This window comes from Bombella sp. ESL0378, from assembly GCF_009725845.1.
GTDB lineage: Bacteria > Pseudomonadota > Alphaproteobacteria > Acetobacterales > Acetobacteraceae > Bombella > Bombella pollinis.
The window spans coordinates 1-87,893 of the sequence record NZ_WNIF01000004.1 but is presented as its reverse complement, the minus strand read 5'-3'; the positions used below and the strand labels follow the sequence as shown (position 1 = coordinate 87,893).

Below are 87,893 nucleotides of genomic sequence, written 5' to 3'. Positions count from 1 at the left end.
GTCAGGCTCTGGCCTGTCGTGTCGCTAGTGCCATTAATGCGAAGGATGGAGCCTTTCGCCATGCTCACATCACCTGCGACATTCAGGGTAGAAGGCGTGTTAGAGCCAACCGTCCCAGGTGCAATAAGGCCACCCGACTGAACATTTAAACTATGAAGACTACCCGTCCCACGCAATGTACCGCCATTTTGGACATCCGTTAGACCACCAATATAAGGAGATACCTGACCATCTACTTCCAACGTACCTCCATTTTTAATGGTTAAATTGCCAGTAGACGCGTAATAATCATTAAGAACTTCCGTCCCCCCAGCAATGGTTAACCCAGCACCCCCAAAACCCAGCCGTTTATAGCCCCATGGGCCTGTGTTAGAATCAAATTACCGTTTAGGGTCGTTCTGTTACCCTTCCCAGTGTTATATGAAAACGCTGTAACATCATTATCTTTGTCTTTATTAGTATCCCCAAAGACAAAATCACTCTTAGACGATATGTCACCCTCAGCAACGACATTACCTAGAAACGTGGAAGCACCAGCATCGGAAGAAATATTATGTATAGTGGCGTTTCTTATGGTGAGGGCGCCTAAGTTCTTTATATCCCCACCAACACTCACCTTACCTTGCGGCTGATCTCCTATCTTAGTTGTCGTCTCATTCAGCAAGTCCCCAGCAATAGACCCATCTAAGTGGAAATCACCCCCTTTAACATCTGTTAAACCTGTATAGGTATTTTGACCACTAAAGAATACACCTCCTCTGAAGAGATTCACACCACCACTACCAGAAATACTACCAAAATATGGCTTAATATAATTAGCATTCACGATATTTAGTGTATTTTTACCTAATATAACGCTACCAGAGCCACTAATGGTATTCACAGTTTCATCTGATGCCGCCTTACTGATATCAAAACTACCCTGTTGCTCAATATCAATGGAAGCAGACTGGGCAATACTGCCTTGACCAGCAAGGGCGAGGGTACCCTCATTTACATTAGTGGAGCCTGTATAGCTGTTATTGCCTGTTAGGGTCTGCGTGCCCGTACCCACTTTCACGAGGCTACCAGCATTCTTAGAGCTATCATTTTGGATGACGGAATCTAGCGTATCATCCTGATTCAATGCACCAACAGTGAACGTCCCCTTTAATGAGATAGTCCCCCCTCCATTGCCAGAGAGCGAGCCAACACCACTACCCCCAACAGCGTTTATCGCTCCTCCGTTATTTTTAATGGTCGCCGCATCTGCGCGAGAAGAATCGTTAAGATTAATTATACCGCCATTATTATTTGTAATGGTCGATGCACCAACAGAGGACGCATTATTAACATTTAAAACAGCGTTGATCCCATAACCGCCTCTATTATTTATATCTGCATGGCCATTCGTGTCAGCTGAATTAAGATTAATCGTGCCTCCATCATTAATTATACTATGATAACCTAATGTAGCGTGATTATTCACATTAAGTGTCGCATTGCCTACAAAGACGGTGCCGCCATGTGCATCGCTTGATGAGGCCCCAAAAGGGGTATCACTATTAGCGTTAATTGTCGTCTTCGTAGGGAATGAGGCATCATTAAAAGAGCCTTTAAAGTACGTATCCCCCGTATAAGTGTTATTCCCATTAATATTAAGAACAGAGGGATTATCTCGATTACCCCACACTTCGAGCTTCTGTCCCGGCCCAACGATAGAGCCCTTCAACGTACCTGTATGGCCATTTAAGTCCAACCCGGCATAGTTATTAAACGCACCAAGGATAACGGTACGGTTCGTAGTCACATCCCCACCAAGCCGCAAGGTACCGCCATCAATATTCAGAGCTGTCCCAGCAGCCCCTAAACTTTGGTCAGACGCAATTTGGAGTACCCCGCCCATAACGACAGTCCCCCCCCGTGTAGCTATTCGCCACACTAAGGTTCAACGTCCCTAAATCAGTCTTAACAAGTGTCGTAGAGTTGCCAGACTTATCTGTAATATTTGTACTAATATTTGCAACCGTACCGGTACCCACCATGGTCCCATCCCCCACACGAATCACAGAAACTGCACCGGTTGGGTTATAAAGAAGGCCCGCGTTTTGTGCTGCACTTTGACTTTTTTGATTCGTTACATCAAATGCAGATTGATTATACACCTTCCCATCTAAAACAATATTTGATGATGTACCTTAAGGGATAAGATAATATGATTGTGTATCATTCCCATTATGAGCAGGCGTAAACTGCATACCACCAACATCTACAGTCCCCGCTACTGTAATTGCGCCGTTCTCGGGACTGGAGGCCGTACTATGCTGAAAAATAGCATAACTACCGGCAGCCCACGGCGCACTCTCTGTTCCTGCAGCATTTGTCCAGTTTGTTTGTGCAGTATCGTCCTGCTTCCACACCCCGGAACCACCCTCCACTTGATTCGTAGGGGTCATATGAGTGCCATTCCAGAAAGATAAATTATCGGTCGAATTCGCCTCAACCAAATTGACCTGATGGTGACCTATCTGGAAACTGTCCGTTCCCCCTTGTGGAGTACCATAAACATTGAGACTTAACTTATCTCCCGTTTGGACCGTCCCCTCGTAAAGATAGAGGGTCCGTACCCCTGACCCTACATAATCAAATGACGAATGTGCTAGAACCTCCCCTTTTAAAGTAAGATCACCTCCCACTTTAATAAGACCACCATGCTGACTTGTTGTGCGCGTAAAATCTGAGATACCATCAACTGTTAAATTACCTCCAATTTTCAAATCATCCCATGGATTGGCCGCATAACCAGACTCAATCGTGCCGCCTGTCTGAATATATGTTGTACTATTACGGCTACCGATTGTACCTACACCATTAAGAAGACCGCCATCCTCAATCGTTACATTGCTTGTATTAGGAACACTACCATAGATGTGTAATCTGCCACCATATTTTACAGTAGTCGCACCGCTATAATCCATTTCATTATAAACATCAGTTGCACCAGCATATGTTACAAGATTTAGCTGGCCACTTACATTACCTCCAAATCCTTCTTTAGCATATTGAGCATCTTGACCAGCAAAGACGGTAATCGTCCCACCCATTCCCTGTAATATCTGCACCAAGCTTATCATTATTACCCGGGGAGGTGATATTCAGATCCTTAGAGTACATATTAACTGTACCGCTATCGCCGGAAAGGCTTTTAATATTAACCGCCCCCCCAACGCCAGAGCCCATCAGGTGAAGTGCAAGAACCACAAGCAGACCCAAGGCTAAAGATGCCGCCATTCATGATAACACCGCTAGAGGTCTCAATGCTTCCTTCTATCCCTAAAGCAAGCATACCTTGGGCTAATCGTGGTCGAACCCGTATAGCTATTTGCTGATGCCAATAATGTTGTACCCGGCCCATTTTGCACGACAGAAACCAGCTTGTTCCCATCATCTGTAATGGAATCAATATAAGGGACCATCTTACCTTGGGCAGACGTAAAAATCTTCGTCTCCCCCACTGGTTGAGGCGCCCCATCATCAGCCCACGCTGACGATACCATCGAGGAGAAAGAGGACACACTTGCCAGCAATAACGCACATCGTGCGGATAGTTTTAATGACCGACGAGCAGGCACCATCTCTAATGGCAATCGCATCCCACCTTGAACCTCGCGCATTTTCATCACGAACCTTCTCCCTGAATCGTTATTTAATTAATCAAAAAATGGGAAGAAGCATCTCCTTCATCAGTCAGGCTTGTCTATAAAAAATTACTTACCTCTTCAAATGGATTAATTTTGTCCTTATGCGTTATTAAAAAAACCCAATGCTGAAAAAAGGATAGGTAACACTGCCTACTTCCTCATTTTTCTAAAGAAATCAGCCTTTTTAGAGGGAAAAATTACTTTTTTTACAATCAAGTGAATACCCCAATAACCTTATTTAAGTACAGCTTAGGCGAAACAGACTCTCTTAGACATCCATATAGGATTGGGCGACCCATTCCGCCACACGGATGCCATCCATTCCAGCGGAGAGGATACCCCCTGCATAGCCAGCCCCTTCCCCCGCCGGATAAAAACCACACACAAGCGGGCTTTGGCCAGTATCATCCCGCAAGATGCGCAGAGGCGAAGAGGTCCGCGTCTCCACCCCCGTCATCACCGCATCATCCATGCTATAGCCCTTAATCTTGCGCTCAAAACGCGGCAGAGCTTCCCGGATGGAGGCCACGACAAAATCCGGCAAGCATGTTGTAAGGTCTGTCGGGGTAACACCCGGCTGATAAGACGGCACAACCGCTCCCAAAGAGGTTGAAGCCCGCCCTGCGAGGAAGTCCCCCACTCGTTGGGCCGGAGCTCGATAAGCCCCACCACCCGCTATAAACGCAGCCTTCTCCCAATGACGTTGGAAGGCAATCCCCGCCAAAGGCTCATCGGGGAAATCCACCCCCGGACGAACCTCCACAACAATGCCGCTATTAGCATTACGCTCCGCACGGGAATATTGGCTCATCCCATTAGTGACGACTTGGCCTTCCTCCGAGGTTGCTGCGACAACTTGCCCACCCGGACACATACAAAAAGAATATACACCCCGGCCCGTACTAGCATGATGCACCAACTTATAATCCGCAGCACCAAGCAAAGGATGCCCCGCTTGCGGGCCAAAACGCGCAACATCTATCACTGATTGAGGATGCTCAATCCGCACCCCAATAGAGAAAGGCTTGGCCTGCATCGGCACGCCACTCTCATGCAGCATAGCAAATGTATCGCGTGCTGAATGCCCCACCGCCAAAATCACCCGCTCCGCAGGTAAAACCTCCCCAGTAGAAAGCCTAACCCCAGTAATCTGCCGCATATCTGGCTTATCTGCACAAGCTGCCGTCTCAATGCCCTCCAGCCGTGTCTCAAACCGATATTCACCACCGAGAGCCTCAATCTGAGCCCGGAGGGACTGCACAACCGTCACTAAACGAAACGTCCCAATATGGGGTTTGGAGAGATATAAAATCTCCTCCGGGGCTCCGGCCTTTACGAACTCCTCCAAAACCTTACGGCCAAGATGACGCGGGTCCGACACGCCAGAATAAAGCTTGCCATCAGAGAATGTACCGGCACCCCCCTCGCCAAATTGTACGTTACTTTCCGCTGTAAATTGCGCCTTCCGCCATAGAGCGAATGTATCGGCCGTGCGCTGCCTAACAGCACGACCACGCTCTAAAATAATCGGCTTTAACCCTGCTTGAGCTAGGATAAGAGCCGCCATCAACCCACATGGCCCTGCCCCAACCACAATAGGGCGCGCGGCCCTTTCACGTTGTTCTGCGGTCAATATCGGGGCGACCCAGCGCGTATCGGGGGTAGGGCGAATCTGCTGGTCATCGCCAAAACGCGCTAAAACAGCCTCACAATCCCGCACGTCACAATCGAGCGTATAGACAAGCTGTATATGCCCCCGCCGCCGTGCATCATACCCACGGCGGAAGATATGATAGGCCCGCAAAGCCTCTGCCTCTATGCCCAGACGCGCAATAATCGCCGTGCGTAGCTCATCCTCTGCGTGGTCTAAGGGGAGAGCAAGGTTACTCAAACGAAGCATAGGAGAAGAAGCTGTCATGCCCGCTCCTTTACTGCTAGCAACGCGGCTCTGGCAAGCAGGCTCAGCACAAGCAAAGCAGAAAAATGATGCATCGTGAATAAGTTTCCCTTATCATTAACCTTCCTGTGCTTTCCTCTGCCTATCAGGATATTCATGACGACCACCGCCCATCACCACCATGACCATCATGACCACCATACGCATACACATGGGCATGGGCATGGGCATGGGCATGGGCATGGGCATGGGCATGGGCATCATCACGGGGGGCATAGCCATGCGCCAACCTCTTTTGGTGGCACCTTCCTCATCGCCATTCTTCTCAATTCTGCCTATCTGATTGGGGAGGCCGGATGGGGATTTGCCGCCCATTCTCTCTCCCTTTTAGCCGATGCCGGGCATAATCTCTCCGATGTATTAAGCCTGCTTGCCGCATGGGGCGCACAAGCCCTCGCCCGCCGCAGCCCCAGCGAACGCTTCACTTACGGTTTTAAACGCGCCACGATTCTCACCGCCCTCCTCAATGCAACCATCCTTTTACTCGTCACGGGGGGGATTATTTGGGAGGCTATCTGGCATTTCATCCATCCAGAAATCGTCCACGGCCGGACAATCAGCATCGTAGCGGCTATTGGCATCCTCATTAATGGTGGCACGGCTTTATTGCTCATGCGCGGGGCGCATCACGACCTCAATATGCGCGGGGCCTTCCTCCATATGGCCTCCGATGCTCTTATGGCCCTAGGGGTTGTCATCGCAGGGGGGCTTATCACCCTCACAGGCTCTTCCTTCATCGACCCCTTAGCGAGCCTCATCGTCTCTGGGTTGATTATCTGGGGCACATGGTCGCTTCTGACCCACGCACTCGGCCTCGCTTTAGATGCGGTCCCACACAGCATCACACCACGCGCTGTTGAGGATGCCCTACGCGCTATGCCCGCTATTGCGGACCTCCATCACCTCCATATCTGGCCAATCAGCACAACCGAAACTGCTCTAACGGTCCATCTCACCCTCCACCCCTTCCCTGAAGGATACAGCGCGCAAGACGCACAAAGCCAGATTGCGGCAACCCTGCATGAAGCCACCCATCTGTTGCAAGAACGCTTTGCCATCGGCCACCCGACCTTCCAAGTCGAGGCTGCTACGGCTACGGCCTGCTCTGCACCGCATTGCACGCCAGAGGCTCACCATACATCAACCACAACCACGGACTAACCCCATGGCTGCCGCTCTCCCACTCCCAACCCAAGAGGCCCCCCCTTATAACGCCACAACGAAACTACGTTTGCGGGTTGCACGCCTCTCTATCCTTGTGAGTGTGATTGTCCTGAGCATCAAATACACAGCATGGGCTGTCTCACATTCCGGGGCTTTGCTCTCTGACGCTATCGAGACCATCCTTAACGTCCTTGCTGCCATCGGCACTTTATGGGCCGTTGCCTTCGCTGCACGTCCTGCGGACGATAACCACCCTTACGGACATGGCAAAGCTGAATATGTTTGGGCTGTGATAGAAGGCGTACTCGTTGTCCTCACCGCCCTCGTCATCCTTGCTATTGCAGGGCATGATGCCCTCCATATTCATGCGCCAGAAGCCCCCTTACCCGGCGCGTTGCTCAATGCTTCAGCGGGGGTTATCAACCTCCTCTGGGCACTCATCTTGCGGAGGATGGGCAAAAAGCACCATTCACAAGCGCTCAGCTCCGCAGGGGATCATGTTCTCTCCGATGTTTGGGCCAGCATTGCCTTGCTCGTTGGTGTGTGCCTCATCCCTGTCCTTCATTGGCTTTGGTTGGACCCACTCCTCTCCGCCTTTGTGGCCTTAAATGTCCTATGGACAGGCTTTGGCATGATGCGCCATTCCATGACCGGTTTGCTTGATGAGGCCCCCCCGCCGGAGCTTGTCAGCCAAGTGGGCCAGACCATCACCCAAGCTGGCCAAGGCGCATTAGAGGCTCATGACCTCCGTATGCGGCGCGTTGGGGCTCTTTATTTCGTGGAATTCCATCTCATCGTCCCCGATGAAATGCGTATTACGGATGCTCATGATATTTGCGACCGCATCGAACATGCCATCCGCGCCGTATTAGGCCGCTCTTCCATTCATATTCATGTCGAGCCAGAAGACCTCGCCAAACGTCATAAACCCGGTGCGAGCGGTGTGTTGGTGATGTAACACGGCCTCCCCATACGTCCCTCCTGTTACGGTAAGGTCACATCTGCCATGCAAATGCACATCTCCCCTTGACCACACCCCGCCCTGCATCCGAATACGGGATCGAAATCCCTTCACCCTGACCCCGTGGCGGACCCACCCGAACTGTGCCCGATTCTTCCCAACCAACCCCACCTCCTGCCCCAAGCTCACCCCATGCGATGAAGCGGCGTAACCGTATTACGCGCTTTCGCCGCTCGGCACGCACGCATACAACGCATTGGCAACGCTCCCTCATCTTTTGGGCAGGAGCAATTACGGTTGGTATCATTGCATGGCTCTTTGCTCGCGCTGCTGATTATGCCAGCCATCTCTGCCTAAACTTAAACCACTGGAACCCTTATATCATGCTCGCTATCATCCCTAGCGGGCTAGCCCTCTCCATGTGGTTGACCAAACGCTTCTTCCCCGGTGCGCAAGGCTCTGGCATCCCTCAAACAATCGCTACACTGCATATTGAGGACTTCTCCCTCATCAACCGCATTTTGGCGTTACGGATTGCCTTTGGTAAAATCTGCCTCACCACCTTAGGGCTGCTCTGCGGGGCATCCATCGGGCGTGAAGGGCCAACAGTGCAGGTTGGTGCCGCTATTATGCACGCTTATTCCCGCTTTTTGGGTCATGCGAATGTCTCCACACGCCGGGGCGTTATCCTCGCAGGCGGGGCAGCCGGGGTGGCAGCGGCCTTCAACACCCCCCTTGCCGGGATTGTCTTTGCTATTGAGGAACTCTCCAGCTCCTTCCACCAACGGACCTCCGGCTTCATGCTCACAGGGGTTGTAATTGCTGGTGTAACGGCCATTGTCCTAACAGGGGGCAATTATACATATTTCGGCCATGCATCAGTTGATGTCCCTGTTGGCACAGCATGGATCGCCGTCCTCGCATGCGGCATCCTCGGCGGGCTGGGTGGTGGGGCCTTTTCCGCTTTTCTCATCCGTGTGGGGAAGGGGTTGCCGGGTAAAATTGGCCGCATCCAACGCTCCAGGCCTGTTCTCTTTACCGCCCTATGCGGCGTTTTACTGGCTATTCTCGGCATTGCTAGCCATGGCGAGACATTCGGCACAGGGTATATCCAAGCCCATCACCTCGTTGATGGCTCCCGCCATGGCCATATGTCTTATTTCTTGATGAAATATGCCGCGACCATCATTTCTTATTGCTCTGGCATACCGGGCGGGTTGTTCGCCCCCTCCCTTTCCATTGGGGCCTCCGTCGGGGGGTGGGTAGCACGTTTCCTCCCCCATACCGCCCCCGGTGCAGTGGTTCTGCTCGGCATGGTGGGCTATTTCTCCGGCGTGGTGCAATCGCCCCTCACCGCCACCGTCATTGTGATGGAAATGTGCGATAACCAGCAAATCACCCTTGCTTTGCTGGCCACCGCCTTCCTCGCCTTAGGCGTCTCACGCATGGTCTGCTCCCATTCCCTTTACGGGCAACTCGCCGACCAATTCCTCGCCCGGCAGGAAGGGTATCTACAAAAGCAGCATGACCAAACCCGCCAAGCCTCATCAGACCATTCCACGCCGGAAGAAGCACCATAAGGGCCGCTTCTTCCAGCATCAGCCCTTATGCGTGGGCAGATAAATCCACCACACCGATATAGCCTTCCTCTGTACCGAAGATGACAGCCCCGCCTTGGGGGGTGAAGGCAATGGCATTTACCGCACCACGGGCCACACCACCGCTACGCTGGCCATTGCATAAGGGCAGGATGCGGTCGGCCCCCGGTGCGTTATCCTCCATTGTAGCGGGGACTTCTGCGAGGAGCACCGTGCCATCCTCAAAACCAATGGCGAGAATATCATCCGTGGGATGAGCACAAACGCAGGTCACAAACAAACCCGGCAGACGTGCTAACTCCATAGGTGGCTTGCCCATTGGTCCCCCGCCAAAGAAAGGCCATAGAACAGCCGCATCCGCCCCCGAAGTCGCCAACCAACGCCCTTTACGCGTAAAGCTCATGGAGGCGATTTTACGCGGATAGCCGCTCATGCGCATATTATGCCCATCGGATAAACGCCACCCATGCAGCTCATTCTCCTGCATGCTCGTCACCAAGGCCTCCCCACCGGGATGTAAGCAAAGGCCCGTATGGCTGCCTTTCCACTCTAACGCACGCACTCTCGCCTCTTTCGACTGCACGTACCATAGAGAGGCCCCATTATAATGAGATGCCGCTAACTGCTTGCCCTTGGCATCAAAAGCGAGGCCACTCAAAGCAGAGGGATGCTCTAGCCCCTTCACCGCCTCTTCATGCCCCGCCTTGTAAAGATGCACCTCCTTCTTACAAGCGCACGCCCAATGAGTTGGCGTACTAGCCAGACAATCCACCCAGCTACGGCCCTTATGACGCTCCTCCATAGTGCCATCAGCACGCGTCTCCACCACGCGGCCATCTTCCCCGCCGCTAAGGAAGCTCTCCGGCTCACATCCCTGTGCAAGAGAGATGGCCCCCTCATGCACAGCCAGCTTACGCCACGTCTCTTGTTGGCGCAGCCCTTCCCGCGGGATGAGATGCAGCTCCCCATCCATCGTCAAGGCTGCGAAAGTCTGCCCACCCCGGCTAGCCTGCACGGCAATAATGGGGGCTTCCGCCTGATGCTCCGCCCCACGTGTTTGTAACAATGTTTTACTTAGCGGGTTGCTCATACAGCCACACACCCTTCAAAACCACGCTGCAACTGGGCACGGTCTAACTTACGCCCGATAAAGACAATGCGTGATTGCTTCGCCTCACCCTCCTTAAACGGGCCAATCATCGCGCCATCGGCCATCATATGCACCGCCTGAAAAGCAAATCGCTCCTCTTGGCCTTTAAAGTGTAAAATCCCTTTAGCTCGCAAAATATCCGGCCCTTGCTCCTGCAAAATAAGCCCTATCCACGCATTAAAGCGTTCTTCATCCAAAGGAGCCGTAACGGTGAAAGAATGGCTCGTTACATCCTCATTATGGGCGTGATGATGCCCCCCTGCCCCATGCTCATGATGATGGTCATGGCCGTGGTGATGGCCGTGTTCATGCTCATGGTCGTGATCGTGATGATGGTGGTGATCATCTTCCTCTAAGAAGTCCGGCATGGTGGTCAAAGCCCGTTTGAGGTCAAACCCACCACGGTTCAGAATATCCTCCAACGCCACATTGCCCCGCTCAGCACGATGAATCCGCACAACGGCGTTAATGGCTTTTAACTTCTGCTCCACCGCGGCAAGGCCCGCCTCATCAAGCAAATCACATTTATTGAGGATAATCACATCCGCAAACGCTACTTGATTCACCGCCTCTGGGCTTTCGTTAAGCGTTTGCAGCACATTATAAGCATCCACCACTGTTACCACAGCATCCAGCTCTGCCTTTTCGCGAATCCCGGCATCAACAAAAAAGGTCTGCGCAACAGGGGCTGGGTCTGCAAGGCCGGTAGTCTCTACAATAATGCCATCAAACTTGCCGCGCCGGCGCAAAAGACGGCTTAGAATCCGGATTAAATCCCCCCGCACCGTGCAGCAGATGCAGCCATTATTCATCTCAAAGACTTCTTCATCCGCATCCACAACGAGGTCATTATCAATGCCCAGCTCGCCAAACTCATTCACCACAACAGCGTAATTACGCCCGTGATCAGCCGTTAGAATATGGTTTAGCAAGGTCGTCTTACCCGCGCCTAAAAAGCCAGTCAGAACGGTAACGGGGATTTTGCGGTCCTGCATATCAGCCATGAGGGTTATCCTTCTCTCCAAAAACGAGGGCCATTATACGCCTCCTCCCGCGCAATACCAAAAAGAAGAACAGACGCTTGCATCACCCCCATCCCCCACCCCATATGGGAAGGAGGCCGTTACCCTCATAAGCACGGCCCTCACTTTCTAATGGAGACAAACCTATGAATGAAAACACCATTCTCATTCCCGGTTTTGACAAACCCGTATCACGCGTTGCCCTAGGCACATGGGCCATTGGTGGCTGGATGTGGGGCGGCCCTGATGATGATAATGCCGTCCGCACCATCCATCGCGCGTTAGATGAAGGGGTGGACCTCATCGATACAGCACCCGTTTATGGGTTTGGTCACTCCGAAGAAGTGGTAGGCCGCGCTTTGGCTGAAAAACCCCATAGAGCCCGCGTTGCCACCAAACTAGCCCTAGATTGGAAGGACGATCACAAGCCTTTCCGCAACTCCAGCCCTGCCCGTATCCGTAAGGAAGTGGAAGATTCCCTCCGCCGCTTACGGGTAGAGACCATCGACCTTGAACAAGTCCATTGGCCAGACCCTAACACCCCCATTGAGGACACAGCACGCGAGCTGCAAAAGCTCCATAAAGAGGGCAAGATTCGCGCACTCGGGGTGAGCAATTACTCCCCAGAGCAAATGGACATCTTCCGCGAGGTTGCGCCGCTGGCAAGCGTTCAATCACCTTACAACCTCTTTGAGCGCGAGATTGAAAAAGACGTCCTGCCTTACGCAAAAGAGCATAAACTTGCCCTGCTGGCTTATGGGCCGCTCTGCCGTGGCTTACTGACAGGCAAAATGACAGCGGATAAAACCTTCCCCGAAAGCGACCTCCGCTCTGGTGATCCGAAGTTCCAAAAGGAGCATTTTAAGGACTATCTCGCCGCTGTAGATGATTTAAAGAAAATCGCAGACCGGCACGGTAAGTCGCTCATGGTGCTCGCCATTCGCTGGGTGTTAGACCAAGGCCCAACCATTGCTCTATGGGGCGCACGCAAACCAGAGCAAATTGACGGTGTGGCTGATGTCTTTAACTGGCAGCTCACCGCACAGGATAAGAAGGAGATTGACGCTATCCTTCATCGCCACGTTCCCACACCTATCGCGCCTTCCTTTATGGCACCCCCAGCCCGGAAGGACTAACCCCCCTCTGCGTTATCCAAACGCACAACAGGGCGGCCGGACCTCCCGGCCGCCCTTTTCGTATAGTCTTCCCCTCACTCAAGGTAGCCCTAAAACTTAGCGACCACATCACACATAACGCTTGTCCTAACCCCGTAAAAACAGTTTACTCTCACCCTCATAACCGTCAGAGATAGCTCGCAAGACAACGCAGGACCCCACCATGTACGCAGTTCCCCCCGATCGCCGTTCATCTCCTTTTGGGACAACACGCTCTCTGGCAGGGGTAACCACTTTATGCGGGCTGCTCATGCTCGCAGCCTGCTCTGGCTCTGCTAAGCGGCCTGCCCTTACCCCTATGAGCCAATATGCGGATGGACGTGCAGGCCCGCTAGGCTATGATGATCGCGTCCCCGCTTTTGCAAGCGAAAACTTCGCCCCTTTTAACCGCCAAGATGTCACTGCCATCGCCCTGCGTGAATGGCGGATGTTTGGCAGCCCCGTAGCCGATGCAGACCCCCATGACCGGCCAGAACCAACCAGCCCCGCCCTCAAGCCTGAACGCCTCCCCGGCCTATGGCAGCGCATTGGGGAATATTGGTGGATAGGCCAACCCCCTGAAGAGACAGAGAGCCGTTGGACAGGCCGCACAGACGGTGATGGCCGCCTTTTTTCCGCCGCTAAAGATGGTAATTATGCGTGGTCTGCGGCCTTTATCTCTTACGTTATGCGCGTAGGGGGGGCGAATATTCGCTTCCCATATTCACCTAACCACGCCACCTATATCAATATTGCTGCTTCTGGTAATAATCCGGGCATCACAGCGCAAAATCCCGCCTCTTACGCCCCACAACGCGGGGATATACTCTGCGTAGGACGGGGGCGAAGCAGTAGCATCACCTTCTCTATGCTGCCCACCCCTTACGGCTTCCCCGCCCATTGCGGCATTGTTGTTGCCACGGGCCAAAATGCCGAGCCTTTCGGGCGGGAAATCAGCATCATTGGCGGGAATGTGGATGATGCTGTCGCCCTCACCCATGTCCCAACCGATGCAAGCGGTCATGTCAGCAGCCCAGAAGGCCAAAGCTATGATAGCCGCTACCCGTGGTGCGTCATCCTTACCCCCCGCTATGAGGCCGAGACAGACCCTAATAGCGGGCAATAAGGCAAAGGAGGCCTATTTTACAGGGAGGCCACAGGCCTTCCACCCCGTGCCGGGGCCGTGCTTATCCTCAAAACCATCAGCGACATTGGTGAGCGTTTGGTACCCAGCCTGTGCAGCTAATGTCGCCGCCTTTTGCGAGCGCACACCAGAGCGACAAATGAAGAAAAGCGGCGTGGCCTTATCTGGCACCGCTTGCTCTAAGGCATGAATAAACTCTGCCTCGCTCCCCGCTCCCCATGTTAAAGCGACAAGCTTCCTGCCTATGTTACCAAGCTCTGGCATGCCCACCTGTGCCCATTCCTCTGGCGTGCGGACATCAACCAACACAGCATGCGGGTCTTCCTGCAAAACGACCCATGTCTCCTGCGCTGTTTTCTGCTTCATCACATTCTCCTCCGTTGAATCAAAAAATAACGATTATATATAGGGTATAATACCTTCCACGCTATTTGACGTGGTTCATAATGATGATACCCTATTTCACACGTTAAAAGCGATTCATTCCGTCAATCAGAAATCATCGGATTCTCTCATGCCTCACGCTACACCTTGCCCCTCTTTGATTCAGGCCATCGGCAATACACCACTCATTCGCCTCCGCCATGCCTCGGAGAGTACGGGCTGTAACATCTACGGCAAAGCAGAGTTCATGAATCCCGGTGGCTCGGTAAAGGACAGAGCCGCTCTCTCCATCATTCAGGATGGTTTTGCCCGTGGCGTGCTGCAAAAAGGCGGTACGATTGTCGAAGGTACGGCAGGTAATACAGGCATCGGCATCACACTCGTTGCCCATGCACTCGGCTGCAAAGCTGTTATTGTGGTGCCAGAAACCCAAAGCCGGGAGAAGCTAGACTTCCTGCGGATGATCGGGGCAGACCTCCGCCTCGTCCCCGCTAAACCTTATCGCGACCCCGGCAATTATGTGCATGTCTCCCGCCGTTTAGCCGAAGAAACAGGGGCCTTCTGGGCGAATCAATTTGATAATACCGCCAACCGTGAGGCCCATCGCACCACCACCGCACCAGAGATTTGGTCCCAATTAAAGGGTAAAGTCGATGCATTTACCTGCTCCTGCGGCTCTGGTGGAACATTAGCCGGTATGGCCTTCGGCCTGCGCGAACTCGCCCAACGTGATGGTGCAAAAACCCCCGACATCGTCCTTGCCGACCCAGAAGGCTCCGGCCTTTATGGGTGGGTCACGGCAAATGACCTCAGCATAAGCGGGGGCTCCATTACCGAAGGGATTGGCCAATCCCGCGTTACAGCAAACCTAGAAGGTTGCGCCCCTGATCATGCTGAGCGCATCCCCGATGCGGAAGCTTTGGAACAAATCTATCATCTCACAATGGAGGAAGGACTCTCCGTTGGGGGGTCATCAGGCATTAATATTGCTGCGGCTATCCGCATAGCCCGCCGGTTAGGGCCGGGGCATAACATCGTCACTATCCTCAGCGATGGCGGGGCGCGTTATCAATCCAAGCTTTTCAACCCGGATTTCCTCCGCAGTAAGAACCTCCCTACCCCACCTTGGATGTCATAACTTTGGATGTCATAAACCGCTTCACGCTCCGCCCTCACCGGCGAAGCAAACGCGCGGCAAAGAAGCCATCCATGCCCCCTTCTGCAACATTCATCCCCGGATGAGTGCGGAAATAACCTTCCTCCGTCCGTGCGCGCGGTAGGGCAGCAAGCTCCTCCTCCGTAAAGGGAGATAACTCCCACCGCCCATCTTCTAGCGCATGGGCAATGCGCTGGGGGCCTTCTTCATCCTGTAATGAACAAACAGCGTAAAGCAACATCCCACCGGGCTTGAGCATCTCATAGGCCGCATCAATAAAACGGTCTTGCCCAGCAGCCAGCGTGGCAATATCGCGTGGCCGTTTAATCCACAACACATCAGGATGCCGCCGCAACGTCCCCGTGGCCGAGCAAGGCGCATCCAACAACACAGCATCCAAGGGGGCTGATGGACGCCAGCGCAGCGCATCCCCCACAACAATCTCCGCTTTTAAACGCAGACGGGCCAGATTGTCGCGCAGCCTCTGGGCACGTGGTTTTTCACGCTCTACAGCCACCACCTCAGCCCCTGCACAAAGGAGCTGCGCTGTCTTGCCCCCCGGAGCTGCGCATAAATCCGCCACACACTTGCCGCTCATATCGCCCATCAACCGCACCGGCATAGCCGCCGCCATATCTTGCGCCCAAAACTGCCCTTCCTCAAAACCGGGTAAGGCAGAAAGTTTCGTCCCCGCAGGGTAACGCACGCTCCCCGTTGGTAAGGTCTTACCCCCTTCTGGGGCCTCACAACCGGGTTTGAGCGTCACATCAAGAGGGGCTTCTTGATAAAAACCTTGCGTAATAGACCGCGCGCGCCGCCCCCATGCGCTCCATAACCACGGCGGCACATCTAACCGCGCATCATCCAGCCCTTCCTTTAGCGTGTCCGCTTCCCGCGCCACACGGCGCAACACAGCATTTGCAAGCCCCGCAAAAGGCGACAGCCCCCGCCGATGCAGCAAATCCACAATCGTGCCGACTGCCGCATGAGGCGGCGTTTGGAGCGGCAAAAGCTGTGCCACACCTAGTAACAATGCACAGCGTACAGGCTCCGGCGGTTGACGCCGCAAAAGCGGTTGGAGCAGCTCCGTCATGCTGCCCAAATGCCGCAAAGTCGCTGCGGCAAGCCGGTGCGCTGCGGCCCTATCGCGCCCTTCACATGGACTACGCTCTAAGGTCGTCTCCAGCATCCGGCGATGCTCCACCACACCGCAGACAATATCGAAGGCTAAATCCCGCACCGGGTCTTCATGGCGCGATATAGAGGCAGGACGTACCGTTTTACGGCGGCCTCGCCCCCCTTTAGGGCGTGCAGAGGCAGGACGAGGAGAAGAAGCATGTGTCATGCGCCCGTTTTCGGGAGTTACACATGGGAAAGTCAAGAGGGTTTTTATAGCGACCTCAAGAAGCTCTTGACCCCTCCCCTTAAAGAGGGTGCAATCCCCCCATGACGCAGAATCACTCCATCGCCCAAGCCCTCACCGAGATTCGCAACCAGATGGCCACGGCCTGCCATAACGCGCATAGGCAAGCTGATGAGGTTCAGCTTGTTGCTGTCAGCAAGTTCCATCCCCAAGAGGCCGTGCGGGAGGCTCTCAAAGCAGGGCAACGCATTTTTGGTGAGAATCGCGTCCAAGAAGCAGCCGCAAAGTTCCCCGCTTTACGAGAGGAATGGCCGGATCTTAGGCTCCATCTCATCGGCAGCTTACAAACAAATAAAGCCGTTGAAGCCTGCGCTCTCGCCGATGTGATTGAAAGCCTAGACCGCCCCTCCCTCAGCACCGCACTGGAAAAAGCGGCCCAAAAAACGGGTCGCTTACCGGAGCTTTTTGTTCAGGTCAATATTGGCGATGAGCCACAAAAATCCGGCATTAGCCCCTTAGAGGCTGACCGATTTATCGAAGATGCTCTCTCACGTTTTGGGAGCCGCATTAAAGGGTTGATGGCCATCCCGCCTCTCCATGCGGACCCACGGCCTTTCTTCCAAAAGCTTGCTCGCCTCAATCACCGCCATGGCCTACCAGCACTCTCTATGGGAATGTCGGCTGATTTTGACGTCGCCATTGCTGAAGGGGCTACAATCATCCGCGTTGGCACCGCCATTTTTGGAGACCGTCCCGCCAGCCCATAACGACATAAAAGAGAGTTTTTTGCCCTTTCCGTCTTGCATTTTACATAAAAAAACTGTCATGAAGCCAGAATCATAGTCAGTGCCTCTAGCGGGGCGTTACTGCCTGTCTTCCTGCGGGGGATGGGTGTCTATCAGTCAAACAGGATGATTTCTCCATGTCTGAACAAGATGGCATATCCCTCAAGGATTCATCAGCCGATGCACGCTATCCCGATTCCACAGGCCAGCCTACGTCCATCCCTCCCCAAGCCGAGGGGGGGCATGTGCGCCCCAAAGGGCTCGGGGCTATGCTCGCAGCGTTGGGCGTGGTGTATGGTGATATCGGAACCAGCCCGCTCTATGCTCTGCAATCCTCTATCCGCACCGTAGGGACAGAAACTCATCCCGCCCAAACATGGGAGGTTATCGGTCTTACCAGCCTGACCTTCTGGGCTTTGATGCTCATTGTGACCATCAAATACGTTATGCTCGTTATGCGGGCCGACCATAATAAAGAGGGTGGGATTATTGCCCTCATGGCCTTGGCACAACGCGTTTGCAAATCCACCTATTTCCGCTGGGTGTTTGGTTTAATTGGGATTGCCGGGGCCTGCCTCTTTTTTGGTGATGGCATTATTACACCCGCTATCTCCGTTCTCTCTGCCGTGGAAGGGGTGGAAGTCTCCGTCCCTGAGGCCTCACCCTTCATCATTCCCGCCGCGATTATGGTGCTACTGGGCTTATTTGCAGCCCAAGCCCTCGGTACCGGGAAGATTGGGCGTGCCTTTGGCCCGATTATGTTGGTCTGGTTTATCACCATCGCCCTCTTAGGCGCGCGCGCCATTACGCTGCATCCGGGGATTATACTCGCTCTCTCCCCCCTAGAGGCTATTCGCTTCATCGTCACACACGGGAAGCTTTCCTTCGTTGCACTCGGCTCTGTTGTGCTGTCCGTTACAGGTGCGGAGGCCCTTTATGCGGATATGGGGCATTTTGGTCGCTCCCCTATTCGTTATGTCTGGATATTCCTCGTACTACCGGCTTTGACGCTCAATTACTTTGGGCAAGCGGCCATGATTATCCATAACCCCACGACCTTGGCGAACCCCTTCTACTACCTTGCTCCGCATTGGATGCAAATCCCAATGCTGCTGCTGGCTACATGCGCTACCATTATTGCTAGTCAGGCTGGTATTTCGGGCAGCTTCTCACTCTGCCGGCAACTCATTCAACTGGGATACTTGCCTCGTACACGCATTATTCACACCAACCCGCATGAGGAAGCGCAAATCTACCTGCCCTCCTTCAACTGGATGTTGGCCTTTGGGGCTGTTGTCCTTGTGCTTGCCTTCCGCTCCTCCTCTGCCTTGGCATCTGCTTATGGTATCGCTGTGACGGGGACCTTCCTCTGCACCTGTGTGCTTGCCATGGTCGTGTTCCACCGCGTCTTCCAATGGAAAAGCTACGCTGTGGGAGTTGTGTTCGGCTTCTTCTTCCTCCTTGATGGCGTGTTCTTCTCCGCCAATGTGATGAAGATTCCAGAGGGCGGATGGGTGCCGCTCAGCATCGCAGCGGGAAGCACACTCATCATGACCACATGGCAGCGGGGCCGTCAGCTCATCCGTAATACAAAGAAACGCGACGCCGTGCCGATGGGCTCCTTCATCACACGTCTTACCCAATCCCGTACCATCCGCGTGCCTGGTCTTGCGGTCTTTCTGACCTCCGACCCGGAGATGGTCCCCGATGCCCTCCTTTATAACCTGCGCCATAACAAGGTTCTTCATCAAACGGTCTTGTTTGTAACGGTCCAAACACTTGACCAACCAGAGGTTGAAGCTGCCGAGCGCATGACTGTTAAGGAGCTCTCACCGGGCATCCGCCGTGTTATCCTGCGTTATGGGTTTATGGAGATGCCAAATCTCCCCGTTACCCTCGCCCAGATGACTGAAATGGACTTCGACCCCATTCAGGCCTCTTACTTCACCTCTCATGACCTCGTCTTTCGCTCCAAAGTGCCGAAGATGTCGCTCTGGCGGATGTGGATTTTCCTTTATTTGCTCAATAACGCGACCTCTATTTCGGAGTTCTTCCGTATTCCACCAGAGCGCGTTATGGAGTTCGGGGTGCGGGTCGCGATTTAAGCGTGACCTCACCCTTACCCCTCGCCCTTTATATTCATTGGCCTTTTTGCCTCTCTAAATGCCCGTATTGTGACTTCAACTCCCATGTATGGGAGACCATCCCGCAGGAGCGTTTTACACAAGCCCTGCGGGATGAATTACGCTATGAAGCCGCTCTTTTAACACAAGATGCTCCCCGCCATCTTGTCTCCATCTTCTTCGGCGGGGGGACGCCCTCCCTCATGCAGCCAGAAGCTGTTCATCAACTTATTGAGGATGCGCGCCAGCTTTTCCCTAGCGTGAATGACCTAGAGGTCACGTTAGAGGCCAACCCCACCAGTGTGGAAGCTGATAAGTTCCGTGCTTTTGCCCAAGCCGGGGTTAATCGCCTCTCCCTCGGCGTGCAGAGCCTACATGATGCAGACCTCGCCACGCTTGGCCGCCAACATTCCGCACAGCAAGCACTTACCGCGCTAGAGCTTGGACGTCGCTTATTCCCGCGCCTCTCTTTCGACCTCATCTATGCCCGCCCCGGCCAAACAGAAGCTCACTGGCAAGCAGAGCTCCGCACAGCCCTCGCCCTCGCCGCAGACCATCTCTCCCTGTATCAACTCACCATCGAGCCCGGCACGGTATTTGAGACCCGTCATCGGCGCGGTGCCCTTACCCTCCCAGAAGATGACCTCGCCGCCCGCCTCTATGAAATGACGCGTCATGAGGCCGCCACCTATGGCTTGCGCGATTATGAAATCTCCAACTACGCTATCCCCGGTGCCGAGAGCCGCCATAACCTTACCTATTGGCATTATAATGATTATCTCGGTATTGGCCCCGGTGCCCATAGCCGCCTTACCCGCCAAGGCCAGCTCTACGCAACACGCCGCCATCGCGCCCCAGAGCCATGGGCGGAGCGTGTTGCCCATTATGGCCATGGCACACGCATACAAGAAACCCTCACCCCGGAGATGAAAGCACGAGAGGCTCTCCTCATGGGCTTACGCCTCCGCGAGGGTATTAACAAAGCCCATTTCGCCCAGCGTACGGGCCTCCCCCTCCAAGACTGTCTCGAGCCTGTAATTCTACAAGCCTGCTTGGAGGAAGACTATCTACAGCAGGATGAACATACACTCCGCGCCACAGAATCCGGGCGTCTCCTGCTAGAGGCCATGCTCAGCCAACTCGTCCTCTAAAACGGGGCTTCACACACACGCAGCGCAGCCTTATCTTTAAAGCTATGCCCAACCAAGCTTCAACGCCGCTCCATCTCATCAAATTGATTGTCGGCTGCACATCACCGGAGATGCTGCAAGACTGGGTCGCTATAGAGCGTCATAACGGCATTGCTTATGTCCGCACCCGCACTATGCCCAAACGCGCAGAGGAGATTCTCCAAACGAAAGGATCGATTTATCGCGTCATAAACGGCCTCATTATGTGCCGACAACCCATTATTGGCTTTGATACCTACACGCGCGATGATGGTCACCAAGGCACGCTCATCCTCGTCTCTGATGAGGTCATCCCTACCCAACCACGCCCGATGCGCCCCTTCCAAGGCTGGCGTTACTTCAAAGCAGAGGACGCCCCGCCTGACCTCAACCACACTGCAACAGGCGTAGCAGATGACGGGGTCAGCTCCCTCCCCATCGCCTTACGCAACCGCCTCTCGGAGCTGGGATTACTTTAATGCCGCTGCTGTCTTACAACAGGCCATAACGGCGCGTAATTGGTCCTCCAACTGCGCGCTCTTGGCCGGAAAGACGCCCTCAAAAACCGCTGTCCCCACAGTAAACCCCGCTGCCCCAGCACGCCGTACCACCTCAATTTGCTCTGGCGTGCTGATGGACCCTGCAACAATCACTGGTTTTTCCACCGCAGCACAACTCGCCCGGATGACCTCTGGCACATCCCCATCATTGCGGTAAGCAAGCAGGTCCAGCCCTGCCACAGCGGGATGAGCCGCCCATTCGGCCGCATTACGGGCAATCTCCGCCGGTGTGCCTTTCAACACGCTAGGATGCCCCACCACATGCCCCGCAAAGGGATAATAGGCGACATTATGCCCCTCTAGCAGGGGCAGAACATCAGGCACATGCGTCCCGCCCATCAGACAATCCACCCCTAACGCTAACCCCGCCTTCACCGAGTCCAATTCTCGCTGACGATCAGGCGAGACAACCTCCAAATACACACGCGCCCCAGCAGAGCGAATAACCTCAGCCAAACGCTGCAAGGCGGGGATAGGTAAGCCAATATCTTTAAAGCCGATGTCTTTTATCCCCAGGCGCAACGCCGTCTCCACCACAGTGAGAGCATGCTCTACCGTGCGGTCATCCTTTGTGAGCATGAAAATAAACCGAAAACTCTCCATCACACACACCCTCCATAAAGCTGGACATCCAAGCGTCGCGCTTTCATGATTATCTCATCCCCTTATCACTATGCCAAGGATACCCCCATGACGGACGCCCCACGCATCCCCCCTCATCATGAAATTGAGACCGCTTTTGAAGAGGATAATCACACTATCACCGGTGAAAATCCCTTCCTTCTCTTTCAGGATTGGATGAGCTTAGCCGAGGCAAAAGAACCTAACGACCCTAACGCCATGGCCCTCGCCACGGTTGATGCCACCGACCTGCCCGATGCGCGTATGGTATTGCTCAAAGGCTTTGATGATGAAGGCTTCGTCTTTTACACCAATAGCGAATCCGCTAAAGGGCGCGAGTTGGACCATAATATGCAGGCCGCTCTACTTTTCCACTGGAAGTCCCTGCGGCGGCAAGTACGCATCCGCGGGACGGTCTCGCTCTTACCAGCAGCAGAGGCGGACGTCTATTTCCAATCCCGCCCGCGTGCAAGCCGTATTGGCGCATGGGCTAGCCAGCAATCCCGCCCTATTGAGAGCCGCAAAGCCCTCTGGCAGGTGGTGACAAAAGAGGCCGCCCATTTCGCTATTGGGAGCATCCCCCGCCCCCCTTATTGGAATGGCTATCGCGTCCGCCCCTCCACTATTGAGTTCTGGATGGATAAACCCTTCCGCTTACATGACCGCGTTCTCTTTACCCGCAGCCCAGATGGGAAAGACTGGACAACCCAACGTCTCTTCCCCTAAGAGCGGCCTCAAAGGATATGACGGGCTTTTACCGGCCTGTCATAATCCGCTCGACCAGCTCCTTCACTGTCGGGATATGCCCATTGGCATAGAATGGGTCTGTCGCAAAACGCCACGCATTCGTCCCACCAAAAACGAGATTATGATCCACAATCTGCCGTTGTTCTTCCAAAGGCACATCCTGAATATGAGAAATCTCCTGCAAGGTCTTTTGGATGCAGAAAGAACGCGGATCCGCCCGCTGCCCCGTATTAAAGGCGGGGCCTTTCTGGCTCCAATTTGAGAAGCGACATTGCGAGAGGCACCCCATACAGGCCGCTTGGTCAGCCAAAACCTGCCGCGCTGTCTCTAAAGTCTCAAACACCACCGTATCATCAGGTGTACGCATCGGCTGGGTATAACCCGCCTCTTTCCATCGTGCGATGCGCTCTACATCCTCAGCTTGGACAAAAACCTCACGGCCCCGCCCACCTAAACAAACAGGCGTATCAAACACGCCTTCTGCTGCGCTCTTAAATGCAACCTGACGCTCAGACCGTTCCCGCAAACCACGCAAAAAGCTGTTCTGCACCGCAGAAGAATAAAAACCCGTTGGCGAGAAGCGATTTAGGTAAACATCCCCTTCCTTTAGGGTAAGGAGCAGCTGCTTCCATGCCTCTGGGATGGGGCTTTCTTTTGTTAAAAGTGGGCGCGTCCCAAACTGGAAGGCGATCAGGCCAATCTCTGGGTTATCAAGCCAATCATTCCACTCTTCCAGATGCCACACACCACCTGCCATAATAATAGGCACATGCTGTAGGCCAAAGCCATTCAAGACCTTCCGTAGAGCAACCACACGATGATAAGGCTCCTCCGGGGCGAGAGGATTCTCAGTATTGGAGAGGCCATTATGCCCCCCAGCCCGCCATGGGTCCTCATACACGACCCCACCGAGCAGCTCCGCTGAACGGACATAAGAGCGTTTCCAAAGTGCACTAAATGCCCGACCGGAAGATACAATCGGGTAATAAGGCACCCCAAAACGCGCAGCAATCTCCGAGAGGCGATAGGGCATCCCCGCACCGCATGTCAGACCATGAATCAGCCCCGGTGCCCCCTCCAAAATCCCCGTAATAACATCCTCTGCCGCGCCCATCTCCCACAAGAAATTGGCATGGATACGACCACGACCGCCAGAGATATCGTGCGCTATCTTTGCTTGAGCAATGCCGCCCTCAATAGCATAGCGCACCAACTCGCCCTGCCGTTCGCGGCGCGTCTTGCCATGGTAAAGCTGCGGAACGGGACGCCCCTGCTCATCATAACTATCAGCATTAACGGCAGAAATCGTCCCGACTCCTCCCGCCGCAGCCCAGTAACCGGCAGAAATACCATTGGAGACAGAAACACCCTTGCCCCCTTCAATCAGAGGCAAAACCTCCTGACCACCAAAACGGACGGCATTGATCGACTTCATAGAGGTCAGACGTCCCCGCTATGCAACCACAAAAAAACCACGAGAGGGGGCACACCCCCTCCCACACAAAACTCACTCCGCATCACGGCGTGGACGACCCGGCTTAGCACCGACAGTCTCGGTAATATCCTCACCAGTCTCTTGGTCCACAACCCGCATGGAGAGCTTTACCTTACCACGGTCATCAAAGCCAATCACCTTGACCTTAACAGCATCACCTTGCTTGACGACATCCGTCGTCCGCCCTACGCGCCCCTCAGCAAGCTCAGAAATATGTACTAAACCATCTTTAGGACCAAGGAAGTTAACAAACGCGCCAAAATCAGCCGTCTTAACAACTTTACCGTCATAAATCCGGCCAATTTCTGGCTCTGCTACAATGCCCTCAATCCGGCTAATGGCTTTTTGCGCCTGCTCATCATTGGCCGCAGCAATCTTGATGACACCATCATCACCAATATCGACCTTCGCCCCAGAATATTCGCAAATCTCACGAATCACCTTCCCGCCAGAGCCAATCACATCGCGAATCTTCGCCACAGGCACCGTCATCGTGGTAATCTTCGGCGCATTACCGGCAACATCTGTCCGGCCTTCGGCCAGAGCCTTGCTCATTTCGCCGAGAATATGCAATCGCCCTTCCCGCGCCTGCTCCAAGGCAACCTTCATAATCTCTGGCGTAATGGAGGTAATCTTGATGTCCATCTGCAAGGCTGTCACACCCTCAGACGTCCCTGCCACCTTGAAGTCCATATCCCCAAGATGATCCTCATCACCCAAAATGTCCGTCAGCACAGCATGGCCGCGCTCTTCTTTAATCAGACCCATCGCAATCCCTGCCACAGGGCGCGGCATCGGTACACCCGCATCCATCAGGGAGAGAGAGGTCCCGCACACAGTCGCCATGGAGGAGGAGCCGTTACTCTCTGTAATTTCAGAGACAACACGCAATGTATAAGGGAACTCCTCCTTAGAAGGAAGAAGCGGATTAATCGCACGCCATGCCAACTTACCATGGCCAATCTCGCGCCGCCCCGGTGAACCCATACGACCACATTCCCCAACGGAGAAAGGCGGGAAGTTGTAATGCAGCATAAAGCGGGAGCGATATTCCCCCTCCAACGCATCAATCACCTGCTCATCTTGGCCCGTGCCCAAGGTCGCCACAACAAGAGCCTGCGTCTCCCCACGGGTAAAGAGAGCCGACCCATGAGAGCGCGGCAGCACACCAACTTCCGCCATGATAGGACGCACTGTCTTTGTATCGCGACCATCAATACGGATGCCGGTCTTTAAGATGGCACCACGCACCACCTGCGCTTCCAAATCCTTAATCATCGGTTTAGCAAGCTCGGGGTCGAAGCCTTCTTCCTCCAGCGTTGCAACAATCTTCTCACGCGCCGCAGAGACCTTCTCCACACGCGCTTGCTTGCTGCGCTCCTTATAGGCTTCGGCAATCAGCTTATTACCTACCTTATCAACACGCTTGCGCAGAGCCACTTCCTCTTTGGAAATCTCCGGCAAATCCCACGGTGCGCGTGCCGCATGCTCGGCAAGGTCAATAATCGCGTCAATCACAGGTTGGAAGGCCGTATGGCCCAGCATAACGGCCTCAAGCATCTCCTCCTCGGAGAGCTCTTGCGCCTCAGACTCAACCATCAACACGCCTTCAGCCGTCCCTGCTACAACGAGGTCCAAACTGCTATCAGTCACCTCGCTCAGGGTCGGATTGACAACAAATTTGCCATCAAGACGACCAATGCGCGCAGCCCCAACCGGACCAAAGAAAGGAATACCCGACAATGTCAACGCCGCAGAACAACCGATGAGCGAAACCAGAGCCGGATCATTCTCCATATCATGGCTTAAAACAGTCGCCACGACCTGTACTTCGTTACGGAAATTATCCGGGAAAAGCGGACGAATCGGACGATCGATTAAGCGCGATGTCAGCACTTCATTCTCAGAAGGACGCCCCTCCCGCTTGAAGAACCCACCCGGAATCTTCCCCGCGGCGTAAGCTTTCTCCTGATAATTCACTGTCAGAGGGAAGAAATCCTGCCCCGGCTTTACCGTCTTAGCCCCTACAGCGGTACATAACACGACTGTATCACCATAAGTAACCATGACCGCACCATCAGCCTGACGAGCAATCTTCCCCGTCTCGAACACTAGCGGACGGCCCGCCCACTCAATCTCTTTGCGGAAATAATTATCAAACATTCTGTCTTCCTCCGGAAGCAATTCTAAAAAGCCCTGCTCGCCCCAGTCTTGAACAGCGTTTCGGACGGCATGGCGGAGATGATGCACCAACGCACCATGACACCATGTGGCCTGAAACGCCGAAAAAACGTTCCCTGGCGGCTATAATGCAAGGCCAAAACCCGGAGAGAGTTCCCCTCCGGGCCATGGATGAAATCTCAGCGGCGCAGGCCGAGACGTTCAATCAGCGTCTTATAACGCTCATCACTCTTACGCTTTAGATAATCCAACAGTGCGCGGCGGCGACCAACAAGCATCAACAACCCACGGCGGGAGTGGAAGTCCTTTTTATGGGTCTTCATATGCTCGGTAAGATTCACAATCCGCTCGGTCAGCAAGGCAACCTGCACTTCCGGGGAGCCTGTATCATCCTCAGCACGGCGATATTCAGCAATAAGCTGGCTGCGGCGTTCAGCAGTGATCGACATCGTGTTCTCCAAAAAACAAATGGTTTTCCAACATTCTGACTGCCCGTAACCGCCCTTCAGCCGCCCGGCACAGCCCGATAACATGCCCCCCTACCGTAACCCGCCACAATGGAACATCCTCCATATTAGCAGGCATGTCCCCTTCAAGATGAACCAACGTCACCGCTTGCCCACAAATCAGGGCCTTCCCCTCTGCTTCTGTAACGGCCAACGCCGGGATGTCGACCAGCGCGGTCGCCGCATCCAGCAAAGGAACCGGAAGGGCATATGCCTTGTCTCTAGTTTTGGCCGATTTGTCTAGTGCTAACTGCTCAATCTCATAAGCATGAGAGAGATCAAACGGCCCACATTTCGTCCGCCGCAAGACCGAGATGTGCCCTACCGTGCCACAAGCTAGAGCAATATCCCGCGCTAAAGAGCGCATATAAACACCCTTGCCCGACTGCACCTCGAACACAGCTGTATCCGCATCTGGCCGCTCAATCAGCGTAATCGAATCGATCCGCGCTGGGCGAGGCGGCAAATCTGGTGGGCGACCTGCACGGGCTAGGTCGTAAGCACGTTGCCCCCCCACACGCAGGGCAGAAAACACAGGCGGCACCTGCATCACATCCCCGCATAATGCAGGAAGAACAGCCCGTATCTCCTCATCAGATGGCCGTTTATCAGAGCGCGCAAGGACCTCGCCCTCACGGTCATCCGTTGTACGGCTTTCCCCAAAAGATAACGTAAAGCGATACCGCTTTGTCGCATCCATAATATAAGGAATCGTGCTCGTAGCCTTACCAAAAGCAATAGGCAAAACGCCAGAAGCCAACGGGTCCAGCGTCCCCCCATGCCCGGCTTTACGCCCATCAAAAAGGCGTAACACCCGGCTTACCATCGCTGTAGAGCTCGGCCCTAATGGCTTATCAAGAATCAACCAGCCATGTATATCGCGCCCTGTCTTACGCGCCATAACGCGCCTTATTCTGCATCATCAGAATTAGATGAACCACGGCCCCCAGCCTTTAAATCACGCTGAACCTCTGGGGAACGCAGAATCGTTTCCACCTCCATAGCATGCTCTAACGATATATCAGGCTGAAAATGCAGTTCCGGCACAGTCCGCAACCGCAACGCGGTGGCAAGACGCTTACGCAAAAAGGGCGCAACACGCTTTAACGCAGGCAAAACAGCCTCAACATCATCACGCCCCAACCGGGTTACAAACACCGTTGCATGACGGAAATCCGGCGAGACACGCACTTCCGTCACCGTGATGGTAACGCCGTAAAGCTCCGGGTCCCGGAACTCCGTCCGCGCGAACACATCCGCCAAGACATGCCGCACCTCCTCCGCAACGCGAAGTTGGCGCGTACTCGGCCCGACAGGATTTTCACCTGCCGGGGTTAACAAATCAAAGGATGGTCGTTTCTTCAAGCGGGAATCTCTTCCATCTCAAAACATTCCACAACATCACCCTCGCGCAGGTCATTATACCCTGCGAAGGAAAGACCACACTCATAGTTATGGGCCACTTCGCGGACATCATCCTTAAAGCGTTTCAGCTGGCTTAGCTCACCCTCATGAATGACCACATTGTCACGCAACAGCCGTACGCCACAGCCGCGCTTAACAACACCTTCCGTCACATAACAACCAGCAACCTTACCCACCTTGGTGATATTAAAGACCTGACGAATCTCCGCATAACCAAGGAACTTCTCACGATGTTTCGGCGCGATGCGGCCTTTAACCAGCGTCTCCACATCATCAGCCACCTGATAAATGATGGAGTAATAGCGAATATCCACACCATCGCGCTGGGCCAGCTCACGCGCCTGCACTGTGGCACGCACATTGAAGGCAATAATCACAGCATTGGAGGCTTTAGCAAGCTGCACGTCACTCTCAGTGATTTGCCCCACAGTGGCATTCAGCACACGCACAGCCACTTCCTCATGCGACAACTTTTCGACCGTTGCTTGAATCGCCTCAGCAGAGCCTTGCACATCGGCTTTGACGACCAAAGCCACTTCCTTCTGCTCGCCTGCTTGAATCCGCGCCAACATCTGGTCCAGCGTACCACGCGCTGCCACCTGCATCGCCGCAACCTTCTCTTGCGCCTTACGCTGGCGGAACGCGCTAATCTCACGCGCCCGATTCTCACTATCGACAACAACAAAAGGTGCCCCGGCATCAGGCACACCGCTCATCCCCAAAATCTCTACAGGGACAGACGGACCAGCCTTTTTAATCTGCTTGCCGTGGTCATCCAACAAGGCACGAACGCGGCCCCAATGCGCACCAGCAACCACAATATCCGTCCGGTTGAGCGTCCCCTTCTGCACGAGAACAGTCGCAACAGAGCCACGACCACGGTCCAAACGGCTCTCAATCACGGCACCCTCTGCAATGCGATTCGGGTTCGCCTTCAGGTCCAAAATCTCAGCTTGCAGAAGGATAGCCTCTAAGAGTTTATCCAACCCCTCCCGCTTAAGCGCAGAAACCTCAACCTCCTGCGTATCACCGCTCATGCTCTCAACCACAATCTCGTGGTTTAGCAGCTCAGTCCGCACACGGTCTGGATTCGCACCGGGCTTATCAATCTTGTTAATCGCCACAATAATCGGCGCATTAGCAGCTTTGGCATGTTTGATAGCCTCAATCGTCTGCGGCATCACGCCATCATCCGCGGCTACCACCAACACCACAATATCCGTCACAGAGGCACCACGCGCCCGCATGGAGGTAAAGGCTTCATGGCCCGGCGTGTCGATGAAGGTCACCTTCTGCCCAGAAGGCACCGTTACCTGATACGCCCCGATATGCTGAGTAATCCCCCCAGCCTCACCATGAGCCACATCCGTGGTCCGCAACGCATCCAGCAAGGAGGTCTTCCCATGGTCAACATGGCCCATCACCGTTACAACCGGCGGACGCGGCTTCATGTCCTCTGGTTTATCCTCAATGCCCTCAATGCCAAGCTCCACATCGCTATCAGCCACACGCTTAATGCGATGCCCGAACTCACTCACAACAAGCTCAGCGGTATCACCATCAATGCTCTGGGCCGCAGTAGCCATCACGCCCATCTTCATAAGCGTCTTGATAACTTCACCCTGACGAGCAGCCATACGGTTTGCCAGCTCACCTACAGTGATAGTCTCCGGCACCGTCACATCGCGCACGACACGCACTTGGTCAGAGCGCAAACGCTCCAACTCCGCTTGCCGCCGTTCCCGGTCCCGCTGACGGCGAACAGAGGCCAGAGAGCGTGTCTTACCATCATCACCCTCAATAGCGGCCCGCACATCAATCCGACCAGAGCGACGATCCTGCCCTGCCCCACCACGACGCGGTGAAGAAGAACGACGGGATTGCGTAGTCGAACGCCGCGCACCACCCCCGCCGCCACCGCGACGTGAAGGCGTAGCAGCCTCATCATCCCCAGCTGCCGCCGCAGCGGCCCGACCACGCAGATGCAATGTCTCATTACCACTCGGCCGGGCCGCCGCCGCAGACCGCGAAGACGCCGCCGGAGTATTCACCGGACGACTCGGCATAATGGCACGCTCTGCCAAAGGCCGCAGCCGCTTCGTCGGCTCTGCTAATTGAACGCCACCCGCTGTAGAGCTTGTTAAAGGAGGAGGAACTTGCTCCGCCGCTTCCTTACGCCGTGCAGCCGCCTCGGCCTTGCGTGCTTTTTCTTCTTCCGCACGCGCCTGTGCTTCTTGCTCCGCTGCAGCGCGTTGGCTTTCGGCCTCAGCTTTCTTACGAGCTTCTTCCTCAGCAGCGGAGCGAATACGAATCTTCTCTGCTTCGCGACGAGCTTCTTCTTCCGCCTCACGCCGTGCCGCTGCCTCAGCTAAAACGCGCTGCCGCTTCTCTTGCTCGGAGGCTGTCAGGCCCCGCACACCAGTCGCGCCGCGGCCACCACGCCCGCCACTGGCATTACTGCGTTTAGGCTTACGCACCTCAACACGGACCTCCTTAGAACGTCCATGGCTAAAACTCTGCCTAACAGAGCCTGCCTCTACCGTCCGCCCAACTTCCTTACGGCCCGCAGGACGCAGGGAAAGGCGACCAGAGCTCTTGCTCTGCCCTTCTTTAGGGGTTGCCCCTTTTGGAGTGTCATTCTGGTTGCGCTCGTTGCCGTCGCTCATAGTCTCTGCCTGTCCCTTACTGCCCTATCTCAGGGCCGGGAGGTGTACATTCTGCCACCCCCGCAAATCTCTTATATTCCGCCTTCACCCGCTCCGCCAGCGCACCGGGGGACATCACCGCATAAACGGCACGCTCCCGCCCAAATGACGCTGCCAAAACATGGCCCGGCACCCAGACCACCGGAAGCTCCCGATGCCCTGAAAGCAGACGGGCCACCTCATCCTGACTCGCACCTGCTGCACAAATAACTACCCCGACTCTACCGGCGACTATACGTTCCCGGCATTTCTGAAATCCACACACCGATTCACCAGCACGTCGCCCCAGACTGATACCATCCAGAAGACGCTTTGCCAAACCATCCCTTACAGATTCTATAAGAGATGCGGGCACGTCCACCTTTTGCCGAGCCGCCCGCGCAAAAAAACGCGGTAATTGCGGGTCCTCCAACACGGCACGCTCTGCACGCAGCCACATCCCCCGCCCCGGCAAGCGCGCAGCGAGGTCCGCTACGATTTGCCCCTCCGGCCCGATGACAAACCGTACCATATGTTGCGGCTCATCATGGGTGCGCGTTACCAGACAACGCCGCTGGGAAGGGGCACGCCGCCCCTTCCCAATAGGGCCGTCATCAACATCATCAAAGTTATGTTCCTCAGCCGTGATCGGACGCTCCTTCAGCCTTGGCTCCGTCTCCGGCCTCATGCGTAGAAGCCCCTTCATCATCAAACCAATGCGCACGCGCTGCCATGATAATCTCGTTAGCCTCGGCTTCCTCCAGCGGCTCATCACCACCTAGAAGTTCGATCAACTCATCAGCAGCGAGGTCGGCAAGATCATCCAATGTTTTGATGCCTTTTTCCCCCAGCTCCACAAGGACCTGAAGGGAGAATACATTCAGCGCAACGAGATCATCTGTAACACCAAGCTCACGGCGGCGTTCATCCAAAGCACGCTCACGCCCTGCGAGATAATCATTCGCACGCGCCATCAGCTCCTCAGCGACCGATTCATCAAAGCCTTCAATATCATGAAGCTCCGCAGGGTCAGCATAGGCGAGGTCCTCAACCGAATGATAACCCTCCGTCACCAACAAGCCAGCAATCACATCATCTACATCAAGCTCATCAACAAACTGGCTGCTGCGCTTACGGAACTCCTCTTGCCTGCGCTCCGATTCTTCAGCCTCTGTAAGGATGTCGATATCCCACCGGGTCAACTGGCTAGCCAGACGCACATTCTGCCCACGCCGCCCAATAGCGAGAGAGAGCTGCTCATCCGGCACGACAACCTCTACGCGCCCAGCATCTTCATCCATCACCACCTTGGTTACTTCCGCAGGGGCAAGAGCATTCACAACAAATGTCGCTGCCTGTGCGCTCCAAGGGATGATGTCAATCTTCTCGCCCTGCAATTCCGCCACAACGGCCTGCACGCGCGAGCCACGCATCCCAACACATGCCCCCACCGGGTCAATTGAGGCATCGCGTGATTCAACAGCCATCTTAGCACGGGACCCCGGATCACGCGCTACGGCTTTAATCTCGATAATCCCGTCATAAATCTCCGGCACTTCCTGAGCAAAAAGCTTTGCTAAGAAGCCCGGATGCGTCCGAGAGAGGAAAATCTGTGGCCCGCGTGGCTCATCGCGCACATCATAAATATAAGCGCGAATCCGGTCGGAATTATGAAAAGATTCGCGCTGAATCAGCTCATCCCGGCGCAAAAGCCCTTCCGCATGACCGCCAAGCTCGACCATCAGATTCCCATATTCTGTCTGCTTGACCGTCCCGTTAACAACCTCGCCAACGCGGTCTTTAAACTCATCATATTGGCGTTTGCGCTCATATTCCCGCACACGCTGAACAATAACCTGCTTGGCTGTCTGCGCAGCAATACGCCCAAAATCAATCGGCGGGAGTGGGTCAACAATAAACTCCCCTACCTGGATTTCCGGCTTAATCTTTTGAGCAATCCGCAAGGGGATTTGCGCATCTTCATTCTCGACCGTCTCAACAACTTCCGTCCATCGGCTTAGGCGCACCTCACCGCTTTTACGGTCGATCGTGGCACGAATATCTTTCTCATGCCCATATTTCGCACGGCCAGCCTTTTGGATGGCTTGCTCCATAGCCTCTAGCACTTGCTCACGATCGATATTCTTCTCTCGCGAGACAGCATCAGCAACTAACAGCAATTCGGGACGGGTAACAGATGTGTCCATCAGGTCGGACCTCCAGCCAGCATAAGACGGGTCATCAGCTCTTTCTCCCCGGCTTTTTGGGTTTCAACTTTGGTGCGCGGCGGGGCTTACTGCCCGCCTCATCTTCCGGCACTATACCAGCAAGTGCGGCACTTGCCTCAATTAACTCATCGGTCAAAACGAGACGTGCTTTACGCATATCGTCTAACGGCAAGGCAACATCCTGCCCATCATCAAGACGGAGCAAACCACACTCATCTTGCATGCCAAGCACAATACCCGCAAAACGCTTCCGCCCCTCTATCGGGGTATCAAGCTCCACCTTAGCAAGATGACCAGCAAAACGCTCCCAATCCTTCGCACGGGTGAGTGGACGGTCTATCCCTGCGGAGGAGACCTCTAACATCCATGCCCCCGGTATGGGGTCATCCACATCTAGCACCGCACCAACTGCATGGCTGATTTGCTCACAATCATCAACGCTGATGAGCGAACCATCAGCACGATCAGCCATAACCTGCACGGTTGGCGTCTCATGCCCTAGGACGGAAAGCCGCACGAGCTCATAGCCCATATCCAGCAAAGTCGGGGCGATACGTTCGGCAATACGCGCCTCTAACCCACTAAGACGGCGAATCCCGTGCGTGGATTCCCCCTCATATGATGGGGCTGCTTGGCCGGCAATCTCCGGCGATGTGGAAAAATGATCCAAAACAAAAAAGGCGGCCCAACCGGGCCACCCCCCAAAAGAACGGAAAGTGATAACATCTCTCTAGATACGACAGAGCCACAAGTGATGCAAGCTTTTCTCGTACCCTCCCCCCTTTCCTCTTTCTCACGCTTCCCATAAAACCATAGGCCCATAGGCTGTAGGAATATACTTGGCCTTAAAGAATAAGCGTGAGCGATATAAGCATATGATGAAATCTCTCCTCCTTTGGCTTTCGCGCATGATGCCGCTTATGATGGCCCTTTTCCTGCTACTGGCTCTCATACAGCTTGGCCTTCTATTCCACACCGCACCCTTAGCCATTATCCATACAGGCTATAAAATACTCGACCACGGCCGCCCCTTTTATATCCCTCTAGCCTGCATTACCTTGGCCCTTTCTTTAGGGGGGATACTCTATTATCTGTCTGTCGAGCGGTTAGCCCAGCATGGCCTATTCCATCGCAAAACACCGCTACCCCTTCTCCTTGGGTATTTAATCAATACCAAAGCCTATGAGAAAACCGCCATCCGCTTGCAGCAAGATTCTAGCTTTAATGCAGAGGAACTCGCAACAACGCTGCAAGCGCGCGTCATTGGCCATGATGATATTTGTGAGGAGATTAGCCAGCAATTACGCCGGCGTCTTAGCCTCCATAATAGAACACAACCTGTCGGCGTTTTTCTGTTTAGTGGCCCGCCCAGTACAGGCAAAACACATCTTGCCCGCCAACTTGCTCTCCAAACAGCGCGCCCCCTCGTGCCGTTTGATATGCAAAAACTCACCCTCACGGGGGCAGAGCCTCCCATCGCACAGCCCCCCACTTATGGGCTGACTTTTTTAAATGACCTCGCCACCACCCTCAGGGCACAACCCGATGCCCTCATCCTCCTCAATGGGGTCGAATATACCCCTCCGGAAATCGGCAATGCTCTTATCTCAGCATGGATGGATGGATACATCCCTGACCCCATCACGGGCAAACATATCCCGACAACACAATCTATCTTTATCCTCACAACCTCGCTTCATAGCGCGTTGGAGCCTGCAAATCCCTCTCCCACACCCACAGAGCAGGTAATTCCCCCACTCCTACTCGGGCATGTGGACCGTAGCTTCACCTTCCACCCCCTTACACGCGCCAGCCTTACACGCATTGCCGCCTTGGAGGCCGAAAGGCTCATCCGCAATTATGGCCTCACGGTGGAAGCGGGCGGGATTGACCCATCCCTTTTCAGCCAGCCCTTACAAAAGCACTATAATGCCCAAGAGATAACCAATGCCCATGGCGTCCGCCGCCTTATCGAAGATATGTTAAGCGATGCCCTCATCACCGCTCAGCAACAAAATTACACCCATATTCATCTCCTCTCCAGCCCAACAGGGGCTTTAAGCATCCACCCCAGCAACGGCCCGCAAACCCGTATGAACAAGGCTCGTTTATGACCCGCTTTTGCTCTGCTTTTTCTGCCCTATGGCGTCATGCTCCCCTATGGCGGCTTTGTGTATGCTTATGCGGTATTAGCATCGCTTTGGCTGTTTTCTTCCCCTCTCATACCCTTACAAAGCTCGCCCCATGGCTGCCCAACCATGCCCTAGAGACAGCATCTCAGCCCAACAACACACATAACACCGCCTTGAGACCGCAAGCCTCTAACTCCGGGTCAGCCGCATCCCACCCTATGCCTGTTCATCTACAATATCCTGACTTAGCAGAAACTATCACAGGCCATATTACACTCGGTAATCACACACTTTTACTCCCCCATGGGGCATGGCATCCTGTTCTAGCTGCCCAAATCACCGATAATTCCCCTTATTCCTTTCTCGCTTTAATCCGCACAGAGCTAGGGGCAGTGACGGGGATCCTCATCGCCCAAGCAACCGAGCAACCCATCCCGCTAGAGCAAGTTATGGCGGAGACTGATGTGTGTCATGATGACCGCAACTACCTCAATAACACACTCACCACAGCACAAGCCGTAGAGGATTGCGCCGCCCTGCGTCTCATCACTTTGCACGGCCCCACACCCAGCGACAGCCCTTTCACCAACGAGGCGATTGCACGGCTTAACGTCATGGGTTTTCCAATTCCGCCCCTCTTTGTGACGGCGCAATGGCGGCATATCGAAGCAACAAATGACGGCAGGGCCCAAGTCGGCACGATAGATTTCCTCATCCCGCCCTTAAACCCACAAACACATCAACTCCTTGCTCCACCGCCCGCTTGGTTGAAGGATGCGTTGCCCTCCCACCCTGTATCAGCCCATTTTGTCGCACGAATGAAAAAATGGCTCCCACAATGGCAGAACATCTTACAAGCCAGTTTTGAAGACCAACTAGATGATACGGCCCTCCCCGCTGGGGCCTTACGAGACCCCATGGCGGGCAATGAGCATTAGATTCCCTCTCGCCGTAAAAGCTTAATGATGCCCTTTAGACACCACCCGCCCCATGCGCTTTTCCGCCATGCGGGCGAGGCGGACAAAAGGTAACCCGACCAACAAATAAGCTAAAGCGACCAAAAGCCCCGTCCCAATATAATCATAATAGGTCGAGGAGAGCCGGATATAAGTCTGGCTCAACTCCGTTAGAGTAATGACCGAGACGAGCGAACTATCCTTTAAGAGCGCGATAAAATCATTCGTCATGACCGGGACAACCGTGCGAAAAGCCTGCGGAACAATCACCAAACGCAACGCTTGCCGATGGGTCATATTCAGCGCAATGGCCGCTTCCATCTGTCCACGCGGCACAGAGAGCAAGCCCGCACGGTAATTCTCTGCCTCATACGCAGCGTAATTCAGCCCCAAAGCCAACACACCCGCCGCGAAGGGCGATAATTTCACACCAAACGCAGGCAGGCCATAAAAGATAAATAAAACTTGGATCAAAAGCGGCGTGCCACGCACAACCTCCACATACACACCCGCGACCCACCGCAAAGGGGCCAGACCATAGGCACGGGCTAGAGCCAAAACCAACCCAAAAGCGACCGCTAACACCATCGCAAGGGCCGATACGGCAAGCGTCATCAAAGCCCCACGCGCAATAAGGGGCAAGAAGCTGCTATAACGCTGCACCATCGCTTGGAGACCACTGCCAGACATACGCTCCATCGTCTGACGATACCCCGTCCATGCCGTTGGCTGGGTAGAGGAGACACTATGGTCCCCCGTATAGTCGGCCATTTGTGGCGTCCACAGATTCCAACGCGCGAGAATCTGATGCAACGTCCCATCGCTCATCAATGTGCCTAAAGCGGCATCAACAGCATCACGCAAGCCAGGATTATCCTTGGCAAACGCAATCCCATACGCCACACGGCCAATCGGCGGCCCTACGAGCTTTAAATCATCAGAGCAATAATAAAGGGCAATCGGCTCATCAATCAAAATCGCATCAAGCCGCCCATTCTTCAGGTCGGAGAAAAGATTAGTCTCCTCATCATAAGAGCGCACATTCGCCGGGTCGTGGTCCAGCAATAACCGCTCCGCCGCAGTACTCTTAATTGTGCCAACAACATGCCCTTTAAGGGCCGCCACACTCTCCAACCCCGTCTCACTCTTCCGTAGGACAATCCGGTCCACCGTCACGTAATAAGGGCGTGAAAATAACACCGCCTCCTTATGCTCCGGCGTCATCTCAATCCCATCTATAACCAACGCATAAAGGTCACGCCCAAGGCCGGGAATAAGCCCATCCCACCCATTTTGCACAAACCGCCCCTGGCGGCCTAGCCGAGGGGCCAAAGCCTGCATCAGATCATATTCAAACCCTGTCATCCGCCCTTCATGCGCAGGGTCGTGGAACACGTAAGGGACATTCGCCTCCCCGTCCGAGGCCCAAGGCAAATCCTGCTCATTACGTGCCCCCGGCACATGCAACCTTGCAACAGATGGCTGCTCTGCCGCCGTTGCTGCTGCCCCATCTGCCCACGCTACAGAGCCACCAACGAGCAGCCCAGTCCATAGCACAAGCCCAGCTGCCCATAATAAGACGCGTTTCATGCGCACCACGCCCTTATCCTTCACAATAATGTTCGCAGAAAACGCCGCGTCCCCGCCTCACGCGGATTAGCGAAAATCACATCCGGGTCGCCACTCTCAACAATCTGCCCAGCCTCCATAAATAACACCCTATCAGAGGCAGCACGGGCAAAGCGCATATCATGCGTTACAACAAGCTGAGTCATTCCCTCTGCATCCAATGCCCGCATGACCGACAACACCTCCTCTGAGAGTTCCGGGTCCAACGCAGAGGTTGGCTCATCATAGAGCATGACAGAAGGCTTCATAGCCAAAGCCCGCGCAATGGCAGCACGCTGCTGCTGCCCACCAGAGAGACGATCAGGATACCGCCCCTTCACAGCGGATAGACCCACCTTCTCCAACAACTCGCAGGCAATTTTATGAGCCTTACCTTCCTCTAATCCTTTCACCTGCATCGGTGCGAGCATGACATTCTCCAACACCGTACGGTGGGGGAATAAATTGAAGGACTGAAACACCATCCCCACATGGCTCCGCAACCGATGAGCTTGCGCCTCATCCGCCCGCCGCCATGCCCCATGGCTGGCAAGCTTCACATTCTCCACCTGCACATCGCCCGCATCAGGATGTTCTAAAAAGTTCAGGCATCGCAAAAAGGTCGATTTTCCACAACCGGATGGCCCGATGATGGAAATCAACTCCCCACGCTCCACCTCTAGCGAAATCCCCCGCAGAATCTCATTCCCGCTAAAGGATTTGACGATATTACTCGCCTTTAACACCCAATCAGTCAGTTCAGAACGTCCTTCCCCACGCTACATTGTGGCGTTACCGCCTTGTAGTCATTCATCATGTGCCTTCATAACCATAAGAGCCCTTCCAGCAAAACAGGCTTTCCTATATTTTTCATCAATCAGCATCATTTTCTTCCTACCCTCTGGGTACACGCTCCACATGAAACACCCTCATGCACCCTACACCCCTCTTATCATTAAACCATATCCAACTGACCCGTGCAGGGCGGTGCCTCATCAACGACCTCTCTGGTCAGCTATACCCCGGTGATGCCCTTACCCTTATCGGGCCTAATGGCGTTGGTAAATCCTCCTTTCTACGGCTGATTGCTGGGCTTTGCCCACCCACACAAGGGACACTCACCCGCACAGCCAATATCGCATGGCTAGGGACGGACAATGCCCTCAAACCCACCCTTACTGTAGAGCAAAATCTCCGCCTCTTTACCCCCCACCCAATAACAGCCCTGCATGAGGCCCTCACACACTTAGCCTTAACCCCTTTGCTCAACTGCCCGGTACGTTTGCTTTCATACGGGCAAAAACGCCGGGTGGGACTCGCCCGACTCTTACTCACTAACGCGCCCCTTTGGCTCCTTGATGAACCCACTCATGGGCTGGATGCCCAAAGCCTCGCCCTCTTTAACACCATCATCGCCACACATCGCGCCCAAGGGGGCTGCGTGATGGCTGCCTCACATAATCCGCTTCTCCTCCCCCATAGCCACACGCTCACACTCGGCACAGCAATACACAACATAACACCCGCCCCACTCTCCTCCCGCCTTCATATTGCACCACTCCTGCCGCAACATATTCATGAGAGGCCCAAACACCCCGTTCATCCTTTTCTACACCATCTCCGCCGCGAGTTCTGGCTGGCTCTCTCTCATCGGCGGGACGGCATTGCTGGGCTGGGCTTTCTCATCATATGCTGCATGCTCTTTGCGCTCGCACTCGGCCCCGCCCCAGCGCGCCTCCAACAGGTTGGGCCGGGCATTTTATGGGTCTGCCTCTTGCTCGCAAGCCTCTTACCGCTGGAACGTCTTTATAACGCCGATGCGGAAGATGGCTCTTTAGACCTCTTACGCATGCGCCTCGCCCCTGCTTTTATTGCCCTTGGTAAAATCATCAGCCATTGGGTCACAAGCAGCCTTCCCTTGCTGCTTATCACACCGATAATGGCCCTTTTCTTCCAGCTCTCGCTCTCATCCCTGCCCCGCCTTATCCTCAGCATGACCCTCGGCAGCCTCACCTTAGCCTTCCTCGGTGGCATGACAGCGGCTATCACCCTAGGGGCACGGCAGAACAGCCTTCTCCTACCCATCCTCACCCTCCCGCTTATGGCCCCAAGCCTCATTTTCGGCACGTTAGCTTGCACAATGCCACCGGGACCTGCCAACCATGCCACGTTAAGCCTTTTGGCAGCCTTCTTCCTCCTCAGCATCCCCCTCTGCCCTTTTATCGCGGGGTTAAGCTTACGCGATGCTCAATCTTAAGCATAAAAAAGGCCGTCCCTCATAAAAGAACGGCCTTTCCAACATAATACACTGCAAAATTAGTGGTTATTCTGCATCTTATCGACAAAACTCTCCAGCCAGTGGATGGTATAATCCCCTTTTTGGAACTCCGGGTCCGCTAATATCTTCTGATGCAGTGGAATGACCGTTTTCACCCCTTCTACAACACACTCTGTCAAAGCGCGCTTCATACGGGCAATCGCTTGCTCCCGCGTTGGGGCATGGACGATCAATTTCGCAATCATGCTGTCGTAATAAGGCGGAACCTTATAGCCGGAGAAGATAGCACTATCCATGCGTACCCCTAACCCACCAGGCGCGTGAAAGACCTTCACTTTACCTGGATTCGGCACAAAGCTCATCGGGTCCTCAGCATTGATGCGACATTCAATCGCATGGCCGGACATTACAATGTCCTCTTGCCGGTACCCGAGCTTTTCTCCCGCTGCAACGCGGATTTGCTCTCTTACCAAATCCACATCACACACCATCTCTGTAACAGGATGCTCCACCTGCAAACGGGTATTCATCTCGATAAAGCAAAATTGCCCATCTTGATAAAGAAACTCCAACGTCCCCGCATTGCGATACCCCATACGCGAGAGTGCATCGGTAACGGTCTTACCAATCTCATTACGTTGCTCTGGTGTAATGACGGGCGAGCCTGCTTCTTCCAGCAATTTTTGGTGACGCCGCTGCAAGGAACAATCACGCTCCCCAAAATGCACAACATTGCCGTGCGTATCACCCATAATCTGAAGCTCAATATGACGCGGCTTATCGAGATATTTCTCTAAATAAACCTCATCATTGCCAAAAGCGGCCCGTGCTTCTGTCCGGGCAACACTCCATGCTTCTTCAATCTCATCAGCCGTTTGGGCAACTTTCATCCCTCGGCCACCACCGCCTGCTGCAGCTTTGATGAGGACAGGATACCCCACACGCTCAGCCACCTCACGCGCTTCCTCAAGGCTAGCCAACGCCCCATCAGACCCCGGCACAAGCGGCACACCAAGGGCCTCCATCGTGGTCTTAGCGGTGATTTTATCCCCCATCATGCGAATATGCTCAGCCGTTGGACCGATGAAGGCAATACCATGCTCCTCCACCGTTTCCGCAAACTCAGCATTCTCAGAGAGGAAGCCATAACCGGGGTGAATCGCCTCCGCCCCAGTAATCGTCGCTGCAGAAAGAATCGCCGCCACATTCAGATAGGAATCACGAGAGCTCGGCGGGCCAATGCAGACAGCCTCATCCGCCAAACGAACATGCATAGCATCGGCATCAGCTGTGGAATGTACCGCCACCGTCTTGATGCCCATCTCCCGACAGGCACGCAATACACGCAACGCGATCTCGCCACGATTGGCGATTAGAATCTTGGAAAACATTACTCAATAATCGCCAATGCAGCCCCAAACTCAACCGGCTCCCCAGATGCCACACAGTAACGGACTAGCTTACCGGCACGCGGAGCCTTAATCTGGTTAAAGGTTTTCATAGCTTCAATGAGCATAATGGTCTGCCCCGCAGCAACCTGCGCGCCCTCTTGTACAAAAGGCGGGGAGGATGGATCTGGCGTAAGATAAGCCACACCCACCATCGGGCTAGGCACCGCGCCAGGATGAGAGGATAAATCCGCAGGCGGGGCCTCGGCCTTCTCCGCCGCAGGGGCCGCTACCGCTGCCGGGGCTCCCACAGCCGCGGGGGCCGCAGCCTGCACGCTTACATTACGCGCAACACGAAGGCGGCTATCACCCTCGGACACTTCAATTTCAGTCAGGCCTGTATCAGTTAAGATATCAGCAAGTGCCCGAATGGCCTCCTTATCCACGAGCATACGGCTCATCCTTCATCCTCAATTATATCTGCCACCGCCTGCAGGGCATGGGCATAACCACGTATCCCCAACCCGCAGATAACGCCACGGGCTGCCTGAGAAACATACGTTTGATGACGAAATGCTTCCCGGCGATGAATGTTAGACATATGCACCTCAATCACCGGCAACTCAACGGCTAAAAGCGCATCAAGTAAAGCAATTGACGTATGCCCATAAGCCGCAGGATTGATGACTATGCCACTTGCACGGCCACGACACTCCTGCACCCACGATACTAGCTCCCCCTCACCATTGGTCTGGCGAAAATCAATCGTTACATCCAGCCGTTCCGCTGCTTGTAAGCAGAGCTGCTCCACATCATCCAGTGTTGCAGCACCATATATCTCAGGCTGTCTCAGCCCTAGCATATTTAGGTTCGGTCCATTTAGGACAACAATAAGAGGTCGCTTCATCCGGACGGCTGATAGCATCTTCATATTCCCTAGGTAAAGACACTCTTTTCCATATTACCCTAAAGGCAAAATACCCAACCCTATATCGCAAACCTAGCCCTTGGCCTTCATTTGTGAGAAAAACACGCCATCTTCAACAGCCACAAGGCTTATAATGCCAACTATACAACACAATTTTTTACCCAAAACCACCCTTTGCCTCTGCCTAGCCTTTCTCCCCCTCATCTCGACTGCTATCGCCGCCCCTTTTACAGAAAGCGGCGATGCAAGCTGGTATGGCGGCAAAAAATTCGTCGGTAAACGGACCGCAAGCGGAGAGCGATTACGCCCAGACGCCATGACAGCCGCTCACCCTACATTACCCTTAGGCACTAAAATACGCGTCACCTCATCCGTAACCGGCCGCTCCGTCATTGTTCGGGTTAATGATCGCGGCCCCTATAATAGTGATCGAATCATCGACCTCTCCAAAGGAGCCGCTAGGAAAATCGGCATCCTCCATAACGGCGTTGGCCCTGTTACAATCACCACATTGCCAGACGACGAGAGAAAAAAGCGAGAATAGCAAGATAACGAGAGAACACCCTCCTTCTAATCTGCCACCTCTAACTCCTCTTGCTCTTGGTGAACCATCTTCCGATAGCCGCGCTCCTCTAACTCGGCATTTAAGACCGCCCCAAAAAGTACAACATACGCACTAACAAAAAGCCACATCATCACCGCAGCAACAGCCCCTAATGGGCCATAAGTTGCGTTATAGCTTGCAAAATGCGCCACATACCATGAGAACGCTATTGAAACAGCCACCCACAAGATAGTCGCCAAAAAAGCACCGGGGAAAATCCATCGCCACGCCGTCTCCCGCTCACGGCATGGGGCGATGCGATAAAGCACCATCACCGCCGTAAAGACAAAGAACAGCATAATGGCGGGGGCTAACCAATGCACTACTGTAGGTGTCCATTGCTCAAGCAGAAAATGCATAGAAGATGGAAGGGTTTCCATTCCAATCCCTACATACGCCAAATAATGCGGTAAATAATCCACTAAAGCTGGGGCAGCCACCATAAGAGCCAGCGTTAAACACGCCCCAATCACCGCCATAAGGGTCGTCACAAACGCAAGACACTGGAACTCAAAAAAACCACGCGTCTCCTGAGCATGATAAACCAGATTCAAGGCCGAAAGAATGGATTTGCTACTTGCCGTCACCGACCATAACGCCACCAAAACCGAAAAAACGAGCCCTAATGTTAAAGACGAATGAGGTTGCGTAACAAGCGCATGGATCCGGTCAAAGATCATATCATACGCAGCAGGTGGCAAAATATGCTTAATAACATGCAACTGCCCCTCGGCTGTTTGCACATCAAAAGCCAACCCATAAAGGGAGATTAACGCCGTAAGAGCAGGGAACAACGACAATGTCGCATAAAACGCGCACCCTGCTGCACTAAGGGACGTTTGACTATCCCCACTATTATTGAGAACTTGAAGAAAAACAGCCTTCCAGCCTTGCGGTGGCGGTGGGAGAGCATCCTCTTGCATTTCGGTCATATCAGGCACGGAACACACTCTCACTTCTCACACCGCCACACCCCACCTCAGGGGCGTAGAGTTTAGGCTTTCTCCAACTCTGCTTGGATCCGATTCCAACGCTCAATATTATCTTTTGCATCCTTCACAAAAGCGGATTTCTTCACCCCATCGAGGAAGATGCGCTGCATCAACCGCCCTAGGCCACGCGTTGGCCTCTCAAACTGGATGAACAAAATACCGCGTACATCATCCGTATTATTCTGCACTGTGTGGCGATACGTATCGTCAAAGACGAAAACCTTCCCCTCATCCCAATGCAACTTGTCATCTGCGACTTGGATCCAGCAATTATCACGATCTCGTGGAACACCCAAGCCCATATGCGCATTCAACATCCCTTTTGTAACCCCTTTATGCGGTGGAATCTCACCTCCGGGCTCCAAAATAGAGAATAAAGCCGAGCATAAACCGGGTATCCCCGCCACAAGTTGAGCTGTTACTGGAGCTTTTGCACAATTCTCCGGCACTGCAATCCCATATCCGTAAAGAAAAAAGGACTTCCAACGGTTATCAGGTGCAATCCGCCGATGGTCAGGGGATAAATCACGCAAAGCTGGCACACGCTCACGCTCTGCCATAACGGCTTGGAACTCCTTTATCATTAAAGGTGCCGCCGCCTCCAACGCCGCAACCCACGGGAAAAGCTTATTATCCAAATTAGGGGTGTTCGGTACTAAAGAATCTTTTGCAATGAAATTATTAAACCAAGGCCGCAGGGCTTTACCAACCCGCACTAATAAAGGCCGTTTTTTCTTATCTTGCTGATTCGCCGCCATAATAGCCTGCCTCCCAACAAATGATTCACACATTAAAACCGATTAATTTTCTACCAAAATCCCTTCGCAAACAGGAAGGAGGTCTTCCGTCTAGCTGCTCTTCATTACAAACATGTCATGCAAGAGGCTAAGCAATCAAAAAGTCGTTAACATCCTAAAAATATGAAACTTTCCTGCCCTGCATCTCCCCTCACTTAAAAGGAGCATTATAGCAGCCAGCTTATTATCACTTTTTTGTGATTAAGAACCATCTTTTCATCCCTCCTTTACCCTTTCCCCTTGCATTAAAGCGCAATCTGCGCTTTTGACGCAGCTCCCCCTTCCTAAGAGGATGTGTGTCTTATGACCCCAAAAATCGCCCGCTTCCTCGCTGACCAACAGCCTGCCACACCGTGCCTGGTTGTGGACCTCTCCGTTGTGGCAGAGCAATACCAAGCCCTCCATAACGCCCTACCGACAGGACGCATCCATTACGCGGTAAAAGCCAATCCTGCCTCTGCGATTCTTACATGCTTGCACCAACTTGGCTCTTACTTCGACATTGCCTCGCCGGGGGAAATTGACCTCTGCCTCCAAGCGGGCATTCCCGCAGCGAAGCTCTCCTTCGGCCATACCGTAAAAACAGCCCGCTCCATCGCTTATGCACACCAAAAAGGCCTCACCCTCTTTGCCTTTGATTGCCTTGAAGAGCTAGAGAAATTAGCACAGCACGCCCCCGGCTGCTCTGTCTTTTGCCGCCTCGGCGTCCTCAATACCGGGGCAGAATGGCCCTTATCCCGCAAGTTTGGCACAACGGTAGAGCATGCTTTTACCCTCCTCACCAAAGCCCATGCCCTTGGTTTAAAACCCGCTGGCTTATCCTTTCATGTCGGCAGCCAACAGACCCATATCGAGGCTTATGCTGAGGCCATTGCCCAAGCCGCAGAGCTTTATCATCGCCTCGACACAGAGCAGAATATCACTCTGGATTTCATCAATATGGGGGGCGGCTTCCCTACCTATTACCGCACCCCCATTCCCGCTATCGACCAATTCGGGCAGGCCATCACAACCGCCATGCAAACGCACTTCCCCCGTCACGCCCCGCAGATTCTCTTAGAGCCGGGGCGGTATATGGTCGGCAGTGCCGGGATTGTCCAAACAGAAGTCGTCCTCGCCAGCCATCGCGGTAACCGAGAGGATGAACCACGCTGGGTGTATCTTGATATTGGCCGTTTTGGCGGCTTAGCCGAGACAGAAGGCGAGGCGATTCGTTATGCCTTCCAAACCCCTTATGATGAGACCAGCACCCACTACTCCCCCTGCATCCTCGCCGGCCCCAGCTGCGATAGTATGGACGTCCTTTACGAGAAAAACCCCGTCCCTCTGCCCGATGAACTCAAAACAGGGGATAAACTCATCATTCTCTCAACAGGGGCTTATGTCTCCACCTATTGCTCCACGGGCTTTAACGGCTTCCCCCCTCTCAAAGAATATTATCTTTAGCCGTGTTCTAAAGACTGTAACGTCACGAGACGATGATACGCCCCCTCTGGGCGGGCCATTAATGTCGTATGGGTGCCATCCTCAATAATCTGCCCCCCCTCAAAGACTAAAATACGGTCCAAATCCCGCACGGTTGCTAGGCGATGAGCCACCACAAGCACCGTGCGTTCGGTCATTAACCGGGCCATAGCCTCTTGCACCAACCGCTCCGATTCAGAATCCAAGCTCGCCGTTGCTTCATCAAAAATCACAATTGGCGCGTTTGTTAAAAAGGCACGCGCAATAGCCACACGCTGCCGCTCCCCACCAGAGAGTTTCACCCCGCGTTCACCCACTAATGTATCATAACCATCCGGCAACTGCGTGATGAACCCATCAGCATTAGCTAAACGGGCCGCCTCCTCAATCGCCTCACGCGGGGCATCAGGCTGCCCATAAGCGATATTCTCAGCCAATGTGCGGTGGAATAACATCGGCTCCTGCGGCACAAGAGCAATCTGCCGGCGCAAACTTTGTTGCGTGACATGGGCAATATCCTGCCCATCAATCAAAATGGCCCCACTCTGTACATCATAAAGCCGTTGCAATAGCCGCGTTAAAGTCGTTTTGCCAGAACCAGACGCCCCCACTAACGCCACACGGCTCCCCGCCGCAATCTTCAATGAAAAATCCCGATAAATCGGCGTCGATTGCGAAGGATAACAAAAGCTGACATCCCGTAGCTCAATCGCCCCATCCGTCACGACCAACGGTACCGCCCCATCAGCATCCTGCACGCCCGGTGCCGTAGCAAAAAGCCCAACAAGCTCCTCCATCTCATTCACCGAGCGTTGCACTTGGCTGACTTGCTGCCCCAAATCCCGCAAATAGCCTTGGATGAGGAACATCATCGTCAGCACATAAGCCACATCTCCCGGCCCTGCCGCCCCACGCCACCAAAAGAGAACCGCAAGGCCAATCATCACCACACGCATCAAAAGCGTATAGGACGCCTGAAGATTGGCACTATTGGTTCCCCTATACCAACTATAATAGGTCTTCTCCGCCCATGTCCGGGCTACAGAATGTAAATGTTGCTCTTCACGCTGCTCCGCCCCAAAGCTTTTCACCACAGCATTGCAGGTAATCGCATCACCTAACAGGGCCCCCATTTTGGAATCCCACTCATTCGAGACCCGCGCCGTTGGGGCTACATACCGCAAGGCCAACCAAATGGAGAGGCACGCAAACAGCACGACCATCACCGCCAACACTAACCCCAATAGCGGGGCCCGCACCAGCAGAACAAGCGTTGTGCCCACCAACACCAAAAGCTCCGGGGCAATCAACAAAAGCAACGTGTCATCCAGCGTATCAATGGCCCAAATCCCCCGCGTCACACGCCGCACAACCGAGCCTGCAAAACTATTAGCATGCCAGTCGGAAGAGAAACGCTGCACACGGGCAAAGGCATCATCTAATACCTGACGCATCACCGCTAAACTAAGCTTGCTTATCCCCAAATAGGAGGAACGCCGGCCCATCACCCCCACAAGCCCTAGGACCAATAGCCCACTAACCATCAATAAAGCATCATGCAGCAAAGCCGCACGGCCCCCTTCTGCCGGGGATGGCAGCACCGTGGTGGAAATATCCCCCACTAAACGCCCTGCTAAAAGCGGCGTGCAAATGTCGGCCAATGTAGCCAGCCCCACACCCCCCAATGTCCGCGCTAACATGGCCGGATGCTGCACCCACCGTACCATCACAAAGCGCAGCACCTCGGTAAAAGAGAGCTTCATCCCCTTATGGGGCTTGCTATTTACCTCTGCCATTGGCCACCGCCTCCCTCACCCTTACGTCATCCCTAAGCGTTATCCTTGCTCCTATCACCCGCTTGAAGAACAACGCAACACAGCTTAGGAACAGACCCATCATTCTCACCACGGACTAACCTGACCCCTCATGGCCACATCCCGCACAAAGCCCACCACAACACCAAAGATGAGCCTAAAAGCCGTCCGCGCCTTCCTCAACGCCTTAGACAATGCCCATCCTGATGCACGCAGCGAGCTCATCTACCATAATCATTTCGAGCTCCTCGTCAGCGTCGTCCTCTCCGCTCAGGCCACGGATGTATCTGTCAATAAAGCCACCCGCGCTTTATATGAGAAAGCCCCCGACCCTGCCAGCATGGCCGCTTTAGGGGAAGACGGCATTGCCCATTATATCCGCACTATCGGCCTATGGCGGTCTAAAGCGCATAATGTCGCCCTTCTCTGCCAACAATTACTAGAAAAACACAATGGCCATGTGCCCAATAACCGCGAAGCGTTAGAAGCCCTCCCCGGTGTGGGCCGTAAAACCGCCAATGTCGTCCTGAATATCGCTTTTGACCAACCCACCATGGCGGTGGATACGCACATCTTTCGCCTTGGCAACCGCACCGGCCTTGCCCCCGGCAAAACCGTCCGCGCTGTGGAGGATGCCCTCATCGCCCGCATCCCCAAAGAGATGCTCCGCCCTGCTCATCATTGGCTCATCCTCCATGGCCGCTATGTCTGCAAAGCCCGCACGCCAGAATGTTGGCGTTGCCCCGTAACAGAATGGTGCCTTTATAAGGAAAAGAATAAGATTCCTCCCAAATCCAAAACAACCCCATAAAGGGCAAATACGCCATCTCGCCTTATAAGGGCTTTATTTTATAGCATAACACTGTAGAAAGGCCTTTCTTCTCCCAATTAAAGCCTTATAGCACGAGCTAGAGCATGACCCCGCCCTTGTTGGAAGAAACGGCCATCATATTCGGTGCAGACGGCAACGACCTCTGGCCTACGCTCTGTGCTATCCAATCCGTCATCACACATAACCCCCACACAAAGCTCGATTTTTACATCCTCCACACCGCTATTCCCACAACCCTTCAGCACCTCATCACAGCTCTTTTCCAAACAGAGAGCAGCCAGCTCACCTTCCTTGATGTCGCCCAAAAAGCACAAGCCCTACGCACACATACGCACCCGCGTTGGCAAGCAAGCTGTTTCTATCGGTGCTATCTCCCTGTTTTATTCCGTGAGAAACGCTTCGTCCTTTGGCTTGATAACGCCCTCCTCGTCACCGGCTCACTCGCCCCTCTCCTCCATCGCTTTCCCCAAGAAGCAAGCCTCGGTGCTGTCGTTGACCCTCTCGCTTACATGCTTCAGCGTAATAATGTCCCCCTCCATACCCTGTTGGGCGATGCCCCCGCTGCGGGCCTCCCTGATACGACCCTCGCCCATTACACCAAAGACCATCTTAGCCTCACTCAACCGGAGCATTACTTTAACAGCAATATGCTCCTCCTCCGCCCCCGCTTAATCTCGCCCTCACAAATCAATCGCTGCTTTACCCTCGCAACACGGCCTTACCTTTGCCCCGGCACAGATATTCTTAATCAAGTCTTTCACAATCATGTCCATCTCCTCCCCGAACGATGGAACTTCATGACCGGCAAACTCACAGAAAATCTCTGCCTGCATCTCCCCGAATCATGGAAAAAACAACGTGAGACAGAGCGGCTCCATCGCTGCATCCTCAACTTCCCCGAAGGCGCAAAACCATGGCAAGACCCTGCCCTCCCCGGTGCCAGCCATTATCAACGCCTCTCCACACAGCTTGAAGACCGCCTCAGCCGCCTCGCCCCTACCCTCATCCGCACCTTATGCAGCGGCTAACCCGCTATTCTGCCTTCGCAAATGGGAGAGGGGGCACACCATGAAACCCCATCGGCCCAACCCATAACCGCTCCCCCTGCCACATCCGCGCTGAGATGAGCCGCACACCACCACGCCCATCATCATAAACAGCCCAGCTTCCCTCACGCTTTATATCCTCTATGCTCACATGCTGCGCAGCCATACAAAGTGGCTTTTGCTCCCTCACATTCACCTCCAACGCTACATGCGCACAGAGCTGAGATTGCTGAGGCTGCAGCACCTCATCTGCCCCTTCCAGCATACGCCATAAAATGACCTGCCCCGCTTTGAGAGGAACACGACATATTCCCGCCTGACAAAACGGCACCCCCACCCCACGCGCTTGCCATCCCAAAGCCCGTTGCACCTCCTGCCGCACAAGGGGCATCCCTAACCGTCCCTCCACAAGGCGCATCTCCCCCTCTTGCCGCACAGCGAGAGCATGCTCCAACGTTGTAATCACCATCACCGGGCGCGGCACCACCCATACCAAAACAAGGGCTACCCCTATCATCCCCAGCCCACAAAAACGCGCCATCCCCCGCCATAAACACAGCACCGCTAATCCCAGCAGAAATAACCCCACATCCCACGCAGGAAAGGAAGGCACCGGCCATGAGGCAAACGGCATCGCCGCCACATGCCGTGCCAACCAAGAGATAACCTCAATTCCCCAGCCCATCACACGTAATGCCACAGCCGACAGCCCCAGAGGCATAAGAGCCAAAGCGATCAACCCCGCAGGCATCACCCACAAACCCATCAACGGCACCGCCAGAATATTGGCTAAAACAAACCAAGGCTGAAACGCCCCAAAATACGCCATGCTCAACGGCAAAGTCGCCAACCCCGCTAACAATGAGGTTATCACCAACATAACAACCCCAACTGCCATGCGCCGCCACCAAGGGGGACGCTGCCCCCAAGACCGCCCTACCGACCTCGCCCCATACCCTCCCAAACGTGCCAAAACCCCACGCAACGGCTCATACCCGGCAATCAACGCCATCACAGCGGCAAAGGACATCTGAAAAGACACATCCAAGACCACAACAGGCGAGGCCACCTCCAACGCTAAAGCCACCAAGGCAAGCCCCCGCAACGAAATCACCCGCCGCCCCAATAAAAAGGCCACAACCCCAAGCCCTGCCATCCCCAAAGCCCGCAACCCCGGTATATGGCACCCCGTCAGCAGCACATAAGCCACACCCGCCCCCAAAGACGCCACAAGGGCTATCTCTCGGCACGGCCAATGGGCTGAAAGACGCTGCGACAAACTCATCCCCCGGCGCAGCAAAACAAACACAAACCCCATCACAAACCCAAGATGCAACCCCGCCACTGCCAATAGATGCGCAAGACCAGAAGCCGCATAATCCTGCCGTGTCTGGGTGGAAATTACCCCCGTCTCCCCACACAACACCGCCGCAGCAATCGCCCCAACCTGACCGGGTAAATAATGTTCAATCTGCCGCGCCACTTGCCCCCGTATCGCCCCCCAACGCCCTCTATCGGCCTGTGCATCATCTACGCGCTCCACTGGCGACAACGCCGTCCCCGTTCCCGCTCGGCCAGAAAACCACGCCGCCCGCTGCCCATCATACCCCCCCGGCCATGAAGGTGCCATTGGCGCGCGCAACAATGCCCGCACCCGGACAACCTCCCCCGGATTCATACGCTCCACAACCGGTATATCTTTTGCCGGTAAGGTAATCACTAAAGAGCGTGACAACGGGGCCATCCCCTCCCACCAAGGGGAACGAAAGACCGCCCCTTTAATCGTCACCCGCCATGACGCCCCACCCTCCACATGACGCCCTATCACAGGCTCTAAGGCGGCTAAACGCCCCTCAACCACCATAGATTCCAACGGCAAAAGCGGCATGGGTGGTTGCCGCCTCGCTTGAGCGAAAGCTAACAGAAATCCCATTCCTAACGCACATACAGCACTGCCCACACAACAGCCCAACAGCTGCCACCGCGCAGCCCGCTCCGTAACCGCCACCACCCAACGGCTACCCACCAAAAGGGCCAACCCAACAACCACACCCCCCATTATGGCCACACATAGCCACCAAGGCGGCTCCTCTGGCAAAGCAAAATAGGCCGCAATACCCAGAGCCACCCCGACAGGGAGCCAACAAGCAAGACGACTCCCCTGCCGGGCCAAGCCCGTCACCATCATCGCGCCCGTACCGCCCTGCCTCTTTGCCATAACCTCCCTTTTCTCATGATTAAACTTGCACTAAAGCCCATAATGACACATCGAAGGTCATAGCCCGACACCGCCCAGCATGTTATAAGGCTTGCTCATGAAGATCCGTACCCGTTTTGCTCCCTCGCCCACCGGGCTGCTCCATATCGGCAATGCCCGTGCTGCCCTATTTAACTATCTTTTCGCCCGCCATCATGGCGGGGAGTTCGTCCTCCGTATCGAAGATACAGACCGCGAACGCTCCACCCAACAGGCTGTAGATGTTATCTTTGAGGGTCTAAAATGGATGGGGCTAGACTGGGACGGCGAACCGACCTTCCAAGCCAGCCGCCAAGACCGCCATGCAGAAGTCGTCGCCCAACTGATGGAAAAGGGCATGGCCTATCGCTGCTATTGCACAGCTGAAGAACTCGCCGCCATGCGCGAAAAAGCCCGTGCCGAAAAACGCCCCCCCCGCTATGACGGCACATGGCGCGACCGCGACCCTGCCGACGCCCCAGAGGGCGTACCTTACGCCATCCGCCTTAAAGCCCCCAAAGAAGGCGAAACCATCATTAAAGACCTCGTCCAAGGGGAGGTCCGCGTAGCCAATGCGGAGATGGATGACCTCATCCTCTTACGCTCCGATGGGACACCAACCTATCTGCTCGCCGTGGTGGTGGATGACCACGATATGGACATCACCCATGTTATGCGCGGCGATGACCATCTCACCAACACCTTCCGCCAAGCCATGATCTACCGCGCCATGGGCTGGAACCTGCCAGAATTCGCCCATCTCCCCCTCATCCACGGGCCAGATGGTGCCAAACTCTCCAAACGTCACGGCGCACAATCGGTTGTGGAGTTCCGGGAGGAAGGCATCCTGCCAGAAGCCCTCTGCAATTATCTGCTCCGCCTCGGCTGGGGCCATGGCGATGCGGAAATATTGGACCGCGAGGAGCAAATCAAACTCTTTGATATTGATGGGATTGGCCGCTCCCCCTCCCGTATGGATTACGTCAAACTCAGCCATCTCAATGGCATTTGGATGCGCCGCGCAAATGATGAGCGTCTAACAGCCCTCGTTATGCAGCGTTTAGCACAACGAGACGACCTCAATCATGATGAGACTGTCCGTGCCCGTGTCCTCGCCCTCATGCCGGGGCTAAAAGAACGCGCCAAAACCGTGGTAGAGCTTGCCGATAACGCCGCTTTTGCTGGCCTGCGCCTGCCGCTCACCCTCACCCCAAAGGCGGAAAAACATTTAGGTGAGGAGGGCAAGAAGGTTCTCGCAGGGTTAGAGACAAGACTCGCTGCACTAGAGCCTTTCACCCCAGAGGGAATCGATAGCACCTTACGCGCCTTCGCCACTGAGCATGAGCTAAAGCTCGGTGCTGTAGCCCAGCCGCTCCGTGCCGCGATGACAGGCACCACAACCTCACCGGGAATCGACCTCACACTCGCCGCCTTAGGGCGGGAGGAAGTCCTCGCCCGTATTCGGAGTGCCCTATCCGCATGAGCCCCACACACCACATCCCCCATCTTCTCGGCATTGAGGGCATGACAGAGAAGGACATCACCCCCTTTCTCGACCTCGCTGAGAGCTATGCCCTGCTTAGTCGCTCCCGCAACGCACCGCGCGATGTGCTCCAAGGCCGTACCGTCATCAATCTCTTCTTTGAGGATAGTACCCGCACGCGCACTAGCTTTGAGCTTGCCGCTAAACGATTAGGGGCCGATGTGGTGAACATGACCGTCGCCACAAGCTCGGTCAATAAAGGGGAAACCCTGCTCGATACCGCTTCCACCCTCAATGCCATGCATTGCGACCTCCTCGTCATCCGCCATGCTCAAAGCGGGGCCCCAGCGTTGCTCTCGCAAAAGGTCGAGGCCAGTGTCGTCAATGCCGGTGATGGCATGCATGAGCATCCTACCCAAGCCCTGCTTGATGGCCTAACCATCCGGCGGCATTTTGGTCGCCTCAGCGGCTTAAAAATCGCCATTTGCGGCGACATCGCCCATAGCCGCGTAGCCCGCTCAGACATTCACCTCCTCCGCGCTATGGGTAATGATATTCACCTCGCTGGTCCCCCAACTCTGCTTCCCAATGCCCTCGGCACGTTGGAGGGCATAACCCTCCACCATAATATTGATGACGCCCTAAAAGATGCTGATGTAGCAATGTGCCTCCGCGTCCAGCGGGAACGCATGGGCAGTGGGCTTGTGCCCAGCGCACGGGAATATTTCTCCCTCTTTGGGTTAGACCGCCGCCGCCTTGCTCTAGCCAAACCCGGCGCACTGGTCATGCATCCCGGCCCCATGAATCGCGGGGTAGAAATCGCCTCCGCTGTTGCCGACTCTCCACAAAGCGTTATCTCTGAACAAGTCGAGATGGGCGTTGCCGTCCGCATGGCTGTTCTTGATCGTCTCTCCCGCATGAAGAATCCCGCATGAGCAGCATCTTTTTCCAAAATGTTCGGCTAATAGACCCCGCCTCCGGGCGCGATGGCATGGGCAGCCTACTCGTCGAGGACGGCCTCATCACCGCCATCGACCCCAAAGATCCTCCCAAAAATGCCCGCCTCATAGAGGGCAATGGTGCCGTCCTCTGTCCCGGCCTTGTCGATATGCGCGCTCGTTTTGATGAGCCGGGGGCAGAATATCGCGAGAATATCGACTCCGGTGCCCAGGCAGCCGTTGCCGGGGGCATTACCACCCTCGCCCTCCTCCCCGATACCGACCCCGCTATTGATAACCCCGCTCTCGTCCATTACATCCGCCGCCGGGGTGAGGAGACAGGCCTTATCTCCATCCATCCTTACGGGGCCCTCACCAAAGGCTGCGCTGGGGGCGATATGGCCGAAATTGGCTTGCTCAAACAAGCTGGGGCCATTGGCTTCACCGATGGAGCCCGCGCGATTGCCGATACAAAGCAAATGCGCAACCTACTCGCCTATTCTGGCTTTTTAGACACGGTCATCATCTTACATCCAGAGGATCCCTCTCTCGCCAAAGGAGGCTGTGCCACTGCCAGCCCACAAGCGGTCAAAATGGGCCTACCGCAAATCCCCGCCTGTGCCGAGGCTATGATGGTCGCACGCGACCTTCGCCTTGCCGCCCTCACCGGGGCGCGTATCCATTTTAGCCACATCTCCACAGGTGAAGCCCTCAGCCTCATTGCCGCAGCCAAACAACAAGGCATCCGCGTCACCTGCGATACCGCCCCGCCCTATTTCGCCATGACAGAAGCCGATATTGGGGACTTCCGCACCTACGCCAAACTCTCCCCACCCCTTCGGCAAGAGGCTGACCGGCGCGCCATCCTCGCAGGCCTCGCAGATGGCACGATTGATGCCATCGCCTCCGACCACAGCCCCGCAGATGCTGATGATAAACGCCTCCCCTTCGCCCAAGCCCGCGCAGGGGGGACCGGCCTCGTCACCTTGCTCGGCGTCACCCTACAAGCGGGCTTGCCATTGCTGGATGCGCTACGCCTTCTCACCATCGCCCCCGCCCGCCTCTTAGGACTGCCAGCAGGCACTCTCAGCATCGGCGCAGCAGCGGACCTCTGCCTTTTCGCCCCAGAGGAAGAATGGGTCGTTACAGCCGGCAGCCTACCCGGCCGTGCCCAAAATACCCCCTTTGATGGCCAAACCCTCAAAGGACGAATCCACCGCACCTTCTATCACGGGCGAGAGGTCTTTACCGCAGAGGGGCTTTCAGCATGAGCAGCCTATTCCACTGGTCCCTCATGCCCCCTAGCCTCCTCGTTATCGCTCTTGCTGCTTACGGGATAGGCAGCATCCCCTTCGGCCTCCTCCTAACCGCCTTAAGTGGCCAAGGCGACATTCGCAAAATCGGCTCCGGCAATATCGGGGCTACCAATGTCCTACGCACAGGTCGCAAAGGCCTCGCCGCCGCAACCCTTCTGCTTGATGCCCTAAAAGGGTTACTCGCCGTCCTACTTGCCCAAGCCCTCTCCCCCCTTAACACCGCCCTTTGCCTCTCCGTAGCTGGGTGTGCTGCTGTACTTGGTCATTGTTTCCCCCTCTGGCTCGGCTTCCGCGGCGGGAAGGGCGTTGCAACGGGCATCGGCGTCTTTTGGGGCATGTGCTGGCCGGTCGGGCTGCTCTGTACCATCCTATGGCTAGCGGGGGTACGGCTGAGCAGGATTTCCTCTGTCGGTGCATTGCTTGCCTTTTTATCTGCGCCATTTCTGATGGTTGCTTTCTCGCTAGCCCCCATCCTCTCCGCCCGCCCTATTGCAGCAACCTTCATCACCATTCTTATCCTCTTGCGGCATCATGGTAACATCGCCCGCCTCATTAACGGAACAGAGCCGCGCATCAGCCAAAAATGACCACATCCAGCCCCCTTATGGCGGCCCCCACAGCAGCAGAACGACTCGCCCAAATCCGCCTCGCCCGCACTAAAGGAATCGGCACCGCCACCTTTAGCAAATTGATGGGCCTGTATAGCTCCGCCACACAAGCGATAGAGGCCCTCCCCACCCGTGCCCGTCTGGCAGGCCGCTCCGCCCCCCTCATCCCTTCGCAAACCGCCATAGAGGATGAAATTGCATGGCTTGCCCAGCGCGGTGGTGCCCATCTCCTCCGTTCCGACTCCGCCTATCCACACCTCCTTACCTTTCTTCCCAACGCCCCGATTCTCCTCTTTGCCCAAGGCAACACAGCCCTCCTCTCCTCCCAATCAGTCGCCATTGTGGGCGCACGTAATGCCTCTAACCCCGCTCTAAAACTCACCGAGCAATTCGCAACAGGCTTAGCAGAATCTGGCATCACGATTATCTCCGGCCTCGCCCGCGGGATTGATGGTGCCGCCCATCGCGGGGCCTTACCCTTCAGACGGACCATCGCCGCCCTCCCCGGCGGGCTAGATGTTACCTACCCGCCCGAACATGCCGCCCTCCAAGCAGACATCGCCCAACAAGGCTGCTTAATTACGGAATATCCCCCCGGCACTACAGCCAATGCCCGCCATTTCCCACGCCGTAACCACCTCATCGCCGGCCTATCACGCGGCTGCTTGTTAGTTGAGGCCGCCCATCGCTCCGGCACCCTCATCACAGCCCGACTCGCCCTAAACTATAAACGCCTTCTTTTTGCCATCCCCGGCTTCCCGCAGGACCCACGCTCCCGCGGGGGGAACGACCTGCTCCGCCACAATAAAGCCCTCTTGGTGGAGCGTTACCAAGATATCCTAACCCACCTCAATAATACCCCCTTATCAGCCCATAATCCCGCCGCATGGGAGCGACCACCCGCACGGCAAGCCTCCCTCTTTGCACCACCCCCACCGGCACCGCTACCACCGGCAGCAGCAGTATCAACATCACCAATATCAACGCCGCCCACCTCCCCACCCCAATCGCCATCCCCCACCATACCGAACGATAAAAACAACGATTCCGATAAAAAAAATATACTCTCCCTCCTCGCGCATACCCCCTCCACGGTTGACGAGATTGCCTCACGCTGTCAGTTGTCCATCTCAGCAGTTGCAGCCATACTCATTGAGCTGGAGATAAATGGTGCCATCCAACGCCACGAGGACGGCACCCTGACCACTCTCAGCTAACGGGCAACGCCCAACTGCCGAATCGTCAGTTAAGACATCAAAGACCGGGAAAAACTCATGGCCGTGAAGAATGTTGTGGTTGTCGAAAGCCCCGCCAAGGCAAAAACCATCAACCGTTATCTCGGCAGCGACTACACTGTCATCGCCTCATTTGGCCATGTGCGGGACCTCCCCCCAAAAGATGGCAGCGTCCGCCCGGACGAGAACTTCGCTATGTCGTGGCAAACTGATGAGCGCGGCTCCAAGCAAATCACCGCCATTGCCAAAGCCCTCAAAGGGGCTAGCAAACTCATTCTCGCTACCGACCCTGATAGAGAGGGCGAGGCCATCTCATGGCATGTCCGCAGCGCACTAGAAGAAAAGAAACTCCTCAAAGGCATTGAGGTCGAGCGCGTCACGTTTAACGAAATCACCAAAAACGCCATCGCCGCGGCCATGAAGGCCCCCCGCACGCTAGACCGCCCCCTTATTGATGCTTATCTCGCCCGCCGTGCGCTAGATTATCTCGTTGGCTTCACCCTCTCCCCCGTCCTCTGGCGCAAGCTACCCGGCAGCCGCAGTGCAGGGCGCGTCCAATCTGTGGCCCTACGCCTCATCTGCGAACGAGAAGCAGAGATTGAAGTCTTTAAAGCAAAAGAATATTGGAGTGTGGAAGGCCTCTTTACCACACCTAAAAAGGCCGATTTCTCCGCCAAATTAACCCATCTTGAAGGCAAAAAGCTCGACCAATTCGCCCTTCCTGATGAAGCTACAGCCCATAAAGCGCGTGACCTCGTCCGCACCTCGGCTCTCAGCGTCCGCAAGATTGAGCGCAAACGCACACGCCGCAACCCCGCCCCGCCCTTCACCACCTCCACCCTCCAGCAAGAAGCCTCCCGCAAGCTGGGCATGAGCGCACAAACCACCATGCGCACCGCTCAACAGCTTTATGAAGGGGTGGACCTCAATGGCGAGACGGTCGGCCTTATCACCTATATGCGTACCGATGGCGTTACAATGGCCACAGAGGCAGTACAAGCCATCCGCTCCCATATCAACACAGCTTTCGGCAAGGATTACTGCCCCGCCAAACCCCGCTCTTACGCCACAAAAGCCAAAAACGCACAGGAAGCCCACGAGGCCATCCGCCCCACCGATGTATCTCGCACGCCCGATGCCGTTGCTGCCGTCCTCACAGCGGACCAAAAACGCCTTTATGAGCTGATTTGGAAGCGTTCTGTCGCCTCTCAAATGCAATCGGCAGAACTCGACCAAACAGCCATTACCATCGGCGATAATACCGACCAAACCCTCCTGCGTGCTACAGGCTCCATCATCGCCTTTGATGGTTTTTTAAAACTCTATATCGAAGGCCATGACGATAAAGACAAAAGCAACGATGACGACCAAAATCGCCTCCTCCCCGCGATGGCAGAAGGCGACTCGCTAAACACAAAAGACGTCAAAGCCGAGCAACATTTCACCCAACCACCACCGCGCTACTCCGAGGCCTCTCTCGTTAAAAAGATGGAAGAAATCGGCATCGGTCGCCCTTCCACCTATGCGTCCATCCTCAGCGTCCTGCGCGACCGCAACTATGTCCGTCTCGAGGCCCGCCGCTTTATCCCAGAGGATCGCGGTCGGCTCGTTACCGCCTTCCTCACCTCCTTCTTCCAACGCTATGTCGATACAGGCTTCACCGCCTCGCTTGAGACGCAACTTGATGATATTTCCGATGGTCGAGCCGATTGGCATGATGTCATGTCCGCGTTCTGGCAGGACTTCTCTGCAACCGTTGCCAAAACAAAAGACCTCAAAATCTCCGATGTAATTGATGCGTTGGATCAAGACCTCGGCAATCATTTCTTCCCCCCCCGCCCAGATGGCAGCGACCCGCGCCATTGCCCTTCCTGCACGGATGGGCGGCTCGGCCTCAAATTAGGGCGTCATGGGGCCTTCCTTGGCTGCTCCAACTATCCAGAATGTCGCACCACACGGCCTCTCACCGTTGATAATGGCGAGGACACCGCCCTCCCCGATGGGATGCGCCTGCTCGGCCATGACCCCGCCACTGGGGAGGACATCACCCTCCGCCGTGGCCCTTACGGTCTTTATGTCCAACGTGGCGAACCCGACCCAGAGGATAAAAAAGCCAAACCTAAACGCGCCACCATCCCCAAAGACCGCAACGGAGAGGAACTCACCCTTAAAGAAGCCATCGGCCTCCTCTCCCTCCCTCGCGAGGTTGGCCCCCATCCAGAAACAGGCGAAATGATCACCGCAGGCTTAGGCCGCTTCGGACCTTTCGTAAAAATGGGCAGCATTTATGGCACGCTCAGCAAAGATGATGACGTCCTCACCATCGGGCTCAATCGCGCTGTTGATGCCTTAGCCAAAAAACTCGCCTCTATCCGCACATTAGGCACACACCCCAAGGATGGTGAAGCCGTTATGGTCCGCAAAGGCCGATTCGGCCCCTATGTACAGCATGGGCAACTCATCGCCACCCTCCCTAAAGGGGATTCAATGGATGATATTACCCTAGAAGAAGCCCTCGCCTTATTGGATGAAAAAGGCAAACCCCTAAAGGGCGGGCGCAAAACAGCTACAAAAAAGACTACCACCAAAAAAACAACCACGAAAAAAACCACAACAACCGCTAAGAAAAAAGCACCCGCCAAAAAAGCGAGTGCTTCTAGTACAACGACAAAACGCAAGGCAAGTACGCCTAAAACCAAAACCCCCACAACACCCCTAAGCGAAGACGATATGCCTTTTTAACTTTCCTTCTATAAAGAATACCGCATAATAGGAGAGAGACCCTCTAAGTACCCCTTGGAGAAACCCTCTCTCCCTACTTAGTAGGCCTCATCTGTTGCGCCTCTTGCAGGCTGCAGCGTATCCCTCACCTCCAGCCCCCTTTCACCCTTATGTAGCATCGCCTCATATGATGTCAGCCCGTTGCCTGCGCTCCCTTTTGATGCCCCCGGCACTGCTTACCCTGTGCGGGGCTTTATTCACAGCAGGATTAACAAGCTCAGCCTCTGCACAGGCGGCATCCTCTAATTTTTGGCGTCACTTCATCCAACGCCTCACACCAGACGCCCAGACACACCCACATATATCCTCACAAAAAACGCCTTCGTCCCCTCTAAGCTCCCCCGCGCCTGCTATAACACCACCCCCTCCTCCCATCACTCTGGATGCGGAAGACCAACAAACACAACAAACACTCGCCGCTGCCCTTACCTTCATGATGCCGCGGCTACTCACACCTCAAACCCCACAGAATCTATGCCTCTGGGGAATGCACGCCCTTGTTAAAGCCTCCTCTCCTCTTACAGCTCACATCAATCTCACCCTCACGATAGAGCCTACCTCCCACACAACCCCCTCCCATCTCACGCTCTTTTATGGCTCTCAACGGCTATTAGACGAGCCTACTCCCCATAAAGATGACATCCTCGGCTGGAGCCAACTCAGCACGCGCTTCATCGCGACCCTACGTCATAGCCTCCCCAATCTCTATCCTTATAAGGATGAAACCTGCCTAACCCTTTTCCTCAATGGGCTGCTCACCCAACTAGACCCCTATTCTCGCTACCAACCGCCTACACACACCACATCTCCTCCAACACCTCCCCAAACCATTATAGCCAGCGTGGGCCTCACACTCCGTCAATCACACGCACACTTCCCCGCTGTTGCGGCTATCAACCTCAATAGCCCGCTATGGGATGCTGGCATCACACCCGGCGATAGGCTCATCAGCATCAACCATCACAGCACCCGCAACACCCCATTAAAAGACCTTCAAAAAGCCCTTACCGGGCCAAAAGGGAGCACCATACAGCTAAGCTTCCGCCTCCAAGATGGCCAAAAACTCACCCGTAATTTCACCCTCTCTCTTATGGGGGAAGAAAGCGTCTTCCCAGACCATATCGGCCACCTTCCCCTCCTGCATGTAACGCAGTTTTTGCCTCACACAGCCGAGGAAATCAGCCAATATCTCTCCGCCTTTTTCCCTCCGACAACCTTAGAGGGTGACCTTCCCCACGCCTCCCCGCCAAAAACACACATCCCCTCCCATCCCGGCCTTGTGCTAGACCTGAGAGGAAATCACGGCGGCATCCTCCAACAAGCCGTTATGACCGCCGCCCTCTTTTTAGATCACGGCGTTATTACCACAACGGACGGCCGCGCTCCTGAATCCAACCATGTATGGAGCATCCAAGGCGGAGACCTCACCAACAACACAGCCCTCGCCCTTTTAGTCGATAAAAATACAGGCAGTGCGGCCGAGATCCTCGCCGCCGCCTTGGCAGACCACCACCGTGCCATCATTATTGGCAGCTCAAGCTTTGGCAAAGGTATGGTTCAGATTTCCACCACACTACCTAATGGGGGCCATCTTGCCCTCTCATGGGCACGGCTGAACGCCCCCCAAGGGTGGAGTTTACAAGGGCTTGGGGTCATTCCCTCTATCTGCACCACCCCACAAAGCCATTATTCTCTCAAAGCCCAATTCTCTGCTTTGCAAGAAGGGCACTCCCTAATGGCCACGACCCTACAACAAGCACATCTCATCCATGAGGATAGTCCAGCCGATACACGCCTTGCCCTCCGCGCTATTTGCCCCCCCTCTCCCCCCACAATAACCGACCTCTCCACCGCCCTCACTGTACTCTCTAAGCCGCATTTTTATCAGGCTGCCCTATTCAGCACCCCCACCATAAACGCTCCCTAACCCCCTCCATTGCAGAAAGAAACTCCCCATGGTCCACGGTCTTAAATCCGGCTTTTGGATACGCGCCACATTACGCCGCCTCAACCAAAATGGCCTCATCGCCGTTATTGCCCATAAAGGCGATGAAGATGCTGGCAGCATCTTTATCATACTCACCGCCAGGGACGGCCAAACCGCCATTTTACAAGAAGATGATACAAGTTGGCATCGCCATAATTTCACAGCCACCGCCACAGAATCTACCGCACAACAAGCAATGCACTATCTCGAACGCCAAAAACGCTTTGACCCTGACCTCTGGGTTATTGAGATTGATGTCCCCGACATCACCCACCCCCTAGAAAAAGAACTCGGCACCCGGCGTATCCACTAAACAAACAACCTTGTTCACAAACGCCACAGCCACCAACCTGTAACCAATAGGCCACATTTCCTCTCATTCGATGCGGCCAAATGCTACTATGGCCAGTTCCTCCATTGCTTTTGCCTCCATTTTCAGAGAAAAGAATAACCATCTGTCTGGTTGGAGAGTAATTACATGACTGCACGCACCTCCATTACATCACTGCTGGCCCGTGGTGCCTGTGTCGCCTGCCTGTCAGCCATGGCGTTTGGTGCGGCAAAAGCGCAACCCGTCCGCGGCCTCTATGTTGCTGGAGCCGCTGGAGCAAGCTTCAACCAATCACAGACTGTCAACCCACATACAAAGCTCTTTCCCCATGGTCGTGATGATTATACGACAGGCATCACCGGCCTCGGTAGCATCGGCTGGGGGCTAGGCAACGGTTTCCGTGTGGAAGTCGAAGGGAACTACCGTAATAACCGTCTCTCCCGCTTCCACTCCCCCGGCTTCAGCTCCACCGCTCACGGCCATCAGCAAAAATATGGCGGCATGGCGAACGCCTTATTTGATATGGATATCGGCCAGAATTGGATTTACCCCTATTTCGGCTTTGGTATTGGCTATGCACGGCAATTCACAAACACCACCATCCAAGGGACAGGAGCCAATAAAGGCTTCCGTCAGCGTGTAGATGATGGTGCTAACGGCTTTGCTTACCAAGGTATCTTCGGGACATCCCTCCCTATCCCGTGGGTCGTTGGCCTTTCCACCACGATGGAATATCGCTTCTACACTATTACGGGCCATCACCGTCATTATGCAGAAGCGAGCTATAACATCGCCAATACAAATAGCGGTCCTGTAGGCGGCCGCCGTAGCAGCCGGACTGACTTCAACCACTCTTTAATGCTTGGCTTGCGGTATGAGTTCAACCCGGCCCCCCCACCGCCCAAACCAACACAAACCATTGCTGCCCCAGCCCCTGCCCCCATTCGCACCTATCTTGTCTTTTTCGATTGGGACCGCGATACATTATCCGATCGCGCCCGCTCAATCGTAGAGACCGCCGCGCGTAACTCTACTTCCGCGCAATTTACTCGCATCCAAGTAAATGGCCATGCCGATTCCTCTGCCGTTCACCCCGGCAGCAAAAAAGCGAGCAGCTACAACATGGCCCTTTCGCTACGCCGTGCCCAAAGCGTCAAAGCGGAGCTGATTCGTGATGGTGTTCCCTCTGGGGTAATCGACATCCATGGCTATGGCGATACCCAACCGCTCGTCTCCACACGTCCCGGTAAAGCAGAACCACAAAACCGCCGTGTGGAAATCGACTTCCAGTAACATTCCCTATCAATATTCTCTCTAACAAAGAAACCGGCATAGCCACACACTATGCCGGTTTCTTTATAGTCACCTAACTAATTTATATGCGGATGAAGCCCTACAAACCTCCATCCGCATAATCTCTTACTTCTTCACGTTAGGTTGTGCTGCCTTAGTGACCGCTTTATGGGCCACAACGCGCCTCTTATGCGCGACAACCACAGATTTTTTACTCACCTCCCCAGCAGCTACAGCGGCAACACCAGCAGGTTGCTCAACATGCACCTGCACTGCCACCATACGGCGCGGTTGTGCATGAGCAGGGATTAACTCCACAGAGAAAGAATCATCCCCCTTATAATCCACCGCAGGCGTATATTCGACATAAGTCCGGTTATCATAGCTATAGAGAAAAACCTTCCCATGCTCTGGGGCCGGCACTACCCCAAAGGAAACATAGCTCCCACCACCACCTTTACTGACAGCAAAGGGGCACATACCCCCATCACCTGCCAGCACGGTCATCGTCACACTCATCCGCCCTGTAGCATCTGTCTGTAAAGGCGACACCTCACACCGCGCCGCCCGTTTCTCATTCGCAAAAGGATTCGGTAGCATCGCCGTCTCTGATGTCCGTGATTGATTCCCCGCACATCCACTAAAAGCGAGCAAAGCCGCCCCCATCAATCCTTTTAATAAAACGCTATTATGCTGCACAGCACACTCCTTCAAAACACGTCACTATCCAAGGCCCCATCAGAGATATCCCCTCATGTGGCAGATTCGCACCGGCACGATACGCTCTCAACGCACTCATGAGAATGCAATCTCGTATATTTCTTTCCTCCCTCCTACCACCAAAGGGGCAGACTTTCCCCCAAGAGCATGATAAGAGGCGAAAGACCTGTTTGCGGGAGTTTTCTAAATGTCTCTTCTGTTTCGCCGCCTAGCCTTTCTTAAAACAGGGCTAGCTCTTTCTACTGCGTTACTCTGTTCCGGCTTGCCCGCAGCTTATGGGGCTGCCTGCCACACATCAGAGGCAGACCACTCAGCCTTTAATCTTGCTGGCCTCAAATCCGAGCTCATGGTCACAGCTCTCTCCTGCCATACGCAAGATCGCTATAACCAATTCATCACCCGCTTCCTCCCCATCCTTACTGAATCAGAAAAACACCTCGATTCCTATTTCCGCCGTACCTTTGGCAGCCAAGCTCAAAGAAAGCACGATGATTACATCACCCAGCTTGCTGATGTACAATCACTCGGCGGCCTCAAATCAGGCACAGCCTTCTGCGCCCAGCGCGTCCCTATGTATGATGAGGTTGATGCCCTAGACGATTCAAGCTCCGATCTCGCCCATTATGCCGAGGCTAAAGACATCGCCCAACCTGCCTCTTACGAGAGTTGCACCGCCCCCAGTGTCCCTCATCGTACCCGCACCCGCCGCCGCTAGGACATCCACACACATCATCTAAAACAGGACCACAGAATGGCCGATATGTTCGGACAGGACGAGCTACCCAGCCCCTCCAACCCCTCATCTCCTCATACATATGATGCCGAGTCTATTGAAGTTCTCGAAGGGTTAGAGCCTGTCCGCCGTCGCCCCGGCATGTATATCGGCGGCACAGATGATACCGCCTATCATCACCTCGCTTCTGAAATCATCGATAACGCTATGGATGAAGCCGTAGCAGGCCATGCAACGCTTATCGAGGTCCATCTCGAAGACGCCCATACCCTGATGGTCCGCGATAATGGACGCGGCATCCCCACCGATCCTCACCCTCGCTTCCCAGAAAAATCCGCCCTAGAGGTCATTTTCACTACCCTCCATGCTGGTGGTAAGTTCTCTGGTAAATCCTACGCTACCTCTGGCGGCTTGCATGGTGTGGGCAGCTCTGTTGTCAATGCCCTCGCCTCCCATTTAGAGGTAGAAGTCTATCGCAACCGCAAAGGCTGGCGACAAACCTTCTCACGCGGCCACACCACCAGTACGCTAGAAAATACCAAACCCGCTATCAAACGCGGCACTATGGTCCGCTTCACCCCCGATAGCGAGATTTTCGGCCCCCTCCATTTTTCACCCCAACGCCTTTACCGCCAATGCCAAGTTAAAGCCGCCCTTTTTCATGGTGTGAGCATCTCATGGTCTTGCGCAGCAGACCTCCTCAAGGGGGAAAACGCCCCGCCTGCCCATACTGTCATCTCCTACCCTAATGGGCTAGAAGATGCCCTGAAAGATGACCTCGGCTCCACCCCTTCTCTGCTAACCCCCCTTTGGGCTGGCCAAGCCGACCTCCCCATCGCCGCAGATGGCCAACCCGGCGGCCGTGTCGAATGGGCCATCGCCTTTTTAGACCAAGGCAGCAGCACCCTCATCTCCTACTGCAACACCATCCCCACCCCCCAAGGCGGCACGCATGAAAATGGCCTCCGCGCTGCCCTTGTCAAAGGGTTTCGCAACTGGGGCGACCAACGCAAAATCCGCCGCTCCAACGCCATTACAGCCGAGGATATTCTCGGCACCATCAATGCCCGCCTCTCTGTCTTTATCCGTAACCCCCAATTCCAAGGCCAAACGAAAGACCGCCTCACCACACAAGAAGCCAGCCGCTTGGTGGAAGGTGCCCTGCGCGACCGCATCGACCATTGGCTCGGTGGCAATCCCCAGCAAGCTGATAACCTCGTCAGCTATATTGTTGAACGCGCTGAAGAACGCCTCCGCCGCCGTGAAGCTCGTGAGACAACACGCAAAACCGCCACGCGCCGCCTACGCCTCCCCGGCAAATTAACCGACTGCTCCCGCAGCAACGCCCATGAGACCGAGCTTTTCCTTGTTGAGGGGGAATCCGCCGGTGGTTCCGCCCGCCAAGCGCGCGATAGAGAAACACAAGCCGTCCTCCCCCTACGCGGCAAGATTCTCAATGTCGCCTCCGCCACGCAAGAAAAACTCCGCACCAATACCGAGCTACGCGACCTCATCGAGGCCATGGGCTGCGGCTTTGGCAAAACATTAGACCTCTCCAAACTCCGCTATGGCCGCATCATCATCATGACAGATGCCGATGTCGATGGTGCCCATATCGCTTCCTTATTGATGACCTTCTTCTTCCGCGAGATGCCCGACCTCGTCCGGCAAGGCCATCTTTACCTCGCCCAACCCCCTCTTTATCGCCTCACTCATGGCAGCAAAACCATCTACGCCATGGATGATCTCGACCGCGACCGCCGTCTAAAAACAGACTTTAAGCCTAACGCTAAGGTCGAAATCTCTCGCTTTAAAGGCCTTGGAGAAATGCCCGTCTCCGACCTTAAAGAAACCACCATGTCACCCACACGCCGCACCCTGTTGCGCGTTACCGTCCCCACGGAAGAGAACCTCCTCACGCGCAACCGCATCGAAAGCCTCATGGGGCGCAAGCCGGAACTTCGCTTCCAGTTCATTCAAGAACAAGCCCGCTCTGTCGAGCTTTTGGACATCTAACTCCTCACTAAAAAGGGCGTCCCCTTATTGAAGGAACGCCCTCCCCGCCTAAAATACCGGATGAGCCGGGTCCGCTCCCATCCGCCCATCAGAGCGGTCAAGCGTCCGTATCGCCGCCATTTCATCGGCTGTCAAAACAAAGTCAAACAACGCCACATTCTCTGCCATGCGCTCCCGATGCACCGATTTAGGGATGACAATAACCTCATTCTGCAAATGCCACCGCAGAATCACTTGGGCAGGGCTTTTATGATGCCGCTTCGCAATACGGCCAATCACCTCATTATCTAACACCGTCCCCTTCCCCAAGGGCCGCCATGCCTCTGTCTGAATCCCAACCTCTTTATGGAAAGCCCGCAACGCCTCTTGTTGAAACACAGGATGAATCTCAATCTGATTCACTGCGGGGACAACACCCGTCTCCTCAATAATCTTCTGGAGATGGTCTTTCTCAAAATTAGAAACCCCAATAGAGCGCACACGCCCTTGCTTTTTCAGCTCAATCAAAGCCTTCCATGTCTCTACATATAAACCCTGCTGCGGCATCGCCCAATGGATGAGATATAAATCCACAACATCACGTTTTAATAAACGCGCACTCTCATCAAAAGCCCGCAAGGTCGCATCATAACCCTGCTCATCATTCCATACTTTCGTTGTCACGAAGATATCAGGATGATCACGCAAACCATCCCCAACACCCGCCTCATTGCGGTAAAGCCGCGCTGTATCAACGGCCTTATACCCAACATCAATCGCCGTCTTTACCACCTCAGCCGTTTTATCCGGCGGTGTTTCCCACACACCAAGGCCAATCCACGGCATCGTCTGCCCATCATTCAGCGTAACACGCGCCGCCGCATTTTTTGGGAACTCACTCATAAGCCCCTCCCTTCTAAGGATTCGCCACCATGACTAGCCATGGGGCACACCCCATCATCTACGCTCTCCACTCCATAAACAACTATCCCTTTTTTAACCTCTATTCCTCAAATAACCCCATCTGCACCGGCACTACCTCATCCCGCACCCCAAGAGCAGAAATAGTTAATCCAAGCAAACGGATAGGCCGCTCCAACGGGAAGAAACTACGCAATAATTCCAAAGCCATCCGCCGTAACACAGCCCCCTCCACAATCGGAAACGGAGCCGAACGCGCCCGCGTTACTGTATGAAACCCCGCATAACGCAACTTCAACGTCACCGTTCGCCCCGCAATGGACTTCTGCTCACACGCCATTATCAACTTCGCAACAATCCCCTCCAATGTAGCAGCAAGGCTCTCCCACGCCTCTACATCACGCGCAAAGGTCGTCTCCGTCCCCAAAGATTTGCGCGGCCTATTCACCTCAACCGGTCGATAATCCACCCCCCGCGCAATATCATGATAAAACTGAGCAGAACTCCCAAAATATTGACGCAACGCCGCCACACTCCATGTCTTTAAATCCGCTCCCGTATAAATCCCAAGCTTATGCATCCGCGCCGTTGTCGCAGGCCCCACACCATGAAACCTCTCCACCGGCAAATCCGCTACAAACGCCGCCCCCCGCTGAGGAGGAATCACAAACAACCCATTAGGCTTCCGCTGCCCAGACGCCAATTTCGCCAAAAAGCGATTATACGACACCCCCGCTGATGCCGTTAAACCCGTCTCTTTCTGAATCTCACGCCGAATCGCCTCAGCAATCGCCGTGGCCGAGCCATAAGCCGCCCATTGTTCCGTCACATCCAAATAAGCTTCATCTAATGCAAGGGGCTGAATCATCAGCGTATAACGCCTAAAAACGTCATGAATCTGGGCCGATACCGCCCGATAAACCTCAAAACGCGGCGGCACAAAAATCAATTCCGGGCACCGCTCCAACGCTTTATGGGAGGGCAAAGCAGACCGCACCCCATAAGCACGCGCCTCATAACTCGCTGCCGCTACCACACCCCGTCCCACAGCACGCCCCACCGCCACAGGCCGCCCCCGTAATGCTGGATTATCCCGTTGCTCGATAGACGCATAAAACGCATCCATATCCACATGCAGGATGCGCCGTATCCCCTCCTCCCCATCACCTTTAGGCTTCGCGTTCATCCTCATACCATCCTAATATGGGATAACGCCTTTAAAAGGACGCCTTGGGCATAGGCATATAACTCCCCACTACCAACGCTAAAATCGTTACATTCGGGCTTTCCGCCGCACTATGGCACACAGTCGTTTCAGGCCCCGGTAGAATCAAAGGAGCCTGAAACTCCGGCTCCGTACTTTGCGGCCATAATACCATCTGCCCACTCGCTTTAATCTGCACCGCCTTAATCGTTGCTTCAAAACTATCCGAAACATCCGAGCGCTGCATCGCCACCACATAATCCCCATTCCGCGGCCTACGCCCCAATTCGGAGAAATTAATGACAATCACCACCGAACCTTCTTGAAACACCCGATTCATGGACTGCCCCTTCACCATCAGCCCATAACGCTTTAGCCCTGGATATGCCGAATCCTGCGGGATCGTAATGGCATAACGGTCCAGCACAGGCCATTCCTGCGCCTCTTTCCACACTCCAGCCTGCACCTCTCCACAAACTTGAATCTGCGCTACTGGCAAAGAAGGCGCAGACGCCCCATCAGAGGCCTGCGCTGCGTCTTCTTCCCCCTTATGGCTAATTTCCGCTACCAAACGACTCACCGGCACACCAAGCACTTGCGCCAAAGCCGCCAATTTATCCGTCCGCGGTAGATGTTTTCTCCGGCGCATATCCCGCAAAAAATCCACCCCAACAGCAGGATTAATCTCACGCGCCTTCAAACAAGCCCGTCTATCTGAAAGACCCTGCTCATCCAAAAGCGTATCAAGAAGATTCAATAACGATTCAATAGACATGCGGGAATTATCCCTAATTCCAAAAAAAATGTCTATACGGGATTTTCCCCTAATTTAACTTGACATTCGAGGATATTTCCCCGCATTTTAAAACTGTTCCTCGGCTAGATGTCGCTTACACATCTTTTATAAGGAAAAATACCCACACCATCCTCTCAAAAACCCACGCCTCTACCCCATCATGATTCATTTTTGAGGAGTCGTCCTTTGTCACGCACCACCCATCTTATCACCACCCCCACACGGGAACGCACACGCAAGGTCGATTATGAGACCCTTGGCCGCCGCCGCCGCCGCGCCAATACCCTAGGCGCGCTTTCTTCACGCCTCAAAGCTGAAGTAATTTCGGAGGCAGAACAATGGGTTAAAGATTGGATGTTGGCCGAGCATGGCTATCTCGACATCATGAAAGATGGCGGAGCCCCTGCCCTCGCAGGAAATGTCCTCACCTTTAACGCCCTACAAGGCAAAGCGTGGGGCCGCCTTAAAGCATTCCGCCGCCATGCAGGGCGCGAGCGGCATCAACTCCTCGTCAATTTACTTGGGTTGGGATGGTCCTTTACCTCACTCGGCTCCAAACTCTACCCTAATCTCCACCCCGATCGCGCCCGCAAAAAAGCCGCCGATGACTGCGCCACCACGCTAGAGATGCTCGCTGATTTTTGGCTAGAACAACGGCGCGCCAAAGCCCGCCAAGCCGTCCATATCGCCCGACAACACCGCCAAGGGTTAGATATTCCCACCCTCTCCAAAACCTATAATATCGCCCCTAAAGGCATGCAAAAAATCATCCAACATGGCGAACATATCCTCAACAAACCGCAGAAAATCACCGCTGTTGAACTACGCTCCTAAATAAAATCACCACCACCTCATTTTCTCATTGACAGCCCGCCCGCTTTCCCCTATAAAAACCTCATCATCGCGAGCCGTGTGCCAATAAGGCATACGGCTTTTTTATTGCCGCAACCCGGCACCTAGAATCTGGTCGATAGAGCCCCTTTCATACGGCTCATCCCACATATTCCTTCTCTAAAAAACGGATGTCTCTTATGGCACAGGCCCTCTCTACCGCCGAGCAGCCGCTCGGACGCGGTCGCATTGTCACAACCAAACGCGGCCGCTGCGTCGTTTTAGCCGAGGACGGCCCCCGCCTCGTTCTCTGCCCCCTCTATGAAGCACCAGACCTCCATCATAGAGCTGACATTCCCCTTAGCTGGCGCGATGAACTTATTTTGGGCCTGAAACAAAATGCTGTCATTAGAGCCATCCCCTTCCTCAAACAACGCAATGCCGTCATAGCAGAGGACGCCTATATCTCCGCTCTAACACTCACTCAGCTCCGCCTCCGCACCCATAGGGAACTACAAATCAGCACGCTAGAGAGCAAACGCCTCCCCCTTTTCTCTGGTCGGCCCATTCGCCACTCTGCACATCTCAAACACCTTACATGAAGACACAGCGCAAAAAGCCCGTCACGTTCTCACAATCTCTCTTTGATGAAATGATGGAGGACCTCATGCTCGGCCACCCCTTGCATGACATCTGCTCTGGCACACATCGCCCCACCCTCCGTAGCTTCTATCGCTGGCTATACAAAAAACCAGCCCTCCTTCCCCGCTACCGCCATGCAAGAGACCTCTCAGCTGATAGCTTAGAGGCCAAAATCCTCTCTCATCTTGCAACCCTGCCCGATAAAGCCGACACCGCCACCGTCAACCTCTTTAAACTCCGGTTCGACACACTTCGCTGGCTTATGGCCCGGCGCGCGCCCAAACGCTATGGTGAACGACAAACAGTCGAACATACTGGCCAAGAGGGCGGCCCCCTTCACACTATCCAACGCGTCATTATCGACCCCAACACCCCTCCTCCAGATAATAAAACTGATACCTTAATGAAGGGGTAAACCCTCATGCCGCCTCAGACCCACCTCACCATCACCACCCCACGTGCCTTTGCTCCCTTGCTCAAACCATCACGCTATAAGGGCATCTGGGGCGGCCGCGGCTCCGGCAAATCCCACTTCTTCGCCGGCTTATTAATCGAACAAGCCACACTCCACCCCGGCCTCCGCGCTGTCTGCATCCGCGAAATCCAAAAATCCCTCGCAACATCTGTTCATCAGTTACTTTGCGACACAATCAACCGGCTAGGATTACACCACCACTTCACCATTAAAGAGAGAGAAATCATCACCCCCGGCGGAGGCGTCATCTTGTTCCAAGGCATGCAAACCCATAACGCCGAAACCATTAAATCACTCGAAGGCATGAACATCGCATGGGTGGAAGAAGCCCAATCCCTCTCCGCCCACTCCCTCAAACTCCTCCGCCCCACCATCCGCAAGCCCGGTTCAGAAATCTGGTTCAGCTGGAACCCCAACCACCCTTCCGACCCTGTCGATGCCTTCATGCGTAACCCCTCTCATGAGGATGACCCCTCCATCATCACCATCCACGCACGCTGGTCCGACAACCCTTGGTTCCCAAATGTTTTGAATGAGGAACGAAAACGCGACCAAACATTACGCCCACAAGATTACGACCATATTTGGGAAGGAGATTACCAACAGCATCATGATGCCCTCATCTTCCCCGACCGCGTCAGCATAAAATCATTCACCACTCCCGAATCTTGCCGCTTCTATTTCGGTGTAGATTGGGGCTTCTCACGGGACCCCACCGCTCTCGTCCGCTGCTTCATCCATGACGATATCCTCCATATCGACTATGAGGCTGGCGGCACAAACATCCCCCTAGACCAACTCCCCTCCCTCTTCGAGACACTCCCCGCCATCCGTCATTGGCCTATCCGCGCCGATAATGCCCGCCCCGAAACCATCAATTACCTCAAAAACCGCCATCACTTCCGTATCACATCCGCCAAAAAATGGCCCGGCAGCGTGCAAGACGGCATAGAGCGTCTCAAATCATTCCGCGCCATCCATATCCATCCACGCTGCGTAGAAACCGCACGGGAGTTCCGCCTCTATCGCTATAAAACTGACCCTCTCACCGGCGACATCCTCCCCCATATTGAAGACGCCAATAACCATTATATCGATGCGCTTCGCTACGCGTTGGACGGCCTCATTACCAACCACACCCCCCTGCCGGACTTCTCACGTTTTGCCTAGCCACACTAATCCTCACTGCCCAGCCATTATCCCCCATAAAATAAAACCACCCACAGCCCCACCCAACACCACACCAGCACAAACAGCCAACCATAACATCCGTGCTGCAATGCGTTGCGGCGGCGCTTTCCAATCTAACCATCCCATAAACCAATGTCCTCCCCGTTAAAGATAGGTCTTTCTCATGTCCGGCTTCTCCCTAACACGCCTCTTTACCAAGAAGCAGCCCACCCCCTCTCATAACAGGCAAGACCCCCCTCCACCACGCCACCCTACTACCCCTCATAAAACGCCTGTCTCATGGCTCAAACGCCTAAGACGCACCGAGCCACCCACCCTCTCCCCCAACACAACCTCACACTTCATGCCCTACCAACCACCACCGGGTATCGTGCCAGAAGGTTATAACCGCCCCACCCCTCTTGGCTCCGATGCCGCGCCTAGCACCACAGCAGACATCACCAGTTGGGCTATGGGCCAAACCACCTCCCAACCCTCTTGGATGGCCGATGGTTTGGGCTTTCTTGGCTACCCAACCCTCGCTCAAATGGCCCAACGCGCCGAATTCCGCAAACCTTGCGATGTCATCGCCCGTGAAGCTACGCGAGAATGGATTAGCCTTAGCACACATAATCCTGCCGATTGTCCCCCTCCCGGAATCCCTCAAGACCCTACAACCCGCCTCCACGCGCTTGAAGTCGAAATGAAACGACTCAATATTCGCGAACTCCTCCACCAACAAATCCTTGATAGCCTACTCTACGGCATCGGCCATATTTGGCTAAATATGGCTGACACACCCCGCACAACATACGGCCAAACCCTCCCCCTCCCCCTCACCTCCAACGGCGTCCGCAAAGGCACACTTGCCGGGCTAAAAACAATCGAGCCCATTTGGACAACCCCCAACGCCTATAATGCAGACTCCCCCCTACAAGATGATTATTACCGCCCCCGTAATTGGTGGGTGCAAGGCTGCCTCGTCCATCGCGACCGTCTCATCAGCATGATCCCCTACGGCGTGTCAGACCTTTTTAAACCTTCCTTCAATTTTGGCGGTATGAGCCTCACCCAACAGCTACGTCCGTATGTTCATAATTTCTTACGAACACGGAACAGCATCAGCAACATCACCGCCAACTTCTCCAAACTGGTTTTAAAAACCGACATGGGCGGCCTCATGGCCACCGGCACCAGCGATGAAGCAGACCCCACAACCTCCATCACAGGCCGCGCCTCCTTTATGCAGAAAATATCGGAAGGCCAAGACATCATCGTAGCCGACCACCAAAATGAGGACATCTCCATCATCGCCACGCCCCTCACCGGGCTGGCAGACCTCCAAGCACAAGCTATGGAGGCCATGGCCTCCATCCCCGGCATCCCCTTAGTCAAACTCTTTGGCATTACACCCAACGGGTTAAACGCCTCCTCAGCAGGAGAAATCCGCGTCTTTTATGATGAAATCGCCGCCTTTCAAGAAGCTCATATGCGCCCCGTTCTCACGCGGCTACTCACCCTCCTTCAACTCAATCTCTGGGGGGCGACCGACCCCGCTTTAGAAATCACCTTCAACCCCCTTTGGCAGCACCTCTCCGCCACGCCAGAGCCAACTTCTTCCAAAGAGAGCCCATGACCATCCTCGCTTATGACCGCAGCGGCTCTGTCCGCAGCTTTGATGATAATGGCCGCCTACGTGTAGAGCGCACCCCCATCAGCAAAGCTAATATCTGCACTTATCAAGGCCGAGAAATCCCCCATTACGACACACTCGGCCTGCATCCAGACCAGCCATACCGCCTCCTGCGTGACCCTCACGAACTCGCAAAAGCAGCAGACAGCTTTAACTCTCTCCCTATTCTAGAGGAGCATATCCCCACCAGTGCCCAGGCCCACCCACGAGAACTCACCGTTGGGGCCACCATGGATAATGCCCTCTTTGAAGCCCCTTATCTGACCGTCGGCATGGTCATTTTCGATGGCCCCGCCATCGCCCGCATCCAATCCGGTGAGCAGAAAGAACTTTCCTGCGGCTACGCTTATGAGGCCGATATGACACCCGGCACATATGGGGGCCAACCTTATGATGGCCGCATGATTAACATTCGAGGCAATCATATTGCTCTCGTAACAAAAGGTCGAGCCGGACCAGATGTCCTCGTCCACGATTCATCTCCCTCTCCGGCTTCCCCCTCACATAATAGGACACACACCACCATGACAAAAACCGATGCACATTCCCCCGCTATAGAGAGCGACATTCCTAACACACCGCCACATAATGAGGCAGAAACCATCAAAACACATCAACCAACAGACCTACCGGCTGAAAATCCGGCTGAAGATAAAGAAGCCGCCCTCAACGCCGCTATTCAAAAGGCCATCGCCGCCGACCGCGCCTTACGCCTCGCCACAGAAGAAGCCTGCCGCCTCGTTCGTCCCCTCGTTGGCGATGTTCACGGTATGGATAGCGCAGAGGATGTTTATCGCTACGCTCTTCAACACTCTGGTATGGCCGCCGATAGCCTCACAGAGGTTAATCAAGCGGGCTTGCGCGCACTTGTCCATGCACGCCTCGCCACTATGGCTCCACCGGCTTATAACGCGGCTCACGCTCCCCTCGCAGCCGATAAAGCTTCCGCCTCCTATAGCGCACCACGCCGTTATTAATCACCTCTCCATCCTATAAGCAGGAATCTTTTCCATGTCCGATTTCCAACAGACAGTCTCATACACATGGCCGCAAGGCTTCCCCGGTGCCCCCGCTAGTGCCAACCCCATCCGCACCTCCATCGCGCCAGAAGGCGGATTCGTCGCGGGTAATAATGGCCTCACCATCGCTCATTTCGCATGGCGCAATGATGACGGCATTACCCTGAGCAACAGCGGCACGACCGCACCGGCAGGCTTCCTTTATCGCAGCCAGCAAGGCGTGATGACACAATATCTCCAATCCGCCACAATGACACTCCCCGCAGGCTTTGCCGCAAGCCTTGCAGAAGGTGGTGACTTCTGGGCACTCGCCACAACAGCTTCCAATGCTGGCCAAGCCGTTTACGCCAATACAACCGATGGCAGCTTACAAACCGCTTCTCCATCCAACACACCACAGGGCACCGTTCCAACAGGCTGGGTCGTCTCTCGCGGTGGTGCAGCGGGGGAACTCATCATCATCTCCGGCCCAATGCACCCTGTAGCGGCCTAATTGCGCTGTCATATCTCTATACCCCAAAAACTCATTAAGGCATTCGCATGACCTACTCCATCTCCCCTGCCATGCTTCAACGCGATTTCGGCGTCCATGGCATCCTTGACCATAACTTAGCCTTCGACAACGCTACGGCCCCTAACTCAGGGATTCCGAGCATTTTCTCCACCTATACAGACCCCCGCACGATCAAAGCGATCATCACCCCTATCCGCGCCGAAGCCATCTATGGTCAGGGACAAAAGGGCGACTGGCTGACAGACACCGCCCAATTCCCTTTCGTAGAACTCTCCGGCCAGACAGCCTCCTACGGCGATTATGATAGCTCCGGCGATAGTGACGCCAACGCTAACTGGGTCCAACGTCAATCCTTCCACTTTCAGACATGGACAAAATGGGGTGAGCGTGAAGCAGAACGCATGGGGGCTGCCCGACTAGACTGGGTCTCCCGTAAGAATGAGGCCTCCATCTCTGTCCTTAATAAAACAAGCAACCGCATCAGCCTATTCGGTATGGAAGGCCTACAGCTGCGCGGTGCCCTCAATGACACCGCCCTACCACCGGCCATCCAACCTAGCCCCAAAATCGGCCCTTCCGGCACTGCCACAGGCAGCAATGACTGGCTGAGCATGACCGACCCGGTGCAGGTCTATAACGACATCCTCAAAGCCTTCCAGCAGCTCTCCGAGCAGATGGGCGGCAATGTCACGTTAGAAAGCCCATTGACACTCGTCATCCCGACAGAGCGTCAGCAATGCTTGCTTTATAGCAACCAATACCGCACATCCCTCCGCGATTTACTGCGCGAAAACCTACCGAACTTGAAGATCGAAACCCTGCCAGAAGCCGGAAGCACACTTTCGGGCGGCCAGACAAAGGTAACGCAGCTGCAACTCTTCCTACGCGAAGTTGATGGGCAAGAGAGCGTCACTACCGCCTTCACCGAGAAACTCCGCGCTCACACGGTAGAACGCTACAGCTCCTACATCCGCCAAAAGAAATCGCAAGGCAGCTGGGGGACCATCTGGTTCTACCCCGTCGCCTGCGTCACCATGACAGGAATCTAACCTATGGCCGATCATGTCACCGTTCTCTGCCGCCTCCCATCCGGCATCCGGCTCGAGCTGCACGACCTGCCTAGCCTGAGCGAACGCGCTCAGGCTAATGCCCCTATTATGGCCCCTCCACAGGCCCGTGCATCCATCACACTCAACGGCATCCGACAAGACCCACACTACCACCCGTTGGAAAACCGGCTCCTTGGCCGCGCTGGTCGCACCAATGTCCCCACAGATTTTTGGAAGGCATGGCTAGAGCAAAACAAAACTTCCAGCCTCGTCACCCAGAAACTCGTTTTTGCCGAAACCACAATCGCCCGCGCTGATAACGCCATGAACGAACTCGCCAAAGAACGTACCGGCCTTGAAGGAGCCGAACATACATCCTTGGTTGGGGACGTCACCCCACTGCACTCTGCTGCATAAACCTCCCTATACCCTGCCTTCCCGTCTTTATGAGGGGAAGGCAGCCTCTCGGCTCATTTCCTTGTAAGGACACCCGCATGACCCCAGAACCACCGATGACATCCCCTGGCATTGTTCCCTTTTCCTATACGGATTGGTTAGCGGCGTACCCTTCCTTTTCCGAAACCATCACCGCCCCACAAGCCGAGAGCTTCTTTCACCTTGCCGAGCTTATCCTCAATAACACGGCCCGCTCCCCTATTCAGAGCCTCACACAACGGCGAACACTCCTCTGGCTGCTCGTAGCTCATCAGGCACAGCTTTTTGCCAATAACAAAGCGTATGATGCTAACGCATCCTCTTCTACCACCCCACCTGTTGGGCGCATCGCCTCCGCCACACGCGGATCCGTATCCATCAGCTTTGATGGCAGTGCCCTCCCCAAACAAGCAGGATGGTTCAACCAAACACAATATGGTCTTATGTTCTGGCAGGCTACCGCACCATTGCGGCAAATGCGCTTCCTACCGGGGCGAACCCATCCCCCTCGCCTGTGGCCTTAACCCCAAAGCAGCCACCAAACCGCATAAATCAAAATAAAGGGCACTAACAACCGCACAATCATGCGTACCGTAAGGCCCTCTCCCTCCCCGCCAGAACGTACCATTAAAAAGATGGTCCGTGTCAAAGAGAGCAAACACAAAATCACCACCACCGCAAACAACACAACCTTGCCTGTCACAGCACCATACATAGACACCTACCTCCTTACATCTACCAAGCCACGATATACCCAATAGCCCAGTCGCTATACAGCCTTAAAGTGGCGGAGTGCTCCCCTTTCGTCAATCAAAACAGCCCGTCCCCCTCATATAATATACAGGACCTCCACATTATGCCGTCTGCCCTTAAAGGGGGCCAAAAAGCCCATTCTTTGCTCCTAAAACTCACCCAATCCGCCACAAAAACAAACGTTTCGGTCGGCTATTTCCCACAAGACCACTATCCAGACGGCACCCCCTTAGCCCAAATCGCAAGCGTGCAAGAATATGGCACCACCACCATTCCCGCTCGTCCCTTCCTCCGCTCTACAATTGCCAACCGCCAAACCGCCTGGGCACAACAAGCCCGCCAGCTACTCCAAAATCCCGACACATCCCCCCAAAAGGCCCTCACAACCCTTGGCCAAACCATCGTCACGGATATTCAAACCACAATAGACCACATCACAACCCCACCACTCAAACCCACTACAATCTCACACAAAACACAACATCATAGCCCCCAACCACAAAAACCACTCATCGATACGGGCCTCCTTCGCAGCAGCCTCCGCTCGCAACTCACTCAAGAGTAACCCTCAACAGGCCTCTCCTATGAATCTCTTCTCCCTCACCGCGGGCGTAACCGCAGCCCTCAACCCCCTCCAACCCGCCAAACTCCGCCGCATGACCGGGACAAAATACGCTGCCGATTACAGCACCACTCCTCTTTATGAGGATATCCCCGTCATGATCGACATCCAACCAGCCCCTAGCAATGTCCTACAGCTCATTGGCAATATCACCCAACAAAGCGAAAACCGCACAGTTTATCTACGCGGTAACGCTCATACCCTCAGCCGCCCGCTCCAAAGCGGGGGAGACAGCCTCATTTTTGAAGGCTCCGAATGGCTCATCACAAAAATACTCGAACAATGGGGACCCAATGAATGGTGCCGCCTGATAGTCACACGCCAGACCCCACAGAGGTCACAACCCAACTAATCCCAACAGAAAGCACCATCATGCACATGGTGGGAGATTGGCTTACAGAAGTCGCCCTCCCAGCAGATTGGGCTCTCATTCAAGGGCAGCAAAACCGCCTTCCCCCTCCAGCGCAACGTTTTATGGTCATGCAGACCATCACACGCCGCCCTCTCGCAACCAATCGGCATGTTTATGGTCATACCACAACCACCATCACCCAACCGGTAGAACTCGCCATTCAGCTTACTGCCTATGGTGATGATGCCATCACAACCCTTGGGACCATCAGCACCCTCTGGCGCGATCCTGCCGCGGTCAGTTGGTTCCAACAAAAACGAGACGACATGGCCCCCCTCAACACAGGGTCCATTATGCAGCACAGCTTTATCACCGCAGAGCAACAATACGAGGATTCAGCCACATTAACGCTCCTCCTTATCATACAAACCCGCCTCTGCCGCTCCGCTGAAACTGCCTTGGCACTCTCCATGTCCTCCATACGGGAGGTCGATCTGCCATCTCAGCCTCTCTCCCCCATTTCCTAACGCTTCCTCTTTCCCCCTTAACATTAAGGACCCCATCTCATGGCATCCCTTACAAGCACCATCCCCCTTTCCCAAATTGTCACCATCAACCCCGGCACGATTGGAGCCGCTAGCGGCGTCCCCTTCATCAACGGGTTATTCATCACCACACCGGGCGACACATCCACCCTCACCGCTGGGCAGCTCAAAACCTACACCTCTTTGGAAGACGTCACAAAAGACTTCCCCGCCACAAGCCTTGAAGCCCGCATGGCGTCCGTCTATTTCAGCGGCTTTGAGGACGCCACCCAAAGCCCCTCTACCTTGCTCATCTACATGGCTGATGCCGCCCACCAAGCCAGCCCAGCCGACTTGATGGACCTCATCACCAGCCAAACGCAGAACTTCGCTGGCTTTACCACCACATGGGAACCCACATTAACCCAGAAGCAGGCCTTCGCGAACTGGACCGCAAGCCAAGCTGACCGCTACTGGTACGTCCCTTTTGATACAGATGCACAAGCCCTCAACAGCCAGAATAGCACCAGCTTCGGCACATGGTTACAAAACCAGAATATTGACGGCACAACCCTGCTCTACCAAGACCCCTTAGCATGTGCTTTCTGCCTAGGTTGGATGGCATCTTTGGATTTCAGCGCAACATCTGGGCGCACCAATCTATGCTTCCGCCGCAGTGGGTTGCTTACTCCTACCGTAACAGATGCCGTAACCGCTTCCACATTGCGCGCTAATGGCTATAACTTCTACGGGGCTTACGCTAACGGCCTAGGACGCTTCCAATGGCTAGAGGATGGCCATGTCTCTGGCGCGTTCCTCTGGGCTGATAGCTACATCAACCAGATTTGGCTTAACGCCTCCTTCCAATCCGACCTTGTAAATCTCCTGCTTAATGTGGGCCAAATCCCCTATAACGTCACAGGGGACGGGCTCATCTCCGCGAGCGTGCAGGATACCATCAACCAAGCCCTGCGCTTTGGGGCCATCCGCCCCGGCATCCAGCTTACATCCCTGCAAAAACAGCAAATCGACCTCGCAGCAGGCACAACCATCAGCGACACAGTGCAGACACGCGGCTGGTACTTCCAACCTAACGCCTCTACCTCCCCGGCAGATATTCGCGTGGCTCGCAAAAGCCCGCCCTGCCGCTTCTGGTACACGGATGGCCAGTCCGTCCAATCCATCAACCTTGCGTCTATTGAGGTCCAATAATCATGTCAGGCAACGCACTCATCACAGCAGCAGATGCCGTATTCACCCTTACGGTCAAAACTCTGTTCAACACCCCCATCACATTGGAGAACTGGGCCACTGAAAATTCATGGAGCAGTGGGCAAAAAATAAAACTCGCCGCCACAACACTCTCCCTCGATGGCAAAATGAACAAAGGCTACATCCCTTCCCTTTATCCCATGGTGCTCACCTTCTCAGCAGGCTCCAACTCCTTGCTGGTTTTTGATGCCATCGCCACGGCCTCACGTCAGGCCCGCACGGTATATGAACTCAATGGCGAGCTCCTCCTACACGGGTTAGGGCGGCGTTACACCTTCACCAATGGCTGCCTGACGGATTACGACCCCGTCCCCGCCGGCAAAACAACCTTAGGCGACCGCAGCGTGACCATCACATGGGAGAATGTCCTCCCCGCTGGCTTATAAGGACCCCCTTCGTGAAATCCATTGAATGGACCCCAAAAGACGGGTCAGATGCAGGCAAATGCTTTGTCATCTCCCGCATGTCCGCCTTTACGGCGGACCATTGGGCACGGCATGTTGTTCGTGCCCTCGCCCGCGCGGGCGCAAACACCCCGCGCGAGGCCCTACAAAGCGGCATTGTCGGTCTTTCCGGCCAAAGTATGGCTCTATTCGGCCATATGAGTGACGAAGACTGCGACAAAGCCTTCTCCGGCCTGCTTGATTGCGTCAAAATCCGCCGCGACCCGCATAATCAGGCCATCGACCCCGCCCCCCTCATCGAGGCCGACATCTCAGACCCCAACACATTACCCGCTCTCCGAGCGGAGGCCTTTCGGCTTAATGTGGATTTTTTCAAGGCCGCGATTTACCAGATCTACCCTCTCATCGCCATATTGAGGGAGACACAGCCGGAGGACGCAGCCCCACCCGCTGCGTAAACCTCTCAACCCCAATGGCCTTTGTCATCGGGGCAGGCTTAGCCACATTACACGAGCTGAAAACACTTTATGACAGCGAGGATATGTGGCTCCTCTGGGAAGTCGCGGCAGTGGAGCGCGTAAATGGCAATTCTTGATACCCTCATCATCCAACTCGGGCTAGATGGCTCCGGCCTCGCCCAAGGGGCCGCACAAGCCCACCAAAACCTCACGACACTAGAGCAACACGCAAACAACACCGCTCAAACCCTTGCCCAAACAGGCCAACAAGGGGCCGATGCCTTCCGCACCTTCCGGCAAGAAGCCATGGGAGCCCTCGCCCTCTTTACCGGGGGCCGCTCCCTCGCCACATTTGGCCAAGACATCACCCACGCCACTCAGACTCTCAGCACCCTTGGCCAACAGCTAACAGCCACCCCGCCACAGCTCAACACCCTCCAACAAGCTCTAGCCCCCCTCTCTCAACACCCCACCTCCTTGCTGGAAGACACACCCCTCATACCACACACCCCGCAAGACCACACCCACACCGCCACCTCCCAGACCCCAACATCCCCAATCTCCAATCCCCTCACACACACCTCGCCATCCCCTAACCGCGCTGTGCAGGAATGGGCAAACCTCCTCTCACGCGCCAATCAGCTCACACGCCAAGCCCTCCAAGAGGTCGAGCCTACCCTCCATAATGCCGAGCAAGCCCTCGCCCGGCTCCACCAGCGCAAACAACACCCCAACGCTGATGCCCCAGCCAACAACCCTCTGGCTATGGTGCAAGACCTCTCCGCTTTGCTGACCACCCGCACCATCCTAGCCACACACACACCACCACACTCACCCCCCTCCCGCACGGCAGAACCCCCATTTTACACACCGCCAGCGGCCAAACCACACACACCCAATGCCCCACAACCCAGCCTTACAAAACGCACCGCCGCCGCCTCACAAGCAGCAAACACCCCCCTTACACCAGCCTCACCACCCCACCACCCTACACCATCATTTAACCCACCCCCACCAGCCTCACCCCACCTATCAGAACGAGACGAAACCTCAACACACTGGGCACGCCTCACCCATGCGTTAACCCAAGCAAATGCTGCACTCGCCCAACACCACCTTCCCCAACAGCACAGCAACACAACCCCGCCACAATTGAGCAACACACACGCCATCACCCAAATTGTGCAAGCGATGGACACCGCCCAACCACGGCACACCACCACCCACAACAACACAACCCACAGCCCCACTATTAACATCACCGTGAAGGCAAACTCACAACACCCAGCGGAAATCGCCCGCGCGGTAGAAGCGAGCATTGCCAAAACCATCACCCGCTACACACTCGCCCATATCAGCTAGACCACAGCGAGCCAGAAAAGAGAGGAACCCCCATGTCCGCCCTTACATCCCTCCGGGCCACGGCCTCCAGCTTTGGGGGTGACGCGTTGGAGAACTGGGCCATCCAACGCGCCGCCCGCCAATGGGGCATTTTCACCGACGCCCGAACTCCTCCAACAGGTGGCTGGCAAACCACCGCCACCAAACTGCTAGGCAATGACGTCACCACCCTTTTCGGGAAAGGCCCCAAACGCGTCCTCTCCGCCGCTCATGTCTCATCCCTGAAGATAGAAGAACAATCCTCTATCTGCACCGCCCCGCAAGAAAACACCTCTTTCACCAGCTATAATAAAGTTGCCGCCCCCTACACCGCCACCATCCGCATGATCTGCGATGGGTCAGAAACCGGCAATCTAGCAGAAAACCTCCTTCCCGGTTTTTTACGAGGGGCCCTCGGCGTTGGGCCAGATGCAGTAAAAAGTAGTTTCGTGAATACATTAGCAACTTTAGTAAAAGACACGAACCTTTATACGGTAATAACACCAGAATATAACTATAAAAATGCTAATATTACCGGCTATAGCTTCACCCGTGCCTCAGACGGCACGGCGGACTACATCGTAGCCGATATCACCCTGCACGAAGTCCGACAAAGCAATAGCTTCCCCTCCTCAGCAACACGACACCCCCAAGGAGCACCTACACAAAATACAGGCACTACCACCCTCAATTCCGGGGAGGGCTAACCCATGCTCTACACCATCCCCCTCTCCCCCATTCCCGCCCAAAGCCTCACCTGCCCCATCGCCGGGTTACAATGCCAATTCTGGCTCCGCCAACTCGCCTCCGGCTTGTATATAGATATCACCGCAAACAACACCCCCCTCCTCCTTGGCACCCTCTGCCAAAATGGGACAGACCTCCTCCGCTCCCCCCTCAGCCCCCTGCCTGGTACCCTCTATTTTGGGGACAACGCCGGCACATCAGACCCTGACTTCACAGGCCTCGGCTCCCGCTTCCTCCTTTATTATGAGGACAACTCATCATGACCTACACCGCCTCCGCCACACCCCCAAAAGCCAATAGCTTTACAAAAAAACAAATCATCATTACCTTTTATACACCACAAGCTGATGGGTCTTTTTCCAATGTCACCATTGGGCAAAACCACGCCATCCACGCCCTCATTAAACATGCAGGCGTTGCGCTAGGCTCAGAGGCCGAAATCACCATCAAAGGCCTTATCAGAAGAACACGCGACAATTTTTCCATCGTGCCTGATTACCCTATGGTGGACGACCTCAACCACGTTCTCCCCGGCCGCACCACCATCATGCTCTCTGTGAGCGATGATAACAACGCCCCCCTCACAACCCTCTTTATCGGGCAAATTAACGACGCCTACACGGATTATAACGACCCAGACACACCCTTTCAAATCCATGCCATGACAAACACAATCCCCGCTGGCATTCTCATCCCCGCAAAAGGCTATAAAGGCCCTTACCCCGCCCTCTCCATCCTGCAAGACATCTGCTACGCAGCTAAACTCCAACTCCTCAATTATGGCGGTTGGGATCATCACCAAACCCTTACCAACCATTACCGCTCTGGGACTGCGCTAGACCAAATAAAGGGGGTCGTAAACGCAACACATATCCACTATAATTTCAAACAATACACCCCCATTACGCAAGACGAGACTAACAACCTCCCCAACAGCTACAAGCAGCAAATCTCCCAAACAACAGCCCATCTAGGGGTAATCGAAATCTGGGGCGGCTCCTACACTGGCACCCCTCCAAATGGGCAAGAAAAATCAATACCCATCATCTCCGCCCAAAATGGTATGGTTGGCTATCCCAAATATAACGAGGCCGGAACAACCATCACAACACTCCTCCGCCCAGACATCGCCTTCTGGCAACCTCTTATATTAGAGAGCAAATACGCCCCTCAAAATTGGCTTCCTTCCCCGAACCAACCGAACAGCCTCACCAACCAAAGTCACCAGCTTATCAGCAAAGCCCCTTGGGATGGCCTATGGCTACCCATCGCCATCCAACATGAAGTTTCAACAGAAATGCAAGAAGGCAAATGGCACACAACCATAGATTGCATCCGCACCAATCTCGGCCAAAAACCATCTCATAAATAAGAGGTAACCTTAGCAACCAGATGCTTAACTCACCACGCTAGCTGTCCCACATCAGCGTCCACTTCCATATTTCTACTATCACAAACAGCCCACTGAGGGCCCATGCCATAATATGTTTCTACGTTAATCGCCCGTGCGTGATGAAGAACATCTCCCCACTCATACCCCATATTATCCAACAATCCCCCCATGATAATAGCACAGGGGCCATACCGCCCCTTTTGCGACAACACTAAATCCGCTGCATTCTCCGCCCATCCCCTCAAAACACCAGCCTTCACAAGCTTCTTAATCGTCCCTTTCCGGTCCTCCCGAAAAGCCTTCTGCAACCGCTCAATTGATGGCGCATAAGGGTATTCCGCTTTTGGGTCTTGATACATCCGCCCAATATCGCAAATGCCCTCCGCCGTCTCATAAGGTCGAAGATTCACTTGCCTAGCTTCATCATAACTAATCGGCATACCAGGTGCTCGGCGATACATATTATACACTGCCATAGCACAATCCCAGTATCTGCCTTTTTGAGAGGTCACCAATATAGCTGCACTCTCCGCAACATTCTTCTCCACACCGGCCTGCACCATCTCATCAATCATCCCCTGCCGGTCTTGCTGAAAACTTCGCGCCATAATCTGAACAGGATCATTCTCCGGATTATAAGCGGGCTTCGCAGGCGTCTTATCCAAAAAGGCCTTACTACAAATATGCACCTGCTCAATATCGTAAACAAACCGCCATGACCCAGAATTCGCTAAGCGAATACGCTCCTGCCTATCCTTATCCGGCGGCCCATCATCAGGGAACTCAGGATGCAACGCGTCATACCCGCTCAACAGCAAACTCACATGCTGCGCGCACATAGACTCAGGCTTATACTTCGCCCCCCACAAAGCCTGCCGCGCTAACGACGCACTCAAGCCCATCCGCTGCAACGCATATTGCTGCTGCGCCGCAACCATCTTCAACCCCTCCTCTATAGGCGGTATCCCATCAGCACAAACACCCAAACCCGGCATCAAAACAAACGCCGCAAAACTCAAAATACCCGCAACAATGCCCCGCATCACTACCCCCAATAATCACAAAGTCAAAGCCACCCTATCAACAAATAAACCATATTGTCACCTTAACATTCCTCAACCACGTTCTCCCCGGCCGCACCAGCATCATGCTCTCTGTGAGCGATGATAACAACGCCCCCCTCACAACACTCTTTATCGGGCAAATTAACGACGCCTACACGGATTATAACGACCCAGACACACCTTTCCAAATCCATGCCATGACAAACACAATCCCCGCTGGCATTCTCATCCCCGCAAAAGGTTATAAAGGCCCTTACCCCGCCCTCTCCATCCTGCAAGACATCTGCTACGCAGCAAAACTCCAACTCCTCAATTATGGCGGTTGGGATCATCACCAAACCCTTACCAACCATTACCGCTCTGGGACTGCGCTAGACCAAATAAAGGGGGTCGTAAACGCAACACATATCCACTATAATTTCA

At 54.6% G+C, this 87,893-nt stretch carries 86 protein-coding genes; 50 read left to right on the top strand and 36 right to left on the bottom strand.

Annotated features, from left to right (window positions below; genetic code table 11):
* The 6 genes from GM556_RS01655 to GM556_RS01630 all read right to left on the bottom strand — a co-directional run.
* The coding region (locus GM556_RS01655) for a hypothetical protein (RefSeq protein WP_196424754.1) at positions 1-242 on the bottom strand (242 nt) is incomplete at its 3' end.
* 77 nt (positions 243-319) lie between these two features.
* Positions 320-1,885 (bottom strand): autotransporter-associated beta strand repeat-containing protein, encoded by a 1,566-nt coding sequence (locus tag GM556_RS01650; RefSeq protein ID WP_155579079.1) that lies wholly within the window; start codon positions 1,883-1,885, stop codon positions 320-322.
* A complete protein-coding gene (locus tag GM556_RS08790) occupies positions 1,857-2,024 on the bottom strand; it encodes a hypothetical protein (RefSeq protein WP_155572807.1) in 168 nt (55 codons plus the stop codon). The genes GM556_RS01650 and GM556_RS08790 overlap by 29 nt, the downstream gene beginning before the upstream one ends.
* 153 nt (positions 2,025-2,177) lie before the next feature.
* Positions 2,178-3,101 carry a hypothetical protein gene (locus tag GM556_RS01640; RefSeq protein WP_155579078.1) on the bottom strand — a complete coding sequence of 308 codons (924 nt, stop codon included), beginning with the start codon at positions 3,099-3,101 and terminating at the stop codon, positions 2,178-2,180.
* A 192-nt stretch (positions 3,102-3,293) separates the two neighbouring features.
* Complete coding sequence (locus GM556_RS01635; protein WP_230873243.1) at positions 3,294-3,659, bottom strand: hypothetical protein; 366 nt, start codon at positions 3,657-3,659, stop codon at positions 3,294-3,296.
* A gap of 289 nt (positions 3,660-3,948) precedes the next feature.
* Positions 3,949-5,580 (bottom strand): NAD(P)/FAD-dependent oxidoreductase, encoded by a 1,632-nt coding sequence (locus GM556_RS01630; RefSeq protein WP_155579084.1) that lies wholly within the window; start codon positions 5,578-5,580, stop codon positions 3,949-3,951.
* A 153-nt stretch (positions 5,581-5,733) separates the two neighbouring features.
* Here GM556_RS01630 and GM556_RS01625 point away from each other — a divergent pair, with 153 nt between their 5' ends.
* The 3 genes from GM556_RS01625 (at position 5,734) to GM556_RS01615 (ending at position 9,342) form a co-directional block, all read left to right on the top strand.
* Positions 5,734-6,798: a cation diffusion facilitator family transporter gene (locus GM556_RS01625; protein WP_155579076.1), complete on the top strand. Its 1,065-nt coding sequence runs from the start codon at positions 5,734-5,736 to the stop codon at positions 6,796-6,798.
* Between the two features lie 4 nt (positions 6,799-6,802).
* Positions 6,803-7,759, top strand: a complete 957-nt coding sequence (locus tag GM556_RS01620) for a cation diffusion facilitator family transporter (protein ID WP_155579075.1) — start codon at positions 6,803-6,805, stop codon at positions 7,757-7,759.
* A 200-nt stretch (positions 7,760-7,959) separates the two neighbouring features.
* Positions 7,960-9,342, top strand: a complete 1,383-nt coding sequence (locus GM556_RS01615; protein WP_155573462.1) for a chloride channel protein — start codon at positions 7,960-7,962, stop codon at positions 9,340-9,342.
* 25 nt (positions 9,343-9,367) lie between these two features.
* Here the strand turns inward: GM556_RS01615 and GM556_RS01610 are convergent, their stop codons facing one another.
* Both GM556_RS01610 and GM556_RS01605 read right to left on the bottom strand, forming a co-directional pair.
* Positions 9,368-10,450 (bottom strand): WD40 repeat domain-containing protein, encoded by a 1,083-nt coding sequence (locus GM556_RS01610; RefSeq protein ID WP_155579074.1) that lies wholly within the window; start codon positions 10,448-10,450, stop codon positions 9,368-9,370.
* The gene (locus GM556_RS01605; protein WP_155579073.1) at positions 10,447-11,514 is read right to left on the bottom strand and encodes a GTP-binding protein; all 1,068 of its coding nucleotides are present in this window, start codon (positions 11,512-11,514) and stop codon (positions 10,447-10,449) included. Before GM556_RS01605 ends, GM556_RS01610 begins: the two co-directional genes overlap by 4 nt.
* Positions 11,515-11,678: 164 nt before the next feature.
* Between GM556_RS01605 and GM556_RS01600 the strand changes: the two genes are divergently transcribed.
* Both GM556_RS01600 and GM556_RS01595 read left to right on the top strand, forming a co-directional pair.
* Positions 11,679-12,668, top strand: a complete 990-nt coding sequence (locus GM556_RS01600; protein WP_155572801.1) for an aldo/keto reductase — start codon at positions 11,679-11,681, stop codon at positions 12,666-12,668.
* Positions 12,669-12,957: 289 nt separating this feature from the next.
* Positions 12,958-13,812: a DUF2272 domain-containing protein gene (locus GM556_RS01595; protein WP_155573461.1), complete on the top strand. Its 855-nt coding sequence runs from the start codon at positions 12,958-12,960 to the stop codon at positions 13,810-13,812.
* Between the two features lie 12 nt (positions 13,813-13,824).
* Here the strand turns inward: GM556_RS01595 and GM556_RS01590 are convergent, their stop codons facing one another.
* Positions 13,825-14,196 (bottom strand): rhodanese-like domain-containing protein, encoded by a 372-nt coding sequence (locus GM556_RS01590; protein WP_155579072.1) that lies wholly within the window; start codon positions 14,194-14,196, stop codon positions 13,825-13,827.
* Positions 14,197-14,344: 148 nt separating this feature from the next.
* On the opposite strand from GM556_RS01590, the gene GM556_RS01585 reads away from it, so the two are divergent.
* Positions 14,345-15,352: a cysteine synthase A gene (locus GM556_RS01585; protein ID WP_155579071.1), complete on the top strand. Its 1,008-nt coding sequence runs from the start codon at positions 14,345-14,347 to the stop codon at positions 15,350-15,352.
* A gap of 34 nt (positions 15,353-15,386) precedes the next feature.
* On the opposite strand, the gene GM556_RS01580 is transcribed toward GM556_RS01585, so the two are convergent.
* On the bottom strand, positions 15,387-16,715 hold the full coding sequence (locus tag GM556_RS01580) for an RsmB/NOP family class I SAM-dependent RNA methyltransferase (protein WP_155572798.1): 1,329 nt from the start codon (positions 16,713-16,715) through the stop codon (positions 15,387-15,389).
* Positions 16,716-16,816: 101 nt separating this feature from the next.
* On the opposite strand from GM556_RS01580, the gene GM556_RS01575 reads away from it, so the two are divergent.
* The 4 genes from GM556_RS01575 to GM556_RS01560 all read left to right on the top strand — a co-directional run bounded on the left by GM556_RS01575 (position 16,817) and on the right by GM556_RS01560 (position 21,289).
* The gene (locus tag GM556_RS01575) at positions 16,817-17,500 is read left to right on the top strand and encodes a YggS family pyridoxal phosphate-dependent enzyme (RefSeq protein WP_155579070.1); all 684 of its coding nucleotides are present in this window, start codon (positions 16,817-16,819) and stop codon (positions 17,498-17,500) included.
* A 155-nt stretch (positions 17,501-17,655) separates the two neighbouring features.
* On the top strand, positions 17,656-19,623 hold the full coding sequence (locus tag GM556_RS01570; RefSeq protein ID WP_155579069.1) for a potassium transporter Kup: 1,968 nt from the start codon (positions 17,656-17,658) through the stop codon (positions 19,621-19,623).
* Between the two features lie 2 nt (positions 19,624-19,625).
* Positions 19,626-20,792 carry a radical SAM family heme chaperone HemW gene (gene hemW / locus GM556_RS01565; protein ID WP_370513564.1) on the top strand — a complete coding sequence of 389 codons (1,167 nt, stop codon included), beginning with the start codon at positions 19,626-19,628 and terminating at the stop codon, positions 20,790-20,792.
* Positions 20,793-20,836: 44 nt separating this feature from the next.
* On the top strand, positions 20,837-21,289 hold the full coding sequence (locus GM556_RS01560) for a DUF1489 family protein (protein WP_099026263.1): 453 nt from the start codon (positions 20,837-20,839) through the stop codon (positions 21,287-21,289).
* Here the strand turns inward: GM556_RS01560 and GM556_RS01555 are convergent.
* A complete protein-coding gene (locus tag GM556_RS01555) occupies positions 21,281-21,973 on the bottom strand; it encodes a 4-hydroxythreonine-4-phosphate dehydrogenase (protein WP_155579083.1) in 693 nt (230 codons plus the stop codon). The genes GM556_RS01560 and GM556_RS01555 overlap by 9 nt on opposite strands.
* An 87-nt stretch (positions 21,974-22,060) precedes the next feature.
* On the opposite strand from GM556_RS01555, the gene pdxH reads away from it, so the two are divergent.
* Entirely contained in the window at positions 22,061-22,717 is a 657-nt protein-coding gene (pdxH, locus tag GM556_RS01550; protein ID WP_155579068.1) for a pyridoxamine 5'-phosphate oxidase, read from the top strand.
* 28 nt (positions 22,718-22,745) lie between these two features.
* Here the strand turns inward: pdxH and GM556_RS01545 are convergent, their stop codons facing one another.
* From GM556_RS01545 to rimP, 9 genes are all read right to left on the bottom strand, one after another.
* On the bottom strand, positions 22,746-24,173 hold the full coding sequence (locus GM556_RS01545; RefSeq protein ID WP_155572794.1) for a nitronate monooxygenase family protein: 1,428 nt from the start codon (positions 24,171-24,173) through the stop codon (positions 22,746-22,748).
* Positions 24,174-24,245: 72 nt separating this feature from the next.
* Positions 24,246-26,396, bottom strand: coding sequence for a polyribonucleotide nucleotidyltransferase (gene pnp / locus GM556_RS01540; protein ID WP_155579067.1), 2,151 nt, complete (start codon positions 26,394-26,396; stop codon positions 24,246-24,248).
* 197 nt (positions 26,397-26,593) lie between these two features.
* Positions 26,594-26,863, bottom strand: coding sequence for a 30S ribosomal protein S15 (gene rpsO / locus GM556_RS01535; RefSeq protein WP_155572792.1), 270 nt, complete (start codon positions 26,861-26,863; stop codon positions 26,594-26,596).
* Positions 26,847-27,821: a tRNA pseudouridine(55) synthase TruB gene (truB, locus tag GM556_RS01530; protein WP_155579066.1), complete on the bottom strand. Its 975-nt coding sequence runs from the start codon at positions 27,819-27,821 to the stop codon at positions 26,847-26,849. The genes rpsO and truB overlap by 17 nt, the downstream gene beginning before the upstream one ends.
* 8 nt (positions 27,822-27,829) lie before the next feature.
* Positions 27,830-28,285 (bottom strand): 30S ribosome-binding factor RbfA, encoded by a 456-nt coding sequence (gene rbfA / locus GM556_RS01525; protein ID WP_155579065.1) that lies wholly within the window; start codon positions 28,283-28,285, stop codon positions 27,830-27,832.
* A complete protein-coding gene (gene infB, locus GM556_RS01520; RefSeq protein WP_155579064.1) occupies positions 28,282-31,011 on the bottom strand; it encodes a translation initiation factor IF-2 in 2,730 nt (909 codons plus the stop codon). The genes rbfA and infB overlap by 4 nt, the downstream gene beginning before the upstream one ends.
* Positions 31,012-31,027: 16 nt before the next feature.
* A complete protein-coding gene (locus tag GM556_RS01515; protein WP_155572788.1) occupies positions 31,028-31,717 on the bottom strand; it encodes a DUF448 domain-containing protein in 690 nt (229 codons plus the stop codon).
* Positions 31,668-33,236, bottom strand: coding sequence for a transcription termination factor NusA (gene nusA / locus GM556_RS01510; RefSeq protein ID WP_155572787.1), 1,569 nt, complete (start codon positions 33,234-33,236; stop codon positions 31,668-31,670). The genes GM556_RS01515 and nusA overlap by 50 nt, the downstream gene beginning before the upstream one ends.
* 34 nt (positions 33,237-33,270) lie before the next feature.
* Entirely contained in the window at positions 33,271-33,852 is a 582-nt protein-coding gene (gene rimP / locus GM556_RS01505; protein WP_266137622.1) for a ribosome maturation factor RimP, read from the bottom strand.
* A gap of 280 nt (positions 33,853-34,132) precedes the next feature.
* Between rimP and GM556_RS01500 the strand changes: the two genes are divergently transcribed.
* Both GM556_RS01500 and GM556_RS01495 read left to right on the top strand, forming a co-directional pair.
* Positions 34,133-35,371 (top strand): ATP-dependent Clp protease ATP-binding subunit, encoded by a 1,239-nt coding sequence (locus GM556_RS01500; RefSeq protein ID WP_155579063.1) that lies wholly within the window; start codon positions 34,133-34,135, stop codon positions 35,369-35,371.
* Positions 35,368-36,327 carry a hypothetical protein gene (locus tag GM556_RS01495; protein WP_155579062.1) on the top strand — a complete coding sequence of 320 codons (960 nt, stop codon included), beginning with the start codon at positions 35,368-35,370 and terminating at the stop codon, positions 36,325-36,327. Before GM556_RS01500 ends, GM556_RS01495 begins: the two co-directional genes overlap by 4 nt.
* A gap of 21 nt (positions 36,328-36,348) precedes the next feature.
* On the opposite strand, the gene GM556_RS01490 is transcribed toward GM556_RS01495, so the two are convergent.
* Both GM556_RS01490 and GM556_RS01485 read right to left on the bottom strand, forming a co-directional pair.
* Positions 36,349-37,935 carry an ABC transporter substrate-binding protein/permease gene (locus tag GM556_RS01490; protein WP_155579082.1) on the bottom strand — a complete coding sequence of 529 codons (1,587 nt, stop codon included), beginning with the start codon at positions 37,933-37,935 and terminating at the stop codon, positions 36,349-36,351.
* A gap of 20 nt (positions 37,936-37,955) precedes the next feature.
* Positions 37,956-38,699 carry an amino acid ABC transporter ATP-binding protein gene (locus GM556_RS01485; protein ID WP_099026275.1) on the bottom strand — a complete coding sequence of 248 codons (744 nt, stop codon included), beginning with the start codon at positions 38,697-38,699 and terminating at the stop codon, positions 37,956-37,958.
* A gap of 185 nt (positions 38,700-38,884) precedes the next feature.
* On the opposite strand from GM556_RS01485, the gene ccmA reads away from it, so the two are divergent.
* The gene (gene ccmA / locus GM556_RS01480; RefSeq protein WP_155579060.1) at positions 38,885-40,210 is read left to right on the top strand and encodes a heme ABC exporter ATP-binding protein CcmA; all 1,326 of its coding nucleotides are present in this window, start codon (positions 38,885-38,887) and stop codon (positions 40,208-40,210) included.
* Positions 40,211-40,269: 59 nt separating this feature from the next.
* Here the strand turns inward: ccmA and accC are convergent, their stop codons facing one another.
* From accC to aroQ, 3 genes are read right to left on the bottom strand one after another with little or no spacing between them, the layout of a single operon-like run.
* A complete protein-coding gene (accC, locus tag GM556_RS01475) occupies positions 40,270-41,622 on the bottom strand; it encodes an acetyl-CoA carboxylase biotin carboxylase subunit (RefSeq protein ID WP_155579059.1) in 1,353 nt (450 codons plus the stop codon).
* The gene (locus GM556_RS01470) at positions 41,622-42,080 is read right to left on the bottom strand and encodes an acetyl-CoA carboxylase biotin carboxyl carrier protein subunit (RefSeq protein WP_155572780.1); all 459 of its coding nucleotides are present in this window, start codon (positions 42,078-42,080) and stop codon (positions 41,622-41,624) included. The genes accC and GM556_RS01470 overlap by 1 nt, the downstream gene beginning before the upstream one ends.
* Positions 42,077-42,526: a type II 3-dehydroquinate dehydratase gene (gene aroQ / locus GM556_RS01465; RefSeq protein WP_155573458.1), complete on the bottom strand. Its 450-nt coding sequence runs from the start codon at positions 42,524-42,526 to the stop codon at positions 42,077-42,079. The genes GM556_RS01470 and aroQ overlap by 4 nt, the downstream gene beginning before the upstream one ends.
* 154 nt (positions 42,527-42,680) lie before the next feature.
* Between aroQ and GM556_RS08775 the strand changes: the two genes are divergently transcribed.
* Entirely contained in the window at positions 42,681-43,091 is a 411-nt protein-coding gene (locus GM556_RS08775; protein WP_155572779.1) for a septal ring lytic transglycosylase RlpA family protein, read from the top strand.
* A 26-nt stretch (positions 43,092-43,117) separates the two neighbouring features.
* On the opposite strand, the gene GM556_RS01455 is transcribed toward GM556_RS08775, so the two are convergent.
* Both GM556_RS01455 and GM556_RS01450 read right to left on the bottom strand, forming a co-directional pair.
* A complete protein-coding gene (locus GM556_RS01455) occupies positions 43,118-44,083 on the bottom strand; it encodes a YihY/virulence factor BrkB family protein (protein ID WP_155573457.1) in 966 nt (321 codons plus the stop codon).
* 62 nt (positions 44,084-44,145) lie between these two features.
* Positions 44,146-44,901, bottom strand: coding sequence for an aspartyl/asparaginyl beta-hydroxylase domain-containing protein (locus GM556_RS01450; protein WP_155572778.1), 756 nt, complete (start codon positions 44,899-44,901; stop codon positions 44,146-44,148).
* 342 nt (positions 44,902-45,243) lie between these two features.
* Between GM556_RS01450 and GM556_RS01445 the strand changes: the two genes are divergently transcribed.
* Positions 45,244-46,386 carry a type III PLP-dependent enzyme gene (locus GM556_RS01445; protein ID WP_155579058.1) on the top strand — a complete coding sequence of 381 codons (1,143 nt, stop codon included), beginning with the start codon at positions 45,244-45,246 and terminating at the stop codon, positions 46,384-46,386.
* Here the strand turns inward: GM556_RS01445 and GM556_RS01440 are convergent.
* Positions 46,383-48,200: an ABC transporter ATP-binding protein gene (locus GM556_RS01440; RefSeq protein ID WP_155579057.1), complete on the bottom strand. Its 1,818-nt coding sequence runs from the start codon at positions 48,198-48,200 to the stop codon at positions 46,383-46,385. The genes GM556_RS01445 and GM556_RS01440 overlap by 4 nt on opposite strands.
* 130 nt (positions 48,201-48,330) lie before the next feature.
* On the opposite strand from GM556_RS01440, the gene nth reads away from it, so the two are divergent.
* Complete coding sequence (gene nth / locus GM556_RS01435) at positions 48,331-49,029, top strand: endonuclease III (protein ID WP_230873239.1); 699 nt, start codon at positions 48,331-48,333, stop codon at positions 49,027-49,029.
* Between the two features lie 104 nt (positions 49,030-49,133).
* A complete protein-coding gene (locus GM556_RS01430; RefSeq protein ID WP_155572775.1) occupies positions 49,134-50,078 on the top strand; it encodes a glycosyltransferase in 945 nt (314 codons plus the stop codon).
* Between the two features lie 4 nt (positions 50,079-50,082).
* On the opposite strand, the gene GM556_RS01425 is transcribed toward GM556_RS01430, so the two are convergent.
* On the bottom strand, positions 50,083-52,314 hold the full coding sequence (locus GM556_RS01425; protein WP_155579056.1) for a ComEC/Rec2 family competence protein: 2,232 nt from the start codon (positions 52,312-52,314) through the stop codon (positions 50,083-50,085).
* A gap of 97 nt (positions 52,315-52,411) precedes the next feature.
* Here GM556_RS01425 and gltX point away from each other — a divergent pair, with 97 nt between their 5' ends.
* From gltX to GM556_RS01380, 9 genes are all read left to right on the top strand, one after another.
* Positions 52,412-53,815: a glutamate--tRNA ligase gene (gene gltX, locus GM556_RS01420; protein WP_155579055.1), complete on the top strand. Its 1,404-nt coding sequence runs from the start codon at positions 52,412-52,414 to the stop codon at positions 53,813-53,815.
* On the top strand, positions 53,812-54,750 hold the full coding sequence (locus tag GM556_RS01415) for an aspartate carbamoyltransferase catalytic subunit (protein ID WP_155572772.1): 939 nt from the start codon (positions 53,812-53,814) through the stop codon (positions 54,748-54,750). The genes gltX and GM556_RS01415 overlap by 4 nt, the downstream gene beginning before the upstream one ends.
* The gene (locus GM556_RS01410; RefSeq protein ID WP_155579054.1) at positions 54,747-56,024 is read left to right on the top strand and encodes a dihydroorotase family protein; all 1,278 of its coding nucleotides are present in this window, start codon (positions 54,747-54,749) and stop codon (positions 56,022-56,024) included. Before GM556_RS01415 ends, GM556_RS01410 begins: the two co-directional genes overlap by 4 nt.
* The gene (gene plsY, locus GM556_RS01405) at positions 56,021-56,656 is read left to right on the top strand and encodes a glycerol-3-phosphate 1-O-acyltransferase PlsY (RefSeq protein ID WP_230873238.1); all 636 of its coding nucleotides are present in this window, start codon (positions 56,021-56,023) and stop codon (positions 56,654-56,656) included. The genes GM556_RS01410 and plsY overlap by 4 nt, the downstream gene beginning before the upstream one ends.
* Positions 56,653-57,894 (top strand): DNA-processing protein DprA, encoded by a 1,242-nt coding sequence (gene dprA / locus GM556_RS01400; RefSeq protein WP_155579053.1) that lies wholly within the window; start codon positions 56,653-56,655, stop codon positions 57,892-57,894. The genes plsY and dprA overlap by 4 nt, the downstream gene beginning before the upstream one ends.
* A gap of 63 nt (positions 57,895-57,957) precedes the next feature.
* Positions 57,958-60,654 carry a type I DNA topoisomerase gene (gene topA / locus GM556_RS01395; RefSeq protein WP_370513565.1) on the top strand — a complete coding sequence of 899 codons (2,697 nt, stop codon included), beginning with the start codon at positions 57,958-57,960 and terminating at the stop codon, positions 60,652-60,654.
* A 166-nt stretch (positions 60,655-60,820) separates the two neighbouring features.
* The gene (locus tag GM556_RS01390; protein ID WP_155579051.1) at positions 60,821-62,620 is read left to right on the top strand and encodes a S41 family peptidase; all 1,800 of its coding nucleotides are present in this window, start codon (positions 60,821-60,823) and stop codon (positions 62,618-62,620) included.
* Positions 62,621-62,648: 28 nt separating this feature from the next.
* The gene (locus GM556_RS01385; protein ID WP_155579050.1) at positions 62,649-62,993 is read left to right on the top strand and encodes a DUF1491 family protein; all 345 of its coding nucleotides are present in this window, start codon (positions 62,649-62,651) and stop codon (positions 62,991-62,993) included.
* A 165-nt stretch (positions 62,994-63,158) separates the two neighbouring features.
* Positions 63,159-64,304 (top strand): OmpA family protein, encoded by a 1,146-nt coding sequence (locus tag GM556_RS01380; protein ID WP_155579049.1) that lies wholly within the window; start codon positions 63,159-63,161, stop codon positions 64,302-64,304.
* Positions 64,305-64,430: 126 nt separating this feature from the next.
* On the opposite strand, the gene GM556_RS01375 is transcribed toward GM556_RS01380, so the two are convergent.
* The gene (locus GM556_RS01375; RefSeq protein WP_370513563.1) at positions 64,431-65,003 is read right to left on the bottom strand and encodes an Ig-like domain-containing protein; all 573 of its coding nucleotides are present in this window, start codon (positions 65,001-65,003) and stop codon (positions 64,431-64,433) included.
* 208 nt (positions 65,004-65,211) lie between these two features.
* Between GM556_RS01375 and GM556_RS01370 the strand changes: the two genes are divergently transcribed.
* Both GM556_RS01370 and parE read left to right on the top strand, forming a co-directional pair.
* On the top strand, positions 65,212-65,739 hold the full coding sequence (locus GM556_RS01370; RefSeq protein ID WP_155579048.1) for a hypothetical protein: 528 nt from the start codon (positions 65,212-65,214) through the stop codon (positions 65,737-65,739).
* 45 nt (positions 65,740-65,784) lie between these two features.
* Positions 65,785-67,773 carry a DNA topoisomerase IV subunit B gene (parE, locus tag GM556_RS01365; protein WP_230873240.1) on the top strand — a complete coding sequence of 663 codons (1,989 nt, stop codon included), beginning with the start codon at positions 65,785-65,787 and terminating at the stop codon, positions 67,771-67,773.
* 48 nt (positions 67,774-67,821) lie between these two features.
* On the opposite strand, the gene GM556_RS01360 is transcribed toward parE, so the two are convergent.
* The 3 genes from GM556_RS01360 to GM556_RS01350 all read right to left on the bottom strand — a co-directional run bounded on the left by GM556_RS01360 (position 67,822) and on the right by GM556_RS01350 (position 70,652).
* The gene (locus GM556_RS01360) at positions 67,822-68,655 is read right to left on the bottom strand and encodes an aldo/keto reductase (protein ID WP_155572763.1); all 834 of its coding nucleotides are present in this window, start codon (positions 68,653-68,655) and stop codon (positions 67,822-67,824) included.
* Positions 68,656-68,755: 100 nt separating this feature from the next.
* Positions 68,756-69,859, bottom strand: a complete 1,104-nt coding sequence (gene dinB / locus GM556_RS01355) for a DNA polymerase IV (RefSeq protein WP_155572762.1) — start codon at positions 69,857-69,859, stop codon at positions 68,756-68,758.
* A gap of 31 nt (positions 69,860-69,890) precedes the next feature.
* Positions 69,891-70,652, bottom strand: a complete 762-nt coding sequence (locus tag GM556_RS01350; protein WP_155572761.1) for a LexA family transcriptional regulator — start codon at positions 70,650-70,652, stop codon at positions 69,891-69,893.
* Between the two features lie 207 nt (positions 70,653-70,859).
* Between GM556_RS01350 and GM556_RS01345 the strand changes: the two genes are divergently transcribed.
* The 4 genes from GM556_RS01345 (at position 70,860) to GM556_RS01330 (ending at position 73,791) form a co-directional block, all read left to right on the top strand.
* Positions 70,860-71,507 carry a hypothetical protein gene (locus tag GM556_RS01345; protein ID WP_155572760.1) on the top strand — a complete coding sequence of 216 codons (648 nt, stop codon included), beginning with the start codon at positions 70,860-70,862 and terminating at the stop codon, positions 71,505-71,507.
* Positions 71,508-71,704: 197 nt separating this feature from the next.
* Positions 71,705-72,106, top strand: a complete 402-nt coding sequence (locus tag GM556_RS01340; RefSeq protein WP_155579046.1) for a hypothetical protein — start codon at positions 71,705-71,707, stop codon at positions 72,104-72,106.
* The gene (locus GM556_RS01335; RefSeq protein ID WP_155572759.1) at positions 72,103-72,561 is read left to right on the top strand and encodes a hypothetical protein; all 459 of its coding nucleotides are present in this window, start codon (positions 72,103-72,105) and stop codon (positions 72,559-72,561) included. The genes GM556_RS01340 and GM556_RS01335 overlap by 4 nt, the downstream gene beginning before the upstream one ends.
* 6 nt (positions 72,562-72,567) lie before the next feature.
* Positions 72,568-73,791, top strand: a complete 1,224-nt coding sequence (locus GM556_RS01330) for a PBSX family phage terminase large subunit (protein WP_155579045.1) — start codon at positions 72,568-72,570, stop codon at positions 73,789-73,791.
* 12 nt (positions 73,792-73,803) lie between these two features.
* On the opposite strand, the gene GM556_RS08760 is transcribed toward GM556_RS01330, so the two are convergent.
* Complete coding sequence (locus tag GM556_RS08760) at positions 73,804-73,938, bottom strand: hypothetical protein (RefSeq protein ID WP_255446343.1); 135 nt, start codon at positions 73,936-73,938, stop codon at positions 73,804-73,806.
* 37 nt (positions 73,939-73,975) lie between these two features.
* On the opposite strand from GM556_RS08760, the gene GM556_RS01325 reads away from it, so the two are divergent.
* The 6 genes from GM556_RS01325 to GM556_RS01300 all read left to right on the top strand — a co-directional run bounded on the left by GM556_RS01325 (position 73,976) and on the right by GM556_RS01300 (position 79,025).
* The gene (locus GM556_RS01325) at positions 73,976-75,427 is read left to right on the top strand and encodes a DUF1073 domain-containing protein (protein ID WP_155579044.1); all 1,452 of its coding nucleotides are present in this window, start codon (positions 73,976-73,978) and stop codon (positions 75,425-75,427) included.
* Positions 75,424-76,461, top strand: coding sequence for a DUF2213 domain-containing protein (locus GM556_RS01320; protein WP_155579043.1), 1,038 nt, complete (start codon positions 75,424-75,426; stop codon positions 76,459-76,461). Before GM556_RS01325 ends, GM556_RS01320 begins: the two co-directional genes overlap by 4 nt.
* A 34-nt stretch (positions 76,462-76,495) precedes the next feature.
* On the top strand, positions 76,496-76,996 hold the full coding sequence (locus GM556_RS01315; protein ID WP_099026305.1) for a hypothetical protein: 501 nt from the start codon (positions 76,496-76,498) through the stop codon (positions 76,994-76,996).
* A gap of 47 nt (positions 76,997-77,043) precedes the next feature.
* On the top strand, positions 77,044-78,066 hold the full coding sequence (locus GM556_RS01310; protein ID WP_155572755.1) for a DUF2184 domain-containing protein: 1,023 nt from the start codon (positions 77,044-77,046) through the stop codon (positions 78,064-78,066).
* A 3-nt stretch (positions 78,067-78,069) separates the two neighbouring features.
* On the top strand, positions 78,070-78,483 hold the full coding sequence (locus GM556_RS01305; protein WP_155579042.1) for a hypothetical protein: 414 nt from the start codon (positions 78,070-78,072) through the stop codon (positions 78,481-78,483).
* Positions 78,484-78,560: 77 nt separating this feature from the next.
* Complete coding sequence (locus GM556_RS01300; RefSeq protein ID WP_196424753.1) at positions 78,561-79,025, top strand: DUF4054 domain-containing protein; 465 nt, start codon at positions 78,561-78,563, stop codon at positions 79,023-79,025.
* Here the strand turns inward: GM556_RS01300 and GM556_RS01295 are convergent.
* Entirely contained in the window at positions 79,022-79,222 is a 201-nt protein-coding gene (locus GM556_RS01295) for a hypothetical protein (RefSeq protein ID WP_155572752.1), read from the bottom strand. The two genes, GM556_RS01300 and GM556_RS01295, sit on opposite strands and share 4 nt — an antisense overlap.
* Before the next feature lie 135 nt (positions 79,223-79,357).
* Between GM556_RS01295 and GM556_RS01290 the strand changes: the two genes are divergently transcribed.
* From GM556_RS01290 to GM556_RS01245, 10 genes are all read left to right on the top strand, one after another.
* Positions 79,358-79,819 carry a hypothetical protein gene (locus GM556_RS01290; protein ID WP_155579040.1) on the top strand — a complete coding sequence of 154 codons (462 nt, stop codon included), beginning with the start codon at positions 79,358-79,360 and terminating at the stop codon, positions 79,817-79,819.
* A gap of 19 nt (positions 79,820-79,838) precedes the next feature.
* Positions 79,839-80,228: a hypothetical protein gene (locus GM556_RS01285; protein WP_155579039.1), complete on the top strand. Its 390-nt coding sequence runs from the start codon at positions 79,839-79,841 to the stop codon at positions 80,226-80,228.
* Positions 80,174-80,755: an LIC_12616 family protein gene (locus tag GM556_RS01280; protein WP_196424752.1), complete on the top strand. Its 582-nt coding sequence runs from the start codon at positions 80,174-80,176 to the stop codon at positions 80,753-80,755. Before GM556_RS01285 ends, GM556_RS01280 begins: the two co-directional genes overlap by 55 nt.
* A 39-nt stretch (positions 80,756-80,794) precedes the next feature.
* Positions 80,795-81,964 carry a DUF3383 family protein gene (locus GM556_RS01275; RefSeq protein ID WP_155579037.1) on the top strand — a complete coding sequence of 390 codons (1,170 nt, stop codon included), beginning with the start codon at positions 80,795-80,797 and terminating at the stop codon, positions 81,962-81,964.
* Positions 81,965-81,966: 2 nt separating this feature from the next.
* Positions 81,967-82,410, top strand: coding sequence for a phage tail fiber protein (locus GM556_RS01270; protein WP_155579036.1), 444 nt, complete (start codon positions 81,967-81,969; stop codon positions 82,408-82,410).
* A gap of 11 nt (positions 82,411-82,421) precedes the next feature.
* Positions 82,422-82,886 carry a phage tail assembly chaperone gene (locus GM556_RS01265; RefSeq protein WP_099026315.1) on the top strand — a complete coding sequence of 155 codons (465 nt, stop codon included), beginning with the start codon at positions 82,422-82,424 and terminating at the stop codon, positions 82,884-82,886.
* Positions 82,887-83,009: 123 nt separating this feature from the next.
* Complete coding sequence (locus tag GM556_RS01260) at positions 83,010-84,248, top strand: hypothetical protein (protein WP_155579035.1); 1,239 nt, start codon at positions 83,010-83,012, stop codon at positions 84,246-84,248.
* Between the two features lie 32 nt (positions 84,249-84,280).
* Positions 84,281-84,973, top strand: coding sequence for a phage baseplate protein (locus GM556_RS01255; RefSeq protein WP_155579034.1), 693 nt, complete (start codon positions 84,281-84,283; stop codon positions 84,971-84,973).
* A 3-nt stretch (positions 84,974-84,976) separates the two neighbouring features.
* On the top strand, positions 84,977-85,276 hold the full coding sequence (locus GM556_RS01250) for a phage baseplate plug protein (RefSeq protein ID WP_155579033.1): 300 nt from the start codon (positions 84,977-84,979) through the stop codon (positions 85,274-85,276).
* Entirely contained in the window at positions 85,273-86,385 is a 1,113-nt protein-coding gene (locus GM556_RS01245) for a hypothetical protein (RefSeq protein ID WP_155579032.1), read from the top strand. Before GM556_RS01250 ends, GM556_RS01245 begins: the two co-directional genes overlap by 4 nt.
* 29 nt (positions 86,386-86,414) lie before the next feature.
* On the opposite strand, the gene GM556_RS01240 is transcribed toward GM556_RS01245, so the two are convergent.
* Positions 86,415-87,449 (bottom strand): hypothetical protein, encoded by a 1,035-nt coding sequence (locus tag GM556_RS01240; RefSeq protein WP_155579031.1) that lies wholly within the window; start codon positions 87,447-87,449, stop codon positions 86,415-86,417.
* A 113-nt stretch (positions 87,450-87,562) separates the two neighbouring features.
* On the opposite strand from GM556_RS01240, the gene GM556_RS01235 reads away from it, so the two are divergent.
* Positions 87,563-87,893, top strand: a 331-nt coding sequence (locus GM556_RS01235) for a hypothetical protein (protein ID WP_155579030.1), incomplete at its 3' end; no start/stop codon positions are given.

Coding starts and splice junctions, on each gene's coding strand:
- GM556_RS01650 (WP_155579079.1), bottom strand. CDS start 1,885: ATGGGCGGGGTACTCCAAATTGCGTCTGACCAAAGTTTAGGGGCTGCT.
- GM556_RS08790 (WP_155572807.1), bottom strand. CDS start 2,024: ATGGTGGGTACCGGTACGGTTGCAAATATTAGTACAAATATTACAGAT.
- GM556_RS01635 (WP_230873243.1), bottom strand. CDS start 3,659: ATGAAAATGCGCGAGGTTCAAGGTGGGATGCGATTGCCATTAGAGATG.
- GM556_RS01630 (WP_155579084.1), bottom strand. CDS start 5,580: ATGCTTCGTTTGAGTAACCTTGCTCTCCCCTTAGACCACGCAGAGGAT.
- GM556_RS01625 (WP_155579076.1), top strand. CDS start 5,734: ATGACGACCACCGCCCATCACCACCATGACCATCATGACCACCATACG.
- GM556_RS01620 (WP_155579075.1), top strand. CDS start 6,803: ATGGCTGCCGCTCTCCCACTCCCAACCCAAGAGGCCCCCCCTTATAAC.
- GM556_RS01615 (WP_155573462.1), top strand. CDS start 7,960: ATGAAGCGGCGTAACCGTATTACGCGCTTTCGCCGCTCGGCACGCACG.
- GM556_RS01610 (WP_155579074.1), bottom strand. CDS start 10,450: ATGAGCAACCCGCTAAGTAAAACATTGTTACAAACACGTGGGGCGGAG.
- GM556_RS01605 (WP_155579073.1), bottom strand. CDS start 11,514: ATGGCTGATATGCAGGACCGCAAAATCCCCGTTACCGTTCTGACTGGC.
- GM556_RS01600 (WP_155572801.1), top strand. CDS start 11,679: ATGAATGAAAACACCATTCTCATTCCCGGTTTTGACAAACCCGTATCA.
- GM556_RS01595 (WP_155573461.1), top strand. CDS start 12,958: ATGCTCGCAGCCTGCTCTGGCTCTGCTAAGCGGCCTGCCCTTACCCCT.
- GM556_RS01590 (WP_155579072.1), bottom strand. CDS start 14,196: ATGAAGCAGAAAACAGCGCAGGAGACATGGGTCGTTTTGCAGGAAGAC.
- GM556_RS01585 (WP_155579071.1), top strand. CDS start 14,345: ATGCCTCACGCTACACCTTGCCCCTCTTTGATTCAGGCCATCGGCAAT.
- GM556_RS01580 (WP_155572798.1), bottom strand. CDS start 16,715: ATGACACATGCTTCTTCTCCTCGTCCTGCCTCTGCACGCCCTAAAGGG.
- GM556_RS01575 (WP_155579070.1), top strand. CDS start 16,817: ATGACGCAGAATCACTCCATCGCCCAAGCCCTCACCGAGATTCGCAAC.
- GM556_RS01570 (WP_155579069.1), top strand. CDS start 17,656: ATGTCTGAACAAGATGGCATATCCCTCAAGGATTCATCAGCCGATGCA.
- GM556_RS01560 (WP_099026263.1), top strand. CDS start 20,837: ATGCCCAACCAAGCTTCAACGCCGCTCCATCTCATCAAATTGATTGTC.
- GM556_RS01555 (WP_155579083.1), bottom strand. CDS start 21,973: ATGGAGAGTTTTCGGTTTATTTTCATGCTCACAAAGGATGACCGCACG.
- pdxH (WP_155579068.1), top strand. CDS start 22,061: ATGACGGACGCCCCACGCATCCCCCCTCATCATGAAATTGAGACCGCT.
- GM556_RS01545 (WP_155572794.1), bottom strand. CDS start 24,173: ATGAAGTCGATCAATGCCGTCCGTTTTGGTGGTCAGGAGGTTTTGCCT.
- pnp (WP_155579067.1), bottom strand. CDS start 26,396: ATGTTTGATAATTATTTCCGCAAAGAGATTGAGTGGGCGGGCCGTCCG.
- rpsO (WP_155572792.1), bottom strand. CDS start 26,863: ATGTCGATCACTGCTGAACGCCGCAGCCAGCTTATTGCTGAATATCGC.
- truB (WP_155579066.1), bottom strand. CDS start 27,821: ATGGCGCGTAAGACAGGGCGCGATATACATGGCTGGTTGATTCTTGAT.
- infB (WP_155579064.1), bottom strand. CDS start 31,011: ATGAGCGACGGCAACGAGCGCAACCAGAATGACACTCCAAAAGGGGCA.
- GM556_RS01515 (WP_155572788.1), bottom strand. CDS start 31,717: ATGAGGCCGGAGACGGAGCCAAGGCTGAAGGAGCGTCCGATCACGGCT.
- nusA (WP_155572787.1), bottom strand. CDS start 33,236: ATGGACACATCTGTTACCCGTCCCGAATTGCTGTTAGTTGCTGATGCT.
- GM556_RS01500 (WP_155579063.1), top strand. CDS start 34,133: ATGATGAAATCTCTCCTCCTTTGGCTTTCGCGCATGATGCCGCTTATG.
- GM556_RS01495 (WP_155579062.1), top strand. CDS start 35,368: ATGACCCGCTTTTGCTCTGCTTTTTCTGCCCTATGGCGTCATGCTCCC.
- GM556_RS01490 (WP_155579082.1), bottom strand. CDS start 37,935: ATGAAACGCGTCTTATTATGGGCAGCTGGGCTTGTGCTATGGACTGGG.
- ccmA (WP_155579060.1), top strand. CDS start 38,885: ATGCACCCTACACCCCTCTTATCATTAAACCATATCCAACTGACCCGT.
- accC (WP_155579059.1), bottom strand. CDS start 41,622: ATGTTTTCCAAGATTCTAATCGCCAATCGTGGCGAGATCGCGTTGCGT.
- GM556_RS01470 (WP_155572780.1), bottom strand. CDS start 42,080: ATGAGCCGTATGCTCGTGGATAAGGAGGCCATTCGGGCACTTGCTGAT.
- aroQ (WP_155573458.1), bottom strand. CDS start 42,526: ATGAAGCGACCTCTTATTGTTGTCCTAAATGGACCGAACCTAAATATG.
- GM556_RS08775 (WP_155572779.1), top strand. CDS start 42,681: ATGCCAACTATACAACACAATTTTTTACCCAAAACCACCCTTTGCCTC.
- GM556_RS01455 (WP_155573457.1), bottom strand. CDS start 44,083: ATGACCGAAATGCAAGAGGATGCTCTCCCACCGCCACCGCAAGGCTGG.
- GM556_RS01450 (WP_155572778.1), bottom strand. CDS start 44,901: ATGGCGGCGAATCAGCAAGATAAGAAAAAACGGCCTTTATTAGTGCGG.
- GM556_RS01445 (WP_155579058.1), top strand. CDS start 45,244: ATGACCCCAAAAATCGCCCGCTTCCTCGCTGACCAACAGCCTGCCACA.
- GM556_RS01440 (WP_155579057.1), bottom strand. CDS start 48,200: ATGGCAGAGGTAAATAGCAAGCCCCATAAGGGGATGAAGCTCTCTTTT.
- nth (WP_230873239.1), top strand. CDS start 48,331: ATGGCCACATCCCGCACAAAGCCCACCACAACACCAAAGATGAGCCTA.
- GM556_RS01430 (WP_155572775.1), top strand. CDS start 49,134: ATGACCCCGCCCTTGTTGGAAGAAACGGCCATCATATTCGGTGCAGAC.
- GM556_RS01425 (WP_155579056.1), bottom strand. CDS start 52,314: ATGGCAAAGAGGCAGGGCGGTACGGGCGCGATGATGGTGACGGGCTTG.
- gltX (WP_155579055.1), top strand. CDS start 52,412: ATGAAGATCCGTACCCGTTTTGCTCCCTCGCCCACCGGGCTGCTCCAT.
- GM556_RS01415 (WP_155572772.1), top strand. CDS start 53,812: ATGAGCCCCACACACCACATCCCCCATCTTCTCGGCATTGAGGGCATG.
- GM556_RS01410 (WP_155579054.1), top strand. CDS start 54,747: ATGAGCAGCATCTTTTTCCAAAATGTTCGGCTAATAGACCCCGCCTCC.
- plsY (WP_230873238.1), top strand. CDS start 56,021: ATGAGCAGCCTATTCCACTGGTCCCTCATGCCCCCTAGCCTCCTCGTT.
- dprA (WP_155579053.1), top strand. CDS start 56,653: ATGACCACATCCAGCCCCCTTATGGCGGCCCCCACAGCAGCAGAACGA.
- GM556_RS01390 (WP_155579051.1), top strand. CDS start 60,821: ATGATGTCAGCCCGTTGCCTGCGCTCCCTTTTGATGCCCCCGGCACTG.
- GM556_RS01385 (WP_155579050.1), top strand. CDS start 62,649: ATGGTCCACGGTCTTAAATCCGGCTTTTGGATACGCGCCACATTACGC.
- GM556_RS01380 (WP_155579049.1), top strand. CDS start 63,159: ATGACTGCACGCACCTCCATTACATCACTGCTGGCCCGTGGTGCCTGT.
- GM556_RS01370 (WP_155579048.1), top strand. CDS start 65,212: ATGTCTCTTCTGTTTCGCCGCCTAGCCTTTCTTAAAACAGGGCTAGCT.
- parE (WP_230873240.1), top strand. CDS start 65,785: ATGTTCGGACAGGACGAGCTACCCAGCCCCTCCAACCCCTCATCTCCT.
- GM556_RS01360 (WP_155572763.1), bottom strand. CDS start 68,655: ATGAGTGAGTTCCCAAAAAATGCGGCGGCGCGTGTTACGCTGAATGAT.
- dinB (WP_155572762.1), bottom strand. CDS start 69,859: ATGAACGCGAAGCCTAAAGGTGATGGGGAGGAGGGGATACGGCGCATC.
- GM556_RS01350 (WP_155572761.1), bottom strand. CDS start 70,652: ATGTCTATTGAATCGTTATTGAATCTTCTTGATACGCTTTTGGATGAG.
- GM556_RS01340 (WP_155579046.1), top strand. CDS start 71,705: ATGGCACAGGCCCTCTCTACCGCCGAGCAGCCGCTCGGACGCGGTCGC.
- GM556_RS01335 (WP_155572759.1), top strand. CDS start 72,103: ATGAAGACACAGCGCAAAAAGCCCGTCACGTTCTCACAATCTCTCTTT.
- GM556_RS01330 (WP_155579045.1), top strand. CDS start 72,568: ATGCCGCCTCAGACCCACCTCACCATCACCACCCCACGTGCCTTTGCT.
- GM556_RS08760 (WP_255446343.1), bottom strand. CDS start 73,938: ATGGGATGGTTAGATTGGAAAGCGCCGCCGCAACGCATTGCAGCACGG.
- GM556_RS01325 (WP_155579044.1), top strand. CDS start 73,976: ATGTCCGGCTTCTCCCTAACACGCCTCTTTACCAAGAAGCAGCCCACC.
- GM556_RS01320 (WP_155579043.1), top strand. CDS start 75,424: ATGACCATCCTCGCTTATGACCGCAGCGGCTCTGTCCGCAGCTTTGAT.
- GM556_RS01315 (WP_099026305.1), top strand. CDS start 76,496: ATGTCCGATTTCCAACAGACAGTCTCATACACATGGCCGCAAGGCTTC.
- GM556_RS01310 (WP_155572755.1), top strand. CDS start 77,044: ATGACCTACTCCATCTCCCCTGCCATGCTTCAACGCGATTTCGGCGTC.
- GM556_RS01305 (WP_155579042.1), top strand. CDS start 78,070: ATGGCCGATCATGTCACCGTTCTCTGCCGCCTCCCATCCGGCATCCGG.
- GM556_RS01300 (WP_196424753.1), top strand. CDS start 78,561: ATGACCCCAGAACCACCGATGACATCCCCTGGCATTGTTCCCTTTTCC.
- GM556_RS01290 (WP_155579040.1), top strand. CDS start 79,358: ATGCCGTCTGCCCTTAAAGGGGGCCAAAAAGCCCATTCTTTGCTCCTA.
- GM556_RS01285 (WP_155579039.1), top strand. CDS start 79,839: ATGAATCTCTTCTCCCTCACCGCGGGCGTAACCGCAGCCCTCAACCCC.
- GM556_RS01280 (WP_196424752.1), top strand. CDS start 80,174: ATGGTGCCGCCTGATAGTCACACGCCAGACCCCACAGAGGTCACAACC.
- GM556_RS01275 (WP_155579037.1), top strand. CDS start 80,795: ATGGCATCCCTTACAAGCACCATCCCCCTTTCCCAAATTGTCACCATC.
- GM556_RS01270 (WP_155579036.1), top strand. CDS start 81,967: ATGTCAGGCAACGCACTCATCACAGCAGCAGATGCCGTATTCACCCTT.
- GM556_RS01260 (WP_155579035.1), top strand. CDS start 83,010: ATGGCAATTCTTGATACCCTCATCATCCAACTCGGGCTAGATGGCTCC.
- GM556_RS01255 (WP_155579034.1), top strand. CDS start 84,281: ATGTCCGCCCTTACATCCCTCCGGGCCACGGCCTCCAGCTTTGGGGGT.
- GM556_RS01250 (WP_155579033.1), top strand. CDS start 84,977: ATGCTCTACACCATCCCCCTCTCCCCCATTCCCGCCCAAAGCCTCACC.
- GM556_RS01245 (WP_155579032.1), top strand. CDS start 85,273: ATGACCTACACCGCCTCCGCCACACCCCCAAAAGCCAATAGCTTTACA.
- GM556_RS01240 (WP_155579031.1), bottom strand. CDS start 87,449: ATGCGGGGCATTGTTGCGGGTATTTTGAGTTTTGCGGCGTTTGTTTTG.